The sequence below is a fragment of the Bradyrhizobium sp. AUGA SZCCT0222 genome (assembly GCF_018130205.1).
Lineage (GTDB): Bacteria > Pseudomonadota > Alphaproteobacteria > Rhizobiales > Xanthobacteraceae > Bradyrhizobium.
Map to the genome: position 1 here is coordinate 1 of NZ_JAFCLX010000017.1, position 112,269 is coordinate 112,269.

111 protein-coding genes and 1 riboswitch (1 of these 112 only partly in view) are annotated in these 112,269 nt (G+C 62.4%); of the genes, 60 read left to right on the plus strand and 51 right to left on the minus strand.

Going from position 1 to position 112,269, the window contains the following annotated elements; translation table 11 throughout:
* Positions 1-792 precede the first annotated feature (792 nt).
* From JQ629_RS16790 to JQ629_RS16810, 5 genes are all read left to right on the plus strand, one after another.
* The gene (locus tag JQ629_RS16790; RefSeq protein ID WP_212413618.1) at positions 793-1,179 is read left to right on the plus strand and encodes a cupin domain-containing protein; all 387 of its coding nucleotides are present in this window, start codon (positions 793-795) and stop codon (positions 1,177-1,179) included.
* A gap of 228 nt (positions 1,180-1,407) precedes the next feature.
* A complete protein-coding gene (locus JQ629_RS16795; RefSeq protein WP_212413619.1) occupies positions 1,408-2,187 on the plus strand; it encodes an acyltransferase in 780 nt (259 codons plus the stop codon).
* A 284-nt stretch (positions 2,188-2,471) separates the two neighbouring features.
* Positions 2,472-3,089 (plus strand): 30S ribosomal protein S4, encoded by a 618-nt coding sequence (rpsD, locus tag JQ629_RS16800; protein ID WP_192734154.1) that lies wholly within the window; start codon positions 2,472-2,474, stop codon positions 3,087-3,089.
* A gap of 75 nt (positions 3,090-3,164) precedes the next feature.
* On the plus strand, positions 3,165-4,310 hold the full coding sequence (locus JQ629_RS16805) for an alpha-hydroxy acid oxidase (protein WP_212264394.1): 1,146 nt from the start codon (positions 3,165-3,167) through the stop codon (positions 4,308-4,310).
* A gap of 44 nt (positions 4,311-4,354) precedes the next feature.
* Positions 4,355-5,425, plus strand: a complete 1,071-nt coding sequence (locus JQ629_RS16810; RefSeq protein WP_212413620.1) for a threonine aldolase family protein — start codon at positions 4,355-4,357, stop codon at positions 5,423-5,425.
* Between the two features lie 3 nt (positions 5,426-5,428).
* Here JQ629_RS16810 and JQ629_RS16815 read toward each other — a convergent pair whose 3' ends face one another.
* Genes JQ629_RS16815 through grxD form a run of 4 tightly spaced genes read right to left on the minus strand, consistent with a single transcriptional unit; the run spans position 5,429 to position 8,923 of the window.
* Complete coding sequence (locus tag JQ629_RS16815; RefSeq protein ID WP_212413621.1) at positions 5,429-6,724, minus strand: serine hydrolase domain-containing protein; 1,296 nt, start codon at positions 6,722-6,724, stop codon at positions 5,429-5,431.
* Positions 6,705-7,988, minus strand: coding sequence for a serine hydrolase domain-containing protein (locus JQ629_RS16820; RefSeq protein ID WP_212413622.1), 1,284 nt, complete (start codon positions 7,986-7,988; stop codon positions 6,705-6,707). Before JQ629_RS16820 ends, JQ629_RS16815 begins: the two co-directional genes overlap by 20 nt.
* A 48-nt stretch (positions 7,989-8,036) precedes the next feature.
* Positions 8,037-8,588: an O-acetyl-ADP-ribose deacetylase gene (locus JQ629_RS16825; protein WP_212413717.1), complete on the minus strand. Its 552-nt coding sequence runs from the start codon at positions 8,586-8,588 to the stop codon at positions 8,037-8,039.
* Positions 8,585-8,923, minus strand: a complete 339-nt coding sequence (gene grxD / locus JQ629_RS16830; RefSeq protein ID WP_212264390.1) for a Grx4 family monothiol glutaredoxin — start codon at positions 8,921-8,923, stop codon at positions 8,585-8,587. The genes JQ629_RS16825 and grxD overlap by 4 nt, the downstream gene beginning before the upstream one ends.
* Positions 8,924-9,224: 301 nt before the next feature.
* On the opposite strand from grxD, the gene egtB reads away from it, so the two are divergent.
* Both egtB and egtD read left to right on the plus strand, forming a co-directional pair.
* A complete protein-coding gene (gene egtB, locus JQ629_RS16835) occupies positions 9,225-10,475 on the plus strand; it encodes an ergothioneine biosynthesis protein EgtB (RefSeq protein ID WP_212413623.1) in 1,251 nt (416 codons plus the stop codon).
* A gap of 102 nt (positions 10,476-10,577) precedes the next feature.
* Positions 10,578-11,549: an L-histidine N(alpha)-methyltransferase gene (egtD, locus tag JQ629_RS16840; RefSeq protein WP_212413624.1), complete on the plus strand. Its 972-nt coding sequence runs from the start codon at positions 10,578-10,580 to the stop codon at positions 11,547-11,549.
* A gap of 7 nt (positions 11,550-11,556) precedes the next feature.
* On the opposite strand, the gene JQ629_RS16845 is transcribed toward egtD, so the two are convergent.
* A complete protein-coding gene (locus JQ629_RS16845) occupies positions 11,557-11,856 on the minus strand; it encodes a hypothetical protein (protein WP_212264387.1) in 300 nt (99 codons plus the stop codon).
* Positions 11,857-12,138: 282 nt separating this feature from the next.
* Between JQ629_RS16845 and JQ629_RS16850 the strand changes: the two genes are divergently transcribed.
* Complete coding sequence (locus tag JQ629_RS16850; RefSeq protein WP_212264386.1) at positions 12,139-12,336, plus strand: hypothetical protein; 198 nt, start codon at positions 12,139-12,141, stop codon at positions 12,334-12,336.
* A 48-nt stretch (positions 12,337-12,384) separates the two neighbouring features.
* On the opposite strand, the gene JQ629_RS16855 is transcribed toward JQ629_RS16850, so the two are convergent.
* Positions 12,385-13,563, minus strand: a complete 1,179-nt coding sequence (locus JQ629_RS16855; RefSeq protein ID WP_212413625.1) for a low temperature requirement protein A — start codon at positions 13,561-13,563, stop codon at positions 12,385-12,387.
* Between the two features lie 21 nt (positions 13,564-13,584).
* A complete protein-coding gene (locus tag JQ629_RS16860) occupies positions 13,585-13,839 on the minus strand; it encodes a BolA family protein (protein ID WP_065750297.1) in 255 nt (84 codons plus the stop codon).
* A 184-nt stretch (positions 13,840-14,023) separates the two neighbouring features.
* On the opposite strand from JQ629_RS16860, the gene JQ629_RS16865 reads away from it, so the two are divergent.
* Both JQ629_RS16865 and JQ629_RS16870 read left to right on the plus strand, forming a co-directional pair.
* Positions 14,024-14,383 carry a DUF427 domain-containing protein gene (locus JQ629_RS16865; RefSeq protein WP_212413626.1) on the plus strand — a complete coding sequence of 120 codons (360 nt, stop codon included), beginning with the start codon at positions 14,024-14,026 and terminating at the stop codon, positions 14,381-14,383.
* Positions 14,384-14,610: 227 nt separating this feature from the next.
* Positions 14,611-15,792 (plus strand): acyltransferase family protein, encoded by a 1,182-nt coding sequence (locus JQ629_RS16870; protein WP_212413627.1) that lies wholly within the window; start codon positions 14,611-14,613, stop codon positions 15,790-15,792.
* 115 nt (positions 15,793-15,907) lie between these two features.
* Here JQ629_RS16870 and purL read toward each other — a convergent pair whose 3' ends face one another.
* Positions 15,908-18,115 carry a phosphoribosylformylglycinamidine synthase subunit PurL gene (gene purL / locus JQ629_RS16875; protein WP_212413628.1) on the minus strand — a complete coding sequence of 736 codons (2,208 nt, stop codon included), beginning with the start codon at positions 18,113-18,115 and terminating at the stop codon, positions 15,908-15,910.
* 159 nt (positions 18,116-18,274) lie between these two features.
* Here purL and JQ629_RS16880 point away from each other — a divergent pair, with 159 nt between their 5' ends.
* On the plus strand, positions 18,275-18,763 hold the full coding sequence (locus JQ629_RS16880; protein WP_212413629.1) for a PaaI family thioesterase: 489 nt from the start codon (positions 18,275-18,277) through the stop codon (positions 18,761-18,763).
* Positions 18,753-19,685 carry a DMT family transporter gene (locus JQ629_RS16885; protein ID WP_212413630.1) on the plus strand — a complete coding sequence of 311 codons (933 nt, stop codon included), beginning with the start codon at positions 18,753-18,755 and terminating at the stop codon, positions 19,683-19,685. Before JQ629_RS16880 ends, JQ629_RS16885 begins: the two co-directional genes overlap by 11 nt.
* Positions 19,686-19,732: 47 nt before the next feature.
* Here the strand turns inward: JQ629_RS16885 and JQ629_RS16890 are convergent, their stop codons facing one another.
* Complete coding sequence (locus tag JQ629_RS16890) at positions 19,733-21,334, minus strand: ABC transporter substrate-binding protein (protein ID WP_212413631.1); 1,602 nt, start codon at positions 21,332-21,334, stop codon at positions 19,733-19,735.
* 178 nt (positions 21,335-21,512) lie between these two features.
* Here JQ629_RS16890 and JQ629_RS16895 point away from each other — a divergent pair, with 178 nt between their 5' ends.
* Positions 21,513-22,046, plus strand: a complete 534-nt coding sequence (locus tag JQ629_RS16895; protein WP_212413632.1) for a nitroreductase family protein — start codon at positions 21,513-21,515, stop codon at positions 22,044-22,046.
* A gap of 7 nt (positions 22,047-22,053) precedes the next feature.
* Here the strand turns inward: JQ629_RS16895 and JQ629_RS16900 are convergent, their stop codons facing one another.
* The 4 genes from JQ629_RS16900 to purC all read right to left on the minus strand — a co-directional run bounded on the left by JQ629_RS16900 (position 22,054) and on the right by purC (position 24,929).
* Positions 22,054-23,010, minus strand: coding sequence for a tripartite tricarboxylate transporter substrate-binding protein (locus tag JQ629_RS16900; protein WP_212413633.1), 957 nt, complete (start codon positions 23,008-23,010; stop codon positions 22,054-22,056).
* 64 nt (positions 23,011-23,074) lie between these two features.
* On the minus strand, positions 23,075-23,776 hold the full coding sequence (purQ, locus tag JQ629_RS16905) for a phosphoribosylformylglycinamidine synthase subunit PurQ (protein WP_212413634.1): 702 nt from the start codon (positions 23,774-23,776) through the stop codon (positions 23,075-23,077).
* 9 nt (positions 23,777-23,785) lie between these two features.
* Positions 23,786-24,025, minus strand: coding sequence for a phosphoribosylformylglycinamidine synthase subunit PurS (purS, locus tag JQ629_RS16910; RefSeq protein ID WP_028349990.1), 240 nt, complete (start codon positions 24,023-24,025; stop codon positions 23,786-23,788).
* A gap of 136 nt (positions 24,026-24,161) precedes the next feature.
* Positions 24,162-24,929, minus strand: coding sequence for a phosphoribosylaminoimidazolesuccinocarboxamide synthase (gene purC, locus JQ629_RS16915; RefSeq protein ID WP_171708996.1), 768 nt, complete (start codon positions 24,927-24,929; stop codon positions 24,162-24,164).
* A gap of 320 nt (positions 24,930-25,249) precedes the next feature.
* Between purC and JQ629_RS16920 the strand changes: the two genes are divergently transcribed.
* A complete protein-coding gene (locus JQ629_RS16920; RefSeq protein ID WP_212264377.1) occupies positions 25,250-25,573 on the plus strand; it encodes a DUF1476 domain-containing protein in 324 nt (107 codons plus the stop codon).
* A gap of 114 nt (positions 25,574-25,687) precedes the next feature.
* Here JQ629_RS16920 and JQ629_RS16925 read toward each other — a convergent pair whose 3' ends face one another.
* Positions 25,688-26,605, minus strand: coding sequence for a LysR family transcriptional regulator (locus tag JQ629_RS16925; RefSeq protein WP_212413635.1), 918 nt, complete (start codon positions 26,603-26,605; stop codon positions 25,688-25,690).
* A gap of 110 nt (positions 26,606-26,715) precedes the next feature.
* Between JQ629_RS16925 and JQ629_RS16930 the strand changes: the two genes are divergently transcribed.
* On the plus strand, positions 26,716-27,528 hold the full coding sequence (locus JQ629_RS16930; RefSeq protein WP_212413636.1) for an isocitrate lyase/PEP mutase family protein: 813 nt from the start codon (positions 26,716-26,718) through the stop codon (positions 27,526-27,528).
* Between the two features lie 138 nt (positions 27,529-27,666).
* Here JQ629_RS16930 and cynS read toward each other — a convergent pair whose 3' ends face one another.
* The 4 genes from cynS to JQ629_RS16950 all read right to left on the minus strand — a co-directional run bounded on the left by cynS (position 27,667) and on the right by JQ629_RS16950 (position 31,486).
* Positions 27,667-28,155, minus strand: coding sequence for a cyanase (gene cynS / locus JQ629_RS16935; protein ID WP_212413637.1), 489 nt, complete (start codon positions 28,153-28,155; stop codon positions 27,667-27,669).
* A 20-nt stretch (positions 28,156-28,175) separates the two neighbouring features.
* The gene (locus JQ629_RS16940; RefSeq protein ID WP_212413638.1) at positions 28,176-29,087 is read right to left on the minus strand and encodes an ABC transporter ATP-binding protein; all 912 of its coding nucleotides are present in this window, start codon (positions 29,085-29,087) and stop codon (positions 28,176-28,178) included.
* A 4-nt stretch (positions 29,088-29,091) separates the two neighbouring features.
* Positions 29,092-29,931 (minus strand): nitrate ABC transporter permease, encoded by an 840-nt coding sequence (ntrB, locus tag JQ629_RS16945; RefSeq protein ID WP_212413639.1) that lies wholly within the window; start codon positions 29,929-29,931, stop codon positions 29,092-29,094.
* 166 nt (positions 29,932-30,097) lie between these two features.
* Positions 30,098-31,486, minus strand: coding sequence for a CmpA/NrtA family ABC transporter substrate-binding protein (locus JQ629_RS16950; protein ID WP_212413640.1), 1,389 nt, complete (start codon positions 31,484-31,486; stop codon positions 30,098-30,100).
* 167 nt (positions 31,487-31,653) lie between these two features.
* On the opposite strand from JQ629_RS16950, the gene JQ629_RS16955 reads away from it, so the two are divergent.
* Positions 31,654-33,600 carry a sigma 54-interacting transcriptional regulator gene (locus JQ629_RS16955; RefSeq protein WP_212413641.1) on the plus strand — a complete coding sequence of 649 codons (1,947 nt, stop codon included), beginning with the start codon at positions 31,654-31,656 and terminating at the stop codon, positions 33,598-33,600.
* Positions 33,601-33,679: 79 nt separating this feature from the next.
* On the opposite strand, the gene JQ629_RS16960 is transcribed toward JQ629_RS16955, so the two are convergent.
* Positions 33,680-34,951, minus strand: coding sequence for a tetratricopeptide repeat protein (locus tag JQ629_RS16960; RefSeq protein ID WP_212413642.1), 1,272 nt, complete (start codon positions 34,949-34,951; stop codon positions 33,680-33,682).
* 119 nt (positions 34,952-35,070) lie between these two features.
* The gene (locus tag JQ629_RS16965; RefSeq protein WP_212413718.1) at positions 35,071-36,282 is read right to left on the minus strand and encodes a TrmJ/YjtD family RNA methyltransferase; all 1,212 of its coding nucleotides are present in this window, start codon (positions 36,280-36,282) and stop codon (positions 35,071-35,073) included.
* Positions 36,283-36,593: 311 nt separating this feature from the next.
* On the opposite strand from JQ629_RS16965, the gene JQ629_RS16970 reads away from it, so the two are divergent.
* From JQ629_RS16970 to JQ629_RS16985, 4 genes are all read left to right on the plus strand, one after another.
* On the plus strand, positions 36,594-38,321 hold the full coding sequence (locus JQ629_RS16970) for an alpha/beta hydrolase family protein (protein ID WP_212413643.1): 1,728 nt from the start codon (positions 36,594-36,596) through the stop codon (positions 38,319-38,321).
* A gap of 48 nt (positions 38,322-38,369) precedes the next feature.
* On the plus strand, positions 38,370-38,984 hold the full coding sequence (locus tag JQ629_RS16975; RefSeq protein WP_212413644.1) for a hypothetical protein: 615 nt from the start codon (positions 38,370-38,372) through the stop codon (positions 38,982-38,984).
* A gap of 121 nt (positions 38,985-39,105) precedes the next feature.
* The gene (locus JQ629_RS16980) at positions 39,106-40,323 is read left to right on the plus strand and encodes an NADP-dependent isocitrate dehydrogenase (protein WP_212413645.1); all 1,218 of its coding nucleotides are present in this window, start codon (positions 39,106-39,108) and stop codon (positions 40,321-40,323) included.
* A gap of 133 nt (positions 40,324-40,456) precedes the next feature.
* Positions 40,457-40,957, plus strand: a complete 501-nt coding sequence (locus JQ629_RS16985) for a DUF3455 domain-containing protein (RefSeq protein ID WP_212413646.1) — start codon at positions 40,457-40,459, stop codon at positions 40,955-40,957.
* A 50-nt stretch (positions 40,958-41,007) separates the two neighbouring features.
* On the opposite strand, the gene alaS is transcribed toward JQ629_RS16985, so the two are convergent.
* Positions 41,008-43,683, minus strand: a complete 2,676-nt coding sequence (gene alaS, locus JQ629_RS16990; RefSeq protein ID WP_212413647.1) for an alanine--tRNA ligase — start codon at positions 43,681-43,683, stop codon at positions 41,008-41,010.
* 200 nt (positions 43,684-43,883) lie between these two features.
* A riboswitch (glycine riboswitch) is annotated at positions 43,884-43,974 on the plus strand.
* Between the two features lie 137 nt (positions 43,975-44,111).
* Between alaS and gcvT the strand changes: the two genes are divergently transcribed.
* The 3 genes from gcvT to gcvP all read left to right on the plus strand — a co-directional run bounded on the left by gcvT (position 44,112) and on the right by gcvP (position 48,650).
* A complete protein-coding gene (gcvT, locus tag JQ629_RS16995) occupies positions 44,112-45,257 on the plus strand; it encodes a glycine cleavage system aminomethyltransferase GcvT (protein WP_212413648.1) in 1,146 nt (381 codons plus the stop codon).
* Positions 45,258-45,266: 9 nt separating this feature from the next.
* Positions 45,267-45,632, plus strand: a complete 366-nt coding sequence (gene gcvH / locus JQ629_RS17000; RefSeq protein WP_192734185.1) for a glycine cleavage system protein GcvH — start codon at positions 45,267-45,269, stop codon at positions 45,630-45,632.
* Positions 45,633-45,776: 144 nt separating this feature from the next.
* Positions 45,777-48,650 carry an aminomethyl-transferring glycine dehydrogenase gene (gene gcvP / locus JQ629_RS17005; RefSeq protein ID WP_212413649.1) on the plus strand — a complete coding sequence of 958 codons (2,874 nt, stop codon included), beginning with the start codon at positions 45,777-45,779 and terminating at the stop codon, positions 48,648-48,650.
* A gap of 64 nt (positions 48,651-48,714) precedes the next feature.
* Here gcvP and JQ629_RS17010 read toward each other — a convergent pair whose 3' ends face one another.
* The 3 genes from JQ629_RS17010 to recA all read right to left on the minus strand — a co-directional run bounded on the left by JQ629_RS17010 (position 48,715) and on the right by recA (position 52,011).
* Entirely contained in the window at positions 48,715-49,761 is a 1,047-nt protein-coding gene (locus tag JQ629_RS17010; protein ID WP_212035079.1) for a hypothetical protein, read from the minus strand.
* Positions 49,762-49,836: 75 nt separating this feature from the next.
* Positions 49,837-50,808 carry a hypothetical protein gene (locus JQ629_RS17015; RefSeq protein WP_212413650.1) on the minus strand — a complete coding sequence of 324 codons (972 nt, stop codon included), beginning with the start codon at positions 50,806-50,808 and terminating at the stop codon, positions 49,837-49,839.
* Positions 50,809-50,922: 114 nt separating this feature from the next.
* Complete coding sequence (gene recA / locus JQ629_RS17020; RefSeq protein ID WP_192734187.1) at positions 50,923-52,011, minus strand: recombinase RecA; 1,089 nt, start codon at positions 52,009-52,011, stop codon at positions 50,923-50,925.
* Positions 52,012-52,778: 767 nt separating this feature from the next.
* Between recA and JQ629_RS17025 the strand changes: the two genes are divergently transcribed.
* The 5 genes from JQ629_RS17025 (at position 52,779) to JQ629_RS17045 (ending at position 55,889) form a co-directional block, all read left to right on the plus strand.
* Entirely contained in the window at positions 52,779-52,934 is a 156-nt protein-coding gene (locus JQ629_RS17025) for a hypothetical protein (RefSeq protein WP_212264359.1), read from the plus strand.
* Positions 52,935-53,724: 790 nt separating this feature from the next.
* Positions 53,725-53,904 carry a hypothetical protein gene (locus JQ629_RS17030; protein WP_212204474.1) on the plus strand — a complete coding sequence of 60 codons (180 nt, stop codon included), beginning with the start codon at positions 53,725-53,727 and terminating at the stop codon, positions 53,902-53,904.
* A gap of 286 nt (positions 53,905-54,190) precedes the next feature.
* Positions 54,191-54,364: a hypothetical protein gene (locus tag JQ629_RS17035; protein WP_192734190.1), complete on the plus strand. Its 174-nt coding sequence runs from the start codon at positions 54,191-54,193 to the stop codon at positions 54,362-54,364.
* 271 nt (positions 54,365-54,635) lie between these two features.
* Complete coding sequence (locus tag JQ629_RS17040) at positions 54,636-54,875, plus strand: PilZ domain-containing protein (RefSeq protein ID WP_192734191.1); 240 nt, start codon at positions 54,636-54,638, stop codon at positions 54,873-54,875.
* An 834-nt stretch (positions 54,876-55,709) separates the two neighbouring features.
* Positions 55,710-55,889: a hypothetical protein gene (locus tag JQ629_RS17045; protein ID WP_212035073.1), complete on the plus strand. Its 180-nt coding sequence runs from the start codon at positions 55,710-55,712 to the stop codon at positions 55,887-55,889.
* A 127-nt stretch (positions 55,890-56,016) separates the two neighbouring features.
* Here the strand turns inward: JQ629_RS17045 and JQ629_RS17050 are convergent, their stop codons facing one another.
* Together JQ629_RS17050 and JQ629_RS17055 are read right to left on the minus strand one after the other, a co-directional pair.
* Positions 56,017-56,247, minus strand: a complete 231-nt coding sequence (locus JQ629_RS17050; RefSeq protein WP_212264358.1) for a hypothetical protein — start codon at positions 56,245-56,247, stop codon at positions 56,017-56,019.
* Positions 56,248-56,331: 84 nt separating this feature from the next.
* Positions 56,332-56,610, minus strand: a complete 279-nt coding sequence (locus JQ629_RS17055; RefSeq protein ID WP_212413651.1) for a hypothetical protein — start codon at positions 56,608-56,610, stop codon at positions 56,332-56,334.
* Positions 56,611-57,010: 400 nt separating this feature from the next.
* Between JQ629_RS17055 and JQ629_RS17060 the strand changes: the two genes are divergently transcribed.
* Positions 57,011-57,472 carry a PaaI family thioesterase gene (locus JQ629_RS17060; protein ID WP_212413652.1) on the plus strand — a complete coding sequence of 154 codons (462 nt, stop codon included), beginning with the start codon at positions 57,011-57,013 and terminating at the stop codon, positions 57,470-57,472.
* A gap of 11 nt (positions 57,473-57,483) precedes the next feature.
* Here JQ629_RS17060 and JQ629_RS17065 read toward each other — a convergent pair whose 3' ends face one another.
* The 3 genes from JQ629_RS17065 to JQ629_RS17075 form a co-directional block, all read right to left on the minus strand.
* Positions 57,484-57,789 (minus strand): HdeA/HdeB family chaperone, encoded by a 306-nt coding sequence (locus tag JQ629_RS17065; protein WP_192734196.1) that lies wholly within the window; start codon positions 57,787-57,789, stop codon positions 57,484-57,486.
* 342 nt (positions 57,790-58,131) lie between these two features.
* Entirely contained in the window at positions 58,132-59,562 is a 1,431-nt protein-coding gene (locus JQ629_RS17070) for a caspase family protein (protein ID WP_212413653.1), read from the minus strand.
* 172 nt (positions 59,563-59,734) lie between these two features.
* Positions 59,735-59,968 (minus strand): hypothetical protein, encoded by a 234-nt coding sequence (locus JQ629_RS17075; protein WP_212413719.1) that lies wholly within the window; start codon positions 59,966-59,968, stop codon positions 59,735-59,737.
* 196 nt (positions 59,969-60,164) lie between these two features.
* Between JQ629_RS17075 and JQ629_RS17080 the strand changes: the two genes are divergently transcribed.
* Positions 60,165-60,572 carry a hypothetical protein gene (locus tag JQ629_RS17080; RefSeq protein ID WP_212413654.1) on the plus strand — a complete coding sequence of 136 codons (408 nt, stop codon included), beginning with the start codon at positions 60,165-60,167 and terminating at the stop codon, positions 60,570-60,572.
* Between the two features lie 1,935 nt (positions 60,573-62,507).
* Here the strand turns inward: JQ629_RS17080 and JQ629_RS17085 are convergent.
* The 5 genes from JQ629_RS17085 to JQ629_RS17105 all read right to left on the minus strand — a co-directional run bounded on the left by JQ629_RS17085 (position 62,508) and on the right by JQ629_RS17105 (position 71,632).
* Positions 62,508-65,867, minus strand: coding sequence for an AAA family ATPase (locus JQ629_RS17085; protein ID WP_212413655.1), 3,360 nt, complete (start codon positions 65,865-65,867; stop codon positions 62,508-62,510).
* 478 nt (positions 65,868-66,345) lie between these two features.
* Positions 66,346-66,924, minus strand: a complete 579-nt coding sequence (locus tag JQ629_RS17090) for a hypothetical protein (protein WP_212387145.1) — start codon at positions 66,922-66,924, stop codon at positions 66,346-66,348.
* Between the two features lie 2,064 nt (positions 66,925-68,988).
* Positions 68,989-70,014: a hypothetical protein gene (locus JQ629_RS17095; protein ID WP_212413656.1), complete on the minus strand. Its 1,026-nt coding sequence runs from the start codon at positions 70,012-70,014 to the stop codon at positions 68,989-68,991.
* A gap of 4 nt (positions 70,015-70,018) precedes the next feature.
* The gene (locus tag JQ629_RS17100) at positions 70,019-71,239 is read right to left on the minus strand and encodes a vanadium-dependent haloperoxidase (RefSeq protein ID WP_212413657.1); all 1,221 of its coding nucleotides are present in this window, start codon (positions 71,237-71,239) and stop codon (positions 70,019-70,021) included.
* Positions 71,240-71,386: 147 nt separating this feature from the next.
* A complete protein-coding gene (locus tag JQ629_RS17105; RefSeq protein WP_212413658.1) occupies positions 71,387-71,632 on the minus strand; it encodes a hypothetical protein in 246 nt (81 codons plus the stop codon).
* A gap of 604 nt (positions 71,633-72,236) precedes the next feature.
* Between JQ629_RS17105 and JQ629_RS17110 the strand changes: the two genes are divergently transcribed.
* The 6 genes from JQ629_RS17110 to JQ629_RS17135 all read left to right on the plus strand — a co-directional run bounded on the left by JQ629_RS17110 (position 72,237) and on the right by JQ629_RS17135 (position 77,219).
* On the plus strand, positions 72,237-72,725 hold the full coding sequence (locus JQ629_RS17110; RefSeq protein ID WP_212413659.1) for a peptidase associated/transthyretin-like domain-containing protein: 489 nt from the start codon (positions 72,237-72,239) through the stop codon (positions 72,723-72,725).
* A 19-nt stretch (positions 72,726-72,744) separates the two neighbouring features.
* Entirely contained in the window at positions 72,745-73,374 is a 630-nt protein-coding gene (locus tag JQ629_RS17115; protein ID WP_212413660.1) for a ferric reductase-like transmembrane domain-containing protein, read from the plus strand.
* 76 nt (positions 73,375-73,450) lie between these two features.
* On the plus strand, positions 73,451-74,374 hold the full coding sequence (locus tag JQ629_RS17120; RefSeq protein WP_212264345.1) for an aminotransferase class IV: 924 nt from the start codon (positions 73,451-73,453) through the stop codon (positions 74,372-74,374).
* Positions 74,375-74,580: 206 nt separating this feature from the next.
* Positions 74,581-74,784, plus strand: coding sequence for a cold-shock protein (locus JQ629_RS17125; RefSeq protein WP_192734282.1), 204 nt, complete (start codon positions 74,581-74,583; stop codon positions 74,782-74,784).
* A gap of 288 nt (positions 74,785-75,072) precedes the next feature.
* A complete protein-coding gene (locus tag JQ629_RS17130; protein ID WP_502753082.1) occupies positions 75,073-76,278 on the plus strand; it encodes a GNAT family N-acetyltransferase in 1,206 nt (401 codons plus the stop codon).
* Entirely contained in the window at positions 76,275-77,219 is a 945-nt protein-coding gene (locus JQ629_RS17135; protein ID WP_212413661.1) for a cupin-like domain-containing protein, read from the plus strand. The genes JQ629_RS17130 and JQ629_RS17135 overlap by 4 nt, the downstream gene beginning before the upstream one ends.
* A 168-nt stretch (positions 77,220-77,387) precedes the next feature.
* Here JQ629_RS17135 and JQ629_RS17140 read toward each other — a convergent pair whose 3' ends face one another.
* Both JQ629_RS17140 and JQ629_RS17145 read right to left on the minus strand, forming a co-directional pair.
* On the minus strand, positions 77,388-78,026 hold the full coding sequence (locus JQ629_RS17140) for an NIPSNAP family protein (protein WP_212413662.1): 639 nt from the start codon (positions 78,024-78,026) through the stop codon (positions 77,388-77,390).
* 208 nt (positions 78,027-78,234) lie between these two features.
* Entirely contained in the window at positions 78,235-78,900 is a 666-nt protein-coding gene (locus JQ629_RS17145) for a DsbA family oxidoreductase (RefSeq protein WP_212413663.1), read from the minus strand.
* Between the two features lie 161 nt (positions 78,901-79,061).
* Here JQ629_RS17145 and JQ629_RS17150 point away from each other — a divergent pair, with 161 nt between their 5' ends.
* On the plus strand, positions 79,062-79,862 hold the full coding sequence (locus JQ629_RS17150) for a thioesterase family protein (RefSeq protein WP_212413664.1): 801 nt from the start codon (positions 79,062-79,064) through the stop codon (positions 79,860-79,862).
* Between the two features lie 189 nt (positions 79,863-80,051).
* Here JQ629_RS17150 and JQ629_RS17155 read toward each other — a convergent pair whose 3' ends face one another.
* From JQ629_RS17155 to JQ629_RS17185, 7 genes are all read right to left on the minus strand, one after another.
* Positions 80,052-80,756 carry an ABC transporter ATP-binding protein gene (locus JQ629_RS17155; RefSeq protein ID WP_212387165.1) on the minus strand — a complete coding sequence of 235 codons (705 nt, stop codon included), beginning with the start codon at positions 80,754-80,756 and terminating at the stop codon, positions 80,052-80,054.
* Positions 80,749-81,483, minus strand: coding sequence for an ABC transporter ATP-binding protein (locus JQ629_RS17160; protein ID WP_212387169.1), 735 nt, complete (start codon positions 81,481-81,483; stop codon positions 80,749-80,751). The genes JQ629_RS17155 and JQ629_RS17160 overlap by 8 nt, the downstream gene beginning before the upstream one ends.
* Entirely contained in the window at positions 81,470-82,519 is a 1,050-nt protein-coding gene (locus tag JQ629_RS17165; RefSeq protein WP_212387170.1) for a branched-chain amino acid ABC transporter permease, read from the minus strand. The genes JQ629_RS17160 and JQ629_RS17165 overlap by 14 nt, the downstream gene beginning before the upstream one ends.
* 107 nt (positions 82,520-82,626) lie before the next feature.
* Positions 82,627-83,847 (minus strand): substrate-binding protein, encoded by a 1,221-nt coding sequence (locus tag JQ629_RS17170; RefSeq protein WP_212413665.1) that lies wholly within the window; start codon positions 83,845-83,847, stop codon positions 82,627-82,629.
* A 3-nt stretch (positions 83,848-83,850) separates the two neighbouring features.
* Complete coding sequence (locus JQ629_RS17175) at positions 83,851-84,708, minus strand: branched-chain amino acid ABC transporter permease (RefSeq protein ID WP_211996394.1); 858 nt, start codon at positions 84,706-84,708, stop codon at positions 83,851-83,853.
* A gap of 33 nt (positions 84,709-84,741) precedes the next feature.
* Positions 84,742-86,256, minus strand: coding sequence for an amidase (locus JQ629_RS17180; protein WP_212413666.1), 1,515 nt, complete (start codon positions 86,254-86,256; stop codon positions 84,742-84,744).
* 143 nt (positions 86,257-86,399) lie between these two features.
* On the minus strand, positions 86,400-87,536 hold the full coding sequence (locus JQ629_RS17185) for a substrate-binding domain-containing protein (protein WP_212413721.1): 1,137 nt from the start codon (positions 87,534-87,536) through the stop codon (positions 86,400-86,402).
* Positions 87,537-87,749: 213 nt separating this feature from the next.
* On the opposite strand from JQ629_RS17185, the gene JQ629_RS17190 reads away from it, so the two are divergent.
* Entirely contained in the window at positions 87,750-88,187 is a 438-nt protein-coding gene (locus JQ629_RS17190) for a MarR family winged helix-turn-helix transcriptional regulator (protein ID WP_212413667.1), read from the plus strand.
* A gap of 11 nt (positions 88,188-88,198) precedes the next feature.
* Here JQ629_RS17190 and JQ629_RS17195 read toward each other — a convergent pair whose 3' ends face one another.
* Together JQ629_RS17195 and JQ629_RS17200 are read right to left on the minus strand one after the other, a co-directional pair.
* Positions 88,199-89,011: a helix-turn-helix domain-containing protein gene (locus tag JQ629_RS17195; RefSeq protein ID WP_212413668.1), complete on the minus strand. Its 813-nt coding sequence runs from the start codon at positions 89,009-89,011 to the stop codon at positions 88,199-88,201.
* Positions 89,012-89,142: 131 nt separating this feature from the next.
* Positions 89,143-89,964, minus strand: a complete 822-nt coding sequence (locus JQ629_RS17200) for a helix-turn-helix domain-containing protein (RefSeq protein ID WP_212413669.1) — start codon at positions 89,962-89,964, stop codon at positions 89,143-89,145.
* A gap of 101 nt (positions 89,965-90,065) precedes the next feature.
* On the opposite strand from JQ629_RS17200, the gene JQ629_RS17205 reads away from it, so the two are divergent.
* The 7 genes from JQ629_RS17205 (at position 90,066) to JQ629_RS17235 (ending at position 93,027) form a co-directional block, all read left to right on the plus strand.
* Positions 90,066-90,275 carry a hypothetical protein gene (locus JQ629_RS17205; RefSeq protein WP_312012107.1) on the plus strand — a complete coding sequence of 70 codons (210 nt, stop codon included), beginning with the start codon at positions 90,066-90,068 and terminating at the stop codon, positions 90,273-90,275.
* A 39-nt stretch (positions 90,276-90,314) separates the two neighbouring features.
* Entirely contained in the window at positions 90,315-90,713 is a 399-nt protein-coding gene (locus tag JQ629_RS17210) for a hypothetical protein (protein WP_212413670.1), read from the plus strand.
* Positions 90,714-91,005: 292 nt separating this feature from the next.
* A complete protein-coding gene (locus tag JQ629_RS17215) occupies positions 91,006-91,329 on the plus strand; it encodes an ArsR/SmtB family transcription factor (RefSeq protein WP_212387182.1) in 324 nt (107 codons plus the stop codon).
* The gene (locus tag JQ629_RS17220; protein WP_212413671.1) at positions 91,326-91,754 is read left to right on the plus strand and encodes an SRPBCC family protein; all 429 of its coding nucleotides are present in this window, start codon (positions 91,326-91,328) and stop codon (positions 91,752-91,754) included. Before JQ629_RS17215 ends, JQ629_RS17220 begins: the two co-directional genes overlap by 4 nt.
* A 56-nt stretch (positions 91,755-91,810) precedes the next feature.
* Positions 91,811-92,017 (plus strand): hypothetical protein, encoded by a 207-nt coding sequence (locus JQ629_RS17225; RefSeq protein WP_212413672.1) that lies wholly within the window; start codon positions 91,811-91,813, stop codon positions 92,015-92,017.
* 14 nt (positions 92,018-92,031) lie between these two features.
* Positions 92,032-92,508 carry a DUF1801 domain-containing protein gene (locus tag JQ629_RS17230; protein WP_212413673.1) on the plus strand — a complete coding sequence of 159 codons (477 nt, stop codon included), beginning with the start codon at positions 92,032-92,034 and terminating at the stop codon, positions 92,506-92,508.
* Between the two features lie 75 nt (positions 92,509-92,583).
* On the plus strand, positions 92,584-93,027 hold the full coding sequence (locus JQ629_RS17235; RefSeq protein ID WP_212413674.1) for a DUF1801 domain-containing protein: 444 nt from the start codon (positions 92,584-92,586) through the stop codon (positions 93,025-93,027).
* Positions 93,028-93,167: 140 nt separating this feature from the next.
* Here JQ629_RS17235 and JQ629_RS37530 read toward each other — a convergent pair whose 3' ends face one another.
* Together JQ629_RS37530 and JQ629_RS17240 are read right to left on the minus strand one after the other, a co-directional pair.
* Positions 93,168-93,302 carry a hypothetical protein gene (locus tag JQ629_RS37530; protein ID WP_283815937.1) on the minus strand — a complete coding sequence of 45 codons (135 nt, stop codon included), beginning with the start codon at positions 93,300-93,302 and terminating at the stop codon, positions 93,168-93,170.
* Entirely contained in the window at positions 93,299-93,760 is a 462-nt protein-coding gene (locus JQ629_RS17240) for a group III truncated hemoglobin (RefSeq protein WP_349631275.1), read from the minus strand. Before JQ629_RS17240 ends, JQ629_RS37530 begins: the two co-directional genes overlap by 4 nt.
* Positions 93,761-93,843: 83 nt before the next feature.
* Between JQ629_RS17240 and JQ629_RS17245 the strand changes: the two genes are divergently transcribed.
* Together JQ629_RS17245 and JQ629_RS17250 are read left to right on the plus strand one after the other, a co-directional pair.
* Positions 93,844-94,278: an RrF2 family transcriptional regulator gene (locus JQ629_RS17245; RefSeq protein ID WP_212413676.1), complete on the plus strand. Its 435-nt coding sequence runs from the start codon at positions 93,844-93,846 to the stop codon at positions 94,276-94,278.
* A complete protein-coding gene (locus JQ629_RS17250; RefSeq protein ID WP_212413677.1) occupies positions 94,275-94,562 on the plus strand; it encodes a DUF6522 family protein in 288 nt (95 codons plus the stop codon). The genes JQ629_RS17245 and JQ629_RS17250 overlap by 4 nt, the downstream gene beginning before the upstream one ends.
* 88 nt (positions 94,563-94,650) lie before the next feature.
* Here JQ629_RS17250 and JQ629_RS17255 read toward each other — a convergent pair whose 3' ends face one another.
* Positions 94,651-95,415, minus strand: a complete 765-nt coding sequence (locus JQ629_RS17255) for an SET domain-containing protein (RefSeq protein ID WP_212413678.1) — start codon at positions 95,413-95,415, stop codon at positions 94,651-94,653.
* 197 nt (positions 95,416-95,612) lie between these two features.
* Between JQ629_RS17255 and JQ629_RS17260 the strand changes: the two genes are divergently transcribed.
* From JQ629_RS17260 to JQ629_RS17280, 5 genes are all read left to right on the plus strand, one after another.
* The gene (locus JQ629_RS17260; RefSeq protein WP_249135109.1) at positions 95,613-96,230 is read left to right on the plus strand and encodes a hypothetical protein; all 618 of its coding nucleotides are present in this window, start codon (positions 95,613-95,615) and stop codon (positions 96,228-96,230) included.
* Positions 96,231-96,476: 246 nt separating this feature from the next.
* Positions 96,477-97,880 carry a coiled-coil domain-containing protein gene (locus JQ629_RS17265; protein WP_212413679.1) on the plus strand — a complete coding sequence of 468 codons (1,404 nt, stop codon included), beginning with the start codon at positions 96,477-96,479 and terminating at the stop codon, positions 97,878-97,880.
* A gap of 232 nt (positions 97,881-98,112) precedes the next feature.
* Positions 98,113-98,574 (plus strand): (2Fe-2S)-binding protein, encoded by a 462-nt coding sequence (locus JQ629_RS17270; RefSeq protein WP_212413680.1) that lies wholly within the window; start codon positions 98,113-98,115, stop codon positions 98,572-98,574.
* Position 98,575: 1 nt separating this feature from the next.
* Entirely contained in the window at positions 98,576-100,831 is a 2,256-nt protein-coding gene (locus JQ629_RS17275; RefSeq protein WP_212413681.1) for a xanthine dehydrogenase family protein molybdopterin-binding subunit, read from the plus strand.
* Between the two features lie 9 nt (positions 100,832-100,840).
* A complete protein-coding gene (locus JQ629_RS17280) occupies positions 100,841-101,473 on the plus strand; it encodes a hypothetical protein (protein WP_212413682.1) in 633 nt (210 codons plus the stop codon).
* Between the two features lie 47 nt (positions 101,474-101,520).
* Here JQ629_RS17280 and JQ629_RS17285 read toward each other — a convergent pair whose 3' ends face one another.
* Positions 101,521-103,389 (minus strand): dihydroxy-acid dehydratase domain-containing protein, encoded by a 1,869-nt coding sequence (locus JQ629_RS17285; RefSeq protein WP_349631276.1) that lies wholly within the window; start codon positions 103,387-103,389, stop codon positions 101,521-101,523.
* 130 nt (positions 103,390-103,519) lie between these two features.
* Positions 103,520-104,248: a TetR/AcrR family transcriptional regulator gene (locus tag JQ629_RS17290; RefSeq protein ID WP_212413683.1), complete on the minus strand. Its 729-nt coding sequence runs from the start codon at positions 104,246-104,248 to the stop codon at positions 103,520-103,522.
* Between the two features lie 124 nt (positions 104,249-104,372).
* Here JQ629_RS17290 and JQ629_RS17295 point away from each other — a divergent pair, with 124 nt between their 5' ends.
* The 6 genes from JQ629_RS17295 to JQ629_RS17320 all read left to right on the plus strand — a co-directional run bounded on the left by JQ629_RS17295 (position 104,373) and on the right by JQ629_RS17320 (position 109,236).
* Entirely contained in the window at positions 104,373-105,776 is a 1,404-nt protein-coding gene (locus JQ629_RS17295) for a carotenoid oxygenase family protein (protein ID WP_212413684.1), read from the plus strand.
* Positions 105,777-106,031: 255 nt separating this feature from the next.
* Entirely contained in the window at positions 106,032-106,436 is a 405-nt protein-coding gene (locus JQ629_RS17300; RefSeq protein WP_212413685.1) for an MAPEG family protein, read from the plus strand.
* Between the two features lie 152 nt (positions 106,437-106,588).
* Positions 106,589-107,164 carry a DUF3159 domain-containing protein gene (locus JQ629_RS17305; RefSeq protein WP_212413686.1) on the plus strand — a complete coding sequence of 192 codons (576 nt, stop codon included), beginning with the start codon at positions 106,589-106,591 and terminating at the stop codon, positions 107,162-107,164.
* A 115-nt stretch (positions 107,165-107,279) separates the two neighbouring features.
* Positions 107,280-107,834 carry an inner membrane-spanning protein YciB gene (locus JQ629_RS17310; RefSeq protein ID WP_212035030.1) on the plus strand — a complete coding sequence of 185 codons (555 nt, stop codon included), beginning with the start codon at positions 107,280-107,282 and terminating at the stop codon, positions 107,832-107,834.
* Positions 107,835-107,942: 108 nt separating this feature from the next.
* Positions 107,943-108,239, plus strand: coding sequence for a hypothetical protein (locus tag JQ629_RS17315; RefSeq protein ID WP_212035029.1), 297 nt, complete (start codon positions 107,943-107,945; stop codon positions 108,237-108,239).
* A gap of 43 nt (positions 108,240-108,282) precedes the next feature.
* Positions 108,283-109,236: an SH3 domain-containing protein gene (locus tag JQ629_RS17320; protein WP_212413687.1), complete on the plus strand. Its 954-nt coding sequence runs from the start codon at positions 108,283-108,285 to the stop codon at positions 109,234-109,236.
* A gap of 199 nt (positions 109,237-109,435) precedes the next feature.
* Here the strand turns inward: JQ629_RS17320 and JQ629_RS17325 are convergent, their stop codons facing one another.
* Positions 109,436-111,103, minus strand: a complete 1,668-nt coding sequence (locus tag JQ629_RS17325; RefSeq protein ID WP_212413688.1) for a fumarate hydratase — start codon at positions 111,101-111,103, stop codon at positions 109,436-109,438.
* Positions 111,104-111,227: 124 nt separating this feature from the next.
* On the opposite strand from JQ629_RS17325, the gene JQ629_RS17330 reads away from it, so the two are divergent.
* Together JQ629_RS17330 and JQ629_RS17335 are read left to right on the plus strand one after the other, a co-directional pair.
* Positions 111,228-111,758: a hypothetical protein gene (locus JQ629_RS17330; protein ID WP_212413689.1), complete on the plus strand. Its 531-nt coding sequence runs from the start codon at positions 111,228-111,230 to the stop codon at positions 111,756-111,758.
* Positions 111,759-111,790: 32 nt separating this feature from the next.
* Positions 111,791-112,269, plus strand: the 5' portion of a protein-coding gene (locus tag JQ629_RS17335) for a hypothetical protein (protein ID WP_249135110.1). It continues 67 nt past the right edge of the window; 479 of the gene's 546 nt are visible here — the first part of the coding sequence; it begins with the start codon at positions 111,791-111,793; its stop codon lies beyond the right edge, outside the window.

Consider the following 112,269-nt stretch of genomic DNA (forward strand, 5'->3'; position numbering starts at 1 on the left):
CCATCCCGTCCTACTCAGAAGGGCGTCGGCCGTCGTCACGGACGTTGGGCGGGTTGCGGTGGACGCTGGTTTGCGCCTCGACGACGGCGTGGATAAGCGTACGGCAAAACCGTGTGGTCCTGGCACCCGTTGCAGGTGTCAAGCTGTCGGAGAAGCGCAAGCGGGAACGGCGGCGACGGAGTCAACCAAGAACTCGTCTCCGGGGAGAGCACGGCATAAGCCGTAAAGCCATTGCGCAGGGAAGGCCGGGTGTTCTCCGCTGCCCTGTATGCTCGTGTGCACTTTGTTTTGTGCAAACCGCACGCGAGACCGCGGGTGCAGCGCGCACCCGGTCTTCCCTGCGCCCTCTCGATTAGAGGGCAAGGAACTTCTGGCAAACCTCGGGCGCAATGCGTCGCGAGAATGCGAAGTTGCGTTTTGACCTCGGTGCAGCGACAAACATCGCTGTCGTCCCGGCCTTGAGCTCAGATGCGCAATTGCGCATCGGGGGACCCATAACCACAGGGAGAAGTTTTGCGAATAGTCTCTGCTACGGAGTCTTTATCGAGAGATCACGCGGTATGGGTCCCTGCGTTCGCAGGGACGACGAGAGAGATAAGTATGCCGCGTCCCCTACTTCATCGCGAGCGCGGCATCGCGAATTATCGCCGCTCGTTTGCTACATTGTCATTCGCGTCATTCTTGTCAGCGCATCCGCCCTCCCCGCCAAACGGAATTTTTCATTTGACCTCCGCTTCGCTTTGCCCACCGCAGTCACGCTGCTAGTCTTTACCCACAGGGAGAACAAACATCATGATCAGAAAAATTCTGCTCGGACTGACCGTCATTGCCTTTGCCGGCGCCGGGGTCGCGATTGCCCAGCAAAGCGGCATCAAGCGCACCCCGCTGCAAAAACTCGACTTCCCGCCCGGCTACAACACCGTCACCGCGATTGCGGAAGTGCCTGCCGGCGGCGCGGCCGGCCGCCATACCCATCCCGGCGCCGAGACCGGCTATGTGCTCGAAGGCGAGCTTGAGCTCATCATCGACGGCCAGCCGCCCGTGAAGATCAAGGCCGGCGAATCCTACCAGATCCCGGAAGGCGCCGTTCACGACGCCAAGGCCGGCGACAAGCCCTTCAAAGTGCTTGGGGTTTACGTCGTCAAGGCGGGCGAACCATTGGCCAAACCAGCGCCATGAGGCTGTAGCGTTTTCCAGCGAAGCATGCCCTCGGACTTGATCCGTGGGTGGACCCGGTTCGCGTCAAGAAAACGCGTCAAAATAAGGAACCTGGAGCCCCGTTTCGATGCAATCGAAACGGAAAGGCTCTGGCGTCAAACCGGCCGGTTCGTGCTACATCAAGGGATTGGCGGGTCGTCGGGCCCGCCGGTTTTCTGATTTGCTGATTGCGGGAACTTGAGCGGAGCCATGCGCGGAACGGTTCGAAAAATAACATTGCCGCGCCGTCTCATCGCTGACCTCATGCATGCGTCGAACCGCGTGCCGTTTGTCTCGCTGGCGCGGCCGCTCAATATCCGCGGCCTGCTGGAGGCCCGCGCGCAGGCCGCAATGCGGCCGGGCTGGGCGGCGATCTTCGTCAAGGCGTTCGCGCTGGTCGCCAAGGAGCAACCGGTGCTGCGCACGCTCTACGTCAAATGGCCAACGCCTGCGTTCTACGAACTGCCGCGCAGCGTCGCGATGGTGGCGATCGCGCGCGTCGAAGACGGCCAGGATTGCGTGCTGCCGCAAAAGGTCACCGCCCCCGATGAAATGTCGCTCGCGGACGTCGATGCGATGATCCGGCATGCCAAGGAGGCGCCGATCGAACAGGTGCCGGCGTTCCGGAAAATCTTGCGCACGACCCGGCTGCCGCTGCCGCTGCGCCGGCTGTTCTGGGCGATCGGGCTCAATTTCGGCCGCCAGCGCGCCAATTATTTCGGCAGTTTCGGGGTCACGTCGGTGGCCGCCTATGGCGCCGGCCAGCTCCACGCCCTGAGCCCGGGCCCGTTCGTCCTGAGCTACGGGGTCGAGAAACCGGACCAGTCGATCGACGTCGTGCTGCGCTGGGACCACCGGATTACCGATGCCGCCCTGATCGCCAAGGTGCTGAATCGGCTGGAACAGGTGCTAAACACCGAAATATCAGGCGAATTGCGTTCGAATCGGCAGCAAACCGAGCCAAAAGCGGTCCGGGCGGTCGCGACTTGACGGCCTCCGGCCGTCATTCCGGGGCAATGCGAAGCATTGAACCCGGGATCTCGAGATTCCGGGTCTGGCCCTTCCGACCATCCCGGAATGACACCTGTTATCGTTGACACAAGGGCACTTCCCCCCTAATAACCCGCTTGCTCGCGGGCCGTTTTCGGCCCGCGTTGCGTTTCGCGACCCGTGGTTCTCCTTGAAGCTTTCGAGGCGGACCTGTCGGCACCGGGAAGTTCCCGGCGCACAGGAGGGCGCGTTTCCTCAAAACTCAAACTTATCAAGAGGACGCGATGACTAAGCGCAGTGAGGCGAAGTACAAGATCGATCGCCGTATGGGCCAGAATATCTGGGGCCGCCCCAAGAGCCCCGTCAACCGCCGTGAATACGGCCCCGGCCAGCACGGCCAGCGCCGCAAGGGCAAGCTGTCCGACTTCGGCGTGCAGCTCCGCGCCAAGCAGAAGCTCAAGGGCTATTACGCCAACATTTCCGAGCGCCAGTTCCACGGCATCTATGTCGAAGCCGGCCGGATGAAGGGCGACACCGGTGAAAACCTGATCGGCCTCCTGGAGCGCCGCCTCGATACCGTGGTGTATCGCGCCAAGTTCGTCGCCACCATGTTCGCCGCGCGCCAGTTCATCAACCACGGCCACATCAAGGTGAACGGCCGCCGCGTCAACATTTCGAGCTACAAGGTCAAGCCCGGCGACGTCGTCGAGATCAAGGAATCCTCGAGGCAGCTCACCCCGGTGCTGGAAGCCGTCCAGCTCGGCGAGCGCGACGTGCCCGACTTCATCGAGGCCGATCACTCCAAGATGACGGCGAAGTTCACCCGCATCCCGGCACTGTCGGACGTGCCGTTCGCAGTGCAGATGGAGCCGCATCTGATCGTCGAATTCTATTCGCGCTGATCGGAACGCATTTTCGAGTTATTAAAGGCCCCGGGAAAACCGGGGCCTTTTTTCTGCCCCCAATGGGAACGCCCCATGCGCCTGAGCGACTGCCACAACTTCCACGATTTCCGCAAGCTGGCGCAACAGCGCTTGCCCGGCCCGATCTTCAACTACATCGACGGCGCCGCCGACGACGAGGCAACGCTGCGCCGGAATACCCAAAGCTTCGAGCGCTGCGATCTGGTCCCCAACGTCCTGCGCGGCGTGGAGGCCATCGACATGTCGGTGACCGTCATGGGCCAGAAACTGGCGATGCCGGTCTATTGCTCCCCGACCGCGCTGCAGCGCCTGTTCCACCATACCGGGGAGCGCGCGGTGGCCGCGGCGGCGGCGAAGTACGGCACGATGTTCGGCGTCTCCTCGCTCGGCACTGTCAGCCTCGAGGAATTGCGCAAAGCGCACGATACGCCGCAGGTCTATCAGTTCTATTTTCACCGCGACCGCGGCCTCAACCGCGCCATGATGCAGCGGGCGAAGCAAGCCGGCGTCAACGTCATGATGCTGACGGTGGACAGCATCACCGGCGGCAACCGCGAACGCGATTTGCGTACCGGATTCTCGATTCCCTTCCGCCTGACGCTTGCCGGCATGGCCCAGTTCGCAATCAAGCCGATGTGGGGCATTAATTATCTCACCCATGAGGGCTTCAAACTGCCTCAGCTCGACGAGCACGTCGATATGAGCGGCGGCGCCATGTCGATCGGACGCTACTTCACCGAAATGCTCGACCCTTCCATGACCTGGGACGACGTCGCCGAAATGGTGAAGCTATGGAACGGACAATTCTGCCTGAAAGGCATCATGTCGGTGGCTGATGCCAAACGCGCCGTCGAGATCGGCTGCACCGGCATCATCCTGTCCAACCATGGCGGCCGGCAGCTCGATGGTTCACGGGCGGCGTTCGATCAACTGGCTGAAATCGTCGATGCCGTCGGCGACCGGATCGACGTCATCATGGACGGCGGAATCCAGCGTGGCACCCATGTCCTGAAAGCATTGTCGCTGGGGGCCAAAGCGGTTGGCGTCGGCCGCTTCTATCTTTATCCTCTCGCGGCAGCCGGCCAGGCCGGCGTTGAGCGCGCACTCGGCCTGATGCGGGCCGAGATCGAGCGCGACATGAAGCTGATGGGGTGCAGATCGATCGACCAGTTGTCACGCGAAAATCTGCGCTTCAGATAATTCCTCCGTCTCCTCGCCGTCTTGCAACTACCGAGAGCCAGCCAATGACCTATTACACCCCTCCTCCGCGCGATCCCAAGGCAGCGCCGGTCCGTATCAACCTGCTGTCGGATACCCAGACCCGCCCCACGCCGGCGATGCGCGAGGCAATGGCGCGGGCCGATGTCGGTGACGAACAGATCGGCGACGATCCGACCGTCAACCTGCTCTGCGAACGCGTCGCCGACCTGCTCGGCAAGGAGGCGGCCGTCTTCATGCCGTCGGGCACCATGTGCAACGTCGCGGCGACATTGGCATGGTGCCGGCCGGGCGACGAGATCCTGGCGCATGCCAGCGCGCACATCATCGCCCGCGAAGGTGGTGCGCATGCCGCGCTCGGCGGCTTCCAGATCACGCCACTGCCGGGCGACGACGGGCAATTCTCGCCGGAGACGTTTCGGGCCGCGCTTCACCCACGCTCGCGCTACCAGCCGCCGCAAACCGTCGTCAGCGTCGAACAGACCGCCAATATCGGCGGCGGCACGATTTGGAAGAAGGCCGCCCTGGATGAGGTCGTCGAAATCGCCAAGGCCAACGGGCTCGTCACGCATATGGACGGCGCGCGACTCCTGAACGCCTGCGTCGCCACTGGAATTTCCGCGCGCGACATGGCTGCGGGATGGGACTCGGCGTGGATCGATTTCTCCAAGGGCCTCGGTGCGCCCGTCGGCGGCGCCATCGCCGGGTCGCGCGATTTCATCGACAATGTCTGGCGCTGGAAGCAGCGGCTGGGCGGCTCGATGCGGCAGGCCGGCATTTGCGCGGCGGCCTGCGTCTACGCGCTCGACCATCACGTCGACCGCCTCGCCGACGATCACGCCAACGCGCGGGCGCTGGCGCGCGGGCTGTCGCAGATCAATGGCGTCGAGGTGCAGCAGCCGGAAACCAACCTCGTGTTCTTCAAGCCTGACGGTGCCGGCATCCCGGGTGACAAGATGATCGAGGCTCTGCGCAAGCGCGGCGTGCTGCTGGCGATGATGGACGGCAGGATCCGTGCCTGCACCCATCTCGACGTGACGGCCGCGATGATCGAGGAGACGGTCGGTTTCGTGCGCGAGATCGTGCGCGGGGCTTAACGCTTACCTTCCCAACGCCTGATAGATCAACGTCTTCAATGCAAGCTGAATCCGTCCGCGCTGCGACGGCGTCTGCACCATGAAGATCGCGAACATATCGTCCCTGGGGTCGATGAAGAAGAACGTGCCCGCGACTCCGTCCCAACGGTATTCACCCAGCGGCCACGACGTGTTCGGCGGCACCGACGTGCGTACTGCAAAGCCAAGCCCGAAGCCGCTCGTTTCGCCGGGGTAGTAAGCGTAGTCGCGCGCGATTTTCGTTTCCGCGCCGATGTGGTCGGACGTCATGAGCGCAATCGTCTCGGGCCTGAGGTAACGATGGCCTTCGAAAGTGCCGCCATTCAGCAGCATCTGCGCGAAGCGAGCGTAGTCGCCGATGGTACCCACCATGCCGCCGCCGCCGGACTCCATCCTCCTCGGCTCCATCGGATCTCGAACGTTGGTGACCGGGCTGACCGCGCGATCGGTCGGCATCGGCTCGGCAATGCGTGGCCGCATTGTCGGATCGGTGACGATGAACGCCGTCTCGTTCATCCCGAGTGGGCCGAGCAACCGTTCCTTTTCGAATTCAAGCAGGGATTTTCCCGACGCCACCTCGATCACGCGACCGAGTACGTCGGTGGAATAGCCGTAGTCCCATCGCGTGCCTGGCTGCTCGACCAAAGGCAGTTTTGCGACTTGCTCGGCAAACTCGGCATTGGTCAGGTTGCGGCGGATGAGACCAGCCTCGGCATAGCGGGCACGTACGAGACCTCCTCCCATGTAACCGTAAGGCAGGCCGGAGGTATGGCGCAGCAAATCGGTGATCGTAATGGGCCGTTCGAGCGGCTCCTCGACCAGCGTCAGCGTACCATCGTCGGCGCGCTTCTCGACACCGACTTTTGTCGTCGCAAAGGCCGGGATGTATTTCGAGACGGGATCGTCGAGCTTTAATTTGCCGTCCTCGACCAGCATCATCGCCGCCACCGAGGTGATCGGCTTCGACATCGAATAGAGGCGGAAGATGGTATCCGCGGTCATCGGCAGTTTGGTCGCGACGTCGCGGACGCCGAAGCTCTCGAAATAGACCGGCTTGCCGTGCTGCTGGATCAGCAGGATCGCACCGGGGATTTTGCCGGTCGCGATTTCGTTGCGGATGTAGTCGCCGACGCGCGTCAGGCCTTCGCGCGAAAAGCTTCCCGCGCCCGGCACAGGCTCGCTGGCACGCACGACATGCGACGAGACCAGGACGACGAATGCGGCCAGCGCCGCGACGAAAAGACCGCGGAGCCTCACGCCGTCAATTCTCCATCGCTTCATAAACCAACTGCTTGAGGGTGCGCTGAACGCGCTGCCGTTCGGTGGGGGTCTGTTCCAGCAATACGAAAAGCATTTCCTGCTTGCGGTCGATCACCATGTAGCAACCCGAGGCGCCGTCCCATTTCAATTCGCCCAGCGATCCCGGCGGCGGAGGCTTGGCGTTGCCGGGATCGGTGCGCACGGCAAACCCAAGCCCCATGCCGAAGCCGTCACCGGGAAAATAGAAATAGTCCCGCTCGACGCCGGAGCTCTTGCCGGTATGGTCCGATGCCATCATTTCGAACGTCTTCGGGCTGAGATAGGTCTTGCCCTCGAACGTCCCGCCGTTGAGCAGCATTTGCGCAAAGCGCGAAAAATCCGACATGGTCGAGACCATGCCGCCGCTGGCGGATTCCCATTTCTGGCGAACCTCGGTCCGGTACTGGCGGCCGACACGGAAATCACTGTCGTTTGGCACCGGCTGGGCGAGCCGTTGCAACCTCTCCGGTTCGGTGACGAAGAAGCCGGTGTCGGTCATGCCGAGCGGATCGAGCAGCTTTTCCTTCTCGATCTCGAGCAATGATTTTCCGGACACGATCTCCATGATCCGTCCCAGGATGTCGGTGGAATGGCCGTATTGCCAGAGCGCGCCCGGCTGGTTGTGCAGCGGCAGTTTGGCGATCCGTTCGGCGAACTCGGCGAGGTCGAATTCGCCCGCATAGATGTTGGCTTCCTTGTAAGCCTTGCGCACCAGACTTTCGCCATAGAAGCCATAGGTGATGCCGGAGGTGTGACGCAACAGGTCGAGGATGGTAATGGGCCGGGTCGTCGGCACCAGTTCGAGCGTCCTGTTGCCGTCCTCGGCCTTTTTCTCCACCCCGACCTTCATGTTTGCGAAGGACGGAATGTATTTCGAGACGGGATCATCGAGCTTGATCTTGCCGTCCTGGATCAGCTGCATCGCCACGACTGATGTGATCGCCTTGGTCAGCGATGACAGGCGGAAGATGGTCTTGTCTGATATCGGCGTCTTGGAGACCACGTCCTGCACGCCGAAGGTCTGATGATAGACCGGCTTGCCGCGCTGCTGGATCAGCACATTCGCGCCGGCGATCTTGCCGGTTGCGACCTCGTTCGCGAAGAACTCGCTGATCTTGGCGAGTTTTGCTTCATTGAAACGTGCTCCCGCAGGCATGTCGAAGGTGCCTTGAGCGCGGGCGAGCGGCGGCACGCCCAACATCAGCGCGCCACCAACGAACGCGCACAGCAGTTGACGTGAATTCATTGGACCCCTCCCCGGAATTCGCCCGGGGAGTGTAGCGGTCGCCTATCATCAGGCACAAGGGCTACCAAACGCGGCCAGCGCCGATTCATGCAGGCGGGCGCTATCCTCGGAGAAGCAGCAAAAAATCACGCTGGTCATTTCAGGTGCCGTGGCCAGCGCATCGACCACGGTTGCGACCGCGATCCCGGCCGCGCGTTCGGCGGGGAAGCGATAGATGCCGGTTGAAATCGCCGGAAAAGCCACGGAGGCAAGACCGTGCTTCCGGCAAAGTTCGATCGAGCGGCGATAACACGAGGCGAGCAAATCGTCTTCGCCAAGGTTACCGCCGTTCCAAACCGGTCCAACTGTGTGAATCACATGTTGGGCTTTCAGCCGGTAGCCGCGGGTGATTTTGGCATCGCCAGTCGCGCAACCATTCAGCGTGCGACACTCGGCCAACAGCTCAGGTCCAGCCGCCCGATGGATTGCCCCATCGACGCCGCCCCCGCCGAGCAGGGACGAATTCGCGGCGTTGACGATGGCGTCAACGCGCAAGCTGGTGATGTCGGCAACGATGACTTCCAGCCGCGCCTTGCCGATCTGGCGCGCGGTCGAACTCAGGCCGAAGCCGCCGTGTTGACGGTGACGCCTTTGTCGGCCAGCAGCTGCTGCAGTTCACCGGCCTGGAACATTTCGCGGACGATGTCGCAGCCGCCAACGAACTCGCCCTTGACGTAGAGTTGCGGAATGGTCGGCCAGTTGGAGTAGGTTTTGATGCCGTCGCGCAGATCGGCGGACTCCAGAACATTCAGGCCCTTGTAGCCGACGCCCACGTGATCGAGGATCTGGACCACCTGCCCCGAGAAACCGCACTGCGGAAACTGCGGCGTTCCCTTCATGAACAGCACGACGTCGTTCGACTTCACTTCGTTGTCGATGAATTGCTCGATGCTCATATTCGCTTCCTTTTGGGGCACGGTCCCCTGCGGCTAAGCCTTGCGGGCCGGCTCGTCCGATTTAACCCGATACTGGTCATATATGTAGCCCAAACCGTTGTGCATCCAAAGTAAAATGGCGAGGAGCTGGCATGCGCGGCCTTGACGCGGGGCCCAAAAGGCCGGTCGGCTCATAGTCTGATGGCATCAATATCATGGCGCCGGGAGGCTTTTTTCCCGGATGGGAACCCCTATCTAGGACGGACTGTCCGTCAGGAACCTGTCTGCCAGAGAAACGTTCTCTCCCGAACCGGAGCCACCAGTGACGAAATCAGTAACCGCGGCCGCGTTAGCCACCCCCACCCCGTCACTCTTCTCCGATTCCGGCACCCTCGCCCAGCGGCTGGTCGACGCCTATCTCGCGGTCCGGGACGAGACCGAGCGCCGGGCCGCACCCCTGTCCCCCGAGGATCAGCTGATCCAGTCGATGCCGGACGCCAGCCCGGCAAAGTGGCACCGCGCTCATACCACCTGGTTTTTCGAGGAATTCCTGCTCGGCGAGCATTGCGAGGGCTATCGGGTTTTTCACCCCGACTACGCCTTCCTGTTCAACTCCTATTATGTCAGTGCCGGCCCCCGCCATGCCCGCCACCAGCGCGGTCACCTCACGCGCCCGAGCGCAGATGAAGTCACCGCCTATCGGCGCCATGTCGATGCCGCCGTCGTCAAATTCTTCCAGACCGCGCGCGAGGACGTCCTTACCGGACTGGTACCGCTGGTCGAAGTCGGTCTCAACCACGAGCAGCAGCATCAGGAATTGATGCTGACCGACATCCTGCATGCCTTCGCCCAGAACCCGATCCCGCCGGCCTATGATGCGGCGTGGCGCTTCCCTGCCCCGACACGGGGCGGTGACGAATGGATCGCCCTCAACGAAGGCATCCATACTGTCGGGCATACCGACGACAGTTTTCATTTCGACAATGAGAAGCCGGCGCACCGCGCACTGGTCGGCCCGGTCAAACTCGACCGCAACCTCGTCACCAATGCCGAATGGCTCGCCTTCATGCAGGACGGCGGTTACGCGACGGCGACGCTGTGGCTGATGGACGGTTTTGCCGCCGTGAACAACGAGCAATGGCAGGCGCCCGGCCATTGGCGCCAGGTCGGCGGCGAATGGAAGATCATGACGCTCGGCGGATTGCAGCCGATCGATCCGTCCGCTCCGGTCAGCCATGTCAGTTATTACGAGGCGGATGCGTTCGCGCGCTGGAGCGGAAAGCATCTGCCGACGGAGATGGAATGGGAAGTCGCGGCACGTGCCGGCCTGCTGAACGATGCGTTCGGCATCGTCTGGCAGTGGACCCGCAGTTCCTACTCACCCTATCCCGGGTATCGCGCCATCGAAGGCGCGCTCGGCGAATATAACGGCAAGTTCATGGTCAACCAGCTGGTGCTGCGCGGCTCCTCGCTTGCAACTCCGGCCGCACACAGCCGTATCACCTATCGCAACTTCTTTTATCCGCACCACCGCTGGCAATTCACGGGATTGCGCCTTGCAGACTACGCCTGACTTTTCTCAAGCATGATCCGGAATGGCGCGTAACGCCTTTCGAAACCAGATCATGCCCAACCGACGATCAAGCGCGCCGGGAAGCGCGTTCAGGAGAGTATCATGAATGTGCACGCCCCCGCTTTGGCCCAAACGCACGAGTTCGACGAACAGACTTCCGCATTTGCAGAAGACGTGATCGGCAACCTCGCACGGCATCCGAAACGGCTGTCGCCGAAATATTTCTACGACGTCACGGGTTCGGAGCTGTTCGAACAGATCACGGTGCTGCCGGAATATTATCCGACCCGTACCGAACTGGGCATTCTGCGCGACCGCGGCGATGCGATTGCCGCGATCATCGCGAAGGGCGCGGCGCTGGTGGAATTCGGCGCCGGCGCCACCACGAAGGTGCGCCTGCTGCTGGAACGCAGCGACTTCGGCGCCTACGTCCCGGTTGATATATCCGGCGACTTTCTCAAGGCGCAGGCCGATGCCCTGCGCAAGGACTCCCCCGGTCTCAACGTCTATCCGGTGGCCGCCGATTTCACTGCACCGTTTGCGCTGCCGGCCGAGATCGCCAACATGCCGAAGCTCGGCTTCTTTCCGGGATCGACGCTCGGCAATTTCGAGCCGCATGAAGCCAGCGCCTTCCTGCGCACCGCCCGCGAGATCCTCGGCGACGGCGCGCAGATGATCATCGGCGTCGACCTCGAGAAGGATGAGCGCGTGCTCTATGACGCCTACAATGATTCAGCTGGTGTCACCGCGCGCTTCAATCTCAATGTGCTGGTGCGCATCAACCGCGAGCTCGGCGGCAATTTCGACCTCTCCGCCTTCACCCATCGCTCGATCTACAATCGCGACCGCCATCGCATCGAAATGCACCTGATCAGCCGCAAGGCGCAGAACGTGCGCGTGCTCGGGCACAATTTCTCGTTCCGTCCCGGCGAGAGCATCCATACGGAGAATAGCTACAAGTACAGCTTCGAGCGTTTCACCGCACTGGCGCGTGGGGCGGGCTGGAAGGTGCGGGAATCCTGGACCGACAAGGGCGGGATGTTCTCGGTTCACGCGCTGGCGGCTTCAAGCTGAGGCCGATTCACGTTTTCGCCCCGGACTTGCCGCGCGCCGACCGCGGCTTGCGCGTGGGTATGATTCGTGGCGAAGGCATCATCCAATGATCGGACAATCGCCCGGCGCCGAGCAGCCAGCCGTGAATGATGCGCCATTTGTCCTGCCCGCGAGATTGGAAATCCAACAGCGGCGACCCGTCGTCCTGCAGCTCGTAGAAGAATCGCAGCGAGTCCTTGCCGGTGGGTCCGCCAGGATCGATCGCGTGCGTCAGTATCCAGTCATCCCACTGCTGGAGTATCAGGGCACGTGCTTCGCTTTGTTTCATCGGCGCGCGTTCTCGGCCACGGGCATGCCGTGGGAACTGAGTTGACCGCGCTGGTCAGATTTAACTTGCAAAAAAAGGTGTCCGCGCCGCCGCGCTACCTGCACCTTCGTAGTCCGTATGAAAGCAAATGCTTAACAAATTTGCAATTTCGGCAATCTACGCCAGCAATTCGCTGCAGCAGCGCTGTCGTTTCCCCTTCGAAATGTCCAAATTTTGACGCCGACTCAGCCAATCCTGCGCATACGACTTGGCTGGGGTGAGTTCGTGCCAGGGGATCTAGTTATGGGGAATGCGTATCCGACGTCCGGGAACCAGAAGCACCGCTTCGGACCTTCATCGGCGCTCGACGATGAAGACGAGGGACCCGATTCCGACGTGAGCGCCGCGCTGGCGTCGCTGATCGAGGAAAATGTCAGGCTTCGTGCCCTTGTGGTCCAGTTGTCCGACCTCGTCCTGAAGAACCTCGTCGCCCAGAAGTAGTGCTTGCAGTTCGCGATGGCGTGCCGGTCACGCGACCGGCACACGCCGTTACTCCGGCGTGTCGGACCTGAGCGAGATTGATTCCCACACCGCGACCACCACCATGATCGCGGTCGTGAGCAACGAGAGCGATAGCGGCGACAGGTCGTGCGCGAACCAGGCCAGCCCGCACAGCACGATAATACCGACACCGTGCGAGAGCTGCAGAAAGCCGCGAAAACTGTGCTTGAACAGGATCGTCCCGATCAGGAACAGCAGCGGTCCGCCGGTCGCGCTCAGGACCGTCCTGAGATCGGAATGACCGCCCGGGTGCTTCAGCACGAGTTCGTCGGCCACTGCCGTGACGATAATCCCGGCCACGATCGGCATGTGCAGGTAAGTATAGGCGAGCCGCGCCAGCCGCCCCGGTTCGCTCGATTTTGAAATCTCCTCGGATCCCGCTTCGGCGCCCTTGTTGAAGTAGATCCACCACATCGCCAGGGTGCCGACAAAGGCTGACACGAAGGCCGCGACGTTTTCGATCGTCCAGGTCAGCTCGGCAAAAGTAACACCCGTCACGATGATGGATTCGCCGAGCGCGATGATGATGAACCCCGCGCAGCGTTCGGCCATGTGGCCGCCCTCGATCACCCAATCGGCGACCGAAGACGCGCCGTACCGGGGTATCCAGAACCGCACCGCCGGCGACAGATATTCGATGACGAGCGCGATCCCCCACAGCACCAGCCGGGTTTCGCCCTTCGCAAAGCCACCCGCGATCCAGAACACCGCCGACAACGCCAGCCACGACGTGATGCGGATCGCATTCATCCGCGCCAGGGGACGCGACGGTGGCGTCGCGACCCACAGGAACACGGTCTTGCCGACCTGCATCGCGGCATAGGCCAACGCGAACCACAGCCCGCGGTCGTCAAACGCCTTCGGGATCGAGGTGGAGAGCACGAGCCCGCCGAGCGTCAGCGCAAACAGCAGCAGCCGGACCGGGGTCTTTTCGGGATTGAGCCAGTTGGTGATCCAGGAGGTGTAGACCCACACCCACCAGACCGCGAGGAACAGCATCGTGACCTGCAGCGCGCCTGATGGCGTGAAATGGCCGAGCAGGCTGTGCGAGATCTGGGTGACCGCAAAGACGAAGACGAGGTCGAAGAACAGCTCGGCGTAGGTCACCCGGCTGTGCTGGTTCGGCACGATCGGTCGGAACAGCGCACCGTGTGCATCCGCCGTCATCGGCGCGCCCCGCTGGTTCAACTAGCCTTCCGGCACCCCAGGTCCGCCAGGCACCCCGGTTTGCAGCGCCAGCGCGTGCAGCACGCCGCCCATTTGTCCCTTGAGCGACTGGTAGACGATCTGGTGTTGCTGGACCCTCGACTTGCCGCGGAAGGACTCTGAAATCACGGTCGCGGCGTAGTGGTCGCCGTCGCCGGCCAGATCGCGGATCGTCACCTCGGCATCGGGTATGGCTGCCTTGATCATCGATTCGATATCGTGGGCGTCCATCGGCATTCCAGCATGTCTCCATCAGATGTTGCGAATCACGGCCAGCTCTCGCGACCGTGACGGCCGAACCTAGCGCGTACGCCCTTCTAGGTCATCCCGCCCGGCACTATATCCCGGGTTCAAACCTTTTAAACCTTTCAGGTTGAGGCGTCCGGTCACATCCGGCTGACCCAAAAAGAGGCAAAGAACCATGAAACTTCCCGGTCCCGACCATCCGATCACGATTGCGGCCAATCCCAAGCGCGTCCGGGTTTCGGCCGGCGGCGTGGTCATCGCCGACACCACCCAGGCCCTCACTCTCAAGGAGGCGAGCTATCCGGCGGTGCAATATGTGCCGCGCAGCGACGTCAATATGGCGCTGTTGGCCCGCACCGAGCGGACAACGCATTGTCCCTATAAGGGGGACGCGAATTATTTCAGCATCAACGCCGACGGCAAGACACTGGAGAACTCGATCTGGACCTATGAGACGCCGTTCCCGGCGATGGCAGAGATCGCCGGTCATCTGGCGTTCTATCCGGACAAGGTGAAGATCGAGGAAGTCGTCTGATGGCCTGATCCGGCTTGGCGGGGTGCGGATGCTCGGGTGCATCCGTCGCGAGGCCGCGCTTCGCACTCTTGCCACGTGACGAAATTACTGGTCGTCTTCAGCCACATGTTCGCGACACTTTTACCGAATGAGCGACGATGCCGCGCTGCGAGGTTTGACGATAGCCCTTGCTGAATCGGGTTCCAGGCTGCAACACTCCGAGCAAACAGCCTGGCCGGGAGGGGCGCATGACATCGATTTCCACCGTGGGCCATGCCGACGTTCAGACGGTCCCGAAAGTCAAAACGCGAAATCTTTCGCTTGATCGCGCCCGCACCTTCCTGACGCTGGTGGTGCTGCTGCACCACGCCGTCATCCCGTATACCTACTACGGTCACACCGACCCGAAGTCATTCTTCGGCTTCGACATGATCGTGCTCGCCACCGACAGTTTCTTCATGGCGATGTTCTTTTTCCTGTCTGGCCTGTTCGCATGGTCCGGCATTGCGCGAAAGGGACCGCTGAATTATTTGCAGGATCGCCTGTTTCGGCTCGCCCTGCCATTCGCGATCTGCGCGCTGACCGTCATTCCGATCGCCTATTACGCCATTTCCCTGCGTCAGCATCCCGAGGTCAGCTTCGCTTCATTCTGGTGGAAAACCGTCACCGTCGGACCCTGGCCGAGCGGACCGATCTGGTTCCTTTGGGTCTTGCTCGGCTTCGACCTGGTTGCCTGCCTGCTGTATCGGCTGTCACCCAACCTGCTCGATCCGATCAATCGCCTCTCGCTGCACGGCCGCCGCCGGCCTGCGGTGTTCTTTGCGGTCATGCTTGCCGTCACCGCTGCGTTCTACATTCCCGGGCGGATTTACTACGGAGCAGGCAGCTGGTTCGAGTTCGGGCCGTTTTCCGTCCAGCACGGGCGCGTGATGCTCTACGCAACCTACTTCTTTTTCGGCGCCGGCATCGGCGTTGCGATGATGGACCGCGGGCTGCTCGCGGCTGACGGCCGGATGGCGAAGGTCAGCTGGGACTGGATGATCCTGGCGATCGTTCCGTATTACCTCATGTGGGTGCTGATCTCCATCAAGCGCGAAAACCTGGGGAATCCAGCAGACCTGCCCGACTGGTATGAAGGGGCCTATGCTATCTGCTTCACCGTCTTCAGCGTGGCCATCCTGTTCCTGATCCTGGCCTATTTCCTGCGGTTCGCCCACTCCGGCAAGAGCGTCCTCGATCCGATGCAGGGCGACGCCTACGGCATGTTCCTGGTGCACTATCCGATCGCGCTGTGGCTGCAGTATTGGCTGTTCGATTACAATATGCCTGCGACCGTGAAAGCCCCCATCGGATTCGTATTGACGGTCGCGTTCAGCTGGGCGCTGACGCGCGCGCTGCGGCAGATTCCGGGCGCGAAGCGGGTGTTGTAGCAACAGGTCGCTCAACACCGTCATTGCGAGGAGCGCAGCGACGAAGCAATCCATCTCTCGGCGAGCGGCGAAATGGATTGCTTCGCTTCCTCGCAATGACGTGGAAAGAGCGGCGCTAAGACGCCTTGCCGCTCATATAAGCCGGGAGCCAGCTTTCGAACGCCGTATTGAGCGACGTCACCGCGACCGGTGCTTCACCGGCCACCGCAATTGCATCACCACCGGTGGTGCCGATCCGCGCGCAGGGCACCCCGGCGCCCTTCATCTTCGCCAGCACCAGTCCGGCATCGGCCGCCGGCACCGTCACGATGTAGCGTGCCTGGTCTTCGCCGAACCAGTAGCCGTGCGGCACGATCGAGGCCGGTGCCGCCAGCAATTGCGCGCCGATGCCGCTCGCAATCGCCATCTCCGCGAGCGCGATCAGGAGTCCGCCGTCGGAAACATCATGCACCGCGGTTGCGGTGCCGGCGTGGATCATGCCGCGCACCACGTCGCCATTGCGCTTTTCGGCGGCGAGGTCCACCGGTGGCGGCGCGCCCTCTTCGCGGCCGCAGACATCGCGCAAATAGACGGACTGACCGAGCCAGCCCTGGGTGTCACCGATCAAGAGGATCGCCTCGCCTGCCGCCTTGAAGGCGAGCGTCGTGGACTTGGTGAAATCGTCGAGCAGCCCGACGCCGCCGATCGAGGGCGTCGGCAGAATGCCGCGGCCGTTGGTCTCGTTGTAGAGCGAGACGTTGCCGGACACGACGGGGAAGTCGAGCGAACGACAGGCTTCCGCAATACCCTTCAGGCAGCCGACGAACTGACCCATGATCTCGGGCCGTTCCGGATTGCCGAAATTCAGATTGTCGGTGATCGCGAGCGGCCGTCCGCCGACCGCCGTGATGTTGCGCCAGGCCTCGGCCACCGCCTGCTTGCCGCCTTCGAACGGATCAGCCTCGCAATAACGCGGCGTTACGTCGACCGTGAGCGCAAGCCCCTTTGGTCCGTCCTGCACCCGCACGACGGCGGCGTCGCCACCCGGGCGCTGCACCGTATTGCCGAGGATGACGTGGTCGTACTGCTCCCAGACCCAGCGCCGCGAGCACAGTTCGGGCGTCGCTATCAGCTTTTCCAGCGCGGCCGAAATGCCGATCGGCGGCTTGACGTCCTGCGCGCGCACCACCGGCAACAATGCGGATGCGACATGCGGCCGGTCGTACAGCGGCGCCTCGTCTCCCAATTCCTTGATCGGCAAATCGGCCATGACGTCGCCGCCATGCTTCACCACAAAACGCTTGCTCGGCGTGGTGTAGCCGACGACGGCGAAATCGAGCCCCCATTTGCGGAAGATCGCCTCGGCCTCTTGTTCCTTCTCGGGCTTCAGCACCATGAGCATGCGCTCCTGGCTTTCCGAGAGCATCATCTCATAGGCGCTCATGCCGGTTTCGCGCGTCGGCACGGCATCGAGATTGAGATCGACGCCGAGATCGCCCTTGGCGCCCATCTCGACCGCCGAACAGGTCAGCCCGGCCGCGCCCATGTCCTGGATCGCGATCACGCAATCGGCTTCCATGATTTCGAGGCAGGCTTCCAGCAGCAGCTTTTCCGCGAAGGGATCGCCGACCTGCACGGTCGGGCGCTTCTCGGCGGAATCATCATCGAATTCGGCCGACGCCATCGACGCGCCGTGAATGCCGTCGCGGCCGGTCTTGGATCCCAAATAGACGATCGGCATGTTCACGCCGGAGGCCGCGGCGTAGAAGATCTTGTCGGTGTCGGCGAGGCCGACGGCCATCGCGTTGACCAGAATGTTGCCGTCATAGCGGGTGTGGAAACGCACCTGCCCGCCAACCGTCGGCACGCCGAACGAATTGCCGTAACCGCCGACGCCGGCGACCACGCCCGACACCAGATGCCGGGTCTTGGGATGCTCCGGCGCGCCAAACGAGAGCGCATTGAGGCACGCGATCGGGCGCGCGCCCATCGTGAACACGTCACGCAAAATGCCTCCGACCCCGGTGGTCGCGCCCTGATAGGGCTCGATATAGCTCGGGTGGTTGTGGCTCTCCATCTTGAACACGACCGCCTGGCCGTCGCCGATGTCGATCACCCCGGCGTTCTCGCCCGGGCCTTGGATCACCCAGGGCGCCTTGGTCGGCAGTCCGCGCAGATGGATGCGCGAGGATTTGTACGAGCAGTGCTCGTTCCACATCGCGGAAAAAATCCCGAGTTCGGTGAAACTCGGCACCCGGCCGATCAGCTTGAGGATGCGCTCATACTCGTCCGGCTTGAGACCATGGCTGGCGACGAGTTCGGGGGTGATCTGGGGCTCGTTCATGGGTCCCTTAATAGGAAGATCGGGGGGCTGCGAAAAGGCCTTTTAGGACGCATTTCCGCCCTGTCCAGAGCTTTACGGCAGGCCAGCCGGGATCGGCGTTTGCACATCACGCCTGGATCGGATTTAAGGGCTTAAACCCGCAAAGGAAGGCCCCATTTCGTGAATGACCTCTCCACGACCCCCTTCGTCAAACGTCCCGACCTGTACGTTGAAACCGAGGGCGAATTCGCCGGCTGGCGCACCTGGACCCGTGACAATTTCGAGACCAATAGCGGGCCGTTCTGGCACCGGGTGGAGGAAGACGGCCGGGTCCGCTGCGCCTTCCGAGTCGAGAAAAAACACCTCAACGGCCAGCGCAACGTCCATGGCGGCTGCTTCATGACCTTTGCGGATTACTGCCTGTTCGCCTTGGCCTCGCCGGTGCTGCAGGGGTCGGGAGTGACGGTCGCATTTGGCTGCGAATTCCTCGATGCGGCACACGAAGGCGAACTGATCGAATGCGAGGGCGAGATCACCCGCGCCGGCGGCTCCCTGATCTTCCTGCGCGGGGTGCTGAAATCAGGCGAGCGGTCGCTGTTCACCTTTTCCGGCACCATCAAGCGGGTAAAGCGGAAGCCACCGACGGACGCAGGCGCCGTTGCCACCTAGCATTCCCCCGGGGAAGCACAGCTGGCGCGATTATGCCTTGCTGCTGGCGCTGGCGTGCTGCTGGAGTTCGACCTATCCGCTGACCAAGATCGGCCTCGGCTCGATCCCGCCGATCACCTTCATCTCGGCCCGTTCGCTGATCGCGGCCGCATTCCTTCTCGTCGTCCTGTACGCGCGCGGATTGCGTCTCCCGATCGATGCCAAGGCCTGGAAGCTGTTCGCCTTCCAGCAGAGCATCAACTCGACCATCCCGTTTTTGATGATCACCTGGGCGCAGCAATATGTGCCGGCATCCAGCGCCGTGGTGCTGGCCTCGACGACGCCTATTTTTGCCTTCCTGATCACCTGGGGCATCACGCGGCACGAGCCGGCGACGCTGTTGAAGCTGGTTGGCGCCATCCTCGGCCTCGCCGGAACGGCCGCGATCATCGGGCTCGACGCGCTCGGTGGTCTCAGCAAGGACGTGTTCGCCGAAATCGTCATCCTTGTCGCCACCCTCTCCTTTGCCTGCGCCACCATCTTCGGGCTGCGGCTGACCGACTACGATCCGATGGTGGTGGCGGCGGGCTCACTGCTGTTCGGCGGCTTCGTGCTGCTGCCGGCATCGCTGATCGTCGATCACCCCTGGACCTTGCAGCCGACGGCGGAAGCCCTGGCGGCGACCGTCGCAATGGGCATCTTCTCGAGCGCGTTCGGGCTGATGCTGTTTTATATGTGCCTGAGCCGGCTCGGCACGCTTACCACCAACGCGCAAGGTTATCTGCGCATACCGATCGGCGTCGGTCTCTCGGTGCTGCTGCTCGGCGAATCCGTGCCGGCGAATCTGGCGCTTGGACTGGTACTGGTGATGGCCGGCGTCGCCGCCATGACCATTCCCGGCGATCGCTATGGCAAGTGGATCGACCGGTTGCGCGGCCGGTAGAAGGCTGCGCTCGGCACGTTGGCGCGGGCAATGAACCGGACGCTTCTCTACTGCAAATTGACCAGGGTGAGATCGACGAACCACGACTGCGGCGAGACGAAACCCTTGACCTTCGGGCTCATCGCACGCGGGTTAAGATCGTGGACGATGAAAAGCCAGGGAGGATTATCGACGATGCGTTCGTGCGCCTTGCGATAGGCGGCCGAGATGGCTTTCGGATCAGTCGCCTCGGAAATCGTCTTGAGCGCATCCTCGAAATCATCGTCCTTCCATTGCTCAAAATTGAATCCGTTCGGCGAAAAATTGGCCGCCGCAAAGTAACGCGCCATGACACCGGCATCTGACGATGGCGAGCTGATGTTGAGCACCATCGCCCCCTGCAGGCTTGCATGATCGGGTGTGGCTCGGGCCGCCGTCAACAAAACCTGCCATTCGATCACGCCGACTTCCACATTCACCCCGCAATTTTCTTTGAGGTTCTGCTGCAGGAATTCGTTCATCGGCAAAGGCAACATTTGGCCCGAACCGGAATTCGAGATCAGCGCCTTGAACGATAACGGTTTCGCCGGTGTGTATCCCGCTTCGGCAAGCAGGGCTTTGCCTTTGGCCGCGTCGAACTTGTAGCGGTTGACCGGGCTTCCGAAATCGGGATCGCTGGCCTTGAGCCAGCCTACCGACGGCTCCGCGGTCCCGTTGAGAAGCGACACCAGCCCTTCACGATCGATGCAATAGTTTAGAGCCTGGCGAACCCTGACGTCCTTGAAAGGGCTGTTGGTCGCGCCGATGTTGTAGAACCAGGGCCAGACATGCGGATATGAGCCGGTCGTGATGGTGAAGCCCGCCGATTTCAGTGAGGCGAGACCATCGGGCGGCGGCACTTCGATCCAGTCGACCTGGCCGGCGCGCAACGCAGCCAGCCGCGAATTCGCTTCGGGGATCGGCATCAGCACGACGTTGTCGACCTTCGCCATCCGGCTGGGGTCCCAGTATTTATCCCAGCGGGCGAGATTGGCTTCCTGCCGTGGCACGACCTTGGTGATGCGGAATGGACCGGTGCCTGCAGCGGGCAACGTCGCGACCTTGGCCCACTCCCGGCCGGCCTTCTCGAACGACGTAGGCGACGTGAACAGAAGGTAAACCGCCATATAGGGAAAGTAAGACGCCGGCTTGGTCGTGGTGATGGCGACGGTGTCGCCATCGACCTTCTTGTAGCTGCCCATGATAGGGACGCGGGCCCGCGAAATTGCCGAGCTTGGCGGCTCAAATTGTGGGCTGCTATTGTTGAAATAGCGATCAAGGTTCCAGATCACGGCATCCGCATTGAAATCGGTGCCGTCGTGGAATTTCACGCCGCGGCGCAGATGGAAGATCCACGTCTTGTTATCGGCTGGGTCCTGCTCCCATTTCTCCGCGAGCCCGGGCCGCAGGGTCGCCAACCGGTCGGTTCTGGTCAAATCCCACAGCACCAGCCCTTCAAAGATCGGATACCCCATAAAGCGCATGCCTTCGAAGCCATTATTTGGCATTCCCGTTGCGGTCGGGATATCGGACGCCGTCATCGCGATGCGCAGCGCAGTTTCGGCTATCGCCGGTTGGTACGACAGCAAAGCGGCCGCAAGCGCAAAGGTACGGGAAAGCTTGATGAGCATGACAATCCTCCGTCCGACGATCGGAAAGTCCGCGTTCAGCGGGTAGCCAGAGGATGCAGGAGCAAATTTCAGGCCAGCCGGACACGTTCGCGGCGGAATGGCTGGAAGCCCGTGCCCGCAGATTGGGCCTCAGAATTCGCGTATGCTCCGCGGAAATATCGAGACCGGGGAGAGCGAGATGGACGTCATTGCAGCGATCCACGGGCGCCGGTCGGTGCGCTCCTATGATCCCAAACCAGTTGAGCCCGAGCTGATCGAAAGCGTGATTGAGGATGCCGCACAGGCGCCGCCGCCGTTTCGCGGTCAGGTCCCCTGGGCTTTCAATGTCCTGCAGGGCGTCGAGCGCATCGCGGCCTGTGGCGCGCGCGCGATGGACTATGCGAGAGACCATCATCCCGACGAACCCGGCTGGGACTGGATCGAACGGCCCGGCTTCAAGATCTTCTGGGACGCGCCGGTCGTCGTCATCATTTCCGGACCGGTAGGAGATTGTTGCCGCGCCGGTCAGAACCTGATGCTGTCAGCGCATGCGCGCGGATTGGGAACGTGCTGGGTCGGCTCGCCGATGCTCTGGCTCAGCACGCCAGAGGTAAGGAAGGAGCTGGGAATTCCGGCCACGCTGGCGCCGGTTGCGGTGTTATGCCTCGGTTATCCCGTGGCGATTCCGGAAGCGGTAGTCCACGACAAGCCGCTTATCGTATGGGTGTCGTAGTGGCGCGCTACTTCTTCTCTTCCAGCAGCTTACGGTACTTCTCGACGTCGCGCGTCACGAGCTGCTGCAGCACTTCGGGGGTGTGCTCATTGGCATCGGGGGCAACGGTCGAGAGATCGTGAAAGCGCTTCTTGACGGCATCGCTCTCCACCGCGCTCTTCGCCGCGGCATTCAATTTCGCGATGATCGCCGGCGGCGTGCCTTTTGGGGCGAACAGGCCGTTCCAACCCTGCGCCTCGAATTCGGGAAGCCCCGCTTCCGCGGACGTCGGCAGTTCCGGCAAGGTCGCGAGCCGCACCGTCGAGCCGACCACCATTGCCCTGACGAGCTTGTCGTCGATCGCCTGCGACACGGAAGCTGCGGCATCGCAGACGCCGTCGATCTGGCCGCCGATCGCGTCCGTCAGCGCGGGCGCCGCGCCACGATAGCCGACCAGCGTGACATCGATGCCGGCGGCCTGCGCAAAGCTCTTGCAGATCAGGAAATTCGACGAGCCGACGCCGGCATGTCCGAGATTGATCTTGCCGGGATTTTTCTTCGCGTGGGCGATGAATTCCTGAAGATTCTTCGCCGGGAAATCCTTGCGCAGCGCGACGATGCCGAAGGTCTTCGCCACCATCGCAATCGGCACGAAGGAGTCCGGCGTGAACGACAGTTTCGGATAGATCGTATAGGTCGCTGCGCTGGTGCCGGCATTGCCGATCGCGATGGTGTAACCATCGGCTTCAGCGCGCGCCGCCCGCGCCAGCGCGATCGAGCCGCCGGCGCCCACGATATTCTCGATCACGATCGGCTGTCCGAGTGGCTTGGCCATCTCTTCGGCAACCACGCGCGCGATCACGTCCGAAGTGCCGCCGGCCGCAAACGGCACGATCATCGTGACGGGACGTTTTGGATAATCCTGCGCGTGGGCGCTCGTGACGAAAGACAGCGACGCAATGACCGCCAGCAGCCACTTCGTCATTTTACTGTGACGCGTTTTCTTCACGCGAACCGGTTCCCGCTTCGCCTGAAAACGCTATCGGCAATCACGCGGCTTTTTCCAAATGCGCCACGAGGCCGGCGAACAGCCCGCGACCGTCGGTGCAGCCCATGATGTCTTCGACGTGGTTTTCCGGATGCGGCATCATGCCGAGCACATTGCCGCGCTCGCTGACGATGCCGGCGATCGATTCCGCGGCACCATTGATGTTTGAGTTCTCGTCGACCACGCCGTCGGCCGAGCAATAGCGGTAGAGCACCCGCCCCTCGCCTTCGAGCCGTTTCACCGTCTCTTCATCGGCCTCGTAATTGCCTTCGCCATGCGCGACCGGCACGCGGATGACCTGGCCTGCATTGTAGCCGCGTGTGAACGGCGTGTCGGAGCGTTCGACGCGCAGGTGCACATCCTTGCAGATGAATTTCAGCCGCGCGTTGCGCATCAATACGCCGGGAAGCAGCCCGGCTTCGCAGAGGATCTGAAAACCGTTGCAGACGCCGAGCACGAGGCCGCCACTGGCCGCAAAATCCCGCACCGCGTCCATGACCGGCGCACGCGCCGCAATGGCGCCGCAGCGCAGATAGTCGCCGTAGGAAAACCCGCCGGGTACCACCACGAGATCGGTGCCCTTGGGCAGCGCGGTCTCGGCATGCCAGACCATCGCGGCCTCGTTGCCCGACGCGAGTTTGAGTGCGCGCGCCATGTCGCGCTCGCGATTGATGCCAGGGAAGACGAGAACGGCTGATTTCATGGAGAGCGCCTAGAGCAGTTCGACCCGATAATTCTCGATCACGGTGTTCGCCAGCAGCTTGTCGGCGGCGTCTTTCAACGCCGCCTCGGCCTTGGCCTTGTCCGAGCCTGATAGCTCGATGTCGAACACCTTGCCCTGACGGACACTGGCGACGCCGTCGACGCCGAGCGATTTCAGCGCGCCTTCGATGGCCTTGCCCTGCGGATCGAGAATGCCGGACTTCAGGGTAACGGTAACACGTGCTTTCATATTCTTGGCCCAATATTCAGGACGTCACCCTGAGGTGCGGGGGGCGAAGCCCGAGCCTCGAAGGACGACCTTGTATTTCATCTCCATCCTTCGAGGCTCGCCGAAGCCGGCGAGCACCTCAGGATGAGGTGACCGATCAGCTCTTCACCAGCACCGGACCCGTACCCGCCGGCCGCTCGTTCTCCATCAGGATACCCAGACGTTTTGCGACCTCGGTATAGGCCTCCAGGAGACCACCGAGATCCCTGCGGAAACGATCCTTGTCGAGCTTCTCGTTCGACTTGATGTCCCACAGCCGGCATGAGTCGGGCGAGATCTCGTCGGCGACGATGATCCGCATCATCTCGTTCTCGAACAGGCGGCCGCATTCCATCTTGAAATCGACCAGACGGATGCCGATGCCCAGAAACAGCCCGGTCAGGAAGTCGTTGACGCGGATGGCGAGCGCCATGATGTCGTCGATTTCCTGCGGCGTCGCCCAGCCGAATGCGGTGATGTGCTCTTCGGAGACCATCGGGTCGTTGAGCTGGTCGTTCTTGTAATAAAACTCGATGATCGAGCGCGGCAGCTGGGTGCCTTCCTCAATGCCGAGGCGCTGCGACAGCGATCCCGCCGCCACGTTCCGCACCACCACCTCCAGCGGCACAATCTCGACCTCGCGAATCAGCTGCTCGCGCATGTTGAGGCGGCGGATGAAATGGGTCGGCACCCCGATGTCGTTGAGGTGCTGAAACAGGTACTCCGAAATCCGGTTGTTGAGGACACCCTTGCCCTCGATCACCTGATGTTTCTTGGCATTGAACGCGGTCGCATCGTCCTTGAAGTGCTGGATCAGGGTTCCCGGCTCCGGACCTTCATACAGGACCTTGGCCTTGCCTTCATAAATACGGCGTCGACGGCTCATAGGGATGTACCGTGTTTTGTTGAAATCCATGAATTTGGTGTGCTCCGGATGACAAGGGTTTACGACCACGACGGAGCTGCCGTGAAGGCCAGGAACCTGATCTTAACCATCTGGAAACAGAACAAGAACCAAGCCTGTTGGCAACCTATCCGATTGGCCTATCCAGCACAATCGACACGGCCCAATTGGGCCCAACTTATACCTGTAGACTGCGGCTTAACGGCCCGTTGTTTTGCCGATTCGCCCCCTCTATCTAGGTAGGCGACGGGGTCGCCACAACGCGGCCCCCGCGTGCATCTGGCAGGGATTGGAACTCAAATATGAGCACTTTCGACAAGCGCGAAGAAGGTTTCGAGAAGAAATTCGCTCTCGATGCGGATCAGAAGTTCAAGGCAGAGGCGCGCCGTAACCGGTTGCTCGGAACCTGGGTCGCAGAAAAGCTCGGAATTACCGGCGACGCCGCCACTGCCTACGCCAAGGAGGTGGTCGCCGCCGATTTCGAGGAAGCCGGCGATTCCGACGTCCTTCGCAAGGTTATGGCCGATATCAAGGCCAAGGGCGTTGCCCTCACCGAGCAGGAACTCCGCGCCAAGATGGACGAGCTGATGGCGACCGCCGTCGCCCAGGTGAAGGCGGGGACGTAAAGCTGGCGTCATTCCCCGGGGCGGTGCGAAAGCACCGCCCCTCAGATGCGCAATTGGGGAATCTCGAGATTCCGGGTCTGGTCCTAACGGACCATCCCGGAATGACGGCTTGAATTATCGCTTCAACGCTTTCACCCCGCCGTATTCCGCCCGAATAATCTCCAAGACCCGCCGCGACGCCGCGCTGAGAAAGCCGCCGCGGCGGGTCACCGTCACGACGTCCTGGCTTGCTTTGAGATCGCCGACGCGGATGGTCGCGATCGAGCCGTATTTCAGTTCTTCCGCAGCGTTGCTCTCCGAGAGCAATGCGATGCCAAGGCCGGCCTCGACCAGACGCTTCTGCGCGGTGAGGCTGTCGACCGGCGTCCAGCCGACCTCCCCCAATCCATGGGTTTGAAACAGCGCGAACACGTGTGACGCCGTGATCTCGCGCCGCTGCGGCAGTACCGGAAACGCGATCCAGCGTTCGCCGCGCAAATCGGCCAGTTTCGCGACCCGCCGGCCGGCGCGCGGATGATCGGCCGCGCAAACGACCTGAAGCCGTTCGGCGAGCAATAACTCGCAATCGAGATCGCGCGAGCGATCGCGGTCGTAGCGCAGCCCGATGGTGGCCTCGCCGCGCCGGATCAGATCGCTGACCTCCGCGCTGGTTGCCGTGCGCAGGCTCAGTTCGACACCGGGATATTCCGCCGCAAAGCGCTTGAGGATTTCCGACAGCCTGCCGCCCGCCAGCGTGCCGACCACGGCGAGCGCGACCGGTCCCGAATCCGGCCGCGCCAGTGCGCGCACGGCATTCTCCGCATCCTGCGCGGCGGCGACCGCTCGCTCTGCGTACGGCACCATCACCCGCCCCGCATCGCTCAGCATCGTCCGTCCTGCGATCCGCTCGAACAAGGGCATGCCGAGTTCCTGCTCCAGGAGCGCGATGCGCCGGGATATCGCCGGCTGCGAACGGTGCAGCGCCTTGGCGGCGCTCGAGATTCCACCGCGGCGGTAAACCGTCAGGAAGGTGCTGAGCGCGTCGCTGTCCATTTTCCGGTCCATGCAAAAAGCTGATGATATGAAGAGAAATAACAAATTAGGCTGATGGGAGGAAGCCTCCTATGTTTGGCCGCGAAGCAACCGGTTGAGGGAAACGACCGATGCGCAGCCAGATGGAAAAAGCCGAACTGTTCCGCACCCTGCACGCGCGGCCCGGCGCCTTCATCATCCCCAACCCATGGGACGCCGGCACTGCCAAGCTGCTTGCGGCAATGGGTTTTGAGGCGCTCGCGACCACCAGCCTCGGGCTTGCCAACACGCTCGGCAGCGCCACCGTCAGCCTCGACGCCATTATCGAGAATTGCCGCGCCATTGCTGATGCGACCAACCTGCCGGTCAATGCGGATCTGGAGAATTGCGGCGCGGATGACCCGAAAACCGCCGCCAAAGCCATCGCGCGCGCGGCCGAAGCCGGCGTGGTCGGCGGCTCGATCGAGGATTCAACCGGCGATCCCCGGCGGCCGATTTACGATTTCGCGCTCGCGGTCGAGCGGGTGCATGCGGCGGTCGAAGCCGCCCGCGCGCTGCCGTTTCCGTTCACGCTGACCGCGCGGGCCGAGAACCTGCTGTATGGCCATAATGATCTCGACGACACCATCAAGCGCTTGCAGGCGTTCGAGGCCGCCGGCGCTGACGTGCTGTATTCGCCCGGCGTGCACGACATCGACACCATCCGCACCGTCGTGTCCTCGGTCGGAAAACCCTTCAACCTGGTGATGGGTTTTGCCGATCCGACATTGACCGTGCCGCAGATTGCCGCCGCCGGCGTCAAGCGCATCAGCGTCGGCGGCGCGATGGCGCGCGTGGCGCTCGCCGCCTTCCTCAAATGCGCCCGCGAAATGAAAGACCAGGGCGCATTCACCTATGTGCGCGACATGGCGCCGGTCAAGGAAGTCAGGGCGGCGTTTAAGTAACCGGTCCATCCCCGTCATTGTCGGCAACAAACGCGTAGCGTTTGTGCCTGAGAGCGAAGCGAAGCAATCCATTCCTCCGCACGGGGAAAGATGGATTGCTTCGTCGCGTTGCTCCTCGCAATGACGGCGGAGAGTGCGTCACCCCTCCTTGAACCCATACTCCGGCACGTTGCCGCTAGCGCCGTAATATTTATACGGCAGGAATTTTCCGGACATCGTGATCTTGACGCGGTCGCCCTTCGGATTGGCAACGCGCTCCATCGCCATGTCGAAGTCGATCGCCGACATGATGCCGTCGCCGAATTCCTCCTCGATCAGCGCCTTCCACGCCGGGCCGTTGACCAGCACCATTTCGTAGAAGCGATAGATCAGGGGATCGGTCGGCGGCATCGGCGTGCCGGTGCCGCGCATCGGCACTTCGTTCAGCATCGCTACTTCCGACTTCGACAGCCCGAACAGTTCGCCGGCGTTCGCCGCCTGCGGTTTTGTCAGCTTCATCTGGCCGAGGATGGCGCCGACGATCAGCACCTCGGAATAGCCGCCGATCTGTTCGCAGATGTGCTTCCAGCTCCAACCCTTCTCGCGCTTGATGTCGAGCAGCTTTTCGGTGAGGTCTTCGCGTTTCATGTCTCGTCTCCTGGTGAATGTTAACGGGCGATCGTCTGAGCCGGGCTGGTCTCGATCATTTTCGGTGACGCGACGATGGTCGGCTCGCTCAGGCCCGGCCGCACGATCGGCACGTTGCGCGGATCGTGGTTGGTTACCGTGGCCGCAAAGGTCTTGCTGCGGCTGACCAGGAAATCGACGATGTGGTTGCGCAGCGCGTAGTAATAGGGATGGCGGTGCAGATCGATGCGGCCGCGATCCTTTGGCAGCGGATTTTCCACGATCTCGGCGAGCACTGCGCCGGGGCCGTTGGTCATCAGGAAAATCTTGTCGGCGAGATAGATCGCTTCATCCACGTCATGCGTGATCATGAACGCGGTCTGCCCGGTCTCAAGGCAGATGCGGCGCACCTCGTCCTGCAGCGTGCCGCGCGTCAGCGCGTCGAGCGCGGAGAATGGCTCGTCCATCAGCATGATTTTTGGCGTGATCGAAAGCGCCCGCGCGATGCCGACACGCTGCTTCATACCGCCAGACAATTCCGACGGGCGCTTATGCTCGGAGCCGGTCAGCCCGACCAGATCGATGAACTTCTGCGCATGCGCCTTCACCTTGGCGCGGTCCCAGTCGCGCCATTTCGAGGTGACGGCATAGGAGACATTGCCGAGCACCGTGCGCCACGGCAGCAGCGCGTGGCTCTGGAAGATCACGGCGCGGTCGAGGCTGGTGCCCTCAATGGCCTGCCCGTCGACGATGACGGCGCCCTCGCTGGGCTCGTCGAGGCCGGCCAGAATGTTCAGCACCGTGGTCTTGCCGCAGCCGGAATGGCCGATCACGCAGCCGAACTCGCCGCGCGACATCGACAGCCAGAGGTCCTCGAACACGCTGATCTGGCCGCCATCGGCGCCGGGATAACGCCGCGCGATGCCTTCGATCGAGATGAACTTGTCGGTCATCGCTCTACTCCGGGAACGTGACCATGCGCGTGAACCGCGCAAGGATCTGGTCGAGCAGCATGCCGACGATGCCGATCAGGAGAATGGCGATGATGACATTGGTGATCGAGAGATTGTTCCATTCGTTCCAGACGAAGTAGCCGATGCCGGTGCCGCCGACCAACATCTCGGCCGCGACGATCACGAGCCAGGCGATGCCGATCGAGATCCGCATGCCCGTGAGAATGGTCGGCGCCGCCGCCGGCAGGATCACCGTGAAGGCGCGCCTGACGGTGCCAACTTCCAGCGTGCGGGCGACGTTGATCCATTCCTTGCGTACGGCCGCGACGCCAAAGCTGGTGTTGAGCAGCATCGGCCATACCGAGCAGATGAAGATCACGAAGATCGCCGAAATGCTGGAATCCTTGATGGTGTAGAGCGCGAGCGGCATCCAGGCCAGCGGCGAGATCGGCTTCAGCACCTGGATGAACGGGTCGAGCGCCTTGCTGAACAGCGGCGACATCCCGATCAGGAAGCCGAGCGGTATCGCGACGATCACAGCCAGGAAATATCCAAGGGCGACGCGGGCGATGGAATAGCCGAGCTGGATTCCGAGCCCCTTGTCGTTCGGCCCGTTATCGTAGAACGGGCTCTTCAGGTGCTCCCACAGCTTGGCGCCGACATCGAGCGGTCCCGGCATCGCCGACTTGCCGGCGGTCGCGGTCAGGCCCATCAGCTTGGCGTATTCCGGCGTCATGTTGGCAACGGTGCCGGTGCCGCGCGTCGAAATGTGCCAGATGCCGAGGAACGCGGCGAACAGCGCGATCGACACGATTGCCGCGCGGACACGAAGGGAGGAGGTCATTGGGCGAAATCTCTCAACACGTCGTCCCGGCGAAGGCCGGGACCCATACTCCGCGGCAGTGGTGATGAAAGAAGGTCGCTGACATCACGCCCAATCGAGACGACACGGCGTATGGGTCCCGGCCTTCGCCGGGACGACAGCGGCAAGTGTAGTTGCGCCCCCGCCATCACGAAGCCTTCCTGATCTTGAAGCTGGCGAGATAATCCTCGGGCTTGGCCGGATCGAAGGTCTTGCCCATCACCGAAAAGCTCTTGGTGGTGGTGGTCGGCGGCGTCAGCCCCGCCTCTTTCATCAGCCTGGTGGCGTCGGTCGCGAGATAGACTTGCGCCGCGATGCCGGCATAGTCGACGTCGCCCTTGAGTTGCCCCCAACGCTTCATCTGCGTCATGATCCAGATCGCAAAGGACTGCCAGGGGAATGGATCGAAATCGACGCGGTTCGGCTGGTTGACGACGTTGCCAAGACCGTCGGCGAAGGTGCCGGTGAGAATCTGTTCCAGCACGATCTGCGGCTGGTTCAAATAGTTCGCGGGCGCGATGGCCTCCGCAATCTGCTTGCGGTTCTCGGCCTTGTGCGCGTACGCGGTGGCTTCGATGATCGACTTGAGCAGCGCGCTATAGGTATTCGGCATCGAGGTGATGAATTCCTTCGATGCGGCAAAGGCGCAACAGGGGTGCCCCTCCCAGATATCCTTGGTCAGGATGTGAATAAAGCCGACGCCGTCATAGACCGCGCGCTGGTTCATCGGATCGGGGCCGAGGAAGCCGTCGATATTGTCGGCGCGCAAATTGGCGACCATTTCCGGCGGTGGCACGGCGCGGATCTGCACGTCGGCATCGGGGTCGATGCCATGCTCGGCCAGATAATAACGCAGCAGATAGTTGTGCATGGAGTAGTCGAACGGGACGGCGAATTTAAAGCCCTTCCAGCTCTTCGGGTCGCGCTTGTCCTTGTGCTTGACCGCGAGCGTAATCGCCTGGCCGTTGATGTTCTCCACCGCGGGCATGGTGTAGGGCAACGGGTTGGAGCCGACCCCCATGGTGATCGCGAGCGGCATCGGCGACAGCATGTGGGCCGCGTCGTATTCCTTATTGATGGTCTTGTCGCGAATGACGGCCCAGCCGGCGGTCTTGATGACTTCGACGTTGAGGCCGTTCTTGGAGTAAAACCCCATCGGCGCGGCCATGATGATCGGCGTCGCGCAGGTGATCGGTATGAAGCCGACCTTGAGGTCCTTCTTTTCCAGCGGCCCGCCTTGCGCGAAGGCTTCGGTCGCGGTCTTCAGCGGGAAGAATTGCGACAGCGCGGCAGCGGCGGTCGCCGCTCCCACCGATTTCAGAAAGGCGCGGCGCGCCACATCCTGCGGAAACATCGCGCGCATCACGGCGGATGCGACCACGTTCTCGAAGCGGGCCTCTTCGGAAGCCGCCACCGCCGGCTGCGACGCAAGCTGCCCGTCGGCATCATGTTCGGCATCGCTAACGTGCTTGCCGCAGCAGCAACCCTGGGCGTGAAGTCTGCGGGCGGGATCGAACGGATTGTCGAACGTGGACATGAAACCTCCTGCGTGACGCTGAGGTCAATTACGCAAGGAGTGTGCCAGCCCCATCCGGTCGCATTTGCCGAATTAATGCAGCTATTTTAGCCGGATTGTTGGTGATTACGAGAATTCGTGATACACGAAAAATCGTAGTCAAATTACGAGTTCTCGGAGTTTTGGGAATGGACCCGACGCCGCATTTGCATGCCGCGACGCCGCGCGATTCTGATCTGCGCACCCTCACCTTCGACTATCTGGTCGAGCCGACGTTGCTGCTCGACCCCGACAGCGACGAGATCATCGATGCCAATCCCGCCGCCTGCACCCTGCTCGGCTACGACCGCACGCTGCTGCGGGAAACCAAATTCAGCGCGCTGCATGCCGGGCAAGCGCCTGCGCTGATCGTGTTCAGCCAGGCCGTGCTCGACAAAGGCGCCTACTGGACCAACGCGCTGACGCCGCGCCACGCCACCAGCCAGAAGCTGCGGCTGGAATATACGGGATCGATGCTGCCGCATGACGGACGCGCGCTGATCCTGCTCACGATGAGCGACCTCGAGCAGCGCCGCCGCCGCTATGTCGATGCCACCGCCGAGGACCATATGCGCGGCGGCCTCGCCGCCTGGCAGCGCGTCGAGCGGGTGTTCCAGGACATCGAGCGCGAGAACCAGCTGATCCTGCGCGCCGCCGGCGAAGGCATCTACGGCGTCAATGCCGAGGGCAAGACCACCTTCGTCAATCCGGCCGCGGAAAGGATGCTGGGGTGGACCGCCGAGGAACTGGTCGGCAAGGCGATCCATCCGATCGTTCACCACAGCCACCATGACGGCAGTCATTACCCCGACGAGGACTGTCCGATCTATGCGGCGTTCCGCGATGGCGCGATCCACAACGTCGATGGCGAGGTGTTCTGGCGCAAGAACGGCTCTCCGGTCTGGGTGGAGTACACATCGACGCCGATCCGTGACCGCGGCACGGTGGTGGGCGCCGTGATCGTGTTTCGCGACGTCAGCCACCGCCGCGAGGCCGACGAAAAACTGCACGCCGCGCTAGCCGAAGTCGACCGCTTGCGCGAGCGGCTGGAGCTGGAAAACGCCTATCTGCAGGAAGAAATCCGGATCGAGACCAACCCGCGCGGCATCATCGGCCAGAGCGAGGCGATCCAGAAGACACTGCGCCAGGTCAAACTGGTCGCACCGACCACGGCCGCCGTGATGATCACCGGCGAGTCCGGCACCGGCAAGGAATTGATCGCGCGCGCCATTCATGAAGCCAGCAACCGCCGCGACCGGCCGCTGATCCGCGTCAATTGCGCGGCGATCCCGCGCGAACTGTTCGAGAGTGAATTCTTCGGACACGTCAAAGGCGCCTTCACCGGCGCGGTGCGCGATCGCATTGGCCGGTTTGAACTTGCCGATGGCGGCACCCTGTTTCTCGACGAGGTCGGCGAAATCCCGCTGGAACTGCAGGGCAAGCTGCTGCGTGTGCTGCAGGAGGGCAATTTCGAGCGTGTCGGCGAGGAGCGCACCCGCACCGTCGATGTGCGCGTGATCGCCGCCACCAACCGGAACCTGAAGCAGGAAGTGCAGCGCGGCCGTTTTCGCGAGGATTTGTATTTCCGGCTCAACGTTTTCCCGGTGGAATCGGTGCCGCTGCGCGACCGCCGCGAGGACATTCCGCTGCTGGCCCAGCATTTCCTGATGAGCGAGAGCAACGAGCTGAAGTCCGATCTGCGGCTGTCGGAAGGCGATGCGCGGCGGCTGCAGCGTTACGACTGGCCCGGCAATGTCCGCGAACTGCAGAACGTGATCGAGCGCGCGGCCATCCTTTCCCAAAATGGACGGTTGCGGATCGATCTGCCGGATAATGTCGGCGCGCATTCGCCAGCCAGCGCCAGCCGCCAGAAGAGCGACGTGCGGCCGGCCGTCATGACGTCAGCCGAGATGCGCGATCACGAGCGCGCCAACATTCTGGCCGCCCTTACCGCCTGCAACGGCAAGGTGTTCGGCGCCGGCGGCGCCGCCGCGCTGCTCGACCTCAAGCCGACCACGCTGGCGTCGCGCATGAAGGCGCTCGGGATTTCAGCCCCGCGCGCGACAAGGTCCACGGCGTTTACGATGACTTCCTGATCTTGAAGCTCGCGAGATAGTCCTCCGGCTTGGCGGCGCCAGCTAGAGGCGATCTGGATCGCGGTAAGTTGAGCACCAATCACGGGGCCGTCCCGATTGCTTTGAGCTCAGCGTTGGCGGCTTGCCACTCAATAAAGTCTTTGGGGCATTCAGCGGCGGCGAACTGGAAAAGCCGCTTGGCCTCTTCTCTTGCGCCTCGCAGCAGTGCCAATTCGCCCGAGTAGAAATTTACTTCACAGACCTGTTCTCTTTTTTTCCGAGCGTTGGCATCGTCCGCGGCCGCGAGCACGGCCTCCGGCTCCATCTCGCCCAGAAATAGGCGGACGATCGGAGCCGGCCATCGCGACATGTCAAGCTGCCTGGCGATCTCATTAAGCTGGTTCGGTTGGCCACTCTTCTGCCGCACGAGATCGAGCCACAGCTGCGTATAGGGATCCTTCTGATTGAGCTCGTACGCTCGGCCGAGATCATCGAAGGCTTCCGACAACATCCCGGCCTGAAAGTGGATGAACCCTTTCCAGCGATGGGGACGGAAATCGTTCGGGGCAAGTTCGATTGCCTGCTTGATACTGTTCAGCGCCTGTTCGAGGTCCCCTCGGGCGCCAAGGACGTTGGCACGGAAAGCATAGGACCGGGTATCCCTTGGATTGAGCTGAATGGCCTGATTGAATTCGGCCAATGCAAGGTCAATGTTGCCCTTGGCCATGTGAGCCTGGCCGCGGCAGTATCGACCGATGTGGTGCTCCGGGCTGATCGCGATCGCACGATTGCAGTCAGCCGTGGCGCGGTCCGGCTCGTCCTTGAGAGTGTAGGCGTAGGCACGGTTGACAAATGCGGTGAAATTTTCGGGATGAAGCTGAAGGACGCGGCCATAGTCGGCGATCGCGCCGTCAATGTCTCCCTTGGCCAGATAGGCGCTAGCCCGTCCCAGATAGACGTAAACATCTTTTGGATTGAGTTCGACGGCCTTCGCGTAATCGGCGAACGCTGCGTCCAGGTCGCGCTTCCCGCTGTAGGCAGATGCTCTGCCAAGACGGGCACGCATATTGTTCGGATCGTGTTCGAGTATCCGACTGTAGTCGGCGATCCCCCGGTCCGCCTCTCCCTTCTCGAGATAAAGCCGGGCGCGCTGAAAGTGTGCAACGATCACGTGTGGCATCATGGCCGTCGCCGCTTCGATCACGGCCGTGCAAGCCGTAACGCGATCGTCCAGGCTGACAGCACCGCCGTTGCACTTCGCCGCCGGGGGCAATTCCGCGCGGACACTCGAAATTGACACATGCGACGCACCGATCAGCGTCATCAAAATTGTCGCCGCGCCGACCAGCGCGCGGTATTTACTCTTCGGCATCATGCCCCCAGGCGGAATTCACGCCGGGGACAATAGCAATCGAGCGCATCGTTGTCACAGCCTTCGGTTGTTTCGTACCCTGCTCGTGTGTATGCGCGCGGTCCCGGCAACGACAACGGTCAAGTCGAACTGGAGATCGCGCCCTCCAGCCGCCCCAACTCGGCGTCAAGGTCCCTCTCCACGTCCGCCACCCGCATCTCGACCACCCGGTAGTCGCGCGCCTCCAGCCAGCTCCGCCGCGCGGCACGGTCGGCGACGATCGCCTCCGACTCGGACGAGTTGACCAGTTCGATCGCGACCCGGTGCACGAAGGTGACGAAGTCGGGGATGTGGCGGCCGATCGGAGTCTGGCGTTTGAATTGGCCGGCGAAGCGGCGGTCGCGGGTCAGCGCCTGCCACAGCATGCGCTCGGCGTCGGTCGGGTTGCGGCGCAGCAATCGGGCCAGGCCACGGACGGTTCCGCCGCTCTCCGACGGCGAAGCCGCCTGGCCATGCTCAGCCAGCAGGGCGCGCAACCTCGTCGCCTGTTCGCCGTCGAGCACGCCGCCCTTGGCCGGACCCTTGCGGCCCTCGGCGATCGCCATGACAACCCCGTGGAGGGTGTGCATGTCCTGCTTGGTCGGGTCCATCCGGGTGAAGATGTTGCGCATGTTGACCAGCATGGTCTCCCGCTTCTCGGCCGGGCGCAGGAACTCGACCTTGTCGAGCTCCCGGACCAGGTTGTCGAAAAAGGCCTGCATCTGATGCTGGGACGCCGGCTCGGACCGTTCGGGCATCGCGAACGGGAGGGTGCCGCCGGTCGAAAGCTTGAACCACTCATAGCCGATCAAGAGCACCGCCTGCGCCAGATTGAGCGAGGCGAAACCGGGGTTGACCGGGAAGGTGATGATCCGGTTGGCGAGCGCGACCTCCTCGTTCTGGAGACCGTATCGCTCGCGCCCGAACAGGATGCCGACTCCGCCAGCGGCCCGGTTGGCAACATGCGCGACAATCTCGGCCGCGGCATCTGACGGCGCGACCACCGGCTTGGCCTGGTCGTGCGCGCGGGCGGTGGTGGCAAACAGCAGCGTCAGATCCGCGACCGCCTGCTCGACGGTGTCGAACAATTCGGCTCGTTCCAGAATCTGGTCGGCGCCGGCTGCGGCGCGTTGCGCAGCGACGTTTGGCCAGCCGTCGCGCGGATTCACGATTCTTAAACGGGAAAGAGCGAAGTTGCCCATCGCTCGCGCGGCCATGCCGATATTCTCGCCGAGCTGTGGTTCGACAAGGATCACAACAGGTCCAGCTAAGTCCAAACCAGACTTGGTTTTATCGGTCCCAGAGCCGGACATATCCTGCGTCACTTTCTGATTCTAGTTCGGAAGCTGATTCAACTTCTGAAGATTTTGAATCAGGATGCGAAGCACCTGATTCAAAACCTCATTCCATGTCTCGATGATCGGCCACAACAGCGGCCAAAATTCCCAAGCCGGATAGCGGGCTTAGTAGCGTTTCCGGAAGTTCGGTCAAAGCCTGAATTAGGCTTGCTCGCGCGCGGCTTGTACCCAAGCCGCTTTCGGATAGGCTAACAATCACACTCAAAGCGAAGCTGCAAACAAACAGGCGGCCGGTTCAACGGCTGAGGCCTCAAGAGGAGACGTCCATGCGCGGCAGATGGTCGTTGGCGATTGTCGGTGTCCTCCTCATTTTAGCCGGCGGACTGCTGGCCCATCTGACCCAGACCTCCGGCGGCATCCGGATCCAGGACGTCAGGTTCAAGGGTGCCAAGGGCAACACCATGAGTGCCCTGCTCTACATCCCCGCGAATGCCACGCCGCAGATTCCGGCGCCGGGGATTCTGGCGGTCCATGGCTACATCAATACGCGCGAGACCCAGGACGGTTTTGCGATCGAGTTCGCCCGCCGCGGCTATGTCGTCCTCGCCCTCGACCAGACCGGCCACGGCTATAGCGACCCGCCCGCCTTCGCCAACGGGTTTGGTGGTCCGGACGGGCTGGCCTATCTGCGCAGCCTCGACTTCGTCGACAAGACCAATATCGGCCTCGAGGGTCATTCGATGGGTGGCTGGACCGTACTGGCGGCGGCGACCGCGATGCCGAACGACTACAAGTCGATGGTGCTGGAGGGCTCGTCTACCGGCAAGCCGTTCGCCGCCGACGGCACCCCGACCTGGCCGCGGAACACGGCGCTGGTGTTCGCCCAATACGAGGAATTTTCCACCCTGATGTGGGGCGTCGATCGGGCCCGGGACGTCACCCAGAGCCCAAAACTGTGGGCGATGTTCGGCACCCAGGGGCCGGTCGAGCCCGGCAAGGTCTATGGCGACATCGCCCAGGGAACCGCGCGGGTGCTCTACACCCCCGCCATCACCCACCCGGCCGAGCACATCTCCCATGAAGCGATCGGCTACAGCCTCGACTGGTTCGCCAAGACGTTGAAGGGCGGCACGCCGCTGCCGGCCAACGACCAGATCTGGTTCCGGAAGGAGCTTGGCACGCTGATCGCTCTGCTCGGCTTTGTCGCCCTCCTGATCGGGGCCTTTGATGCCCTGCTGGAAGCCAAAATGTATTCCCGCTTGCGGCTGCCCGAGATCGCCGACGGCACCATGCCGGCGCATTCGGCGGCGAGCGGCCGGCGCTGGACCACCGCCTTCATCCTGACCGCGTTCATCCCGGCGCTGACCTACTATCCGGCCTTTGCGTTGGCGGGCACGTTTGTAAAACCGTCGGCCTGGCTGCCGCAGGGGATCACCAACCAGATCATGGTCTGGGCCGTCCTCAACGCCCTGATCACGCTGGCCCTTATGCCGTTTGCGCCCAAGCGGGCCAGCCGGGCCGGTATTATCGGCCAGTCCGTGGTGATCGCGGTCGCCACGGTCGCGATCGGCTATGCAGCGCTGTGGCTGGCCGACCTCGCCTTCAAGATCGACTTCCGGTTCTGGATCGTGGCGCTGAAGCTGATGAGCGCCAAGCAAGCGATGATTTTCCTGATCTACCTGGTGCCGTTCACGGCCTTCTTCGTGGTGGCGCTGCATGTGCTGCACCGGAATTTCTCGACCATGGCGGCGGGGCGTGCCGGGCTTTACCTCACCAACATCCTGGCGCTGACGCTGGGCTTCATCGTGCTGCTGGTATTACAATACGGCACGCTTTGGTTGACCGGAAAGCTGTTCAACCCGCTGCCAGATCCCGGCTTCGTGCCGCTGTCGACCATCGTCGCCATCCAGTTCGTGCCGCTACTGGCGATCTGCGCCGTGGTCGCGACCTTCACCTGGCGGCGGACCGGCTCCAGCCTGCCCGGCGCCCTGATCTGCGGCCTGTTCGTGACCTGGTATGTGGTGGCGGGAACAGCGACGCAGGCAGCGTTCTGAGGGAAATCTTGCTGCGAACCGCGTCCGCGCGCACCGCGACAAAGCTTCATGTCTTCGCAGCAACAGCGCCGTCCGCATACGCCCAGCCCTTCACATGCATCCCTGATCGGCCGTCAGCAGGCGGGACAGTTGGCGCCGACCGACACCGCCAAGGCGCTGCAGGCGGCGCGCGGCTGCCCCGATGCGTGGTATCGCGTTCAGGCTCTCGCCTCGGTTGCGGAATACGCGGACCCAAGCGCGGCCCTGTCTATCCTGGAAGAGGCCGCGCGTGAGGCGCCATCATGCCATGACGCCTATGGCACGGTGGCCGTGATGGCGTGGCCGATCGGCGTAGCGTTCAAGCAGGGGCGACTTGTCTTTGCCGAGCGCGAACTCAAAAAGTGCCTTGATCTGGCCTCTCGAATTGAGCCCCACGCATCGAAGGCCTACGCGCTTGAGATTCTCTGGGGCGCCTGCTTCGCGGAGCATCCCAGCCATGCCAATGCGGTGTGGCGCAGAATTCTGGAGCTTTGCCATCCGGACCGCAGCTGGCGTGCCGCCCGGCTCTATCTGCACATCGCCGAGATCCAGCACCGGCAGAACCGCAGCGCCGCCGCCGTGATCCGCGCCATGCCACCCGGCAAGGCGCGAAGCTGGCTGGAACGGCGTTTCGGGCTCGCCTGAAAACCAGCCATATCCGCACCGCCAATCGCCTTCCAGCCCGCGTTTTCGGATGCTATAGCGACGGCACCACCATCCCATCCGCCGCTCAACGCGCGGTTTTCCAAAAAAGGCCCCCTCCGTCATGGCAAAAATCAAGGTGACCAACCCCGTCGTCGAACTCGATGGCGACGAGATGACCCGGATCATCTGGCAGTACATCAAGGACAAGCTGATCAACCCGTTCCTTGACGTGAACCTGATGTATTTCGACCTCGGGATGGAATACCGCGACAAGACCAATGACCAGGTCACGATCGACGCCGCCAACGCCATCAAGAAGGTCGGCGTCGGCGTCAAATGCGCCACCATCACCCCGGACGAGGCCCGGGTGAAGGAATTCGGCCTCAAGGAAATGTGGAAGTCGCCCAACGGCACCATCCGCAACATCCTCGGCGGCGTGGTGTTCCGCGAACCCATCATCTGCAAGAACGTGCCGCGCCTGGTGCCCGGCTGGACCAAGCCGATCATCATCGGCCGTCACGCCTTCGGCGACCAGTACCGCGCCACCGATTTCAAGTTCCCCGGCAAGGGCACGCTGACGATGAAATTCGTCGGCGAGGACGGCCAGGTGATCGAGCGCGAAGTCTACAAGTCGCCGGGCGCCGGCATTGCGCTTGCGATGTACAATCTCGACGACTCGATCGCCGATTTCGCCCGCGCCTCGTTCAACCAGGGCCTCGCCAAGAGCTACTCGGTCTATCTGTCGACCAAGAACACCATCCTGAAAACCTATGACGGCCGGTTCAAGGACATCTTCCAGGACATCTACGACAAGGAATTCAAGGCCAAGTTCGAGGCGAAGAAGATCACTTATGAACACCGCCTGATCGACGACATGGTGGCGGCCGCGATGAAGTGGTCGGGTGGCTATGTCTGGGCCTGCAAGAACTACGACGGCGACGTGCAGTCCGACACGGTTGCGCAGGGCTACGGCTCGCTCGGCCTGATGACCTCGGTGCTGATGACGCCCGACGGTGACACCGTGGAAGCCGAGGCCGCCCACGGCACGGTGACCCGCCACTACCGCGAGCACCAGAAGGGCAAGGAAACCTCAACCAACTCGATCGCCTCGATCTTCGCCTGGACCCGCGGCCTGTCGCACCGCGCCAAGCTCGACAACAACGAGGAACTGGCGAAGTTTGCCAACACGCTGGAGAAGGTTTGCGTCGATACCGTCGAGGCCGGCTACATGACCAAGGACCTCGCGCTCCTGGTCGGCGCCGACCAGCGCTGGCTCTCCACGACAGGCTTCCTCGACAAGGTCGCGGAAAACATGACCAAGGCCATGGCGGCGAAGTAAGCCGCCTCGGCGCTACAAGCGTACACCCATCAACGTCATTGCGAGCGAAGCGAAGCAATCCATCCTCTGCCGAACGAAGAATGGATTGCTTCGTCGCTTTCGCTCCTCGCAATGACGAGTCTGGAGCATCGTCATGCTTCCACCGCGTATTGCTGCGATTGTCCTGCTGCTCGCGAGTTCGACGACCACGCGCGCCGCCGACCCGCTTCCCGACACCATCGCGGCACCCGGCCAAACCGTCGTCGTGACCCTGCATGCCGAAGGCGCGCAGGTCTACGAATGCAAGGCCGGCGCCGACGGCAAGGCGATCTGGTCGTTCCGCGAACCGATCGCGACGCTACTGGCCGACGGCAAGACCGTCGGCCGCCACTATGCCGGACCGAACTGGGAACACAGCGACGGCAGCGCGGTGGCCGCCAAGGTCGCCGGGAACGCCCCCGGCGCGACCGCGAACGACATCCCGTGGCTGAAGCTTGAAGTGACCTCCCGGCGCGGCAGCGGCGTCCTGGCCGATGTTACTACCGTGCAGCGGATCAACACCAAGGGCGGCAAGCGCGACGGCGCCTGCGAGACCGTCGGCAGCTTCCTGAACGTGCCGTACTCGGCGGACTACGTGTTCCTGCGCAAGCCCTGAACGACGCGCCTAGTCGTCGGGCGCGTCCCCGGCTATCGCGCAGCGCGTCGCTACGCTCCGGCCATCGCCTGTTCGATCGCCGACAGCGCAGCATCCGCCTTGGCGCCATCGGGCCCGCCGGCCTGCGCCATGTCGGGCCGTCCGCCGCCGCCCTTGCCGCCGAGCGTTACCGAGGCGATCTTGACGAGATCGACCGCGCTGAAGCGCGAGGTCAGGTCGGCCGTGACGCCGACCACCACGCCGGCCTTGCCATCCTCGGTGACGCCGACGATCGCAACCACGCCGGATCCGATCTGCTTCTTGCCGTCGTCGACCAGACTCTTGAGGTCCTTGGTCTCGACGCCTTCGACCGCACGCGCCAGGAGCTTGACGTTGCCGACTTCGCGCACGCCGCTGGTAGCCGCGGCGCCATTGCCTCCGCCGCCGCCCATCGCGAGCTTCTTGCGCGCGTCCGACAGGTCGCGCTCGAGCTTCTTGCGCTCTTCCACCAGCGCGGCAATGCGCGCCGGCATTTCCTCGACCGAGGTGCGCAGCTCGCCGGCCGCATTCCTCGCAAGCTGCATGGTGTCGTTGGCGTGCTTGCGCGCATGCCGTCCGGTCAGCGCCTCGATGCGGCGGACGCCGGAGGCAACCGCGCTTTCGCCGGTCACTGAAATCAGGCCGATGTCGCCGGTGCGGCGAACATGGGTGCCGCCGCACAATTCCACCGACCAGCCGAGTGTGTTCTGGCCCTGGTCGCGGGCCTGCTTGCCCATCGACACCACGCGCACCTCATCGCCATATTTCTCGCCGAACAGCGCGCGCGCCCCGGCTTCGCGGGCATCGTCGACCGCCATCAGGCGCGTCGTGACTTCGTCATTCTCCAGCACCACCTCGTTGGCGATATCCTCGATGCGCGCGAGTTCTTCCGCCGTGATCGGCTTCTGGTGCACGAAATCGAAGCGCAAGCGATCGGGCGCCACGAGCGAGCCGCGCTGGGCGATGTGGTCGCCGAGCACCTGGCGCAGCGCCTCGTGCAGCAGATGCGTCGCCGAGTGATGTGCCCGGATCGAGGAGCGCCTGATATGGTCGACCTCGAGCTGCAACGCAGTTCCGACCTTCAGCGTGCCCTGCTCCACCGTGCCCTGATGCACGAAGAGATCGCCGGCCCGCTTCTGCGTATCGGTCACACGGAACTTGACGCCCTCGCCGATCATCACGCCGGTGTCGCCGACCTGGCCGCCGGACTCCGCATAGAACGGCGTCTGGTTCAGAACGATCGAACCGGTCTCGCCGGCCTTGAGGCTGTCGGCATCCTTGCCGTCCTTCACCAGCGCGGAAACCACGCCCTCGGCGCTCTCGGTTTCATAACCGAGGAATTCGGTGGCGCCGAGTTTTTCGCGCAACGGGAACCAGATGTTCTCGCTCGCGGTATCCCCGCTTCCGGACCACGACGCGCGCGCCTTTTCCTTCTGCTTTTCCATCGCATCGGTGAACGAGGCAAGATCGACGCTGATGCCACGCGATTTCAGCGCGTCCTGCGTGAGATCGAGTGGGAAGCCGTAGGTGTCGTACAGCGTGAACGCGGTATCGCCGTCGAACATGTCGCCCTTCTTCAGCGAACTGCTCTTCTCGTCGAGAATGGAAAGGCCGCGCGCCAGCGTCTTGCGGAAGCGGGTTTCTTCCAGCCGCAGCGTTTCCTCGATCAGCTTTTCCGCCCGCACCAGATCCGGATAGGCCTGGCCCATCTCGCGCACCAGCGCCGACACCAGCCGATGCATCAAGGGATCGCGCGCGCCGAGCAACTGCGCATGACGCATCGCGCGGCGCATGATCCGGCGCAGCACATAGCCGCGGCCCTCGTTCGAGGGCAGCACGCCGTCGGTGATCAGGAAGGCGGAGGAGCGCAGATGGTCCGCGATGACGCGGAACGACGCCACGTTCTGCTCCTGCGGTCCGTCGCCGAGCGCGGAAGCGGTGGCATCGATCAGGTGACGGAACAGATCGGTTTCGAACACGCTCTCGACGCCCTGCAGGATGCAGGCCATGCGCTCCAGCCCGAGGCCGGTGTCGATCGAGGGACGCGGCAGCGGCTGGCGCTCTTCCTTCGTCACCTGCTCGAACTGCATGAAGACGAGGTTCCAGAATTCGAGGAAGCGATCGCCATCCTCTTCCGGGCTGCCGGGCGGACCGCCCCAGATGTGCTCACCGCGATCGATGAAAATCTCCGAGCAGGGACCGCAGGGCCCGGTATCACCCATGGCCCAGAAATTGTCCGAGGTCGGGATGCGGATGATGCGGTCGTCGGAAAAGCCCGCGATCTTCTTCCAAAGCGCGGCCGCCTCGTCGTCGGTGTGATAGACGGTGACGAGCAGCTTGTCCTTCTTCAGCCCGAAATCCTTGGTGATCAGGTTCCAGGCGAGCTCGATCGCGCGCTCCTTGAAGTAATCGCCGAACGAGAAATTGCCGAGCATCTCGAAAAAAGTGAGATGGCGCGCGGTGTAGCCGACATTGTCGAGGTCGTTATGCTTGCCGCCGGCGCGGACGCATTTCTGCGACGTGGTGGCGCGCTGATACGGGCGCTTCTCGACGCCGGTGAAGACGTTCTTGAACTGCACCATGCCGGCATTGGTGAACATCAGGGTCGGGTCGTTGCGCGGCACGAGCGGCGACGAGGCCACGATCTCATGACCATTCGCCTTGAAGTAATTCAGAAATGTCGACCTGATCTCGTTGACGCCGCTCATGTTCATCCAATCGGAAAATAGGACCGGGTCAGGCCGCAAATAGCCTTTTCTGCCGGCCGAACGCTTTTAGACAAGGCCAAAGGCGGTGTCCAGAAACTGTGCAGGCGGATCATAGGCTTGCCGCAGCACACAAGACTGGTTGATAGGCGCTTCCGCGCGTTGACAGCCATGGTGGCGCCGTGTTTTCCTACCCCTGTTCAAGACGTCACGTCGGGAGAGATCGGCTTAAGCGCCGGCGCCGAAGGAGCAACCGCCCCGGAAACTCTCAGGCAAACGGACCCCGTGACGGACTAGCATCTGGAAAGAGACGCCGAAGGGCTTTGGCCCAGGGGTGTCCGCCGACGGGATAATACTCTCAGGCACAGCGACAGATGGGGCTTTCTTTGGGTTTTCGGGGGCTGGTCCCCGAACCCTGGAGGGTCCTTGGGATGCTGGCGAGCGACGAAACTCCTTTACATCACACACCCTTGCACGCGCTCCATGTGGCACGCGGCGGCAAGATGGTTCCGTTTGCCGGCTATGAAATGCCGGTGCAGTACGCCGCCGGCGTGCTCCGGGAACACCAGCACACGCGAAGTGCCGCCGGCCTGTTCGACGTCTCGCATATGGGCCAGCTCGCGCTGCGGCCGAAATCCGGCAAGGTCGAGGACGCAGCACTGGCGCTGGAGCGGCTGGTGCCGCAGGACATCGTGGCGGTGGCGCCCGGGCGGCAACGCTACGCGCAGTTCACCAATCCCGATGGCGGCATTCTCGACGACCTGATGGTGGCGAATTTCGGTGACCATCTGTTTCTGGTGGTCAACGCCGCCTGCAAGGCCGAGGACGAGGCGCATCTGCGCGCGCACCTTTCGGATGTCTGCGTGATCGATTCGCTGGCTGACCGCGCGCTGATCGCGCTGCAGGGGCCGAAGGCCGAATCCGCGCTGGCGAAGTTTTGTGCAGATGTCGGCGGGACGAAATTCATGGACACCGGTCCGCGCAAGGTCGCGGGCTTCGACTGCTTCGTTTCGCGTTCCGGCTATACCGGTGAAGACGGGTTTGAGATTTCGGTTCCGGCTGAACACACCGAAGCGCTGGTGACCGCGCTGCTGGAGAACAGCGACGTGCTGCCGATCGGATTGGGCGCCCGCGACAGCCTGCGGCTCGAGGCCGGACTTTGTTTGTACGGCCACGACATCGACACCACGACCACCCCGGTCGAGGGCGCGCTGGAATGGTCGGTGCAGAAAAGCCGCCGCACCGGCGGCGCGCGCGCCGGCGGTTTTCCCGGTGCCGAAATTATCCTGGCCCATTTCGAAAAAGGCGCCGCGCGCCGCCGCGTCGGCCTGCGGCCCGAAGGCCGCGCGCCGGTGCGCGAAGGCGCTGTGCTGTTTGCGGACGCAACCTCCGCCGAGCCGATCGGCAAGGTCACCTCAGGCGGTTTCGGCCCGAGCCTCAATGCACCCGTCGCGATGGGCTATCTGCCGTCACAGCTCGCCGCAGCCGGCACGCAGGTTTTCGCCGAAGTCCGCGGCCAGCGCCTGCCGCTGCAGGTCGCCGCCATGCCATTCGTTCCCAACACCTATAAACGCTGAGGAAGTTCCATGACGATCTTGTTCACAACCGACCATGAATGGCTCCGCATCGAGGGCGATGTCGCCACCATCGGCGTCACGGATTATGCGCAGTCGCAGCTCGGCGACGTCGTGTTCGTCGAACTGCCCAAGGTCGGCCGCAGCCTGAAGAAGGCGGAGGCCGCCGCCGTCGTCGAATCCGTCAAGGCCGCCTCCGACGTCTACGCGCCGATCTCCGGCGATGTGCTTGAGGTCAACGAGGAACTCGCCGCCGAACCCGCGCTGGTGAATTCCGACGCCGCCGGCAAGGCCTGGTTCTTCAAGCTGAAGATTGCGGACAAAAGCGAACTCGACGGCCTGATGGACGAGGCCGCCTACGCCAAGCACACCGCGTGAGAGACTAGCGCGTTGGAGGTTCGTTTGAATCAGCCCCGACCCAAAACACTCTCTCCGTCATGCCCGGGCTTGTCCCGGGCATCCACGACTTTCTGTCTGCGTCCAAGACGTACTCATTGCATTCGACGTGACAAGGAATAGCCCATGAACGCGCCCTTCAAGCCCCTGAACGAACCCGCCACCGATTTCGTGCGCCGCCATATCGGCCCCTCGCCCCGTGACATCTCGGCGATGCTGGAGAGCGTCGGCGCGAAAAGCCTTGGCGAGTTGATGAGCCAGACGCTGCCGTCCTCGATCCGGCAGAAGATGCCGCTCGATCTCGGGCGCGCGTTGAGCGAGACCGAAGCGCTGGCGCATATGGGGGAACTTGCCGCGCAGAACCAGGTGTTCACCTCGCTGATCGGCCAAGGCTATTCCGGCACCATCCTGCCCGCGGTGATCCAGCGCAACATCCTGGAGAACCCGGCCTGGTACACGGCGTATACGCCCTACCAGCCCGAGATCAGCCAGGGCCGGCTGGAGGCACTGTTCAACTTCCAGACCATGATCTGCGACCTCACCGGCCTCGACGTCGCCAACGCCTCGCTGCTCGATGAAGCGACGGCTGCGGCCGAAGCGATGGCGCTGGCGGAGCGCTTCTCTGGGGTGAAGAGCAAATCGTTCTTCGTCGATGCGGACGTGCATCCCCAGACGCTGGCGCTGCTGCGCACCCGTGCCGAGCCGCTAGGCTGGAAGCTGATCGTCGGCGATCCCCTCGCCGATCTCGACAAGGCGGATGTGTTGGGTGCGCTGCTGCAATACCCTGGGAGCTCCGGCGTGGTGCGTGATCTGCGCCCCGCGATTGCATCGCTGCGCGCCAAGGGGGCGCTTGCCGTCGTCGCCGCAGATCTGCTCGCGCTGACGCTGCTGGCCTCGCCCGGCGAACTCGGCGCGGACATTGCAATCGGATCGGCGCAGCGCTTTGGCGTGCCGATGGGCTACGGCGGACCGCACGCCGCCTATATGGCGGTGCGCGACGCGCTGAAGCGCTCGCTGCCCGGCCGCATCGTCGGGCTGTCGGTGGATTCGCGCGGCGAGCCGGCCTATCGTCTCGCGCTGCAAACCCGCGAGCAGCATATCCGCCGCGAAAAGGCGACCTCCAACATCTGCACCGCGCAGGTGCTGCTGGCGGTGATCGCCTCGATGTACGCGGTCTATCACGGCCCCGAAGGACTGACGTACATCGCGCGCCAGGTACACCGGCGCGCCGCCGTGCTGGCGGCGGGACTGACAAAACTCGGCTTTGCGCCGGCGTCACAGAATTTCTTCGACACCGTCACGGTTTCATCAGGCGCGAAGCAGAACGAGATCGTCGCCCGCGCCCGGACTGAGAAGATCAATCTGCGTCTCGGAGACGGCACGCTTGGAATTTCGGTGGATGAGACCACGACGCCGGCCGTGATCGAGGCGGTGTGGCGCGCGTTCGGCGGCAAGCTGTCCTACGCGGAGGTCGAAATTGGTGCACGTGAGGCGCTTCCAGCCGAGTTGAAGCGCGCCACCGCGTTCCTGACCCATCCGGTATTTCACGCCCACCGCTCCGAGACCGAACTGCTGCGCTACATGCGCAAGCTCTCGGACCGCGATCTCGCGCTCGACCGCGCGATGATTCCGCTCGGATCCTGCACGATGAAGCTCAACGCGACGGCGGAGATGATCCCGCTGACCTGGGCCGAGTTCGGCAGCCTGCATCCGTTCGCTCCGGACGAACAGGCCAGGGGCTATCACGCGCTGTTCGCGCGGCTGGAAAAATGGTTGTGCGACATCACCGGCTATGACGCGATTTCGCTGCAGCCGAACTCCGGCGCGCAGGGCGAATATGCCGGGCTGCTGGCGATCCGCGGCTATCACGCCGCGCGCGGCGAGCCGCATCGCAAAATCTGCCTGATCCCCTCCTCCGCGCACGGCACCAACCCGGCCTCCGCCGCGATGGTCGGCATGGATGTCGTGGTGGTCGCCTGTGACATCAGAGGCGACGTCGACGTGGACGACCTGCGCGCGAAGGCCGAGAAGCATTCGAAGAACCTCGCCGCGATCATGATCACCTACCCCTCGACGCATGGCGTGTTCGAGGAGCATATCCGCGATATCTGCGACATCGTGCACGGCCATGGCGGACAGGTCTATCTCGACGGCGCCAACATGAATGCGCAGGTCGGCCTGTCGCGGCCCGGCGATTACGGCGCCGACGTCAGCCATCTCAATTTGCACAAGACGTTCTGCATTCCGCATGGCGGCGGCGGCCCCGGCATGGGACCGATCGGCGTCAAGGCGCACCTCGCGCCGTTCCTGCCCGGCCACCCAGCGACCGATGGCGCTACGTCGCATCCGATCGGGCCGGTGTCGGCCGCCCCGTTCGGCTCGGCATCGATCCTCACGATCTCCTACATCTACATCCTGATGATGGGCGGCGAAGGCCTCACGCGGGCGACCGAGATCGCGATTCTCAACGCCAACTACATCGCGAGCAAACTCGATCCGCATTTCCCGGTGCTGTACAAAAATGCAAAAGGCCGCGTCGCGCATGAATGCATCGTCGATCCCCGCCCGCTCAAAGCGACCAGCGGCGTCACCGTCGACGACATCGCGAAAAGGCTGATCGACTACGGCTTCCATGCTCCGACCATGAGCTTCCCGGTGCCGGGCACGCTGATGATCGAGCCGACCGAATCGGAATCGAAGGCGGAGCTGGATCGCTTCTGCGACGCCATGATCGCGATCCGCAACGAGATCGCCGAGGTCGAGAAAGGCCGCTGGAAGATCGAAGCCTCGCCGCTGCGCCACGCCCCGCACACCGTGCACGACATCGCCGACGACGCCTGGGCCCGCGCCTATAGCCGCGCCGAGGGCTGCTTCCCGGCCGGCACGTCGCGGACGGACAAATACTGGTGCCCGGTCGGCCGCGTCGACAACGTCTACGGCGACCGCAACCTGGTGTGCTCGTGCCCACCGGTCGAGGATTACGCGCAGGCGGCGGAGTGAGCTTGTGCGTTGTGAAAGGTGTTGGCTTCGCCGAACTTCAGTGAAGCCAACTCATTCGCATCGATCAAAGCGGCTCACGAGACGGGTGGGTTTTCGGCCCAGGTACAAAAGTCGATAAAGGTCGAGATGGCCGAGGCGCGACAAGCGCCGGATTCCAGCGCCACAGACAGTCATTGGTCAGCCTGGTCCCGCCCCACCAGCGATCGATCGGATTGTAGCGGCTGAAATCTTCCTTGTGCTCGACAATTGCCCAGCCAAGCTCAGTCAGTGACAGAAAGCTTCGTCGGTAAGCCTCGTCGCGGCCGCGCTCGTTCTCCTTGTCAAGCGTACGCAACTCATCGTCAAGGCCGGCGATCGCTGGATTAGGACCATGCGCCAGCCCTTCGAGCAGGAAACCGATTTCCCGAGTGTTGAAGACCCGCCGCTGCCGAACGGATGAGAGATAGAACAACGCATTCGTGAGCGTGTAGCCTCGCGCAATGAGTTCCAGCAAGCGCATTTCCGTCGCGCCGAGTCCAGTCGCGTAGGAAGGCAGTTCTTCGAGCAGGTCAAGCAACGCCGGTCTCAACAAAGGCAACGCGCTCAAATCCTTGGCCAACAAATCGAAACAGGCTTCCGGCGTCGCAGACCGATACGCCTGCCATGCCATGCTCGCTGTCTCGATCTCACTCTCGGTGACCTCGACGGCGGGCACCTTCCATCTGGCAAGTTCTTCAGGCTTCGCCATGAGAAGATCGAAATCGACGAGCCGCACCTTCAACTTAGCCACGACCTCCGGATGCGAGCTGAGAAGATCGAGCAGCCAGACCAGTTGCAACTGATCGTTCGGTGCCGGATCGAACCACAGCTCGACGGTCTCGAATGACCGGCAGACGTCGACAAGGCTGAGGGTCTTGAGACTGTCGTGCTGGCGATGCCAGCGGGCCGTGTAGACCGACCAGTGGGCTCCGGGACCGTGCTTCTCCGTTAGTTCCCGAGCATATGCCGCGAGTTCGTCCGCAGAGGGCAACTTCCCATCTACAAGGCGAAACAAGAATGTGGCAGGCGCTTCGGTCCGCCCCGAACGTTCGAAATTCCAGCCATACTCGCCGGCAAGGATTAGTGGCTTCATGGACCTCACCAATTCTAAGCATCAGAATAAAGCAACTCAGTATATTTGAACTCTTCTCATCAGCGGCGAGGCAATTCACGGCGCGATCAACGCGCGATTCAGCGTGTCCCAACGCCACAAATTGTCATTGGTCAATTCCGTCCCGCCCCACCAGCGATGGATCGGATTGTGCCGGCTGAAATCTTCAGCCTGCGCCAAGACGGCCTCGCCGAGCGGGGTCAGCGACAGTTTGCTCTGCCTGTATCGCGCGAGGCGCGCAGCTTCATCGTGCATCTCGTCCGTGAAAGGCCCCTCCTCGAGGCCGGCCACGGCAGGTGCCGGACCGCGCGCCAAGCCGTCCAGCAGCGCGCCAACCTCCCAATAGCCGAATACACGTCGCGTGTTGCGCTTGTTGTGGGCCGGAAAGACGTCGAACGGAGTTACGTCGCCGGCCGCGACCAGTTCCAGCATTCGCATTTCGGTCGCGCCGAGCCCGGTTGCGGGCTTGGGAAGCTCTTCGAGCAATTCCAGCACGGTCTGCCGAAGCTGCGGCAGGACGCTAACGTCCTTGTCGAGCAAATCAGCCCAATGCTGCGGCGTCGGCCGTCGGTAGGCGTCCCAGGCTATGCTGGCGGTTTCGAGATGTTCGTTCTGGATGTTGACAGCCGGAGGCTTCCATTCTGAAATCGCTTCCGGAACCTGTTTGGCAATGTCGACGTCTGCCTGGAATAGGGTCAGCTTCGAGACAATACGCTCACGCGAGCTCAGGCAATCCAGAAGCTGCACGAGGATGAGTTGCGCGTTGGGCCCCGGATCAAACCATAGTTCAACGGCTTCGCAACGCTCGCAGAGATCGAGCGCCCCCATTCCTTCCGAATGAAACTTTCCAAGCCGATGATCTGGGAAATGATCCAGCGAACCCGGCCCCAGCATGGCCTCCAGCTTCGCGTCGGATGGCAACTCGTCCCAGACGAACCGAAGACCAATCGGAATTACGATGTCACCGACGCCGGCGCGCAGGCGACACCCGCCTGCCGAGTCGCTTGACGTCAAAATCAAACGCGTCATGTCAGTCACCCACATACGCAAAACAAAACGGGCACTGAAAACGTCGGCAACTCAACGTCCTCAGCACCCGCTATGTCGAAACCCGGATCGCGCGATCCGCGATTTCGGAAAGTCCTATTCGTCGGCCGGCTCTTCGCCGTCAGCGTCGCGCTCGGGGGGGCCGGCGAGAATCTGTTCGGCGATCAGGCCGGAGTTCTGGCGGATTGCAGCCTCGATCTTCGCGGTCATGTCGGGGTTGGCCTTGAGGAACGCTTTCGAGTTCTCACGCCCCTGCCCGAGCCGCTGGCTGTCATAGGAAAACCAGGCGCCGGATTTCTCGACGATGCCGGCCTTGACGCCGAGGTCGAGGATTTCGCCCATCTTGGAGACGCCCTCGCCATACATGATGTCGAATTCGACCTGCTTGAACGGCGGCGCCAGCTTGTTCTTCACGACCTTGACGCGGGTCTGGTTGCCGACGACTTCGTCGCGCTCCTTGATCGCGCCGATGCGTCGGATGTCGAGGCGAACCGAGGCGTAAAACTTCAGCGCATTGCCGCCGGTGGTGGTTTCCGGCGAGCCGTACATCACCCCGATCTTCATGCGGATCTGGTTGATGAAGATCACCATGGTGTTGGATTTGTTGATCGAGGCGGTGAGCTTGCGCAGCGCCTGGCTCATCAGCCGCGCCTGCAGGCCGGGCAGCGCATCGCCCATCTCGCCTTCGAGTTCGGCCTTCGGCACCAAGGCGGCAACGGAATCCACCACCAGCACGTCGACCGCACCCGAGCGCACCAGCGTGTCGCAGATTTCCAGCGCCTGCTCGCCGGTGTCGGGCTGCGAGATCAGGAGCTCGTCGATGTTGACGCCGAGCTTGCGGGCATAGACCGGGTCGAGCGCATGTTCGGCGTCGATGAAGGCGCAGATGCCGCCCTTCTTCTGGGCTTCGGCCACCGTATGCAGCGCCAGCGTGGTTTTGCCTGAGGATTCCGGCCCGTAGATTTCAACGACGCGGCCTTTCGGCAGGCCGCCGACGCCGAGCGCGATGTCCAGCCCGAGCGAGCCCGACGAAATCGTCTCGATATCCATCGAGCGATCGTTCTTGCCCAGCTTCATCACAGAACCCTTGCCGAACTGGCGCTCGATCTGGGAGAGCGCGGCGGACAGGGCCTTGGTCTTATCCATGGAGGATCCTTCGACGATACGCAGGGCAGTGGCGGACATGGGTGCTCCTTATGGCGGGGATTCGCTAGCGGGACAAACGGACGACGAGGATCTCAGGGGATTCGATTGACGGTGAATGCTTGTACCACCTTTGTTCTATGTTCGCAATATGTTCTTTTAGAGAGATCGGTACTGCCCCTCTCAACCCCATTCTAAGTTAATGATCCCTTGTGATTTTTGAGGTGGCCCCTTTTGGCCCTCACAGCGCCGCGATGTTGCCGCGCTCTGTTCATCCCCCTAAATGGGTAGGCCGAACCGGCCGGTACTGGCCTGTTTCGACCCCTAGTGGTGGACGAAGTTGAAATGCGCAGCGGCCTTTTTTTGGAGTGTTCACTTCGGAACCGACGTCCGGGATCGGAATTTTATAGGATCGGACATGCAAACCCTACGGTTAGGACCCGTCAGCAACGAGGTTGTATCATGCAGCGTCGCCGATCCGTTCCTCACACATTCGAAGATCGAATTGCAGCTGAGAAGGCCCGGTTAGAAGCACAGGTAACCAAGCTCAAACCTGGTCCTCAGAAGGAAGCGCTGCTCAGGAAGATCAGGCAGCTAGAAACGGCCTCTCACATAAACGAGTGGCTTTCCTCTCCTGGACTTCAACCACCAGAACCAGCCTAGAAAAAGTACGGCCGCCTCAGTTGGCGGCACACTCTTTCCTTTGCAGGAACGCTTTCGTGACGACTGTCACAGTCGCCCCGATAGCCGCCCGCCATACTCGCTCCAGATCAACGGCGCACAAGGGCGCCGCAACGCGGAGCGGGACCATGAACAACCAGAATGAAATTCGCGAACTGACCGATGCGGAGCGACTGACCGACGATGCGCTTGAATCGGTCTCAGGGGGTAAAGTCATTTCGAAGGGCGTCATCAATTCGAGTGCAATCAGCCTTCCGAAACCCAGCTACCCGCCCGTCGCGTAAACGAGGCCGCCCGAGTCGGCACTGCCCGTAGTTCTCCGACCGTGAACAAGGCCTCCGTGGCCGCCTCCGTTGGCGGCCCCTTCTTCGTCATCGTCCTCCAAGACTTCCTTTTGCTTTTGGCCTCGAGCAACTTTGATCGGTTTGCCGATCTCTATCGGTCCATCTTCCCTTCGACCAATAACCGCACATTGATTTCGCGAACGACTTTGTTGCGCATCCAACCCGCAGCCAGCGTATTGCTATCCTGATCGTTGTCTCTCTCACCGGGCGCGCTGCCACCATCATTCGTGAAACTGGCTATCGAAGCACTGGCGCTTGCCGTGCCCTCGAAACTGTCTTAAGCGCGCCCAAAGAAACGGCCCCAGCCTCGGGGAAGAGGCACTGGGGCCGCTTGTGCTGCCGGGGCAATTGGGGACTGGCAGCGCCTTCACAACTCCGCCCATTGCCACTTGTTCCCGAAATTCTGTGTCCCTTTTGAGCAACCTTGTCCTGTCCCGGACGTATACTCCAGGCTGGGGCATTGCAATTTCCAGCTCGGGTGCAGCGCCGCCAAGCATTATTCAGCTTGGCGGCGTTGTGCTTTTGATTTTGCCTTCACGGGTGTCCCATTTCGGCCAGTACCCGACTCGGCGTCATCGGCGGGGCCTATTCTACTTTGCATGGGGTTGTTGTCGCGATTTTGCGTCTGAGCCGTCGTGTGACGGTCATCACAGCGGTGCGTCGAGGGTCAGCCTATCCCTGACATCCAGGGTGGCGGGAATGGTCCTGCCCACGCAAACAGGAGACGGACATGACCGAACTCAACAACGAAATCTGCGAAATGTCGTTTGAACAACTCGAACAGGTCAGCGGCGGCGCCATCCTCGACCGGATCGTCGACGCGTACCTGAAGGCTTTGGGCGCCCGCTTGCTGGACGCCGTGCACCAGCCGCTGGTATCGCCGCAGAAGATGACCCTGCACATGCGATAGTGCCGGTCCGGCAAACCGGAATTGAGAGGCCGCCTTGCTTGGCGGCCTCTTTTGTTTGAGGACGCCGCCAGCGCCATCCAAGAATGCCTGACGTCCTATTTCGCCAGTTGCGAGAAGCTGTGCTGACCGCGTATCCGCTCAGCGCAACTTGTGCGGCGACGATCGGCGAATTGATCGGTGCCTTCGCTCGACGCGATTTGGAGTGTGCCAGCCGTCACAGCCAACGGGAACATCCGAGCGCACCCTTGCAACGTGATTGTCGCAATCCCCATCAAAGGAGAGACGCATGATTGAGATTGGCCAGAAGCCTATCGATGAACTGAACGTCGGCGAACTGACCATCGACGAACTGGACGCCGTGAACGGCGGCGGCCGTTTGAGCGATCTTTACCACCATGTCGTAGCCGTCATTCGCTTCCATACCGGTACCATCAGGAACATCGCGACAACCCTGCCGTAACCGACGCTTTGAAGAGGCCGCCTTTCATTGGCGGCCTCTTGGGCGACCTGAAAAATGCGTTCAAGGCGGGATCCGCAAAGGCTCCGGCGAGCGAACCTTAATGCGGCGCCAGGCCGTCGTCGCAAGGCGGCCTTCCCCCGTAGTTCTCCGGACAAGAACAAAGTTCCCAACCGGATGGTCGCCAGTTTTTCGCCTTGTGTTCGCGCCTTACCCCCGCGCGAACCCGGACCCACCATCCATCTGCAGGTGAATCAGTGCTATAATGGGATCCATGGACGAGACCCGGATCGCACCGCGGCGTCGCACGTTGAAGGCCGGAACCATCGAGTTCGGCGGCGGCGGGATTGATTGCACCGTTCGGAATCTCTCGGCCTCCGGCGCAGCGCTCGAGGTCGTGACCCCGCTGTTCATCCCGGACCGCTTCACATTGTTCGTGCCATCAGAACAATTGAAGCGGCCGTGCCATATCGTCTGGCGCAAGGATAAGCGCATCGGCGTCACCTTCGATTAAGCCGCCGCGCCGGGCGCGTCGCCAGAGCAAAACGACCCCGCCGCATGGGGCCATACAGACGGGGTCGCCGACAGCGGGGAATAATCTGGAGGACCACCCCGCCGTCAGACAGATACGGCGGCAGCGATCGCTTCGTTTCAGCATCGGATTTTTTTAAAAGACGTTGAACCTTTTGCAGGGCCGCCAAGACATATTGCTGCCTGGGACATTGCATCACTCGGGGTATAAGCCTGCGCCGCCAAGCGACTATATTCCGCTTGCGCGGCGCGGTGCGTTTTGGAGAGGTCAGGAAGGTCAAAGACTGCCTCCGCGGGCATTCCAGGTCGCTGCCGGCAAGCAACAAGCCGCGGCTCGTGGGCGGGCCGGCAAGACGGCTTGGCCACCCAACTGCCGAACGCGGGATTGCCTCTCGCATAGCGATCACGGCGTCACAGGCGCGCTTTATCGTTAGACGACCGCGAAGTACGCTATCGGACAAATGGAAACTTTGCCCGCCCAACTCAGTTAATTCAGTTGGCGTATGGGGAGATTCCCTATGAATCACAAAGGTATAGAATATACGCTGACAAGATCGGAAACTCCGGGGATCTGGAACTGGCAATTCCGGATCGGTGACCTCGTCAGGTCGGGAAGAACGGAAGCGAGACTGCTCCTGCTCGCGATGCGCCGCGTTCAGCTGAAGATTGACCGCGAGCTCAGGCACACCGGGCGCGGAGCGACCTCCCAGTTCGGGGCCCCGCACCCACCCATTCCCTCAACGAGCATCAAATAATATTTACAATCTAAAGTGACAATCTCGGATTGAATGCGGCTTGGGTCGGACAGGGCTGCTTCATGATCTACAAGGGCGTCGAATACACCGTGACTGCGGTTGCTCCGGGTATCTGGAAATGGCAATTCCGGATTGACGACAGGGTCGTCACCGGCAAAACCGAAGCCAAACTCTATCTGCTCGCGGTGAGACGGGTACAGCTGCGGATCAACCGCGAGCGGAAAAAAAGCGCATCTGGCTAGTTCGCCGTTCCCTGCATTGCCAGCACCATCTCGACGACCAAGCGGCCGCCTTGGCGGGGGCCGCGAACAAGCGCTGGGCTCCAAGCGCTGGCCCGCAGCACTGGACTTGCGACCAACGCCTGATTTTCTAGTCCGCGCTGGGAAGCCGCCGCATCGTGAATTCGATGTCGCCGCCGGGTAGTTCGCGCCAGCTCTCGACCGCGCTCAGATAGGCCGCCTTGGGATAGCGGCTGAGGAAATCGCGCGCCCTCGTCCGCGCTACCTCGCGCGGCAGCGTGAAGGTCTCGCGCAGATAGCCATCGTCCGGCTTGCGCCGGGTGGCCATCCGGCTGGCCAGATCGCGCGGGCGCATGACCATGCCGCAACTCCGAAACACATGACGACACGTTCAATATAGGGCCGGCGGAGAACGATTCCGAGTCTGGGCTATGGGGGCTTTCGGCTAGCGAGGGGTATTGGCCGCACTGCCGGTCTTCGGCTTGGCTGGCGCAGCCGCCTTGGGCGTGTCGTTGCTGCGCACGGTTCCCCACGGATCGGAAGAGGCCTTGGAGTCGGGAATCTTCTTCAGCGATTCCTTGTAGGCCTTATCCCTGACCGCATCCTGTTCCTTCTCCTCCGGAGTCCTGGTGACGACTTCAGGCATCAGGTTGAGATTGGGCATTTGCGCGTAAGCGGGGGCCATCAGCAACACCATCATCGCGGCCGCGCTCAGAATTCTCATAACAGGCTCTCCTTTGGGACGCTCTCCCGGCGTTTTCGGGCGGTATAGCACCGCCGCAGCCGCGCCGCCAAGCGCGCGCCGACGGTGGATCAAAGCCGGTATGGATCAAAGCCGGTCCGACTTGCAGGATTTGGGGGATTGCATCCAGTCGTCCCAGATCGGACCGCATTTGGTGCAGCCGCTAAGCGCAAGGCCCACGGCAATCAGGCTCGAAATCAATACCACCCGGCGAAACATGAACGCGCCCCACTCCCCGAAGTAGCGATCATGCCCCTCAAGTCTGGCATTTTCAAGCCAATGCAGGCGGACGTTTGGGAATGCCGACCGGGCTTGCCATGGTCATTTCGGCCGAATGCCCCTTACAATGGGCGGATAAATATCGTCCGAGGAACAACCATTCATGCAACAGCAACAGACCGCGGCATTCGGCATCACGGAAGCAAAGCGGGTGCTGGACGAGGTGTTTGCACCGTGGGTGCTTGACCTCAATCTGTCGATCGAGGGTTTCGACTTCACCCCGCCGCCGGGTGGATCGGCCGACTGGCAGCCCGGTGCGATCCTGCGCATGCCGTTCTCGGAACGGCTGTGCCGCAATGGCGGTGTTGTCTCCGGCCAGGCGCTGATGGCGTTTGCCGACACCGCGATGGTGATTGCCAACGTCGCCGCCAATCGCGGCTATCGCCCGATGACGACGGTCGATCAGACCACGCATTTCATGCGCGCGGTTACCGCCTCCGACGTGCTGGCCGATGCGCGCGTGGTTCGCCTCGGGCGCACCATGAGCTTCGGCCGCGTCACGCTCTCCAGCGCCACCGACAACAAGCCGGTGGCGATGGTCTCGAGCGCGTTCGCGATGCTGTAGTTATTCAGGCGTTACTTGCCGAGGACCGATTCAGCGGCATTGACGATGCTCATCGTCGGATTCTTCCCGCAATAGGTGCCGAACTTCTTGGCGTTCTCGACGAACACGTCGGTGTCGATGATCGCCTCGTCGGAGTCGCCCTTGTACCAGCCGTCCATCCAGGTCAGCACCATCTTGATGGTGTCATCACCACCATCGACGAACTGCTTGCAGGTCATGGTCGACAGATCCAGAACGACGGCATGCGCCGGAACGGATGCAAGTCCAAGCGGAAGCGTAAGCGCCGCCGCAAACAGGATCGAAACAGTCGTCTTCATGATGCTCTCCCTTGGCGCATGACAGCGAAAGCCGGCACCAATGCCGGAAAACCGCGCCAGCACGTTTCCCGGGCAATGTCGTAATCGAAATCCGAATGCATGCGCAAGCACCGCTTGTGCTGAATCGATTGTCAGCAATTACGCTGCGCTACATGGGATTCTCAAACAGAGCACGATAATGTTTCGCACGACGGCGGCGGCGCCAGCGCCACGCCGCGAGCACCGGCAGCGTGACAACGAGAGCGAGGCGAACAGGCCGATCAGGCTTCGCATGCTATCTCCGCAAGGAGAAGCGCCGCACGCGCGGCGCTCTCCTGCAAGATCGATGACGTGATTGCCGCCTCAGTATCTGCCCCGGCCGCCCTGGTGACCGCCGCCGCCATAGCCGCCGCCACCGATGCCAATCCCGATGCCGACGCCGACGGGCGGCCCGACGGGCTCATACACCTCGCGCGGCGGCGGGCGGCGATAGACCACTTCATCATCATAGTAGTCGGGCCCGCGCGCCCGCTTCGGCGGCGCACGCTCGACGCGCTTGGGCGGATCCGGGTCGACGCGCTTGATCGGCGTATTGTTCTTCTTCAGCTGCGGCGCTGACGCCGGCGGGGTGCAGGGACAGGTCAGCGCGACGTTCTGCGGCGTAGCGCCGCCGCTCACCGCCACCGCCGGGATGATCTCGGGACGGTTGCGCAGGCGCTCTTCCATCGTGCGCGCGGTCGGCGTCAAATCGCTGTCCGGGAATCTCGTCAGGAAGGCGCGATAGCCCGCCGCGGTGTTTGCGATGACAGCATTGTTCCACGCCACCATGCGCTTGTGCCGATTGAGCCAGTCGCGGGCCAGCGCACCGAGCGGAGTCTGCGCGTACAGATTGGCAAACGCCTCGTAGGATTCATCGGTGCCATCGGCGACGATGATTTCATTCGCGGCCTCGACCGGCTTGCCCTTCAATTCGCGCGTCCACTCCTCGACGGTTTTCTTGGTCGCGGCCAGCTTCGGACCGGCCACCGGGGTGCCGGAAAATCTGAAATCCTCGGTCAACGAGGAGCTGTCCCACGGCGTCTGCCGACCGTCGGTCGCCTTGTTGACCGACACGCGCGTGCGCTTGAAGGTTTCCTCGATCGGAATGTTGGTTTCCTTGGCCGCGGCGATCAGCGCGGTGGTGTAGGGACTGTTGCTGCCCGTGCCATCCTCGGCCACCGCACCGGGCGAGGTCGAGAACGACAGAAACGTATTCGGCGCGCCGATCTTGGCGTCGATGATCGCGAGCCCGCCGCCCGCGCTCCTGGCTATGCTAGGGAACGGATTGTTACGGCAGGCATCGAGCAGCAGGATACGCATCTTGCTCGGCGCCGAGGTCAGCGTGTTCAAGACGTCGTTCAGCCGAACCGCCTGGATCGGAATGTCGGATTCCCGCTTCGGATCGATGTCGACCGGCACCAGAAAATTCTCGCCGTCGATCTGCACGCCATGTCCGGCGTAATACACCAGCGCGATGGAATCGCCGCCCTTGGACGCGACCTTGCCGGCGAACTCGGAGAGCTGGTCGCGAATCTGGCTTTGCGACAGATCGGAAGCGGTCGAAACCTCGAAGCCGGAATCGATCAGCATCTGGCTGACCGCCTTGGCGTCGTTGATCGGATTGGGCAGCGCCGGAACGGATTTATAGGCCGATTGACCGATCACCAGCGCGAGACGGCTTTCGGCGGAGGCGGAATGCGCGCCCAGCAGCAGCGCCGCCGGAAACACCAGATGGAAAAGCGCGTGACGAAACATGGGGCCACCTCCGGCAATGCAGGCTGCAAATTGGTCAAGGTCTTGGTGGTAAAGGTTCAAGCAAGTCAGGCAGTGTGAGGTGGGACACAGACTCAGTTCAACGACGAATTTGTCGCAGGCATAAGCCCGCGCGATTTGATGTAATCAATTTGGTTTACTTGGATTTCTTGGATTACTTGGATTTCCTGGCGGGTTCCGCCGGGCGCGCGACGCCCCAGGGATCGTATTTTTCCTTCGGTTCGGGAATTCGATCGAGCGCAGCCTTGTAGGCTTTCTCGTCCACCTTCGGCTTGGTGTCCTGCTTCGCTCTCGTTTCCTCACCACCACCTTGCTGTCGCCGGCCCTGGGCGTGCGCCGGCATCGCAAGCAACGCCAGAATGAATGCCGCAATCGTAATGGTCTTCATCGCCCCTGCTTTCTTCGCCATCCTGTTCGGCTACGTTCCGTCGGGATGATGGCAATCCCGGGATCGGTATCCGGGGCATGATAGCCTGTCCGGATGCGCTGTTCAGCAAATGTTGATCGGCGTGGCCCGATCGGCCGCACAATTTGATCGCCGCCGGGGGGCGCAATTTTCGCCGTCCCGGGGTAGAAAGCCGGCGATGGGGCGGGTCATTGTTCACATTGCGTTGATCGCGGGCGGAGCGCTTGTGCTGGCGGGCTGCGGCTTTGCCGACGTCCGCTCGCCGGTGCCGGAATTCATGCGCGCCAAAGCACCCGAACCGCCGCCGCTCGAGGCGCCGCCGGACCTCAAACGTCTGCTCAGCGAAAAACTGGATTCGGTGTTCCTGGCAGCATCCAATCCGAGAGGAGTACAGTTCTCGGCGCCGCGCCCCGAGCTGCGCGGAACGGGCTGGACCGCCTGCGTCAAGGCCGATCTGACCTCGGTGAACGGCAAGCCGCTCGGCACGCAAACCTATCGCATCACCATTTCCAACGGCGCGATTTTCGATCGCCGCCACGTCGAGGCGGAAGACACCTGCGCGACGGAGAGCTACGAGCCGATTTAACGGTGCTGGTGTGGGCTGATCGGTTAGGACGGATTCGAATCTCAAAGAGCGCTGTCGTCCCGGCCTTGAGCTCAGATGCGCAATTGCGCATCGGGGGACCCATAACCACCGGCGGTAATTGTTTGCGCGGTAGTCGTTATCTTTCTTTATTAACAATTGGAGCCGCGTGGGTCCCGGCCTTCGCCGGGACGACGAGGATATGGTTTCGCATTCCCGCGACGCATTGCGCCCGAGGTTTTCAATTTCGTTCCGCCCTCTAGGAATCCAGAGGGCGCAGGGAATGCCGGATGCGCGCTGCACCCGCGGTCTCGTGTGCGAATAGTGCAAACAAAGCTGCACACGAGCATACAGGGCAGCGGAGAGCATCCGACATTCCCTGCGCAATGGCTTTACGGCTTATAACGCGCTCTCCCCGGTGAGACGGCCTCTATTGCCACCGTCGCCCCCCGGAAGCGTTGGCTCCCGAAAGACTTGACGCCGTTACGGGCGTCAGGACCACACGCTTTCGCCGTACGCATCAGCCGCGACCGTCAATCGCAACCTCAGCGTCCACCGCGACCCGCCCCTCGTCATGACGACGGCCGACGCCCCTCTGAGTGGGACGGGATGGGTGTTTATGTGCAGGTGATTTGGGCTCGAGGGAAAGGGAAATATTTTTGATTTACGGAAATTTTGTGCTTGACATGATTTCCGCAAAACCGAAGTGATTTGCCCGTCGGGTTGATCTGTCGCATCCGTCGCGCGCAGATTTCTATTGCGCAGGAGGCGACGCAGTTTTCAAGGCATTGGTAGATTGCGGCCTAAACCCATGCGTTCAAGCGATCACGGGACGTCCGCCTTACCGCGCACTACGGACCCGATTCAGGCATGGCGCGAGGTCCGAAAGAGCCGCGTTAAGCGAGCGGTCTTGGCCGCCATGTCGATGGCGGGCATCGACAGATATCTTTTCAACCCTCGGTAGCGCAATTCGGAATGTATGGTACCGTGCACTCGGGACGATTTCCATCCCGGATTTGGAAGGACATGTCATGAGATTGTCGTCAGGCTTTGTCGCGCCCTCAGCTGTCGCTATCCTGTCAACGGCGTTGTTGTGCGGCCCGAGCGGTACGGCAATGTCGCAAACCGCAACAGGCTCTGCCACCCCGCTTCCTACCATCACGGTCGAAGCGCCGAGGCAGGTGGCAAGGCCACAAAGGCCGAAACGGGTGGCAAATATAGTTGCATCTCGCCGGACATCGCCAAGCGCTCAAACGCCATCGGCTGCGCCAGGTTCCGTAATGGCGAGGTTTGCCGCACTTGAGAGAACCTCCAGCAGTTACACCGATGGTCACCAAACAAGTTTCAAGTACGGCAACCAACCCTGGAATGGATGCTCCGCGTCGGGGAGTCTTTGGCAGTTCTCGCCAACGTGCAGAAACGTACGCAACTACAAAACCTATTCTGAGTGCAGGGAAACCGGACTGTTTTTGGGTGCGACCGACCGTGGAGTCTGGTGGTATTGCAGCAGCCTGCTCGCCGGGGGGAAGCTGGCCGGGGAGAAGCATCAGGTCACCGAACTCAAGCGATCAGGACGTCGCTAGTCCATATCGCCCGCTGGCTGCGCCCGAGCGTGGGATAGCCAACGCCGACGTCGAAAATGACCGCCTCTCACGTTCCCGCGGCCAGGATCGCCCTTTCGCCTCGACGCCGTTGCGGACGAGACGCGTGCCGAGCGCTGGGATCAGCACGGTGCACACGCCGTAGCGCCGGTCTTGACACCGCTCCTGAAACACAGAAGTGATTTGCCCCCGGTTTCGCCAAGGCTACGCCGGGCGCGGCCGTCGGGTTGATCTGTCGCATCCGTCGCGCGCAGAACGAAGGCACCAGAAGATTGCTGCGGCAGCATTAACTTCCGCGCGGCAGCGAGCAGGTTAAGAACCGCAGGGCAAACAGGCGCTAGACGGCAAGATCCCATCGAGCCGTATACGTCGCCACAGCCGTCAACAAACACTTGTGCAGGTAATCGTCGGCATCAAAATTTTTCGCGAGAGTGCGTAGAACCGTCGAAAAGCGGTTCTGGTATTTAATCGCCTCCTCGGTTTCTCCCATACTCATGTAGATTTCGGTAGCGGCGCTATAAACTCTCCATGCGGCGAGCGGAAAATCGGCATCGTCGACAATCGGCAAGGCGCGGGACAAGTGATCCCGTGCCTCCTCCCAGTCGCCTGCCGCAAACGCAATCCGGGCCAACAGACCATGGGCGAGCGCCAGATGATTGCGATCGGGCGCCGGAGCGGCGTAGTCGCGAAGCTGGATGGCCCAACTACGCGCCTTATTCAATTCGGCAATCCGCAGACAATATTCACCCAGGCAATAATAGAGTTGGGTGAATATCGTGAAGTCCAGCGGGACGCCATCCTCCTCGAGGCGGTGCTGGACATCGTCGAATTGTTTGCTTGCTCGTCCCAGGTCGCCCAGTCCTACGAAGGCCTTCGCCAAGACCGCTCGATGAATAAAATAGGCGAACTGGTTTCTGTTGAGGATCCTGTCGTCGACGCCTTCGCAGAGCGCACGGGCTCCATCAAAATCCATCGCCTCGGCGTGCATCCATGCCAGTGTCAAACGGCACAACGCACTGGCCGGTGCGTTTGCGTTTTTCGTCGCCAATTCCATGGCCATCGAGGTTTCGAGCTGCAGTTCCCGCCACTTACCCAGATGGATGAGCGCGGTCGAATCCAGGATGTTGAAAATGACGAAGACGTACACATCTCCGGCCTCGCTTGCCAATCGTTTGCCATGCGCGGCGGAGCGACGACACTCCTGGTACCGCGACCTCCAACAGTCGAGAATCCCCTCGATCCCGTAACGACGGAGCAGCGTGCCGTGGTCTTGCGCTCCTTCGCTTAATTCCATCGCTTTCCTGCAAAGCGCGGCATCCTTGTCCTGCCATCCCTTGAGATACAGGTTGATGCTGGCGCTGCTGCCTTGCACCATCGCCTTGAAGGCGTCATCCTCGAGGTGTTGGCTTCTGGCCAGCACATCTTCAGCGGCCTTGAGGCAGGCTTTCCGATCGGCATGCAAGCAGTACCGACTAAGCGCGAGAAGCCCGGAGACCTCCTGCCGAAGCTCGCCGGCTTGTCGTGCGCAGGCAATCATTTCGTTGAGATCACTTACGGAGCCGGCGAGATTGCCACTTGAGCGAAGGGCCAGGCTACGCTGTCGCAATACGGAAATGCGCGCCCGGAACCGGTCGGCCGCATCGGAGCGATCAAGAATACTTAGACCGCGCGTCAGATAGCTGGCCGCTTCCGAGTGGCCAAGCCGCTTGGCGGAACTTTCCGCCGCTTGTGCGAGATAGCGCAAGGCGCTTGCAAAATCGCGGCCTTGCTCAAAATGGAGCGCGAGCACCGATGCGATTTCCGAGGTGCGGTGATCAAACGCCTTTTCCAATCGATTGCCCAAGCGCCTGTGCAATTGCACGCGCTCTCCCGTTGCAAGATGCTGATAAATGACATTTTGATAGAGAATATGACGGAAGGCATATGATCCCGAATACGTGCCATCCGGCCAGTCGGTTGCACTCGCCCGGACCAACATATGGTCCTTGCGGGCTAATGTATTGAGGTCACGTTCAACCTCGACGGTGTCGCGCAACAAGCCCGCTGCCACCAGCGCCGCAGAAAATTCCACACCGGCCACGCTGGCGACGTTGAGCAACCGCCGTTCCTCTTCCGTAAGGCGGGTTACCTGATAGGTGATCATATTCAGCAAGTCGTCCGGTACATCATCCTGAGAAATCGCCTTCTCCGATGACAGGCGCCAGACGCCGTCCATTTCGACGACCGCCCGCTGATCGATGTAATGCTTGAGCAGCGATGCGATGAACAAGGGCTGCCCTTGGGTTCGCTCGAACACGGCTTCGGCCATGGCTGGAGCGAACGCGCTGTCGCCAAATCGTAGCGCAACATACTGCTCAACTTCCGGGCGCGACAATCGATCTAGTCGCAACTCGGTGCAACACCCATGGATCTCCAGATCCTGATGCAACCGCCGGATTGGATGACCGCCAATGGCACTATCAGCCGGCCGATAAGAACCCAGCACCAGCACCGACGCCTTGCGAGTGCCTCGCGCAAAGCGAGACAGCATGTCCAGCGTAGCAAAGTCGCTCCAATGTAAATCCTCAAGAACAAAGGCCCACGGACGAATTGTACTCAGCGCTTCCAAAAGATCGCAAAATTCGCGCAGCATGCGCTCGCGGGTGGCGCCAAATACTTCGCTTTGGAGCGCAGCACGCTCGGCCGCATCGACCGCGCCCGGTATGTGCAGCAGCCAGGTTGGCGCGTGGTTACGAATTGCCGTCAGCAGTTCTTCACCGCCTGCCGCGCGACAGCGGGTTACCAGAGCGTCGATCAGGGGCAGGAAGACTTCATCGGTTCCAAACCTCTCCGTGCAACGCCCGTACAACAAATCGACGCCGTGCTGCGTTAACTGCGCCACGGCCATTTCGATGAAGGCCGTCTTACCGATTCCAGCCTCTCCAGTGACGAGAGCGATTTGCCGCTGCCCGGTCAGCATGCGTTGGGTTATCCGTTCCAACGACTGGAGTGTGGCGTCACGTCCGACCATCTGGTGCAATCTCGGATCGGTCAGCGCTGAATGAGCCGGCGGGTTTTGGTCGCCGGCCATTAACCGGAGGGGCCATTCTGATTCAGCCGTGCCAGTAGCAGATCGCACTGCAAGTGGTTCGCGGAAAGCCGTCTGACCATCAAGTGCAGTGGTTGGACCGTTTGCGCGAACCCGCCAAACGTGTATCGGTTCGGCGATATTCTTCAACGTCCGAGAACCCATATCGTCGTAATCGAGACCGACCTTGGCCCGAATCTGTCGGCGGGCATCTTCGGAAATGCAGATGCCACCCGGTTCTGCAATCCCTTCGAGGCGCACAGCAATGTTGACCGCGTCACCATAGATATCATGCTCTTCTATGATGATATCACCGACGTGAATGCCTATACGAAGCTCGATCCGTTCGTTCTGTGGCACGTTAACGTTTCGTTCGACCACACCGCGCTGAATTTCGTCGGCACATCGCACGGCGTCGACCACACTAGCGAACTCGACAAGCGCGCCGTCACCCGTGTTCTTGACGATGCGTCCGCGATACTCGGTGACTTTGGGATCAAAGAGGACCGCTCTCAGAACCTTGAGTTGCTCTACCGTCCCTTCTTCGTCGATTCCTATCAAGCGGCATGAGTCCGCAACATCCGCCACCAGAATCGCAGCGAGTCGCCGCTCTAAGTGCTGACTGCTCAAGGGCACCCCCAAGGCTCGGAAATTAAACCGTCAGTAGCATACTTGGTGGCCGGTGTCTGGCTATGCGCATGTCAAGGCCGTGTCAAAAGCCGCGCTCGGAGGCCAAACTCGCCGGTGTGCCGATGGGTCAGAAAGGGAAAACAGGCCAGGTGTGGCTGACCGTCACGGGCAATAGGCGCCGCCTAGTAAATGCGACGTCGCTGTTTCTTGTCCACACTCCAGCTTTGCTAAAAAATTAGAGTGTTGCGTTGACCAATTGAGCCCACCGTCAAAAACCAACCCGAAATGCCCGCTCCTGGCGGCAAAGCGGGCTCGCTAATATGTCGCTGTCCGCCAGGCGCCAGCAGCAGACACCAACGAGCGGACGTACAGAGATCATGCGTGCGTAGCCGGCAGCATGAAGCGCCTTCTCGTCAATTCGACATGTTCCGGCTGATGCAAGGCTCGGAGAAGGCGGAGACTGATTGGCAGCTCCGCCTCAGACCGCTTCCGTCCAGCTTTCCGAGAATGCCAACGCCGACGTCGAGAATGGCCGCCCCTCGCGCTCCCGCGGCCAGGATCGGCCCTGCGCCTCGACGCCGTTGCGGACGAGACGCGTGCCGAGCGCCGGGATCAGCACGGTGCACACGCCGTAGCGCCGGTCGGGAATCTGGTTCGGCTGCGAGTGGATGAGCAGCGGTTCGCCGATATCGAACCAGGTAAGTGAGATGTCTTCGCCGTGCGACTTGATATGTTCAGTCCAGAAGTAGCGAGGATCTCCGGCTTTGGAGAATTGCGCGTCCGCACAAGGGATGGCTGTGTCGGAAAGTTCGGCATTGAGCATGCCCTGTACGGTAGACTGCAGCCACCGCGCCATCGCGATGTTGTCGGAGTAAATACGCCAGCGACCTTCCGTCAGTTCGCTCTTCAAGTAGAGAACGTGTCCGGGACCAGCCGGCGAAAAAATGATCCGCCAATAGCTCGCCTCTGTCGAGTTCGGTTCGCCGTCCTTCGGGCTCAAGCGGATAAACGGGTTCTCGCCCGTCAGGATCGTTTTGTTGGGATCGGCGATGCTCATGTAACGGGTCTCCCTCTCAACTTCTCATGATACGTCGTTGTATGTCTTACGCTCCAGGGCGGACATTGCGATCATTCCGCGTGATACTAACGGTTCGCGTCATCGCTGCAAGACGCACGGCTGACGTCCGCCTTGGATCATTCGCGTCGGTTTGACCGGACCACGGCGACTTCGGGTCTACCGCGGTGAACGGACATACCAGCGGCCAACTACCGGCGTAATCGGGCGCTATCGCGCTGGGTACGATGATGCGCGAAGCCGTGCACCAAAGGGCGAGCAGCAGTCGCTGGCCGGAAGTAACCAGCGGCAGTTATAGGGCTCGGCTGCGCCAACCTTCGCAGACGCGGGACCCTGCGCGCAGCGGCGTCCACCGAAGCGACCTTCAACTGCGAAAGGAGTGCCTGATTTGTCGCAGCATCGACATCGTACCGTCGGTGTACCTGCCATTACAGAAGTACTGATCTAGCTGCGATGCACCAAGCATAAGCAAGACTGCAATCACGAAGCCCTTGAACATAGTGGGCCTCCTATGGAGACCGCCAACCGGGCCGGTCGGATTAAAGCGTTTCGGAAATTCGCTATCGCTCGTCGCGACCTATCTGCAATGGCGGCAAGCTTGACAATGACTGGTAACTAATCCCTTAAAGGGCAGCACAGCGCGCGTTGGCATCGCAAAGCCCGGGCTGCCGTTTGGAACGGCCGTCCCAGACGGAAGAACAAGCGACTTGATAAAAGTCCGACCGGCCAGCGTGAGCAAATCGCCTGGAGGCGGCATGACATATTGGACCGTTGGTGTCGTCGCAATCTTGTTGGCGGTCTTTCCCGTCGTTGCGAGCGCGCAGGTGAACTGCGAAGCAATACCTCACGGACCCGCGCGCACCGATTGCTACCTCGGCCTAAGTCAGTTCTATCGTGGACAATCCAATCTTGCCGCTGACAGAGCGCGCGCACAATCAGACGCCGCGTGGTATCGCGCAATTACTGGAACAGACCCTCCTGAGCCCAAACCACATCGGCGACGGCACAGACTTGGCCGTTGATCAAGAACTTGGGCTCTGAGCCCCAAACAAGGCGAAAACGGCCCCAGCGGCGGGGCAGCGACTGGGGCCGTCTTTTCATCGGGTACACTGTGGGGGACGTTGCACCCGGTCGTGTAGAATCAAGCAATCTCGGCAACAATCGTTCCATTGCTTGGAAAGCGTGCCCCCGTTCGGCTCGGCCTCATTTCGCCGCCTATGAACTGGTCCAGATCAATCTGCAGGTCTCTCGCCGCGCCGCTGCGCAACCTCCGACAAGCGAAACCATCATTGCGAGAAAATCATGATGGTCATGAATACACATACGAGCGCAGTCGCGACGACCCCATAAACTAGATCGCCGCGTTCGCGTTTCGTCATGCTTTGGATCCCAACGGTCAGGCCCCGAACGCGACGCCGATGAAGTCAGCGTCTCGCCAGACCAAGCGACACTCCCGAACCGTCCGAAAATTATCGAACGACAGATCGAATTCCACCGGCAACACGTTTAGCTGCTCCAAACGAACGCCGGCTCCAGAATTCGTCACGTCGCGAACGCAACAAGGAAGGACACCGGCCCCGCCATGAAAGTATAACAGCGCACCCCGATTGATGTGCGTCCGGCCGATCGCGCGACGCTCTCGACCTGCGGACTTTAGCACTTGCTCGACAGTCGACATGGCAGTCCCGTGAAGCGTGCAGCAGGATCAATTTGAGCGGGACGCCGCCTACAGCGGCGCCCCTGGTCGAGCGGTACGCTGGATTGGTGATCTGGACACCTCTCAAATCCGCACGACTACCCGGAATGATAGGCCTGCGTTCGCACGCGGCAACGAAACTCGCGTATTAAGCTTGATACGCTCGCTGCGGGTTAATTCTGGAACCGGATGCGGCCGTGGTCTCAAACCTGACGTCCGCTCTTTCCCAAACAGCGGATATCACGCATCAAGGCCGCCACTTCCGAAAAGTGCCCACTAGCAGACACCGGCACATGGGGCTGTGATTATCTGCTTGACCTGCCATGACCGCCAGATCCGTCGCGTGCCTTTCAATCCCGATGTGCCGTTTCCCAATCTTTTGCAGCCATCACCGACTCTTCGAAAGCTGCGCCGCTTTCGAGTAGCGCACGTTTGAGCGCAGGTTCGAGCGGCTGTTCGGCGCCGGTATCGTCCAGCGGCATCCTGTCCTCGCGCACCGCCGTCATGAACCGCGCAATCTCGCCTGCCGCGTGGGCCGGTGTGTGCATAAGCACCAAGCGGCGCATCGGCATGGGGTTGTTCGGCACGTGACAATTGTCGCATTGCGCGTCGCGCATCCGCAACGCCAGCGTCCTGTAGGTGGAGTCGAGCCTTGGCAGATAAGGATTGTTCTGTCGGAACAAGCCGTCGAAGAGCGTCACGCGCGGCTGGATGCGTCCTTCCTTGTCCATCCACATCCATTTGCCGTCAAACCTGGGCCATATCGGTTCGCTGGAGACAACAGGGCTATCGCTGCCCCGCTCGGTAAATTGCCCGATGACGATCTTCGCGGTCTTGGGATTGACCCAGAGCAGAACCGAATTGGCGGTCTGATAAACACGCCACTTCGCCTCTTGATGCCAGAACGGATACGGAAACTGCCCAGGCGGCAACAGGTTGCGGAACCCTGCACGCAGACGGATCAGGTACAATCGCTCGCGCTCGACGTACTCGGTGCCGTACTCGCCGCTGAACATGAACAGCGGCAAGTAGAGGCCGGCAATGACATCGGGCGCGAACTGCGTGAGATTGGTGTCGTTGAGCGATGCCCCGGCGTCCTGATTCCGGCGGCCCCACAGGAGCCTCGTCGCGAGGCTGCGCCGCAGCGCGGAGTCGCCGAATAGGCTGCGCCGGCATTGGTCGAAGGCTGCCTGGTCCGAGGGGGCAGCAGGGGGACAGATCCGCTGCAACTCGAGCGCGACCTCCAAGGCCATCCCTTTGATCTGGTCCACAAGGTCGGGCATATCGTCGTCGGTCTCCGCCGCATCAGCGGCAAGAAACACGGAGAGCAACAACGCGCCGCCAGTAAGCAGGCGCCTTGAGATGGCTCCGAGCATGGGCCTACCTCGTCGGCCTCATGTAGTTTACCACGAGATGATCAGCGACCTTGCGACCCATCGCATCTCCGACGTCCAGCGAATTGCGGAAATGAATACCGCCCCAGATGCGCACCTCTTTGTGCTCCTGGGCCAGTTGCGCAAAGCTGGTGAATTTGCGTGAAAGGCGGGCGTCGGAAATGTCGGTCGCGACGAATTCTTCCGTCCCGTTGCCGAAAACAGCTTCCAGAACGGTTCGCGCCGCGCCCGCGTTGATGCCCGCCTGCGACGGGTATTCCGGATGCATCGGCGTGGCGTTCAGAGGCTGCCACCCGGCGTCGCGTTCAGTCGCATCGTTACTGTCCTGGTCGCCGTTGCGGATCGCGGTGATCGGCCGCCAAAAATTGTATTGGAATTTGGCGTCCCAATCGAGGATGAAGCAGTTGGCGAGAGCCATCGACATCAGTGCGAACACTCGCGCACTTTCTGGCAGGGAGAGGTTATGACGAGCGGAAGCCTGCCTGGCAGCCTGGAACCATGCGGGCCCAAGGTTGGCCTGTGTCCAGAAGCGCACGACGTCGGACTGCGCGTCGGTGCGCTTCGTGCTTTTCACTCCGCCCATTTCCTTGGTTTCGTTGTAATCGCGCGCATAAAGCGCACTGTTGAGTGCCGGGGGCGGACCCGGGCGGAACTGACTCGCGCTTTCCATGCCCCAAGGCTTGGCCGTGGCATACTGAGGAAAGAGCGGCGGCGTGGTCGGTACCCACACGCCAGGCGTCGTGAGCGGACGATATGTGTCGGGCGTGTTTGTCGCGTCGCTCTGCCGTTCCGTGAAAACAGCGTCCGCAACTTTCACACCTAGATCAATACCCGCAGCCCGTGCGGGATTGTCCGGAATGGTTTTCATCGTTTCTGCGAAGGCCGCTTCAATCCGCTCCTTCTGGCCAGGATACTGGCGCATGAGAATTTCGCGGGCAGCCGCGGCGGCCGCGGCCTCGGCCGAGGCGTTCGGGTCAGTTGGAAGCTCTGGTACGTAACGGGAATATCGGTTCTGCACCGAGTTGACCGCGTCGGACATGGATACATTCACCAGGGCCATGCTGCGCGTCCACGGATTACCGCCAACGTTGACTGCCTTCATCACGTCCACTGCCGTGTTGTTCCAGTCGCCGATGACGTCCGCGCGGACCAGCGTATTGGCCGAAACCAGGACCACGCCGACGATTGCAGATCTCAGTACGTTCATCGTTGCCTCCTTCGAAAAGTTGGAATTTCGAACGACTGCCAGTGTGGTGTGAATGTACCTCCCTGATCATCCCGTCGTGCACGCGGCCGGATACCCAATCGCTAGGTCATTACAAATTTCGTCCAGCACACCCCGGTGCGGCGGCGCCTAGCGATCCGCGAGCGTGCGCTCAGGCGTGTCAGTTGTCGAAGTTGACATCGCGAACCAGCGATCGTCAAAACTCGCGGCTGGAAGCTTGTTCGCGTCAACCTCGAGGCCCTTCAACATGGTTGTGCCGGTAGAGGCGACAAAGCCGTTGGTCCAAACCGAGGACGGCCTCATGGTGGCAGCGGTTGCGGCAACAGCGAGCAGAGCGACAGCGACGAACCCAGTAATCGTTCGATGCTTCGTCATCAGAACCTCCTATGGTCCCAAAGCCCCTTAGTGTGGGTCACGGGAACTTCGCGAAGGTTCAACAGCAATGCGAAGCGGTATGGATTGCGAGAATGTACAGATCGGACAACGAAGGTGTCCCAAATTCAAATTGCCCCTAGCAGACGTCGGCGGCCGTGGCTGTGATCGTCTGCTTTATCCCCGTGAGCGGCCATCGTCAGCAAAATCGACTCGCGGTAGACGAAAGCGAAATGAGCAAGAAGACAGCTGGCAGAAACGCGCGCATTATCCCCTCCTCTGACCAGTCTCCCGGCGAACTTGGACGAATTCTGCGACTAAACAATTGCTGCAGGAAAGGACGAAAGCTCGGATCGGCAGAAATGTCCGTTTAGGGTCCCGGAAGCAGACAAGCCATCGATCGCCTGGCATCCATCGGCGACCAGGAGCGAAGGACCAATACCCCGGACGCTGCTGAGTATGCCTCGTCAACGACGAGCGGCCGGCACACCCGTTCACAACACTGTTATTGTGACCCATCGCGCGCTTCGCCTCCCTCAACTGGGCCTGTCGCGCTTGTTGTTGTACTCTGGGCGGAGCAACTGCACGGTCGCGAGGAGGAATTTACATGAACACCTTCGTACTCAATCGCCGCAACCTCCTCGCCGCCGGCGGCTCCGTCCTGGCAACCGGGGTTTCCGGGCTGCTGTTGCCCGCCCGCGCGGAGGGCCTCGCACCGACCCCTTCGATGCCGGGCGGGGCCAACAACTACCTCAAGGGCGCGCCGACCGTGGATCGGATCGGCAAGGGTGGCTTCTGGATGGCCGGCACCGTACGCCGCGCAGGCGACGGGGCCCCGCTTGCCGGGCAGCGCGTCCAGATCTGGGCGCACACGACCGAAGGGCGGGAGGACGACCAGCGTAGTCACGGGGCCACGCACACCGACAAGAACGGGGCGTTCCGCCTCGAGATGCCGCAGATCATTCCGATCTTTGGCCAGCCGCATGGTCACCTCGCCTATGACAGCGGCGAATTCAAAACCGTCTTTCTACGTCCCGTGATGCGCAGCGCCAAGGATACCAGCCTCGAGGCGCACTTCGTCCTTCAGCCGGCCTGATCGAGTTGGGAACACGGGGATGAGATTGGCGAAGGTGACCCTGACCTGGGCCGCCCTTGCAGCAGCCATTTGCGTGCCGATCGCCGCTGCGGCAGCGAGCCCGCTGCTCGCATGGCGCGGTCCGGTCTACATCCTGGCCGGGTTCGCAGGGATTGTCGCAATGGGTCTTGTGCTCGTTCAGCCCTTGCTGATCGGCGGATATTTACCGGGACTGTCGGCTTATCGTGGACGGCGTGCACATCACTGGATCGGAGGCGTGCTCGTGGCGGCGGTGGTGGTCCACGTCGGGGGCCTCTGGATCACCAGTCCTCCCGACATGATTGACGCCCTTCTCTTCGCATCGCCGACGCCGTTTTCCCCCTGGGGTGTGGTCGCCATGTGGGCCATCTTCGCCGTCGCGATTATAGCTGCACTTCGCCGGCGATTGGGACTGCGAGCGCGAACGTGGCGTATCGTCCATATGCCCCTCGCGATCGTCATCGTCGCAGGAAGTGTGGTCCATGCCATACTGATCGAGGGCACGATGGAGACGATGTCGAAGGCGGCGCTTTGCGCGCTGGTCCTCGCGGCGGCCATAAAAGTCATGGCTGACCTGCGGGTGCGGAGAAAGCGAGGGACATCGCGCGGAGAGAGCGTTGCGCGACAGTAAACCAGGCGAAATTGAGCGAGCTCCGTCGGACAAGTCGGCTAATCTACTCTTTGGGATATGAACCGGGAGACACCCCATGACCACCGCCCCCTACCCCGATGGCGCCGGCTACGTCCGGGGACGCTATGTTCCGATCGCCGAGGCGACGCTGCCGGTGACGGATTGGGGATTTACGCGCTCCGATGTCGTCTATGACGTCGTGCATGTGTTCAAGGGCGGCTTCTTCCGGCTCCGAGATCACCTCGACCGGTTCGAGCGCTCGATGGAAAAGCGCCGGATCCATCCGCCGGAAGACCGCGCCGCGATCGAGGCGATCCTGCATCGCTGTGTCGCGCTGACCGGCCTGGCGGACGCCTATGTCGCGATGGTGGCCTCGCGCGGACGGCCGCGGGTTATGGGATCGCGCCGGCCGGCGGATTGCGAAAACCATTTGATCGCGTATGCGCTGCCGTGGATCGACGTCGTGCCGAAAGACGTGCAGGCGCGCGGCGCGCATGTATTCATCGCCTCGACGCCGCGGGTACCCGACGCCTCGGTCGATCCCACGGTGAAGAACTATCAGTGGAACGACCTGACCTCCGGCCTGATGGAGGCGCACGATGCCGGGTTCGACACCGCCGTGCTGTGTGACGCGCAGGGTTTTCTCACCGAGGGGCCGGGCTTCAACGTCTTTGTCGTCAGGGACGGCCGGGTGAGCACGCCCGACCGCGGCAGCCTGCGCGGAATCACGCGGCAATCGGTGCTGGACCTGTGCGCCGAACTCGGCATCGAGGCGGCGGTCGAGCCGATCCCGCGGTCGGCGCTCGACCACGCGGACGAGGTCTTTCTCGCGACCACCGCCGGCGGCGTCATGCCGGCGTCGCGCATCGGCGGGCGCATCCTCGGCAACGACCGGCCCGGGCCGATCTCGACGCGGCTGAAGGATATCTATTGGCGCAAGCACGATGAGGGCTGGCACCACACACCGGTCCGGTACCAGCTGGCCGAAGCGGGCGAATGAAGACCGGTAACCTCACATGGAACCCGAGCGATTATCGGTGACGTCAGGCACAGACAGCCGCGTGGCCAACGACTGCGCAGCCTAGTCCAACCGGCTGGTTTTGGCCGTCCGTTGCCTCCTGGCGGTCCGCCCCGGCGGGTTTTCCTTGCGGAGCACCCTCAGACCGACCTAGGTTGTCGGCCTCGATCAAAACAGGGAGTGCGGACGTGGCGACAGGTACTGTGAAGTGGTTCAACGCAACCAAGGGATTCGGGTTTATCCAGCCCGACAGCGGCGGCAAGGATGTGTTCGTGCATATCTCGGCGGTGGAAAAAGCCGGACTGAGCTCCCTGAATGAGGGCGCCAAGGTCAGCTACGAAGAAAAAGAAAACCGTGGCAAGACCTCCGCGGAAAATCTGAGAGTTGGCTAACGAAGATACTTCCCGCCGGTTCACGCCGGCGGGGGCTACGTCCCCACTCCTGCGATCCGGGCCGTCAAGACAGCCGCTTGCCCGGCCGGAGATGGTTGAACGCTTGTCCTCGCAGCATCTGCCCGGCGGCGGCATGCTGAAGCAGCCGTTAACATAACCGCTCAAATCCGAGCGCGGCCCCACCGGCATTTTCCATTTCTCTGCGCTAGCGTTGCCCCCAGAACGTGGTGGAAGCAGGCGGCACCCTATTGGTGCCGCTCTCGACATCGCGACCGGGGAAACGGGGAAGTGGCCGAGATTGCAGAGACATCGGTAGTCCGTCGTGCATCGCCAGGGGATGCCGCACGCACGCGCGCGCCGGTGGCGCCTGCCGGTGCGCTGACGCCGCTTGCCGAAATGCCCGCCGCCCAATGGCGCGCGCTGTCGGAGCGCGTCGCCGAGCCCAACGGCTATTACCTCCCGGAATGGGAACTGGCGGTCAACGCTTCCGCGCGCGGACGCGTCGGTGCTTCTGCATTGAGTGCCTGGAGCGATGCCGGCGAGCTGACCGGGTTGATGCCGGTTATTTCGATGTGGCGGGCCTACAAGATTCCCCTGCCCGTTTGGGTCAGCGCCGATCCCTATGGCTCCCTGTCCACGCCGCTGCTGGGCCGCGATCATGCCGAACAAGCAGCCGGGCGCCTGTTGGACGGCGCGCGCAAGGCCGGCGCCCACGCGCTGATGCTGCGCGACATGTCGCTGGACGGCGCCGCGATGAAGGCTTTCACCGCTGTCCTGGCCCGCGACGGTCTCACGCCTCGCGTGCTGCAGTCGCATGTCCGCGCCGCCCTCGATGCCACCCTCGACCCCGATGAGTTGCTGCGCGAGGGGCTGGGACCGAAGAAACTCAAGGAATTGCGCCGCCAGCGTAACCGGCTTGGCGACCATGGCGAGGTGCATTTCGACATTGCGCGCACGCCCGCCGAGGTTACGGCGGCGATCGAGACCTTCCTCAACCTGGAAGCCAGCGGCTGGAAAGCCAAGCGCGGCACGGCGCTGGTGCAGCACGCGGGCGATGCCGCCTTTGTCCGCCGCGCCACTTGCGCGCTCGCGGCCACCGCTCAATGCGAGATCGTAACGTTGCGCGCCGGCGAGACGCCGGTGGCAGCAGCCATCGTGCTGCGGCATCAGGATCGAGCGTTCTATTTCAAGCTCGGCGTCGACGAACGCTTTTCGAAATTTTCGCCGGGCGTGCAGCTGACGCTCGACCTGACCCGGCATCTCTGCGCCGATCCCACAATTGCGCTCGTCGATTCCACCGCCAACGCCGACCACCCCATGATCAATCCGATCTGGCGCGGACGGCTTGCGATCGGCGACGTGCTGTTTCCGCTGCGGCGGGGCGACGTGGTCGCAACGCTGGCGCAAGCCGCCTTGACGCTGCGCAAGCTCGCCCGCGAGCCGGCGCGCCGCGCCATCCGCTTCATCAGGGAACGCCAGGAGAAATCCTCATGAATACCCAGACCGCCGTAGCACCGGTCATCACCGCCGATAACGACGCGCTGCGCCGCGACTTTCCGCTAAAACCGTTCGCGATCCGCCACAAGCTGGCCGGCCATCCGCTCTTGATGCTGCCGCGCATCGCGCAGCTCGCGGCCGAACTGCCGCGCGATTTGATCGAATACAATTCCGGCAAGGTCGCGATCAGCCAGGATCCCGACGCCATTCCCTCGGTTGATCTCGATCCCGTGGAAGTGGTGAAGAGCATCGAGACCGCCGGCGCCTGGATGGTGCTCAAGCGGGTGGAGAATTCGCCGGAATATCGCCAGCTGCTCGAAGACACCCTGCTCTCGGTGGCGCGCGCCCGCAGCTTCAACAGCTTAGGCGACGCCGGCTTCGAACAGCTCGAAGGTTTTCTGTTCGTGTCCTCGCCGAATTCGACCACGCCATTCCATCTCGACAGCGAAGACAATTTCTTCGTGCACATCCACGGCGAAAAATTCTTCACCATCTTCGACAACAACGACCGCGCCATCGTGCCCGACGACGAGATCGAGCGCTCGATGACCAAGCACCGCAATCTGAAATATGACGAGAGCTTTGCCGCCCGCGGCAAGGAGTTTCATCTGTTCGCGGGCGACGGCTGCTACGTGCCGTATCAGTGGCCGCATTGGGTGCGCACCGCTGACTCTTTCTCGATTTCGATGGCGATCACCTGGAAGACGCGCGAAGTGCGCCGTCTCAACGATTTGCACTTCTTCAATTCGATGCTGCGCGGCATCGGCCTGCCGCAGCAGCCGCCCGGCAAGCAGCCGGTGCGCGACGCGCTCAAGCTCGCCTTCTACCGCACGGTGACCACAGCGATCAAACCGCTCCGCGCCTCGATGGCGATGCGCCGCGTGCTGCGCCGCATCGCGCTCGGCAAGCGTGCGAATTACTATTTGAGGGGGACGTAGGAGCGGCAAACGATACCGTCATCCTGAGGTGCGAGCGCTTGCGAGCCTCGAAGGATGACAGTTCGAGCCCGTAGCCATCCTTCGAGGCTCGCCGAAGACGGCGAGCACCTCAGGATGACGGCGGGGTTTGTTGCGCGAGGCCTTGCCGAAGCACTCGCCGTTACCACCTCACTTCAGCGGCGAGTGCGGCGCCGGCAGCATGATGGTCGAATGCATCTCCTCGAGGAAACGCGGGCCCTTACCGAGGAATTCCTGCCAGGCCGGGTCCTTCATGGCGTTGCCACGCGCTTGCGCGCGCGCGTTGAGATCGGGATAGGCCCAGATGTGGCAGGCCTCGTTGGGCTGGCCCGCTTCGGTCGTCCACAAACCCACGATCTTTGAATATTTTTCGCGCTCCGGCAGCACCGCCGTGAACGCATCGAGCCATTGCTTGAGGCCGCCGGCCGGCTTGCCGCGATAATTGCGCAGTTCGTAGATATTGCCTGATGATGCCGGGGCCACCGGCGGCTTCACCGCGTTCATCAGGCGGACGTCCTGACGGACCAGGAGCGGGCGGATCAGCGGAATGTACTCGGCCGTCCAGCGCGGATTCTTGGCGAGCTCGGCGCGAAGGCGTCCGCGCTCCTCGAAACTGTTGTAGCTCCACATATGCAGGACCTGGTTGAGCGGCCCGATCTCGGTCATCCAGTAGCCCTCGAGCTTGCCGTAGTCGTTCTTGCGGATGTCAGCCGACACGGTGCTCGCCGCCTTCACCATGTCCCCGAGCGTGCCGGGCTTTACGGTGTAGGTCCTCAACTCATAGATCATGGCGTTTTCCTGTGGTTTCTTGGTTCTGTGTGGATATCAGGGCATGAAAGAGGTGCGGAGACAACCGCTATGGAGGGGATCGCGTTACCTGCGTTCCCCGGATGCGGCGTAGCGCGAAGCGGTGAGCCGCTGATCCGGGGTCCGTGCGTGGGTCCCGGCTCTGCGGTGCACCGCTGAAGAAGCGCTGCACCGCGTCCGGGACACAGAGCTATTCCGCCGCCTGCGCGTTGATCTCTCCCGACACCTGGCGGATGGCGCGGGCGAGCTGGTCGGCGGGCTGGGCGCCGGAGATGGCGTATTTCTGCGCCAGTACGAAGGTCGGCACGCCGGAGATGCCCTTCTCGGACGCTTCCTGCGCCTGGCCCGAGATCAGCGCGACGTCCTCGTCGGTGGCAAGGCGCTTGCGCACGTCGTCGGCATCGAGGCCGATATCCGCGGCGGCCTGCACCAGCACGTCGACGTCGGTGAGATCGCCGCCGTCGCGAAAGTACAATTCCATCAGGCGCTGCTTCATCTCGCCGGATTTGCCCTGCGCTTCCGCCCAGTGAATCAGGCGATGGCAATCGGTGGTGTTGGGCTGGCGCTTTACGAGCTCGGGCCGGTAGGTCAGGCCCTCCTCGCCCGCCGCCGTGACGACGCGGCCGGCAATGCTCTTGTAGGCTTCGACCGAGCCGAACTTGGCGGTGAGATATTCGTCGCGGCTGATGCCCTCGCGCGGCACCCAGGAATTGAGGAAGAACGGCCGCCAGCGCACCTCGACGGGCACATCCGGCACCAGCGCCAGCGCGTTCTCGATCCGGCGCTTGCCGATATAGCACCACGGGCAGACCACGTCGGAGACGATGTCGATCTTCAGCGGCTTTATGGTGCTCATGGGCGCGTCCTCGGGCTTCAAATGATGGCGGGAAAGTAAGCCGATTGAGGCCCGGGACAAGGGCCCGGGCCGCATGCCGCCATTACATAACCTCCGCGGTTATTGTGGCGCCGGACGGGTCTTCGTAGAAATCGGGCAACGATTCAACCGCGGAGCCCGATATGACCGCCATTTTCAAGCCGGAAGGCCCCCTCTTTCGCGCCACCGAGCACGCCGGCGGGCCGTGGTCGCCCGATATGCTGCAGGGCAGCGCGACCACCGCGCTGATGACGCGCGAGGTCGAGCGGCTGGCCGAGAATAGCGGATTTGCCGTGCGCCGCCTCACCTTCGACCTGTGGCGGCCCGCAGGCTTGCGTGCCTTCGGCCTGGAGACCGAGATGCTGCGCGACGGCCGCAAGGCCAAGACCATCCAGGTGCGGCTGGTGGACGGCGACACCGAGATCGGCCGCTGTACGGCGCTCTTGACAGCGCAGGGCAGCGAGTCGCCGCCCGATCCTTTCTCGAAAACATTGAGCGACGATGCGCCGCCGGAAGCAGGCACGCCGCCGCCGGCCTTTGCACAGAAATGGAGCCGCTATTTCCAGAACGTCTCCGTGCGGCTCATCGAAGGCGCGCTCGAAAAGCCCGGACCCGCGGCGGCGTGGATGCGGCTCGACGCCCCCATGGTCGAAGGCGAGACCAACACACCGCTGCTGCAGGCGGTGCAGGCCGCGGACTTTGCCTCAGGGGTCGGCCAGATCGTCGACATGCGCGAATGGACTTTTATCAATCCCGAGATCAGCCTGTATTTCTTCCGCCCGCCGGAGGGTGAATGGATCCTGATCCGCTCGCGCACCCGCGCCGGCGCCAATGGCGCGGGCCTCACCATGGCAACGCTCAGCGACCGCAAAGGTCCGTTCGCCGAAGTGCTGCAGGCGATGACGTTCGAGCGGCGGGAAGCGAAGCAGGCTCAGGCGTCGTGAGGGTTAGTTGATAATGGCAATAGATCGGGCGGCGCCACCGCACTGTCTCCCGTCATCCTGAGGTGCGCGCTCTTGCGCGCCTCGAAGGACGACGGCCCGACTGTGGCCGATTCATCCTTCGAGGCTCGCCGAAGAGGCTCGCACCTCAGGATGACGGAGCATGCTGGATCAACCTGGACCGGCATCACCCTAAGGCGCCAGATACTGCAGCAGCCTCGGATCGTCGCGGACTTCCTGCGCCGATCCTGATAGCGCGACCCTGCCGCGGTCGAGCACGAAGGCGCGGTCCGCGACGCGAAGCGCAAGATCGAGATGCTGCTCGACGATCACGATGGCGATATCCTTGGCGAGCAGGATCAGGCGCTCGGTGATTTCCTCGATCACGCCGATCCAGACGCCTTCGGTCGGCTCGTCCAGCAACAACACCCGGGGGTTGGACAACAGCGCGCGGCCGATCGCGAGCATCTTGCGTTCGCCGCCGGACAAGGTGCCGGCGACCTGATCCATCCGCTGACCGAGTTTTGGGAAAATCTCCAGCACGCGGTTGACGGCCTGGCTGTCGCGGTTGGTCAATGCGCCGACGGCAAGATTGTCGCGCACCGAAAGCCTGCCGAACACCGAGTGCTCCTGCGGGACGTAGCCGACGCCGAGGCGAATGCGCTGCTCGGTCGGCAGCGCGCCGACGCTGCGGCCATCGAGACTGACGGCGCCGCCGAGCAGCGGCAGTTCGCCGACGATCGCCTTCATCAGCGTGGTCTTGCCGGCACCGTTGCGGCCGAGAATGGCGACGCCGCCGCGCCACGGCACGGCCATGCTGACGCCGAACAGCACCTGGCTGCGGCCATAGCCGGCGTTGACGCTCTGGATGTCGAGATATCTGTCCTGATCAGGCACGGCGGAGATAGACCTCCTGAACCCGGGCGCTCGACTGGATATGCGCAACCGACCCGCAATCGAGCACGCTGCCCTGATCGAGCACGGTCAGCCGGTCGCAGATGTCCCTGATAAAATCGAGGTCGTGCTCGACGATGACGAGGGAGCATTTTTTCTTGATCGGCTGCAGGAGTTCACCGGTCACCCGGCGCTCCTCGAGGCTCATGCCGCCGGTCGGTTCGTCCAGCAGCAGAAGTTTTGGCTCGGGCGCCAGCGCCATCGCGATCTCAAGCCATTGCTGCTGGCCATGCGACAGCGCGGACGCCGGTTCCGCCGCGCGATCCACCAGACGGAACTGCTCGAGCATGGCCATGGCGCGATCGTGCAGCACGCCGCGGCTGCGCGAAAACACCAGGCTGGGCAGCGAGCACTGCGCTTGCAGCGCCAGCAGGATGTTGTCGTACAGCGTCAACGCCGGCAGCACGCTGGTGATCTGGAACTTCAGACTCATGCCGGCGCGCGCCCGCTCCGCCGGCGACGCTTGCGAGATATCGCGGCCGCCGAACGTCACGGTGCCCGAGGTCGGGATTTCCGCGCCGGCGACGCATTTCATCAGCGTGCTCTTGCCCGAACCGTTAGGTCCGATCAGGCCGTGGAATTCGTTTTCGGCAACGGTGAGATCGGCGCCGTTCAGCGCCGTCAGCTTGCCAAAGATCTTGATCAGGCCGCGCGCTTCAAGAAGAGCCACGATCGCCCTCCTCCGGCAGCCGGCCGAAATTGCCGACACGCTCACGCTCGCTCAGGATCAGGCTGATCAGGCCGGCGGGGCGAAACAGGATGACCAGCAGCAGCAATACGCCGAGGATGATCGGCCAGATGTCCTGATAGGAGTTCGACAGCCAGAAACTGACCGCCTCGATCGCGACCGTGCCGATCACGGCGCCGATCAGCGTGCCGGAGCCGCCGAAAAGCACGTAGAGCACCACCTGCGTCGAGATCACCACGCCGAGCATGTTGGGCCAGACGAAACCTTCGTGAAACGCATAAAGACTGCCCGCGAGGCCCGCGACGGCGCCGGCAAAGGAAAAGATGATCGCCTTGAGGCGCTGCACCTGATAGCCGAAGAAGGCGATCCGCTGCTCGTTCTCGCGCAGACCGGCGAGCGCCAGACCGAATTGCGATCGCACCAGAAAACGGCACAGCAAATAGACCGCCAGGAGAATACCGAGCGTCATGTAATAATAGACCGGCCCCTCCGTGATGTCGTAGCTGCCGAGGCTCATCGGCGGGATCGAGGGAATGCCGTTCTGGCCGCCGAGATAATACCAGCCCCGCGCCACGCGGTCGGCCGCGTAGGAGCCGGTCAGCGTGCCCAGCGAAACAAAAATCACGCTGGATGGATGACGTCCGAGCAGCAGAAACCCGCCGAGCAGCAGCGCAAAGGCAAAACCAATCAAAAGGCCGGCCGGCAGCACCAGCAGGATGGAGGTGACGCCGAGATCGCGCGCGATCAGCGCCACGCCGTAACCGGCGGTGCCGAAGAACACGGCCTGCCCGAAGCTCATGATGCCGGCATATCCCCACACCAGATCGAACGAGAGCGCAAACAGGCACAAGATCAGGACCCGCGTGGCATAGATCGTCAGGTAGTCCTTGAGGACGAATGGCAGCAGCACGGCGATCGCCAGCACCACGATTTCAATGATCGGCAGCACTTGCCATCGGCGCTGGTGGCCGACCCGAACGGGAAGCGGCAGCGACGTCGTCGGTGTCGTTTCTGTCATCAAATGGCCAGCAAACCTGCTCCTGACTTGGCGGCGGCTTGCTGCCGCCGCGCGATGCTCGGTGTTACCTTTGGCATTGCATCAGCATTCCCTTTTAGCATTCCCTTTCAGCATTCCTTGGGATCGACGAGGCCGGCGCTGCGCGCGACGATCTCATAATTGCCGCCCTTGGCAACCGCCGTGTACATCTTCATCTTGCAATGCCGCTTGCCGGGAACCATTTCGGCGGGTCCGCCGGGACCTTCGGCGATCTTGGCATGGTCCAGTGCCGCCGCGACCCCGTCGCGATCGATCTTGCCGGCTTCCTTGACCGCCGCCTCCCACAATTTGAGGCCACGATAGGTTCCGGTCGCGGCACTGCCCGCGGCGAACAGGAAGGTGCCGGGGAACTGCTTTTCGTAGGTCGCATGAAGCTTGGCGCTGAACGGATCTTCCGGCGTGAGCGCCTTGAAATAGTCGAGGCAGCTCGCAAGGCCCTCGATCTCGGCCGCCTGGTTGATGTTGAGCGTGTTCTCATCGTAGTAGACGCAACTCAGCCGGCCGCCGTTCTTGAGGAATCCTGCCTCGTACAGCTGCTTGAAGAACGGCCCGACCCCCGGCGGAATCACGGTGTTGAACACCACGTCGACTTTGTTAGAGATGACCCGGTTCACCGTGGCGCTGAAGTCGATCTGGTCGAGCGGATAATATTCTTCGAAGACCACCTCGCCGCCATTGGCCTCGATCACCTTGCGGGCATAGACGTTCAACGTGTGCGGCCAGACATAGTTGGCGCTCGGCAGCGCGAACCGCTTGCCGCCGTTCTTGATCAGCCAGGGAATGAATTCGTCGCACTGCTGGGCCGGCGTCGGGCCGGTGCAGAACAGATAGGGCGTGCATTCCTTGCCCTCGTAGAGCTGCGGGTAGATGTAGAGCGTCTTGCCGCGGGCGACGATGACGTCCTTGATGGCGTTGCGCATCGAGCTGGTGATGCCGCCCAGCACCAGATCGACCTTGTCGCGCTGGATCAGTTTGCGGACGTTGCCGACCGCGACCGATTCATTCGAGGCCGTGTCCTCGATGAACAATTCCAGCGGCCGGCCCAGCAAGCCGCCGGCATCGTTGATTTCCTTGATCACCATTTTTGCGACGTTCGCATCCGCGTTGCCGGCGTAACCGATCGGACCGGTCAAGTCGGTCGCGATGCCGACCTTGATCGGGGGCCCCGCCGCGTTCGCCCAATCGGGACGAACGACCCAACTGCCGACGCCGGTGGCGATGGCGGTGCTGGCAAAGGCGAAGTTGGAAAGAAACCGCCGGCGGTTGAGATGGCTGCGATCGCTGGACATGGACTAGACCCCTTTTCCTGAAATCAGGCCTTGCGGCCGAAACTTGATGAAGATGATGGCGAGAACGAACACGAGGACGTCGGCGATCACGGGCGGAATGATCCAGGGCAGTGCCGCGGCCAGCGTGCCGATCACGCCGGCGCCCGCGACGGGTCCCGCGAACGAGCCGACTCCGCCGACCATGACGGCGACGAACCCCTGGATCAGGAAGCGCAAGCCGAGATCGGCAAACAGCGAGAACACCGGCACAATCAGCGCGCCCGCAAGACCTGCGAGCGCGGCGCCGAACGCAAAGGTGGCGCCATAGATCGCATTGGTCGAAATGCCGGAGGCGCGGGCCAGCGCAGGGTTTTCCAGCGAGGCCCGGATGCGTAACCCGAAGGCGGTGCGCGCCAGCAGCAGATAGCTGCCGATCATCACCAGCGCCGTGATCAGGATGATGACCAGCCGCCAACTCGAAAAGTGCATGGTCCCGATATTGACCGAACCGCCGAGCGGCTCCGGGACCGACAGATAAAGCCCGCCGATCAGGCCGCGGACGATTTCGCGGATAATGAGTCCGAGCGCGTAGGTGCCCAGCATCGCCACGATCGGTGCGGCGTAAAATCGTCGGACGATGCTCCGCTCCAGCACAAATCCAAGTGCGCCGACGACGAAGGGAGCGGCGGCCATGCCGATCCAGACCGGTAACCCCGAACTGTGCACGATGTAGGTGACGTAGGCGCCGAGCAGGACGAACTCGCCCTGCGCGAAGTTGAAGATGCCCATCATGCTGGCGATGATCCCGAGCCCCAGCACGACCAGAACGACGATCGCGCCAAAACTCAGGATCTCGAACAGTGCGACGAACAGATTATCCATATGGCATCCAGCAGCGTTTGCGGGTTCGGCTGCTTACATTTTCTTCCAGTCTGCCGCCTGCTCGAAGGCGTGCGCCGCGCGATAGATGGTCGATTCCTCGAAATGCCGGCCGACCAGCATCAGCCCGACCGGAAGGCCATCGACCATGCCGCAAGGTATCGACATCGCCGGGTGGTGCGTGATGTCGAACGGCGCGGTGTTGGTGATCATCTCGAAGGCGCGCTGGCACACCTCCTCCCGGGAGGCGCCGGGTGCAGGCAACGGCGTCGCCTTCATCGGCGTGGTCGGCATCAGCAGGAGATCGTAATTCGCCAGCACCTTGTCATAGGCCGCGGTGATACGCCGCGAGATGTTGACGGATTTGCCGTAGTAGCGCGGCCCGAAATTATTGTTGATGTAGACGCCAAGCATCAGAAACAGTTTTGTGGTTTCCGAGAGCGAGTCCGCCTGCCCGCGCCAGCCGCGATGAAAATCCATCAGCGACGTCGAGTACAGATCCGAGCGGCTGAGACCATAGCCGTCGCCGAACATCATGGTCTGGGCGATGCCTTCGGCGCCGATCGGCGTCCAGACCGCCGGTGCCACCATGTGCATCGGGATTGAAACCTGTTCGACTGTCGCGCCGAGGCTCGCCAGCCGCTTCGCCGCTTCCATCACGCTCCTGTTGACGTCGGCTTCGGCGCCGGCCTGCTCAAAACCTTCCTTGACGATGGCGATCTTCATGCCCTTGATACCGGCGCCCAGCGCCTTGGTGTAATCCTCCACCTTGGGCGACTTGATCCGCGGGTCGTAGCCGTCGTCGCCGGCGATCACTTCGAGCAACAGCGCGTTGTCGGCGACATTGGCGGTCATCGGCCCGGTGTGATCGACGAAAATCTCGATCGGCATGATACCGGTATAGGGCACGAGGCCCCAGGTCGGCTTCATGCCGTAGGTGCCGCTGAAGGACGACGGCATCCGGATCGATCCGCCCTGGTCGCCGCCGATCGCCATATCGACTTCGCCGAGCGCGACCACGACCGCGCTGCCGGACGACGATCCGCCGGCGGAATAGCCCATCTTGTGCGGGTTATGCACCGGACCGGTCGAATTGGTATGGCTGCCGCCGGAGATGCAGAACGATTCGCAGTGCACCTTGCCGGCAATCTCCGCGCCGGCATCGAGCATGCGCGTGACGATGGTAGCGTCGAAATCCGGCACATAGCCTTCGAGCGTCGCGGAGCCGTTCATCATGGGCACGCCGGCCAGCATGATGTTGTCCTTCAGCGCCACGACCTTGCCCTTCAGCTTGCCGCTGGCGGCGCCCTTGACGGTCGATTTGCGGTACCAGGCGTTGCGCGTGTTTTCTTCCGGCGACGGGCGATAGCCAGGGGTCCGCGGGTACTTCACGATCGGGACTTCGTCGGCCATTGCGCCCACGGCGTTGTAGGCATCGACCGAGCCCTGCATCAATCCGCGAAAGGAAGCGACGTCCTCATCGGTCAAGGCCAGACCGCATTGGTCGGCAACTGCGCGCAGTTGATCGGGAGTAGGAAGCGCTACTGTCACGATGGATTCTCCTGTTTCTCTGACGGCTCGCGAAGGAAATTGCGAAGGGCCCCAACCCCACACCCATCACTAGAAACGGAAATGTTTTCCTTTTCAAGTATTATTTTGCAACACCTCCTTTTGCGAAGCGTTACGCGTTCGAGTCAGAACTGTTTGATCAGCCTGAAGTCCAACCCGTTGGCGGCTGCAAGATAGATCGGCATCCTGGCGCTGCCGCGGCGAATGCCGATGGTGCCTCGCGCGCCCTGATAGTCCACATTCGCAGCCGCCGAGAGCAGCGGCTTCCGCGCCAGCGATCCCGCGCGCGCGGCGACCGTCTCCAGAAACCGCAACCCTTCGTAGTTCGACTGCGCGATCGAGCCGATCGGCGGCGCGTGGCGGCCGAACGAGGTTTCGTATTGGCAGCGGAAAGCGTCGTTCTCGCGCGAGGCCTTGTCGATGAAATAGCCGGATGCGCAGAACAGGTTTTCGGTGTTGTCGGCGCCGATCCCGAGCAGCACCGTCTCGTCCATCGCACCGGCCAGACGGAGCATTCGGGTGCCGAGCCCCTGCTCGCCAAAGGTACGGTTGAACACGACGCTGTCGGCGCCGATCAACGTGATCAGAACGACATCGGGCTTCGCGGCCCGGATCCGCGCGAGCTGGTTGCCGTGATTGTGCTCGCCGATCGGCACGAATTCTTCACCGACGACACGCCCGCCGGCGTCCGCGATGTATTTCTTGATCGCCTTGTGGGACAGCCATGGCCAGACATAGTCGCTGCCGATCAGGTACCAGTTCGCCGCCTGTTTGGTGTTGGCGAGCCACTCGATGGCCGGGCGCCATTGCGCCCCCGGCGTTTCGCCGATGGCCATCACGCCGGGCGTTCGCTCGCCGCCCTCATAGACCGGCGTGTAGAGGTAGGGAATCTGTCCGGCGACCACCTTGCGCAGCGCCACCCTGACCGCGCTGATATGCGAGCCCATGATGAGATCGGCGTCTTCGGCCGCGACAATGTCGGAAGCGGTGCGCGTCACGTCGTCGATATCGCCGCCGGTGTCATGGAACGCGACTTCAATCTCGCGGCCCAGAATGCCACCCCGGCGGTTGATCTCGGAAATGCCCAGCAGCGTACTGTTGATGGAGGCCGGGCCCCAGATGCCCGATGGGCCGGACAGTCCGACAAAATTGGCAATCCGAAATTTCTTGCGGTCGCGCGGCGCCCGGAACGGGCCAAGCGCCGGCTCCGAGGTGCCCGTCCCCATCCCCGGAAACCCCTTGAGCAGCAGTTCCGGCGGCATCGGCGGCCCGCCGAACTTTTGTAATTGCGACAGCGAGAGCAATTCGCTCTCCTTTCAGCTTCTTTTAGTCCGGCGCCATCAGACTACCATCGGCAAGGTGATCGGCAACAAAAATCCTAGTGGAAAATATTGAATATTCAACGATTCCCGTGCATAGAGTTCAAGCAAGAGCGCTAAATATTCATCCAAAACTCCATTACGCAGTTCAAAGCCTTGGCCAAAACGCCCAGTAAACCCATCACCGAGCATCTCGCCTACCTGCTCGCGCAGGCCAACCGGGAGATCAATCGCCAGCTCGACGCGCGCTTCCGCAAGGAAGGCGTGCCGGTCGAGCAATGGCGCATCCTGAAGGTGTTGTCCGACGGCAAGGGCCACTCGATGGGTGAGCTTGCCGAAGCGGTGCTGCTCAATCATCCGACGCTGACCAAGATGGTCGACCGGATGGTGTCGGATGCCCTCGTCTACCGGGTCCAGGATGCCGACGACCGGCGCAAGGTTCTGATGTTTTCCTCCGACCGCGGCAAGGCGCTGACCCAGCGCCTGAACTCGCTGGCGCTGAGCCAGGAAGCCTTCATCGCCGAGAATTACGGCAACAAGGCCACGGCGGATCTGAAGCGCCTGCTGGAAAGCCTGATCGAGAAGGCGAACTGAGCGGTCGGCGGTTACGCCGCCAGTGCGACGAGAATGGCCTCGGACGCTTCATCCACCGGCATGAACATTTCCACGCGCAGTTCCTGCAGCGTGACGTCCTGCGGTGTGCCCAATGTCAACACCGCGCCGATCAGGCCGACCGAGACATCGCCCTTGCGCAAGCGCACCTCGCATAGCGGGCCGGGAGTTTCGTGCTCGTCGAACTGCGCGATCGGCAGCTCGGGTAATTTCAATAGTTCGCGCCAGGTCGATTGCAGCGCCAGATCGAGCGGCGCGGCCATCGCCTCGTGGCGGGCGCGGACCAGCAGCGCGGACGCAACCTTCGGCCAGTTTTCGACATAGGGCCGCAACTCGTCGGGGCTCAGAAACATCCGCATGTGATTGAGGGGCCGCGTCATGCGCTCCGGCCCGAGCAGCATCGTCATCAGCCGCGTCGCCGCGCCGTTGGCCTGCAGCACGTTCCAGCGCCGGTCGGTGACGATGGCGGGAAACGGTTCGTGCCGGCGCAGCAGCAGGTCGATGGCGCGTTTGGCGTCGGCGACTTCGGGCGCGGACAAATCGCGCTCGCCATATTGCCGCGCAAAGCCGCCGGACTCCAGCAGTGCATTGCGGTCGCGCAGCGACAGGCCGAGCGCGGAGGCCAGTTGCAGCAGGATCTCGCGGCTCGCCACCGCCTTGCCGGTTTCGACGTAGCTCAAATGCTTGATCGAGATGCCGGCCTCGAACGCCAGATCGGCCTGACTCATGGCGCGGCGGTTGCGCCAGCCGCGCAGGAGATCGCCGACAGGATTGGCAGGCAGCGGTGCATGTTGGCGGGAGTCCATCCGGCGATTATGCGAAGGACGGACGGCGCTGTAAATCGCAACTTTGTAGGATGGGTGGAGCGCAGCGATACCCGTCAACTTTGGTGGCTTAGGCTGCACCTGCTGATGGGCATCGCTTCGCTCCACCCATCCTACGTGAGCGCCGCCGCGATCTCCCGCATCCGCCGTGCGGTCAGATCGTCGGCGGGGAAAAACGTCTCCAGCGCCAGTTCCGAGAGCGTGACGTCGACCGGCGTGCCGAAAATCATCGTGGTCGAGATGAAGCTCAGCACCTCGCCATTGAGCCGAAACTTGAAGGGAATCGCGACATTGTCCGGCGACAGCGGGCCGGAGCGCGCCGGCATCGGAAAGGCCTTCAGCTCGGCATAGAGCTTTAGCAGTTCAGGATCGGCGGTCGCCTCGCATTGGCGGTGCAGCCGTTCCAAGAGGTGACTGCTCCATTCGGCGAGGTTGACGGTGCGCGGCGCCAGCCCTTCGGGATGGAAGGCCAGCCGCAGGATATTGAAAGGCTGGCCTAAGAGCCGCGCCGGAATGCCCTCGAGCAGCGGCGCCACCATGCGGTTCGCGGTGACGAGATTCCAGTGCCGGTCATAGGCCAGCGCCGGATTGGGCTCGTGCGCCTTCAGGACGAGGTCGATCGCCGTCCGCGCCGCTTTCAGCGCGGGATCGTCCAGCGAGCGCTGCGGAAAGGCGGGTGCATAGCCGGCCGCCACCAGCAACACGTTGCGTTCGCGCAAGGGCACCTCCAGTCGTTCGGCCAGCTTGAGCACCATTTCGCGCGACGGCGCGGCGCGGCCGGTTTCGACGAAACTCAAATGACGCGCCGAGATCTCGGCATCACCGGCCAGATCAAGCTGGCTGAGATGGCGGCGCTGCCGCCATTCGCGCAGGTGGTCGCCGATATGGACGGGCTTGATACGTTCGGCTCGCGCCGTGGAAGCATGTGCGTTCATGGTGGAAAACCTACCATGCGAATTTCGTGGCTTCCATTACCTCCGACGTAATCGAATTGGGTCGCGGGCCGGGTCATCTTGTCAACCACAGGAGATGACCCATGCTGATGCTTCCTCTGTTTCTGCTCATCGTTCGCGCCCTGCATAATCTGGCGGTCTGGGCGCTGGCCCGTTCCCTCAACATGCCGGAACCCCTGGTGCACGACACCGGCGTCTTCGTGGTCGCGCAGGTGCAGACGATCGAGAACCGGATCGGCGAGGCGCTGTCCCCGATGCGGCGCTGGCGTCAGTTCCGGTCCTGGTTCCGCTAACCCCCAACCACCCACCCCGTAAAACCAAAGGAGAGAATTATGATCAACCCGTCTTCATTCCTGAGCCGCGCTCTGCTTGCCGACGCCGTCTTCAGCGGCGTGGCGGCGGTGCTCCTCACGCTCGGCGCCGGCGTGCTCGCGCCGTTCCTGAATCTGCCGGAAGCCCTGCTGCGCGAGAGCGGACTGTTTCTCATCGCCTACACCGCGCTGGTCGGCTGGCTCGGCACGCGGCAATCGGTGCTGAAGGCTCTGGTGCTGCTGGTGATCGTGGGCAACGCCGCGTGGACGCTGGGCAGTATCGCCCTGCTGTTCTCGGGCGCGGTCAGCCCGAACCTGCTCGGCATCCTCTTCGTCGTCGCGCAGGCCATTGCGACCGGCGTGTTTGCCGAGTTGCAATATATCGGACTGCGCAAGAGCGGCGGCGTGGTGACGGCCTGAGCTTGATGTGAATTGAGAGCGCGCCCAATGACAGGCTCTTGTCATCGGGCGCGAATTCGCGTGAGCCGCTGGCGCCTTCGCGCCCCCGGATGTATAACCAGCGGGGTATGGTAATTCTCGGCCGACCCACGTCTTGTCCGAGGTACGCCAACCTGCCTTCAACGGCTTGGCTTACATTGGCCGCGGAACTTTGCCCCTGACGCAATCATTCGGCCGCTCCTTGTTCCCGCTTGACTAACATATATCCCGATGGTTATACGTTGACCCATAGCCAACGGGTTATCGATCCCACATGCCTGATGTTCATGACGTGCTGTTCCGAACACTCGCCGATCCAACGCGGCGGGCGATCTTCGAGCGGCTGTGCCGCGACGGCGAGCAGACGGTCGGGGCCCTGACGGCGCGCGCCGGCGTCTCGCAGCCGGCGGTCTCGAAGCATCTCGGCGTCCTGAAGCAGGCCGGGCTGGTGCGCGACCGCCATGAAGGACGACAGACCCATTACAGCGCGCAGCTCGGCGCACTCTCCCCGCTGATCGACTGGACCAGCCAGATGGCCGGCTTTTGGCAGAACCGGTTCGACGATCTTGAGGACCTACTCAAAAGGATGGACCAATGAACACTGCGACCGAAACGCGCTCCGTCGTTGTCGAACGCGAAATCCCTCATCCGCCGGAAAAGATCTGGCGCGCGCTGACGCAACCGCATTTGATCGAGGAGTGGCTGATGAAGAACGACTTCAAGCCTGTTGTGGGTCACAACTTCAATCTGCGCGGCGAGTGGGGCGGCGTGCTGGACTGCGAGGTTCTCGCCGTCGAGCCGAATAAAAAGCTGACCTACACCTGGAATTTCAAGCACGAACAAGCGGCCTACAATCTGTCGAGCGTCGTCGCCTGGACGCTCACTCCGACGCGCACCGGGACCCTGCTGCGCATGGAGCAGTCGGGCTTCCGGCCGGATCAGCCGCAGGCCTATGGCGGCGCCAAGGCGGGCTGGCAGGAGTTCTTTGCAAAGCTGGAGCAGATCCTGGCGCGGGAGGAGTGAAACCCGCAGGCTAGGGCTGAGTGAACATTCAGGCACGTAACAAAGAGGAGATTCCATTGAACTGGAACATCTGGATTCGACAGACCCACCGCTGGCTGTCCATTGCCTTTACGGTGACCGTCATCATCAACTTCATCGCCGTGGCAATGGGGACGCATGCCGACTGGATCGGCTTCCTGGCGCTGCCGCCGCTCTTCCTGCTGCTGTTCAGCGGCTTGTACTTGTTCGCGCAACCCTATGCCACCAGGTGGCATAGCGGTTGACGCAAGGAGCGGACATGAAGGCGAGCAAGACGTCGCGGAAGCCGGTGAAGAAGGTCGCAAAGAAAACCGCCGCCAAAGGGAGCCCCGCGAAGCCGAAGCTGCTGTCGGGGGGCAATCCGCAGATCGCCAAAGCCTACGGCGACGCGCCGGTGCAAGCCTACATCGCGGCCATGCCGGGCTGGAAAAGCGATCTCGGGCGCCGCCTCGACGCGCTCATCACGCGCACCTTCCCCGGCGTGTACAAGGCCGTCAAATGGAACTCGCCGCTGTACGGTATCGAGGGAGAAGGCTGGTTTCTCGGCATCCATGTTTTTACGAGATACGTCAAGGTGGCGTTCTTCCGCGGCACGTCGCTGCGCCCCGTGCCTCCCGGCGCATCCAGGCAGAAGGAAGTGCGCTATCTCGACATCCACGAGGACGACGAACTCGACGAAGCTCAGCTTACGGCCTGGGTGAAGCAGGCCAGCAAATTGCCCGGCGAGCGAATGTGAGCGGGGGACGAACCCATGAGCGGACGCCAATTGAGCGGCCCGCGCGTGGTGACTAACGAAACGGAACGAGGGAAAATGACCGCGAAGAAAGCGACATCAACCAGGAAGATCAGCAAGAGCCCATCGAAGGAAGGAAATGAAGGCGAGTCCCCTTCCCGGCTGATCGACATCAAGATCAAGGAACTGGGCGACTGGAGGGGCAAGACGCTCGCCGGTGTCCGCGCGCTGATCAAACAGGCCGTGCCTGACGTGGTCGAGGAGTTGAAGTGGCGCGGCGTTCCGGTCTGGTCGCACGACGGTATCATCTGCACCGGCGAGACCTACAAGAGCGCCCTGAAGCTGACTTTCGCCAAGGGCGCTTCGCTCAAGGACCCGTCAAAGCTGTTCAACTCCAGCCTCGAAGGCAACACAAGGCGCGCTATCGACATCCATGAGGGCGTTGAAATCAATGCGGATGCCTTCAAGACGCTGATCCGCGCCGCGGCGGCGCTGAACAGCTCGAAGAAAAAGGCCCGTTAGCTGCCTCGTCATTCCGGGGCGATGCGAAAGCATCGAGCTACGATGTGCAATTGCACATCTGAGAATCTCGAGATTCCCCGGTGCGCAATTGCGCACCTGAGGTCTGGTGCTACGCACCATCCCGGAATGACGCGAGTGCGTCAGCTCAAAGCCAGCGCCGCGAACATTCCGGCCAATGTCAGCACAAGCCCGATCACGAGCATCGGTACAAGGCTGCTGCCGGCATAGGGATCGGCCTGGTCCTTGGCAGGTATCGCACGCGTCTGGTTGGTCATCGAACGGCTCCTGTTTCACTACGCCGAAATCTCTCGCCGGGTGCCAGCATGACGCCCTGCCCGCTGGCGACGCCAAGTTCAAGGCTTGCCGCGATCCGCCGCGCCCGTTCGACGAAATGATCAGATGCCACCGGCGGACAGATTTCGCTCGCCGCAGCCTCGAACAGTTCGAGCCAGCGGTTGAAATGACCGGCGTCGACCGGCAGCGGCATATGCTTGACCATGGGCGTGCCGTGATAGCGGCCCGACATCAGCGCCACCGATGACCAGAACGCGCACATCTGTTGCAGATGCGGCTCCCAATCCGAAATGCGCGCCTCGAATACCGGCGCCAGCATCGGATCGCTGCGGACTTTTGCATAGAAGCCGCGCACCAGCCGTTCGATCATGGCTTCCGTGATGCCGGTTCTTTCCATGATCTCGGCGGTGATCGCCTGACGCCGTTCTGCCCCTGTCACAACAGGTCTCCTCAAATAGGTATTTGAATACCTATTTAGATTGCTATAGACGATCTGCCAAGTCACATTTCTGAGGGCCTCCCATGCGCCTGACATCGTTCACCGATTTTGCCCTGCGCGCCCTGATGCGGCTGGCGGGCGAGCCGGCGCGCTCGTTCGCCACCAGCGAAATCGCGGCCGAGTTCGGAATCTCGCGCAATCACCTCGCCAAGGTGGTGCGGGATCTCGCCGATGGCGGCTTCATTTCGACCCAACGCGGCGTCGGCGGCGGGTTCAGCCTGGCGCGGCCGGCGCAATCGATTACGCTCGGCGAAGTCGTGCGCGCGCTGGAAGGCGAAGCGCTGGTCGAGTGTTTTCGCGAGGATGGCGGTTGTTGCTCGCTGCTGCCGCACTGCCGGCTGAAGGGAAAACTCGCCGCCGCGCGCGAGGCCTTCATGCGCGAACTCGACGGCACGACGCTGGCGGAATGCGCCTATCCCGCGCGATCCAAAGCGAGCCCGGCGCGAGGTGCCGCATGAAGCCGATCGAGTTTGCCGATGGCGAAGTGCAGATCGACGCGTCGATCGTCGCCGAAGGTCTCGGCATCGCGCTGCCGCGGCTCAAGGAAGGCATGCGCGCGGGCACGATCACCAGCCTTTCCGAGCGTGGCGTCGATGCGGATCAGGGGCGGCATCGACTGACGTTCTTCTCCGAGCATCGGCGCTTTCGCGTCGTGGTCGACGCGTCGGGCGCGATCGTTCAGCGCTCGGCGGTAGATTTCGGGGATTCGTCGTTGCCGCAGTCGGCGCGGAAGCCGGGTTAGTAGCGGTCATTCCGGGATGGTCCGAAGGACCAGACCCGGAATCTCGAGATTCCGGGTTCGCTTCGCGCCCCGGAATGACGGGAGAGCTTTACGCCGACGCGCGACTTTCCCCGGCCTGCTGCGGCTTTGCGACAATACCGGACTTTGCAGCTGGGCTCTTGCGGGCGTGTCCGTTCAGCGACTTGCCGTTCAAGGCCTTGCCGTTCAAGGATTTGCCGTTCAAGGATTTGCCGTTGAGCCTGGCGCCGTTCGCCTTGGTCCCATTGGTCCTGGTGCCATTCTTGGCGACCAGCTTCAGCTTGTCTTTTTCCCTGGCTTTTGCTTTGGCCTTGCGCGCCCGGGCGGCCTTCGCCTTTTGCTTCTCGGCTTCCTTCAAAGCCTTCCGCTCCGCCTTGGCCTTGAGGCGAAGCTTCTCCGCCCTCGCCTCGGCGCGCTTCTTCTTGCGCTTCTTTTCGCATGCCGCGCATTTGCAGCCGATCGGCTTCAGATAGGCTTTGAAATAGTCGGTGCCGTAATCGTAATTGATCTCCTCGCCGGGCTCGATGTTCTTGATGGCGCGGATGATGACCTTGCGCTTGCGCGGCTTGACGTCGGATTCCGCGTTCGGCTTGCAGGCATGGTTGATGTAGCGGGCGACGTTCGCGCGCACCGAACCGTCGATGGTCCAGCGGTTGGTCAGCTCGAACAGATATTTGTTCTCGATCGCGTCGTCTTTTTTCTTCTTCGAATCCAGTAGCGGGCCAAAATAGCGGACGATCTTGGCGCCCTTTTTGATCGGCTTGGTGGCGAAGAGGCCGAGCCCGGTGCGGGAGCGGCCGACGCGGAAGGGTTTGTTCGGAGATACGGTAGCCATGACGATTGAATTACTGACACGCTGGTGAGTGAAAGGAACGGCGAAGCTGCTCTTCTAGGACGATTCCGCGCCGATGTCAGGTATTTCGCTTGGCTTCCTTGAACCTTCCCCAGATTGCACACGTCACAATGTCATGGTTCCCCAAAGGCCGGGGATGGCCCAGGGGACCTCAAGGGGACGGCAAGGGACGCCAAGGGATGAAACGCCTCTGCAATCTGCATTTGACGGCATTGGCCGGTGCGGCATGCGCCGTGCCTGGCCTGTTTTCACCCGCAAATGCCCAGACATTCAGCAGCCTCTATACGTCCACGGCGCCGAAGGATTGCCGCATGATCGGCAAGCCCAGCGAACTCGACGGCAGCACGACGCGGGTCTGCCCCGGCACAGCGGGCCTGGTGGTGCTGATCAGCGAAGGCGACTTACGCGAAACCGTCTCGGTCGGCCGCAACCGCGCCGCGGCGGCCAAGGAGCCGGCCGCGCAAGGCTGGTTCGGCCCGTTCAACTCGACCACCCACACCGTCGAATGGCGGGCGATGGACGGCAAGCCGTTCGCGATCATCCAGCGCTGGCACATCGCCGACAACAGCGATCCGGACAAGGAAGGCCGCCCCACCGCCAAGCCGATGCTGGCGGTGACCAGGCTGCCGCCCGGCGCCGTCTGCCACGTCGCCTATATCGATGCACAAGCCAACCCAAATCCCAACGACCTCGCCCGCAAGGCCGCAGACGAGCTCGCGCGCAGCTTCACCTGCGGCAAGGATGAAGTGAAGGTAATCGGCGAGACCGGCCGCGCCGTAAGCATGGCGAAGCGCTAGTGGATGACGTCTGGCGCCTGGCGCCGTTCGGACACGCGACCCTACCGGCCTTCTCTCCATGGACGCGCCCGGGTTGCGGCGCCAAGTCGCGTGTGCCGGCGCCGTAAGACTACCGCCCGACCTCAAAAGCCGTTATGGTTCCCGACCAAAAGGGGGACGTAGATTAGCGGAAACGGGCATCCAACCCGGTTCGCCCCAAAAAATACCCCTTCAATCGATTACGACACAGTTTGATTAGATCGCGGTATGTGGTTTCCGATCATCGCCTGGATAGTGCTGTTCAGCGCTTGCGCGTTTTTTGCAGGCGCGACATTGGGACTCGATCCAGCCCAAATATCGGTTCAGCTATCGGCGTTGCCAGGTCCCCAGCGGTTCGCGCTCGGCGCCATCATGCTGACCACCTTGTCGCTGATCGGCTCATCCGTCTGGCAAGCCTACGGCCTGGCACGCCAGAACAAGTTATTGCGGGATCGCCTGAGGGGCCTGCGACAAGGGGTTCTGGCCGCGCATGATGCGCAAGCTGGATTCGACTCGTCGGTCCAGCATCTCGCCAAGAGTGACCCCGAAGAAGCCATCGTATCGCTTCAGACGACGCTCGCGGACACTGAAAAACGGATAGCCGAACAGCAGAGCCGGTACGATTCCGTTGATCTCCATGAGCGGCTTGAAGAAATCCGGCGCCGCCAGCAGGCCCTTCGGGAGACGGTCGGCGTCGTATCGGAAAAGCGGCGCGTTGCCGAGCCTGTATTCAGCGAATTGAAGGACCGGCTGCGTCAGCTCGAGCGGTGGCTCACTGAGCTGGAGACCGACGACAACAAGAAAAACCTCGGCGATCGCGTCAACGAACTGGACCAAAGCGTATCAGCGATTCACGACCGTCACGGTGTGCTGCAGCAGTCACTGGCGACGCTCAACCGCTTCAAGGAAGAACTGGCCAAGACCCACGCAGAGCTGGTGCCCGTGCGCACGCCGGAAACGGGGATCAACGCCCTCATCACCGAGCTGCGCTCATCCGGCGACCAGTTGACCAGGATGCTGGATGAACTCGAATCCAGCGGGGATGAAAAGCTCAGCCTGCGGGTCGAGAGCCTCTCGAAGAACAAGGTCGAGATCGAGCAGCGGGTCGCGCAGGTTGATGATTGCCTCCATATTCTGGACGCTATTCGCCTTGACCTGGAAGAGCTCAGGGAACGTCGGACGCATCTGGAGCGCTCACTTGCGGCGATTGAGACGGATTCCAGCGGCGCCAGCCTGCTCGACCGCCAGAACGCGCTGAACGAATTCATCGTCGACTGCCGATTGCGTCTCCGGAGCTTGCAGGATTTTTCGGCGACGCTGGGCCAGTTCAAGGAGGAACTGGCCACGTCGCAGGCCGGACTGGCGCCGCTGCAAGGACCGGTCTACGGCATCGAGGCGTTGATCGCTGAAGTGAATATCGGTCACGCGATCCTGAGCAAGACGCTTGGCGAGATCGAACTGAAGGGCGATGAAGGGCTTGCCTCGCGCGTGGATGCGATCGCCACCAACAAGATCGAGCTCGACGCGAGAATTTCCAGGATCTTCGAAGATTTTCAGAAGCTCGATTCGATGCGGAAGAACATCGGCGAGATGTTCACGAGCATCCGGGGCACTCTCAATAGAATAGGTTGACCTGCTGGATTGCTACGACGATGTTCGAACTGCCTAGCAAAAAGGCAAAATCGCTCGCCGTTGCATGTCCGCTTCGTGTGCAAGAAGCCGACACGACGCCACACAAGCCAGCACGTGCGCGCTATCGTCACGTCCGCGCAACACTTGGCAGCCAAAGAAACCTAAGTTACGTTATCCAGCGTGAAGCTGCCCGGAAGTGAGGACAACAAGATCCACAAAGGGACATATCGACATGATCGAGCTCACGGTCAATGGAACCAAGCACCAGGTTGACGTCGTTCCGGAGATGCCGTTGCTTTGGGTGTTGCGCGACGAACTCGGTGTCACAAGTCCCAAATACGGATGCGGCGTAGCGCAATGTGGCGCCTGTACCGTCCAGATAAACGGAGCGGCCGTCCGTTCCTGTCAGTCGCGCATCGGCGACGTCGCCGGCAAGTCGGTCACCACGATCGAAGGGTTGGCCAATAGAGACGCACACCCGGTTCTGCAGGCCTGGATCGAACATCAGGTCCCGCAGTGCGGCTATTGCCAGACCGGCCAGATCATGCAGGCCATTTCGCTACTTGAACTGATCCCCAGGCCAACGGACGAGGACATCGATGTGGTGATGTCCGGCAATCTATGCCGGTGCGGCACCTATCCGCGCATTCGCGCCGCGATCCATGCGGCTGCCGCAAAGATGGGGGCGAAGTAACATGGGCGTCATGCAGAACCTCTCTCGTCGCGCTTTCATCGTGGGCTCCGCCGCTGTAGCCGGCGGCATCGCTTTCGGCTCCTACAGTCATGCCGAAAAGGCCGTTGCGACCGCCCACAGCAATCCGTTGGCCGCCGGCCTCGGGCCCAACTCCGTGACCTTCAACCCGTGGGTCGAGATAAGCCCGGAGAAGATAACGCTCATCGCACAACATGCCGACATCGGTCAGGGCGTCGGTTCCGTGCAGCCGATCATGATCGCCGAAGAGATGGACCTCGATCCCGGTCAGTTCGAAATAAGGTTCGCGGGGCCCAGTCCCGCCTACTTCAACTCCGGCTTCGCAGATGAGCTTGCGCCGTTCCTGGCGGCGGACCAAAGCCCGGCTGCTGAGGAAGCACGCGCCGCCACGCTCGAATATCTCAGGAAGTCCGGCCTGCAGATGACGGGCGGGTCGAGCACGATCCCGGACACTTACGAAAAGTTGCGCGTCGCCGGCGCGGTCGCGCGCGAGACGCTGAAGGCCGCGGCGGCCAAGCGTTCGGGCGTTCCCCTAGCTGACATCCGCACCCAATCCGGCCATGTGATCCTGCCTAACGGAAGCAAGATTGCCTACGTCGAACTCGCGGCAGAAGCCGCGAAGATTCCGCCGGTGCTGGATGCAAAGCCGCGCGATCCGTCGACATGGCGAATGGTGGGCAAGCCGATGATGCGGCTTGATGTTCGACCGAAGGTCATGGGCGAGTTGAAGTTCGGCATCGATCTGAAAATGGACGGCATGCTGTTCGCGTCCGTCAAGCTGAACCCCAACAAGGGTCAGCCGCTGAAATCGTACAATGCCAGCAAGGCGCAATCGATGCCGGGGGTCAAAAAGATCCTCGAAATCAAGAATGGCGTTGCTGTCATCGCGACCAACAGCTGGTACGCGATGAAGGCCGTCGATGCGATCGATTGTGTTTGGGCGCCCTCGACCTATCCCGCCGAGCAGGCCGACCATTGGAAGGTTCTGGAAGCGTCATTCAAGCCGGAATTCCTCGGCAAGGAATGGCGGAAGATCGGCGATATCGACGCGGGCTTGAAGGATGGCACGCTGGTCGAGGCGGAGTACCGCGCGCCCTATCTGGCGCATCAGCCGCTGGAGCCGCTCAACGGGATCGGCATTGTTACCGACAAAGGAATGGAAATCTGGGTTAGCCACCAGAGCCCGCAGGCCGTGCAGGCGATCGCAGCGACCGCGATCGGCCTCAAGCCGGAACAGGTGACCTTCCACAATCAATGGGCCGGTGGAAGTTTCGGGCACCGTCTCGAGTTCGAGAACGTCCGTGTGCTGGCTGAGATCGCAAACCAGATGCGCGGCACGCCGATCAAGCTCGTGTTTTCGCGCGAGGAGGATTTTCTCCAGGATATTCCGCGACAGATTTCGCTCGCCAGGTACAAGGGCAGCATCAAGAACCGGAAGATCGTCGCGGCCGACCTGAAATTGGCATCGACCGCACCCCTGAAGGGGCTGCTCGAACGCATGGGCGCTCCCTCGAAGGATCCCGATGCCCAATTGGCCGCCGGCCTGTGGAATGTCTACTACGACATCCCGAATTTCCGGGCCACGAGCTATGAAGCGCAGGGACTGTCGCCATGCACCACGTGGCGCTCAGTCGGCGCATCGACCGCCGGTTTCTTCACCGAAAGCTTCATCGACGAACTGCTGCATGCGGCAGGCGTTGATCCCATGAAGGGCCGCATCGAGATGTGCGGGGTCCCGACCTACCGGAAGCTGCTGGAGACGCTCGCGCAGATGTCGGACTGGAAGGGACCGCTTGGCAACGGCCGGGGGCGTGGCGTGGCGTTCGTCGAGTCCTTCGGGACGCCGGCGGCTGAAGTCGTCGAAGTGACCGCGACGGACAGAGGCATCAGGATCGACAAGGTTTGGGTCGCCGTCGATGTCGGCAAGGTCGTCGATCCCGTCAACTTCGAAAACCAGGTGCAGGGCGGGGTCATCTGGGGCCTCGGCCACGCCATCAACTGCGAACTGACTTACGCAAAGGGCGCGGCGCAACAGACCAACTACAACCACCACGAAGCGATGCGGATCTATCAATGTCCGGTAATCGAGGTTCGCGGGCTTGAGAACGATCCCAAGGTGAGAGGCGTCGGCGAGCCGCCGGTTCCTCCTGCCGCACCCGCGCTCGCCAACGCGATCTTCGCTGCGACCGGAAAGCGGATCCGCGAAATGCCGTTCAACAAGTTCATCGATTTCGTGTGAGGGCGGGTCATGAAGAGATCTCTGATCGCGCTCGCGTTCGCTGCTTCTTCAATCTTGGCCCTCACGGGAATTGTCGTGGCCAAAGACGAGGCCGCCAAGGACGTGCTGCCGCCGGGCAGCGTCAGCCGTGCCGATGGGCTGGAAGCCTGGAAGAGGATTGAAGCAGTTGTCACACATCCACGTTGTGCCAACTGCCATGTCGACGCCAAGGCGATTCCGATGTGGACGCCGGCAGGCGAAAACAGGCCCCGGGTGCACGGCATGAATATTCATGGCGGAGCGAGCCGCATCGGGGCTGAGACAATCCCTTGCTCGACGTGTCACATGACCTCCACCCTGCCGAACGATCCCGCGCCAGCGCCGCTGCGCGCCGGCATCGACTGGCAGCTTGCGCCGGTGGCGTTCATCTGGTTCGGCAAGAGTGGCGCCGAGATTTGCGCGCAACTGAAGGATCCCAAACGCAATGGCGGTCGAGACGCCGTTGGTCTCCTTGAACATCTGCGGCACGATGCATCGTTAAACGGCTTCATCCCCCGGGGGTGGGCACCCGGAGCGGGCCGCACCACGCCGCCGGGCACCTTCGAGAGTCATGTCAAGGACATGGCCCTGTGGGGAGCCGCCGGGCAACCTTGTCCGAATTGACGAATTCGGTGTCGCCCGCAAGCAGGACGATGGGCCGGAAACGCTTTTTAGAACGCCTTCTCCGCCTCGGGCCGGTGCTTGTTCTTCGGCACGAAGCCCGACCTGGTTGCCTCGCGCTGCTCGCGGACCCAGACCTCGCGGTTCGGATGCAGGCCGCCGCCGCGGGTCGCCGGCACGGCAGAGAGCCGCGCGCGGTGCAACAGCCGGGTGTCGGCGACGCCGCAGTTCGGGTGCAGGCCGCCATTGGCTGCCACCACCTTGTCCCAGGCTGCCTTGCGCGCCTTCAGAACGGCCGGATCCGCCAGCGCCGTGCAGTTGAGTTCGTTCTTGTTGAGATCGGCAATGATCTCGTCGCCGTCCTCGACGAAGGCGATCGGGCCGCCGAGGCCGGCTTCGGGGCCGACATGGCCGATGACGAGGCCGACAGATCCGCCGGAGAACCGCGCATCGGTCATCAGCGCCACCACGATGCCGCGCTCGCGGCACAGCGTCGTGATGCGCGAGGTGGGATCGAGCATTTCCGGCATGCCGGGCGCGCCGCTCGGACCCTCGTAGCGCACGATGATCATGTCGTTGTTCTGGAAAAGGTCGGGCGTCTTGTCGAGCGCCTCGAGCAGTCCCCGCTCGCCTTCGAACACGCGCGCTCGGCCGCGGAACAGATTGTTTTCCAGCCCGCCTTCGACACCGGCCAATTTAAGGATCGCCGAGAATTCCGGCGACAGATTGCCGCCGAGAACGCGCAGGCCCCCGGTCGGCTTGTAGGGCTTGCCAACGGTATAGATGACCGTGCCGTCGGCGGGTTTGGTTTCGAGGCGCTTAACCTGTTCGGCCAGCGTTTCGCCGGTGCAGGTCATCACGTCGCCGTTGAGCAGTCCGGCCTCCAGCAATTCACGGACGATCACCTGCACGCCGCCGACGGCGTCGATATCGACCATCGAATATTTGCCGTACGGCCGGGCGTCGGTGAGGACAGGCACGACGTATTGCGACAGATGATTGAACTCGGCCGGCGTCATCACTTCTTTCCAGAAGTCCGCAAAGCCTGCGGCGCGCGCGATCTCCGGCGCGTGCAGCGTGACGTTGGTCGAGCCGCCGATCGCCATCGCGACGATCACGGCGTTGCGGATCGAGTCGCGGACCACGATGTCGCGCGGCTTGAGGTCCTTCGCGATCATCTGCGCGAGGTAGCCGACCAGCTGGTCCGGAAACTCCGTGAGGCGGCGGGGATCGTCGGACGGCGGCGCCACCATGTGCAGCGGCTGCATGCCGACGACGCCGATGAAGGTCTGCATGGTGTTGTAGGTGAACATGCCGCCGCAGCTGCCGTAGCCGGGACAGGCATGGCAGGCGATGTGGTGGCGGTATTCCGCATCAGGGTTGCCGGCGACCTGGTAGGCGCTGACGATGTCGAGCTTCTCGCCGGTGTTCGGATCGGTGCCGGGATGGATCGCGCCGTCGGACATGATGATCGCGGGCTGATTGTGCTCGAGCAGCGCGGCCAGCGTGCCGACCGGCGGCTTGTCGCAGGCGACGACGGCGATGGTGCCGAGGAGCCCAGTGGCCTCCAGATGTTCGCACAGCGCATCGTGGGTGATTTCACGCCCGATCAGCGAGTAGCGCATTTCGCGCGTCCCGTTGCGGATGCCGTCCGAGGTGGCGATGGTGTATTCCGGCTGGACCAGGCGCAGCTTCATCTGGCCGGCGCCCTTGCCGACATGGCTCTTGAGGCTGGCGTGGATCGCATCGACCTTGGCCATGACACCCATGTAGCACTGGCTGTCGCCCTTGGTGCCGACCACGCCGACCGACGGCTCGTGGATCAGGTCCGGATCGGCGCCAAGTTCGCGTGCAATCCCGATGGTCTGGGCCGAGCGGCCCGGATGGCGGTCAATGCGTACAATGTTCGAATCTGTCACGGCTGGTTCCTTCCCGGCGGGGGCGGCTCGTTCGGTCGACCTTAGAAACGGTATAAGGCGCACCTTATAGAGTGCCCCCCCGACGGAAGTCACGCGGAAGTCACGTGCCCGATACCTGCTATGCCGCCGCCTAGACCCCCGGCGGGCGGGGCACGGCCCCGCGCAGCATCGCGTCGAGCAGCTTGTCGGCGGACGTACCCTCGGGCAACCGCTCCAGAATGCCGGTGAGGCGGCCATCGAGCAGCAGCGTGGTAAAACCGTGCACCAGCGACCAGGCGCGCGCGATGGCGGCGGCCTGATCCAGCGACAACCCATCCTGTGGAATCTGCTCGTGCCGGCTGGCGCCGACACCGCGGGTCAGCCCTGCAAACGCGGCATCGGAGGCCTCATGCAGCGAGGGGCGCGAATAATCCAGCCGTGCGCTGCGGAACATCACGCCGTACATGCCGGGATGCGCCTGCGCATAGGCGACGTAGGCTTTGGCGCTCGCCAGCCCCTTCATGATCGGCAGCGTCTCGCTGCTGCCGGCGGCGTTCATGGCTTCGTTGAACATCCGAAAGCCGATCGCCGCGAGTTCGCTGACAAGGCCGGTGAGATCGCCGAAATGATGGGTCGGTGCGGCATGCGAGACGCCGGCCTCGCGCGCCACCGCGCGCAGCGTCAGCCCCGCCAGCCCGTCGCGTTCCAGCACCCGCTCGGCCGCCTGCAGCAGGGCCTCGCGCAGGTCGCCATGATGATAGGGGGTATCGCCTGACGATTTGCGCCGCCGCACGGCGGGCCGTTCGGCAGCCGCCCTCGCCGGCTTACGGGTCCGCGCGACGGTGCGGACCACTTTGCTTTCTCTCGATGTTTTGGCCATTTGAACCCCTTGCGAATCCTTATAGCCGCAATTTTTACACTGTAAAGATTTTGCTTGACGATGGCTGGCATGCCCGGTAATCCATATCTTTACGTTGTAAAGATAAAACCGGGAGGAAGCGACGATGCTCGACCAAGTGGCGACCAACGCGGCGCGGACCAATCTGGCGCCGATACCGATGGAATGCGACGCACCGTTCCTGAAGGTGAGCGGCGAATTGCCGCGCGAGCTCAACGGCACGCTCTATCGCAACGGCCCCAACCCGCAATTCGAAGCGCCCGGCGCGCACTGGTTCGTCGGCGACGGCATGCTGCACGCCTTCCATCTCGAGAACGGCCGCGCCAGCTATCGCAACCGCTGGGTCCGCACGCCAAAATGGCAGGCCGAGCATGACGCCGGCCGCGCGCTGTTCGGTGGCTTCGGCCGCAAGCTGCCGGGAGCGCCCGCCGATGTCACCAATGACGGCGGCGTCGCCAACACCAACATCATCTTCCACGGCGGCCGCCTGCTGGCGCTGGAAGAAGGCCATATGCCGACCGAGATCGAACCGGGTACCCTGGAACGTATGGGCTATTGCGACTACAAGGGCGCGATCGCAGGCCCCTTTACGGCGCATCCCAAGATCGATCCGGTCACCGGCGAGATGGTTTTCTTCGGCTACAACGCCGCGGGACCCCTGACCCCTGCCCTCTCCTTCGGTTCGGTCAACGCATCGGGCGTGGTGACGCGGTTCGATCGTTTTGAATCGCCTTATGCCAGCATGGTGCACGACTTCATCGTCACCGAAAACCACATGCTGTTTCCGATCCTGCCCATCACCGGCAGCATGGAGCGGGCGATGCGCGGCAAGCCGCCCTACGCCTGGGAGCCGGAGAAAGGCGCCTATGTCGGCGTCATGAAGCGCACCGGCTCCGCCAAGGACATCGTCTGGTTCCGCGCCGAGAGCTGCTACGTGTTCCACGTCATGAACGCGTGGGAAGAAGGCAACCGCATCATCGCCGACGTGATGCAGTTCGAGGAAGCGCCGCTGTTCACCCACCCCGACGGCTCGCCGACGGATCCTGAAAAATCGCGCGCACGCTATTGCCGCTGGACCTTCGATCTCTCAGGGAATACCGACCGCTTCACGCAAACCTATCTCGACGACCTCACCGGCGAATTCCCGCGCATCGACGATCGGCGCGCGGGCCTTGCCAGCAACCACGGCTGGTACGCCTGCGCCAATCCTGATCTGCCGATGTTCGGCGCGCTGTCCGGCATCGTGCATGTCGACGGCAAGGGCAAGCGGCTGGGCAAATATCACCTCCCCGCCGGCGACACCATTTCCGAAGCCGTGTTCGTCGAGCGCGGCGAAGACGCCGCCGAGGGCGATGGCTGGCTGCTATCAGCGGTCTGGCGCGCGAGGGAAAACCGCAGCGACCTTGCGGTGTTCAACGCCAGGGACGTCGAAGCCGGACCGGTGGCGCTGGTACATCTCGGGCATCGCGTGCCCGATGGTTTCCACGGCAATTGGGTGAGTGCGCAGTAGACGGCGGCGAACTACCATGCTCGTCATTCCCCGATGTGCAATTGCACATCTGAGGATGCGCCCGCTTGGGCGCAGGCCCGGAATCCATTCATCGACGCTACTTGCCGCCCGATGGATTCCGGGCTCTCGCTTCGCGAGCCCCGGAATGACGAGAGGTTGTACAATCGAAATTCCGGGTTCGCGCTAACGCGCGCCCTCAGATGCGCTATTGCGCATCGCGGAATGACGCTATGAGTCATTCCGGGGGAAACACACATGCACATACCCACGATCACCGGCTTCTATCTCGCCCTTCTCGCGCTGCTGTACCTCGTGCTCGGCCTGCAGGTCTCGCGCCTGCGGCGGGGACATCGCGTCGTGTTCGGCGACGGCGACAACATCAAGCTGCGCAGCGCCATTCGCGCGCATGGCAACTTTGCCGAATATGTTCCGATCATCGTGCTGCTGGTCGCGCTGCTGGAAATGTCGGGCATGCCGACCGCGCGGGTGCACCTGCTGATGGGAATGTTGCTGGTGGCGCGGCTGCTGCATCCGCTCGGCATGTATGTCGGGCCACGCACCATGCAGTTTCAGATCTGCCGGGTCGGTGGCATTCTGCTTACCCTGCTTGTGCTGCTTGCAGCCGCGCTTCTTGCGCTGGCGCGCTTCTGGCCGTTTTAGTCCATTCGTTCAACACCACATAACCAGTTGGATTATTTGATTATTTCGATCAGACTGCATTTATTTTGACACTGTAAAGATTTTGCTTGACGACTCCCGCGACCGGCCTTAGGGTATCTTTACGGTGTAAAGATAAAGCCTGAGAGGCTGCCATGACGATCTTCCTGATCCTCGCCCCCTACGGCGCCTTCGCGCTGCTGATGCTGGTAACCTCGACCGCGGTCAGCCTGTTTGCCGGCGCAGCGATCTGCCTCGCGGTGATCGGATTCGACATGGTGCGCGGCCGCTCGCTCAAGATCCTGGGTGCGGGCTCCGTCGTGGTCTTTGCCGCAGTCGGCGGCTACGTCACCGAGATTGATCCCGACCTCAGCGTCTCCGGCGTCAAGTTCGCGGTCGATGCCGGCATCTTCCTCGTCACCCTGGGCTCGCTCGTGGCCGGCAAACCCTTCACGCTGCAATATGCGCTCGAAGTGGTCGATGCCGAGACCGCGAAGCTGCCCGGCTTCATCAAAGCCAACTACCTCATCACCGCGGTGTGGACCGTCTCGATGCTGTTGATGATGGCCGGCAATGCCGCGCTGATCTACGTGCCGGGCTTGCCGCTGTGGTCGGGATTGCTGATCGCGTTTGCCGCGCGCAACAGCGCCGTGTATTTCACCAAATGGTATCCCGAATACCGCAAGGCAAAGTACGGCACCCCGCCCGCCAACGCCTTGCCCGAAGTCTAACCATCACCCGTCATTGCGAGCGCAGCGAAGCAATCCATAGCTATAACAAGAAAGATGGATTGCTTCGTCGCTTCGCTTCTCGCAATGACGTCACCCATCAAGGAGGATCGCGACGATGAAGGACGTATTCGCCAGACTGGGCGCCGACTTTTTCTCCACCATCGTGTTCATCGCGATCTATCTCGCGACGGACAACGTGTTGCTGGCGACCGGCGTCGCGATCGCAGGCGCCATCGGCCAGGTGATCTACTCCCGCATCAAGGGCAAGGAGCTCGGCTACATGACCTGGGCCAGCCTCGGGCTCGTGATCGTGCTCGGCGGCGCCACGCTCTTGACCCACGACCCGCGCTTCGTGCTGGCGAAACCCGCGATCGGGCATTTTGCGATCGGCCTCATCATGCTCAAGCGCGGCTGGATGCTGCGCTACATGCCGCCGATCGTTACCCAGACCATTCCGGAATATGTCACTGCCGCAGGCTACGTCTGGGCCGGGCTGTGCTTCGTGCTCGCTGCCGGCACCATCGGCGTCGCCATGACCGGCGACATGAAGCTATGGACGTTCTATGTGACCGTCGTCCTGATCGGTGCCAAGATTGCTCTGTTCGCTGTGCAATATGTCGCGTTCCGCGTCCTGGTCGGCAGCCGCCTGCGCGCGGCCGCCCGCGCCTGAACTACCGTAAAACAACAGGGTTGGGCTTGCGCGACAAGATAGGCTATACCGCCGCCGGGAGAACTCAGAACCATTCCGGTTGCTGGGAAATGTATTGGGGAGACCAAGATGGCCGTGGACGGAAACTGGAATATCGTCATGACCACGCCGATGGGCGAGCGCAAGGCGACGCTGACCTTGTTGGCCTCTGGCGGTACGCTGACCGGCACGCAGGGCGCCGATGGGAATTCCGCCGAAATCTTCGACGGCGCCATCAGCGGCGACGCCGTCAACTGGAAGGTCTCGATCACCAACCCGATGCCGTTGACCCTCGAGTTTATTGGAAAGGTGTCCGGCGACAGCATGTCCGGCGAAATGGGCATCGGCCCGATGGGCAGCTTCCCGTTCACGGGCACCCGGGCCTGATCGCGAAATGAGGGAGTGCGTTGGCTCCTTCACCATTCGATCCATGCAAAAGACCGCACTGCTTTCAATCGCCGTCGTCGCCTTCCTGGTGACGGCGGCGATCGCACAATCCGCGCCCGAGCCAGCATGGCGCGCCAGCGCGCTCGCGCTGGTGCCGGCGGGCTTTGTCGCCGGCGAAGCCTACCGCACCGCTGATATGACCGGATACGTCGCGGTCTATCCGGCCAACGCAAACGACCCCAAATCTCCAGCCAGCGTGTTCGCACCGCGCGAGGTGCTAGTCGTGAAGCTCGACGAGGCCAAGGCGCGCGCGCTGTCGGCGGAATTGAAGCCGCGCAGCGACGCCACGCGCGGCAACCGCGACACCACGATGACCGATCCCGACGGCCAGGAAAGCGAGTTCGCAAAATCGCACGCCGAACTCGCGGCCAAACGCGCGGCGCTGCCTGATGGTACCGAGCCCTGCAATCTCGGCGCCTGGTCGGAAGATCGCGATCCCAAGGGCCTCAACGTCCGCGCCGAGCCTTCGGTGAAATCGCGCGTGCTCGGCACCCTGCCGCCGCCCTATCGCCTGAAGATTGCTGGCAGCGAGAACACACCCGAAGACGGCTGGCTGACCGAATTCCGCATCATCGGCTTCAAGGACGGCTGGTTCCTGATCGAAGGCGCGACGCCGCCCGGCAAGAAATATGAGGACGAAAAGAAATATCCGCGCAACGCGCCAAAACCCTATTCGGGGCGCGGCTGGGTCGCCGCGAACAAGGTCGGCGCAAACTACGCCAATGGCGGCACGCGGATGGGCGGATTATTCCAGGCGCCGTTCGCCGATGCGAAGTGGACGCCGGCGCAGCGCAAGCTCGGCGGCCCCCTCGACACCGACGGCGGCCCGAAGCGCCTGCTCGCCTGCAGCGGCTATTGGGGCCTCGTCGAAAGCCAGGACGGCGTGCGCGGCTGGTGGCGCAGCCTGTGCTCCAGCCAGGTCACCAATTGCAGTTGAGGGGGTGCGAGCGAACTAACCGCGATGGATGGCAACACCCACCGCTGTCGTCCCGGCCTTGAGCCGGGACCCATACGCCGCAGCCACCGTTGTTTTGCGCGATGGTAGACGGCTTTCTTTCAACAATGGCCGACCGGGGTTATGGGTCCCGGATCGCGCTTCGCTTGTCCGGGACGACAACTTGTGGGGACGAACTCCCTCACCCCAAATTCAATTCCTTGAAGAAATCATTGCCCTTGTCGTCGATGATGATGAAGGCCGGAAAATCCACCACCTCGATGCGCCAGATCGCTTCCATGCCGAGTTCGGGATATTCCACCACCTCGACCTTCTTGATGCAGTGCTCGGCGAGGTTGGCCGCGGCGCCGCCGATCGAGCCGAGATAGAAACCGCCGTGCTTCTTGCAGGCCTCGCGCACCGCGACCGCGCGGTTGCCCTTGGCGACCATCACCATCGATCCACCCGCGGCCTGGAACTGGTCGACGAAGGAATCCATGCGTCCCGCGGTGGTCGGACCGAACGCGCCGGAGGCGTAGCCGTCGGGCGTCTTGGCGGGGCCGGCGTAATAGACCGGATGGTTCTTGAAATAATCCGGCAGCGGCTCGCCCTTCTCCAGCCGCTCGCGCAATTTGGCGTGGGCGGAATCGCGCGCGACGATCATCGTGCCGGTCATCGAGACCCGCGTCTTGATCGGATGCTTTGAAAGCGTCGCCAGAATATCCTTCATCGGCTGGTTGAGATCGATTTTTACCACCTCGCCGCCGAGCGCTTGCTCGACTGCCGGCAAATACTGCGCGGGGTTGTGCTCAAGCTCTTCGAGATAGACGCCGTCTTTCGTAATCTTGCCCAGCACCTGGCGGTCGGCCGAACAGGACACGCCGAGCCCGATGGGCAGCGACGCGCCGTGACGCGGCATCCGGATCACGCGCACGTCGTGGCAGAAATACTTGCCGCCGAACTGCGCGCCGACGCCGAGCGACTGCGTCATTTTCAAAATTTCCTGCTCCATCTCCAGATCGCGGAAGGCGTTGCCATCGGCCGATCCATGGGTGGGCAGCGCATCGAGATAGCGCGCGGACGCCAGCTTCACCGTCTTCATGCAGAGTTCGGCCGAGGTGCCGCCGATCACGATCGCCAGATGATAGGGCGGGCACGCGGCGGTGCCGAGGGTCAGCACCTTCTCCTTCAGGAACGCCAGCAGGCGGTCCTTGGTCAGCACCGACGGCGTCGCCTGGAACAGAAAACTCTTGTTGGCCGAGCCGCCGCCCTTGGCCATGAACATGAACTTGTAGGCCAAGTCTACTTCTGAAGAGCCGCCCTCGGCGTAGATCTCGCACTGTGCCGGCATGTTGTTGGCGGTATTCTTTTCCTCATACATCGAGATCGGCGCCACCTGCGAATAGCGCAGGTTACGGCGCAGGTAGGCGTCGCGCGCGCCTTCCGAGAGCGCGGCCTCGTCGTCGCCGTCGGTGATCACGCGGGCGCCCTTCTTGCCCATGATGATCGCGGTGCCGGTGTCCTGGCACATCGGCAGCACGCCGCCGGCGGCGATGTTGGCGTTCTTGAGGAAATCGAAGGCGACGAACTTGTCGTTGTCGCTGGCTTCCTTGTCCTCGAGGATGTTGGCCAGCTGCTTCAGATGGCCGGGGCGCAGATAGTGATTGATGTCGCCGAAGGCGGCCTCGGAGAGCGCCCGCAGCGCCTCACGCGACACCACCAGCATGTCCTTGCCCAGCACCTTCTCGACCCGCACGCCATCCGTCGTGATCTTCTTGTAGGGCGTGGTGTCCGCGCCCAGCGGAAACAGCGGCGTGTGCTTGTAGGGCGGAACGGGCTTTTGGTCGGGAAAGGCGGTCGGGGCGTTCATGGGCTGGCTCGCAAGGTTTTTGGGGGCGGAAGCGTCCACGGGACACCCCGGCATTTGAACCGTTCTAAGCACTTTTGACACAAAAGGAAGGTTCCCGAATGGCCATCAGCAAGCGAAATCGAGAATGACTACTGTTCCCATCGCAGTGTCGACCGATACCAAGCCCGCCCCTCCCCCGGTCCCGCCCGCCGCGGGCCTGTCCGGCCTGCGCATCGCCCTGATCATCATCGCGGTGCTCGAACTCCTCGACGGCCTGTCGATGGCATGGACGGTCTTCGGTGATCCGAACTACACGGTGCGAGGAATCAGTGCCGCCGCCAGCGCAATCCACCCGTTGCTGGGGCTGACGGCATTGCTGTTCGCCGCCAACGAGCGCGTGCGGCCTGCGATTGTCGCGCTCGGCGTGGTGATCATCGTGACCTGGTTGAAATACATACCGACCGTGGTGTCATCGGGAATGGATCTCACTGGCATCGGCGCGATCTGGTCGCCCGCGCAGATCATCGCGTTTCCGCTATTGGCGGTCGGCGCGATCGGCTTTGCCGTGTGCAACCGGCGGCTGGGACTCGCCACTGCGCTGGTCAGCTTTCCCACTTTGTTCAACGTCGCCGCCTTTATTGCGTTTGCCGTCGGCATCGCCATTCGCGGGACCTGACGCGCCACTCCAGCCAAGGCGATGAGGACACGATGAACACCGCCGAGATGCGCGCGCCTGCCCCGGCGGCCGGGATCGCCCCTGCCACGTCAGCGCCGCGCCGGATCGGCCTGCGCATCGCGCTGTGCGCCGTCTCGCTGCTGGAGCTCTTCAACGGCATGTCGAGCGCGCCGGCGTTGCTGGACGATATGTCGCAAATCCCGGGTCCCGGCATCGGCGGGGCCATCGTCAAGCTGCATCTTGCCGTCCATCCGGTGCTGGCGCTGTCGGCGCTGCTGTTCGCGGCCATCGGTTACGTACGCCACGCGGTCATGGCGCTCGGCGCGGTCATGCTCATGACCTGGCTGAGCTACATGCCCTCGGTGATCAGGCACGGGCTCGCTTTCAAAGGCCCTTACGCGGCGCTGGAAACATCGGTGCAAATCATCCTGTTCCCGCTAATGGCCGCCTTTGCCATCGCCTGTTCCGCGCGCGACGAGCGGCTCGGGGCCGCCACGGCGCTGGTCAGCAC

Excerpts from the sequence above, each read along its gene's own strand:
- JQ629_RS16790 (WP_212413618.1), top strand. The coding sequence starts at position 793 with ATGATCAGAAAAATTCTGCTCGGACTGACCGTCATTGCCTTTGCCGGC.
- JQ629_RS16795 (WP_212413619.1), top strand. The coding sequence starts at position 1,408 with ATGCGCGGAACGGTTCGAAAAATAACATTGCCGCGCCGTCTCATCGCT.
- rpsD (WP_192734154.1), top strand. The coding sequence starts at position 2,472 with ATGACTAAGCGCAGTGAGGCGAAGTACAAGATCGATCGCCGTATGGGC.
- JQ629_RS16805 (WP_212264394.1), top strand. The coding sequence starts at position 3,165 with ATGCGCCTGAGCGACTGCCACAACTTCCACGATTTCCGCAAGCTGGCG.
- JQ629_RS16810 (WP_212413620.1), top strand. The coding sequence starts at position 4,355 with ATGACCTATTACACCCCTCCTCCGCGCGATCCCAAGGCAGCGCCGGTC.
- JQ629_RS16815 (WP_212413621.1), bottom strand. The coding sequence starts at position 6,724 with ATGAAGCGATGGAGAATTGACGGCGTGAGGCTCCGCGGTCTTTTCGTC.
- JQ629_RS16820 (WP_212413622.1), bottom strand. The coding sequence starts at position 7,988 with ATGAATTCACGTCAACTGCTGTGCGCGTTCGTTGGTGGCGCGCTGATG.
- grxD (WP_212264390.1), bottom strand. The coding sequence starts at position 8,923 with ATGAGCATCGAGCAATTCATCGACAACGAAGTGAAGTCGAACGACGTC.
- egtD (WP_212413624.1), top strand. The coding sequence starts at position 10,578 with ATGAATGTGCACGCCCCCGCTTTGGCCCAAACGCACGAGTTCGACGAA.
- JQ629_RS16845 (WP_212264387.1), bottom strand. The coding sequence starts at position 11,856 with ATGAAACAAAGCGAAGCACGTGCCCTGATACTCCAGCAGTGGGATGAC.
- JQ629_RS16850 (WP_212264386.1), top strand. The coding sequence starts at position 12,139 with ATGGGGAATGCGTATCCGACGTCCGGGAACCAGAAGCACCGCTTCGGA.
- JQ629_RS16855 (WP_212413625.1), bottom strand. The coding sequence starts at position 13,563 with ATGACGGCGGATGCACACGGTGCGCTGTTCCGACCGATCGTGCCGAAC.
- JQ629_RS16860 (WP_065750297.1), bottom strand. The coding sequence starts at position 13,839 with ATGCCGATGGACGCCCACGATATCGAATCGATGATCAAGGCAGCCATA.
- JQ629_RS16865 (WP_212413626.1), top strand. The coding sequence starts at position 14,024 with ATGAAACTTCCCGGTCCCGACCATCCGATCACGATTGCGGCCAATCCC.
- JQ629_RS16870 (WP_212413627.1), top strand. The coding sequence starts at position 14,611 with ATGACATCGATTTCCACCGTGGGCCATGCCGACGTTCAGACGGTCCCG.
- purL (WP_212413628.1), bottom strand. The coding sequence starts at position 18,115 with ATGAACGAGCCCCAGATCACCCCCGAACTCGTCGCCAGCCATGGTCTC.
- JQ629_RS16890 (WP_212413631.1), bottom strand. The coding sequence starts at position 21,334 with ATGCTCATCAAGCTTTCCCGTACCTTTGCGCTTGCGGCCGCTTTGCTG.
- JQ629_RS16895 (WP_212413632.1), top strand. The coding sequence starts at position 21,513 with ATGGACGTCATTGCAGCGATCCACGGGCGCCGGTCGGTGCGCTCCTAT.
- JQ629_RS16900 (WP_212413633.1), bottom strand. The coding sequence starts at position 23,010 with ATGACGAAGTGGCTGCTGGCGGTCATTGCGTCGCTGTCTTTCGTCACG.
- purQ (WP_212413634.1), bottom strand. The coding sequence starts at position 23,776 with ATGAAATCAGCCGTTCTCGTCTTCCCTGGCATCAATCGCGAGCGCGAC.
- purS (WP_028349990.1), bottom strand. The coding sequence starts at position 24,025 with ATGAAAGCACGTGTTACCGTTACCCTGAAGTCCGGCATTCTCGATCCG.
- purC (WP_171708996.1), bottom strand. The coding sequence starts at position 24,929 with ATGAGCCGTCGACGCCGTATTTATGAAGGCAAGGCCAAGGTCCTGTAT.
- JQ629_RS16920 (WP_212264377.1), top strand. The coding sequence starts at position 25,250 with ATGAGCACTTTCGACAAGCGCGAAGAAGGTTTCGAGAAGAAATTCGCT.
- JQ629_RS16925 (WP_212413635.1), bottom strand. The coding sequence starts at position 26,605 with ATGGACAGCGACGCGCTCAGCACCTTCCTGACGGTTTACCGCCGCGGT.
- JQ629_RS16930 (WP_212413636.1), top strand. The coding sequence starts at position 26,716 with ATGCGCAGCCAGATGGAAAAAGCCGAACTGTTCCGCACCCTGCACGCG.
- cynS (WP_212413637.1), bottom strand. The coding sequence starts at position 28,155 with ATGAAACGCGAAGACCTCACCGAAAAGCTGCTCGACATCAAGCGCGAG.
- JQ629_RS16940 (WP_212413638.1), bottom strand. The coding sequence starts at position 29,087 with ATGACCGACAAGTTCATCTCGATCGAAGGCATCGCGCGGCGTTATCCC.
- ntrB (WP_212413639.1), bottom strand. The coding sequence starts at position 29,931 with ATGACCTCCTCCCTTCGTGTCCGCGCGGCAATCGTGTCGATCGCGCTG.
- JQ629_RS16950 (WP_212413640.1), bottom strand. The coding sequence starts at position 31,486 with ATGTCCACGTTCGACAATCCGTTCGATCCCGCCCGCAGACTTCACGCC.
- JQ629_RS16955 (WP_212413641.1), top strand. The coding sequence starts at position 31,654 with ATGGACCCGACGCCGCATTTGCATGCCGCGACGCCGCGCGATTCTGAT.
- JQ629_RS16960 (WP_212413642.1), bottom strand. The coding sequence starts at position 34,951 with ATGCCGAAGAGTAAATACCGCGCGCTGGTCGGCGCGGCGACAATTTTG.
- JQ629_RS16965 (WP_212413718.1), bottom strand. The coding sequence starts at position 36,282 with ATGTCCGGCTCTGGGACCGATAAAACCAAGTCTGGTTTGGACTTAGCT.
- JQ629_RS16970 (WP_212413643.1), top strand. The coding sequence starts at position 36,594 with ATGCGCGGCAGATGGTCGTTGGCGATTGTCGGTGTCCTCCTCATTTTA.
- JQ629_RS16975 (WP_212413644.1), top strand. The coding sequence starts at position 38,370 with ATGTCTTCGCAGCAACAGCGCCGTCCGCATACGCCCAGCCCTTCACAT.
- JQ629_RS16980 (WP_212413645.1), top strand. The coding sequence starts at position 39,106 with ATGGCAAAAATCAAGGTGACCAACCCCGTCGTCGAACTCGATGGCGAC.
- JQ629_RS16985 (WP_212413646.1), top strand. The coding sequence starts at position 40,457 with ATGCTTCCACCGCGTATTGCTGCGATTGTCCTGCTGCTCGCGAGTTCG.
- alaS (WP_212413647.1), bottom strand. The coding sequence starts at position 43,683 with ATGAGCGGCGTCAACGAGATCAGGTCGACATTTCTGAATTACTTCAAG.
- gcvT (WP_212413648.1), top strand. The coding sequence starts at position 44,112 with ATGCTGGCGAGCGACGAAACTCCTTTACATCACACACCCTTGCACGCG.
- gcvH (WP_192734185.1), top strand. The coding sequence starts at position 45,267 with ATGACGATCTTGTTCACAACCGACCATGAATGGCTCCGCATCGAGGGC.
- gcvP (WP_212413649.1), top strand. The coding sequence starts at position 45,777 with ATGAACGCGCCCTTCAAGCCCCTGAACGAACCCGCCACCGATTTCGTG.
- JQ629_RS17010 (WP_212035079.1), bottom strand. The coding sequence starts at position 49,761 with ATGAAGCCACTAATCCTTGCCGGCGAGTATGGCTGGAATTTCGAACGT.
- JQ629_RS17015 (WP_212413650.1), bottom strand. The coding sequence starts at position 50,808 with ATGACGCGTTTGATTTTGACGTCAAGCGACTCGGCAGGCGGGTGTCGC.
- recA (WP_192734187.1), bottom strand. The coding sequence starts at position 52,011 with ATGTCCGCCACTGCCCTGCGTATCGTCGAAGGATCCTCCATGGATAAG.
- JQ629_RS17025 (WP_212264359.1), top strand. The coding sequence starts at position 52,779 with ATGAACAACCAGAATGAAATTCGCGAACTGACCGATGCGGAGCGACTG.
- JQ629_RS17030 (WP_212204474.1), top strand. The coding sequence starts at position 53,725 with ATGACCGAACTCAACAACGAAATCTGCGAAATGTCGTTTGAACAACTC.
- JQ629_RS17035 (WP_192734190.1), top strand. The coding sequence starts at position 54,191 with ATGATTGAGATTGGCCAGAAGCCTATCGATGAACTGAACGTCGGCGAA.
- JQ629_RS17040 (WP_192734191.1), top strand. The coding sequence starts at position 54,636 with ATGGACGAGACCCGGATCGCACCGCGGCGTCGCACGTTGAAGGCCGGA.
- JQ629_RS17045 (WP_212035073.1), top strand. The coding sequence starts at position 55,710 with ATGATCTACAAGGGCGTCGAATACACCGTGACTGCGGTTGCTCCGGGT.
- JQ629_RS17050 (WP_212264358.1), bottom strand. The coding sequence starts at position 56,247 with ATGGTCATGCGCCCGCGCGATCTGGCCAGCCGGATGGCCACCCGGCGC.
- JQ629_RS17055 (WP_212413651.1), bottom strand. The coding sequence starts at position 56,610 with ATGAGAATTCTGAGCGCGGCCGCGATGATGGTGTTGCTGATGGCCCCC.
- JQ629_RS17060 (WP_212413652.1), top strand. The coding sequence starts at position 57,011 with ATGCAACAGCAACAGACCGCGGCATTCGGCATCACGGAAGCAAAGCGG.
- JQ629_RS17065 (WP_192734196.1), bottom strand. The coding sequence starts at position 57,789 with ATGAAGACGACTGTTTCGATCCTGTTTGCGGCGGCGCTTACGCTTCCG.
- JQ629_RS17070 (WP_212413653.1), bottom strand. The coding sequence starts at position 59,562 with ATGTTTCGTCACGCGCTTTTCCATCTGGTGTTTCCGGCGGCGCTGCTG.
- JQ629_RS17075 (WP_212413719.1), bottom strand. The coding sequence starts at position 59,968 with ATGAAGACCATTACGATTGCGGCATTCATTCTGGCGTTGCTTGCGATG.
- JQ629_RS17080 (WP_212413654.1), top strand. The coding sequence starts at position 60,165 with ATGGGGCGGGTCATTGTTCACATTGCGTTGATCGCGGGCGGAGCGCTT.
- JQ629_RS17090 (WP_212387145.1), bottom strand. The coding sequence starts at position 66,924 with ATGAGCATCGCCGATCCCAACAAAACGATCCTGACGGGCGAGAACCCG.
- JQ629_RS17095 (WP_212413656.1), bottom strand. The coding sequence starts at position 70,014 with ATGCTCGGAGCCATCTCAAGGCGCCTGCTTACTGGCGGCGCGTTGTTG.
- JQ629_RS17100 (WP_212413657.1), bottom strand. The coding sequence starts at position 71,239 with ATGAACGTACTGAGATCTGCAATCGTCGGCGTGGTCCTGGTTTCGGCC.
- JQ629_RS17105 (WP_212413658.1), bottom strand. The coding sequence starts at position 71,632 with ATGACGAAGCATCGAACGATTACTGGGTTCGTCGCTGTCGCTCTGCTC.
- JQ629_RS17110 (WP_212413659.1), top strand. The coding sequence starts at position 72,237 with ATGAACACCTTCGTACTCAATCGCCGCAACCTCCTCGCCGCCGGCGGC.
- JQ629_RS17115 (WP_212413660.1), top strand. The coding sequence starts at position 72,745 with ATGAGATTGGCGAAGGTGACCCTGACCTGGGCCGCCCTTGCAGCAGCC.
- JQ629_RS17120 (WP_212264345.1), top strand. The coding sequence starts at position 73,451 with ATGACCACCGCCCCCTACCCCGATGGCGCCGGCTACGTCCGGGGACGC.
- JQ629_RS17135 (WP_212413661.1), top strand. The coding sequence starts at position 76,275 with ATGAATACCCAGACCGCCGTAGCACCGGTCATCACCGCCGATAACGAC.
- JQ629_RS17140 (WP_212413662.1), bottom strand. The coding sequence starts at position 78,026 with ATGATCTATGAGTTGAGGACCTACACCGTAAAGCCCGGCACGCTCGGG.
- JQ629_RS17145 (WP_212413663.1), bottom strand. The coding sequence starts at position 78,900 with ATGAGCACCATAAAGCCGCTGAAGATCGACATCGTCTCCGACGTGGTC.
- JQ629_RS17150 (WP_212413664.1), top strand. The coding sequence starts at position 79,062 with ATGACCGCCATTTTCAAGCCGGAAGGCCCCCTCTTTCGCGCCACCGAG.
- JQ629_RS17165 (WP_212387170.1), bottom strand. The coding sequence starts at position 82,519 with ATGACAGAAACGACACCGACGACGTCGCTGCCGCTTCCCGTTCGGGTC.
- JQ629_RS17170 (WP_212413665.1), bottom strand. The coding sequence starts at position 83,847 with ATGTCCAGCGATCGCAGCCATCTCAACCGCCGGCGGTTTCTTTCCAAC.
- JQ629_RS17175 (WP_211996394.1), bottom strand. The coding sequence starts at position 84,708 with ATGGATAATCTGTTCGTCGCACTGTTCGAGATCCTGAGTTTTGGCGCG.
- JQ629_RS17185 (WP_212413721.1), bottom strand. The coding sequence starts at position 87,536 with ATGCCGCCGGAACTGCTGCTCAAGGGGTTTCCGGGGATGGGGACGGGC.
- JQ629_RS17195 (WP_212413668.1), bottom strand. The coding sequence starts at position 89,011 with ATGGACTCCCGCCAACATGCACCGCTGCCTGCCAATCCTGTCGGCGAT.
- JQ629_RS17200 (WP_212413669.1), bottom strand. The coding sequence starts at position 89,964 with ATGAACGCACATGCTTCCACGGCGCGAGCCGAACGTATCAAGCCCGTC.
- JQ629_RS17205 (WP_312012107.1), top strand. The coding sequence starts at position 90,066 with ATGCTGATGCTTCCTCTGTTTCTGCTCATCGTTCGCGCCCTGCATAAT.
- JQ629_RS17210 (WP_212413670.1), top strand. The coding sequence starts at position 90,315 with ATGATCAACCCGTCTTCATTCCTGAGCCGCGCTCTGCTTGCCGACGCC.
- JQ629_RS17215 (WP_212387182.1), top strand. The coding sequence starts at position 91,006 with ATGCCTGATGTTCATGACGTGCTGTTCCGAACACTCGCCGATCCAACG.
- JQ629_RS17220 (WP_212413671.1), top strand. The coding sequence starts at position 91,326 with ATGAACACTGCGACCGAAACGCGCTCCGTCGTTGTCGAACGCGAAATC.
- JQ629_RS17230 (WP_212413673.1), top strand. The coding sequence starts at position 92,032 with ATGAAGGCGAGCAAGACGTCGCGGAAGCCGGTGAAGAAGGTCGCAAAG.
- JQ629_RS17235 (WP_212413674.1), top strand. The coding sequence starts at position 92,584 with ATGACCGCGAAGAAAGCGACATCAACCAGGAAGATCAGCAAGAGCCCA.
- JQ629_RS37530 (WP_283815937.1), bottom strand. The coding sequence starts at position 93,302 with ATGACCAACCAGACGCGTGCGATACCTGCCAAGGACCAGGCCGATCCC.
- JQ629_RS17245 (WP_212413676.1), top strand. The coding sequence starts at position 93,844 with ATGCGCCTGACATCGTTCACCGATTTTGCCCTGCGCGCCCTGATGCGG.
- JQ629_RS17250 (WP_212413677.1), top strand. The coding sequence starts at position 94,275 with ATGAAGCCGATCGAGTTTGCCGATGGCGAAGTGCAGATCGACGCGTCG.
- JQ629_RS17255 (WP_212413678.1), bottom strand. The coding sequence starts at position 95,415 with ATGGCTACCGTATCTCCGAACAAACCCTTCCGCGTCGGCCGCTCCCGC.
- JQ629_RS17260 (WP_249135109.1), top strand. The coding sequence starts at position 95,613 with ATGAAACGCCTCTGCAATCTGCATTTGACGGCATTGGCCGGTGCGGCA.
- JQ629_RS17265 (WP_212413679.1), top strand. The coding sequence starts at position 96,477 with ATGTGGTTTCCGATCATCGCCTGGATAGTGCTGTTCAGCGCTTGCGCG.
- JQ629_RS17270 (WP_212413680.1), top strand. The coding sequence starts at position 98,113 with ATGATCGAGCTCACGGTCAATGGAACCAAGCACCAGGTTGACGTCGTT.
- JQ629_RS17275 (WP_212413681.1), top strand. The coding sequence starts at position 98,576 with ATGGGCGTCATGCAGAACCTCTCTCGTCGCGCTTTCATCGTGGGCTCC.
- JQ629_RS17280 (WP_212413682.1), top strand. The coding sequence starts at position 100,841 with ATGAAGAGATCTCTGATCGCGCTCGCGTTCGCTGCTTCTTCAATCTTG.
- JQ629_RS17290 (WP_212413683.1), bottom strand. The coding sequence starts at position 104,248 with ATGGCCAAAACATCGAGAGAAAGCAAAGTGGTCCGCACCGTCGCGCGG.
- JQ629_RS17295 (WP_212413684.1), top strand. The coding sequence starts at position 104,373 with ATGCTCGACCAAGTGGCGACCAACGCGGCGCGGACCAATCTGGCGCCG.
- JQ629_RS17300 (WP_212413685.1), top strand. The coding sequence starts at position 106,032 with ATGCACATACCCACGATCACCGGCTTCTATCTCGCCCTTCTCGCGCTG.
- JQ629_RS17305 (WP_212413686.1), top strand. The coding sequence starts at position 106,589 with ATGACGATCTTCCTGATCCTCGCCCCCTACGGCGCCTTCGCGCTGCTG.
- JQ629_RS17310 (WP_212035030.1), top strand. The coding sequence starts at position 107,280 with ATGAAGGACGTATTCGCCAGACTGGGCGCCGACTTTTTCTCCACCATC.
- JQ629_RS17315 (WP_212035029.1), top strand. The coding sequence starts at position 107,943 with ATGGCCGTGGACGGAAACTGGAATATCGTCATGACCACGCCGATGGGC.
- JQ629_RS17320 (WP_212413687.1), top strand. The coding sequence starts at position 108,283 with ATGCAAAAGACCGCACTGCTTTCAATCGCCGTCGTCGCCTTCCTGGTG.
- JQ629_RS17325 (WP_212413688.1), bottom strand. The coding sequence starts at position 111,103 with ATGAACGCCCCGACCGCCTTTCCCGACCAAAAGCCCGTTCCGCCCTAC.
- JQ629_RS17330 (WP_212413689.1), top strand. The coding sequence starts at position 111,228 with ATGACTACTGTTCCCATCGCAGTGTCGACCGATACCAAGCCCGCCCCT.